The following is a 106,979-nucleotide window of genomic DNA, read 5'->3' on the forward strand; positions in this document are numbered from 1 at the left end:
CCCCGTACTGGACGTACGGGGTGGGTCCGACAACGCCGCGAGCGCGCGTGCCAGACGCCGCGAGCCAGACCCCACTTTGCGGACACGCCCTAGGGCTACGCCGACGCCGGGGACGTCCACGGAGTGGTTCCCTCCTGGTCCGGGTGGATCGGGGTGAAGCGGACCGGCAGGCGGGTCAGCGCGCGGAGGAAGCCCGTCGGGCGCCAGACGATCTCCGAGGCGGGGACGGCCAGTTCCAGCGTGGGGAGCCACGACGTGAGGCGCTCCACGGCCGTCACCGCGATCTGCACGCTCGGATCCTTCGCCGGACAGGCGTGCGGCCCCGCCGAGAACGCCAGATGCGAACGGCCCCCGTTCCCCGCCTCCTCGGGCCGTTCGGGCGCCAGCCCGTCGTTGATCGCGGCGAAGGAGATCAGGACCAGGCTGTGCGCCGGGACCGGCACCCCCGCCAGCACGGTGTCCCGACGGGGGTAGTGCGCCCCGTAGTTGGCCACCGGCGCCTGCTTCCAGAGCACCACCCGCAGCGCGTCGTGCACGGTCAGCGCCCCGTCCGTGAGCGTGCTGTAGTACCGGTCCTCGGTCAGCATGCGGTGCAGGCTGTTGGCGATCAGCCCGCTCGTGGGCTCGTACGCCGCGCCGACGAAGAGAAGCAGCTCCTCCACGACCTCCTGCGTGGTGAGCCGCGCCGGATGGGACAGCAGCCAGGACGTCAGGTCCTGCCCCGGCTCGCGCACCCTGAGGTCGACCAGCTCGCCGATGTACCCGAGATAGGCGTCCCAGGCGACCTTGGCCTGCTCCTGGTGCGCGCTCGTGAACGCGGCGATCGAGGTGGCGAGCCGTGTGCTCTCCCGGTCGGGCACGCCGAACATCTCGTTGAACAGCAGGACCGGCAGCCCCATCGCGAACTCCGCGACCAGATCGCACTCCCCCCGCGCCGCGAACCCCTGGATGAGCCGGTCGGCGCTGCGCCGCACCATGCCGCGCAGCACGTGCGGCTCGAAGCGGCCGAGGCTGTCGGAGACCGCCCCCCGGTACCGGGCGTGTTCCTCGCCGTCGGTGAACATCGGGCTGCGCTGGTAGCCCAGCATGGACAGCAGCGGCGAGTCGGCGGGCATGTGCGTCGTCTGCCAGGGGCGCGGGTCCTTGGACCAGAGGGCGGTGCCGTACAGGACCTCCAGCGCGGTGTCGAAGTCCGTCACCAGCATGGCCGGGACCCCGGGGGCGAACTCGACCGGCACCACCTTGCCGACGGCCCGCAGCCGCCGGTAGATCCCGTAGGCGTCGGCGGCGAACTCGGGGCCGTACAGCCGGGTCAGGTCGGACGTCAGCGAGGTGGTCACACCATCTCCAGCGGGGACAGGACGTGTTGGGTCATCGTGATCAGCGCGTCCAGGCAGGCGTCGCGGTCCCGGGCGTCGATGCCGACGACCGGGGTGCCCGGCGGCAGGTCGAGCGCCACCCGGACGTCGTCCGGCGAGTGGACCGGGGACGCGGGGAACCGGTTGACGCCGACGACGTACGGCAGCCCCGCCGCCTCCACCATGTCCATCACCTCGAACGCGGCGTCCAGCCTGCCGGTGTCGACCAGCACCAGGATGCCGAGCGCGCCGCGGACGATGTCGTCCCACAGGACGCGGAACCGCTTCTGCCCGGGACTGCCGAACAGGTACAGGACGAGGCGGTCGTCCAGGGTGAGCCGGCCGAAGTCGGTGCCGACCGTGGTGTGGGTCTTGGCGTCGACCCCGTCCAGGTCGTCGACCAGCGCGCCGGCCTGGGTCATCAGCTCTTCGGTGTGCCGGCTCTGGATCTCGGACACGGCGCTGACGAAGGTGGTCTTGCCGACCGCGAACGGGCCGGCGACCACCACCTTGAGCATCAGGGCGTTCTCGGGCAGGCGGGCCGGGGGCGGGCTGTGCGGGGCCTCACGGAGAGGACTTGGCCCGGCGAAGTCCATCGAGCACCTTTCTCAGCATCTCGGGGTCGTGCTGCGCCGCGAGGGGCGCGGGCGGGCGGGCCTTGAGGCATCCCGCCGCGATGAGGTCCGCCAGCACGACCTTCGACAGCGAGACGGGCAGCCGCAGGTACGAGGCGGTCTCCACCAGGGACAGGGCACCGGCCCTGAGCAGCTCCATGGCCTCGCGCTGCTTGTCGCTCAGGCCGCGGGGGAGTTCGCCGCCGACGCGGTGGAGCAGGGTGATCCGTTCGAGCGCGCAGCGCTCGGCCCTGGCCCGGCCGCCGGTCTCGACGTAGGGCCGTACGAGCGGCCTCGACGCCCGTTCCGGGGTCATGACACCGCACCCACGGCGCCGCTCCCGTGCTGGCGTGCCGGGGTGCTCATGGCGCGGCCCAGTTTCTTCACCTGGACCTGTACCTCGTGCGCCACGACGCCCAGGTCGACGTCGGTGTCGGTGTAGACGGCGATCACCGCGTTGCGGCCGGCGCCGGTGAGGAACACGTAGCCGTGGTGGCCCTCGACGACCACCTGCCGTACGTCCTCCGGGCCGTCGGAGCCCGCGAAGGCGCCGAGGAGGCCGCGGGAGGAGGAGATGATGCCGGCGAGCATCGCCGACGCGCCCTCCGCGTCCACCCGGGGCAGGTTCGTGGAGCGCCCCTGGACCAGGCCGTCGGAGGCGAGGACCACGCCGTGCCGTACGTGCGGGATGTCCATCAGCGGTTCGAGCACCCACGACATCGGTTCGTCCGTCGTCCGGAGCTTCGGCTCACGGCGTCCATCGATCATCATGGCTGTCCTTCTTCGGAGGGGTGGTCGGGCTGGTCCGGGGCGGCGCGGCCGGCCGCCGTGCCGGACTGGACCGCGGCCCACCGGCTCTGGTTCTCCGCCGGACTGGGATCCGGCGCACCGGGCGCGTCGGGGACGCCGCCGGCCGCGCCGGCCGCCGCCCGGGCGCGCATCCCCCTGCGCTGGGGCAGACCGCCCGGGCCCGTGGCGGGGGTGTACGCGGAAACATGCACGGGAAGCGGCTCCTCGTCGCCCAGGATCGGAACGCGTGGGGAGGGCACGTTGGGTGACACCGTGTTCGGCGCCGCCGAGTCCTCCTTGACCATGATCAGCAGTGACTCCGGTACGAGGACGGCGGCGCGCAGCCCGTTGCTGTACGGGGCCCGTTCCAGGACGGTGCGCAGCCCGTACTGCCGGGCGATGGCACCGGCCACCGGCAGGCCGATGCCGGGCGGTTCGCCCTCCAGCTCGGTGAAGAGCAGCGCCAGGTCGCCGGCGGCGAGCCCGTTGGCCCGCGCCAGCTCGTCCGCCTCCATGCCCAGTCCCCAGTCGGTGATGAAGAAGGTGCAGCCGCTCGCGCCGTGTTTCACCTCCACCTCGATGTCGATGTTGCTCGGGGAGTGGCTGAGCGCGTTGTCGAGCAGCTCGGCGAGGACCATGGCCAGCGGTTCGACGGCGCGGGCCACCACCCCCAGCCGGCCGCGGACGTGGTAGCTGGGCGGCGCGATCCGCTGGTAGCCGACCACCCGCCCGGCGGCGCTCTTGACGATGCCCTGCACCGGCGAGTCGCCCCGGGCCAGCCCCGGCCACCGCCCGCACATCACGGCGAGGCCCTGGACGAGCCGGAGGTTCAGCTCGTTGAGCTCGTCCAGGCGCACCAGGTCCTCGGCCACGTCCGGATGGTCGTACCGTTCCTGCATGCCCTGGAGGAAGGTCTGCTGCCGGTAGTGGAGCGCCTGGAGCTTGCCCATGACGCCCCGCATCACGGCCTTGGCCGCGTCGTCGCCCCGTACCCGCTCGTCCACGACCAGCTGCCGCACCTGGTCGAGCACCTGTCCGAGCGACACGTCCACCTCGGAGCCGGCCAGCTGTCCGTCGCGCAGCCCGGGGACCACCACGTGGGGGTGCGCGGTGGCCATCGCCAGCTCGGGCAGCCGGGTGACGGCCGTGTGGCGCACCTCGGCGACGACCGACCGCACCAGGTCGTCCTTCCCGGCCAGTTCCGCGCCCAGCCGGGCGATCTCGCCCTCCAGGGCGGCCACCCGGTCCTGCTGGAGCCTCTCGCCGTACGCCAGGCGCGCGTCGAACACGGACTGCGCCTCGGCCAGGGCGCTCTCCACCCGCCGTTTCTGCCGCCACCACGGAACGGGCATCACTCACACCGCCGTGGACCGGCAGTGGCACCACTTGCCATAGCTGTAACCCCGTCACATCACTGTCGTCGCCGTTTCACTGTCGTCGCGCGGATCACCGTCGTCGCACGGATCACCGGCCGAAACGGGCCACAGAGAATCCGGCCGCCGCTCCGGGCCGCCGTATAGCCCTATCGGTGATCCGTAGGGCCAGTCAACGGGAGAATCAGAAACTCTGGGACGAATGGGGCCACAGAGACGCCAGATGCGTTACCGGTCGGGCACGCTCCGTCAATTCACTCTCTCGGGGCGATGCTTGGCGGCCCGCAGTCTGACCTCCGCGGGAAGCGCCTCCAGCCCGGCGGAGCCGCGCGCGTGGGCCAGCGCCTCGTCCGTCAGGCGGTTCACCGCGCCGCCGGGATCGGCGTGCGGCTCCAGCAGGAGCTGGACCCGCGCGGCGGGGGCCGTCCGACGGCCCGTCAACCTGGCGCGCGCATGCGCCACTCCATCGAGGGACCCCGCCTCGCTCTCCAGCACCCCTTCGAGGGCCCGCCCGCGCAGCAGCGCACCTTCGCCGTCGCCGCTGTCGACGAGAATTTCGGCCAGCCGCGCCCGCCGGAACTGGGCCAGCAGCCAGCACAGCGTCAGGACCACGATGACCGTGAGCGCGGCGATGATCACGGGCCACCACCAGCCGTCGTCGCGGTAGCGCTGCCGGTTGTGACGGGTCAGCAGGACGTCATGGGGTCCGCTGTACGGCCACCAGCCGGGCACCGACCAGCCCTGCCCCTGGGCGACCACCACACCCCCGGCGAGGAGCAGCACCAGGCCGAGGAGACCGAGCAGGACCCGGTTGACGATCCGGAACACCCCGCCGGTACGGCCCGGCCTGGACGCGCCCCCGTGGCCGTGGCCCGCCTTCTTCTCGCTCTGCTCGTGCTTCGCCCTCCTGGCCTGCCTCGCCTGCCACTGCTTCTGTTCCTTCTGCTCCTTCTTCGCCTGACGGTCCGTCCCGCGCCTCTCGCCGCGCCGGCTCATCCGGTCACCCCTTCTTCTTGGGCCTGCGGACCCGTACCGACAGGGCGAGCGGCCTGGCGAGGCCCAGCTCCCCCAGGCCGGCGCCGAGGGCGCTGTCCAGATCGGCCCGTACGTCGTCCAGTTCACGGAAGTGGGACAGGGCGCGGACCCGCGCCTTGCGCCGGCGCACCCGGACCCGCGCGGACCGTACGCCCGAGACCTCCATGGCCCGGTCGCGCAGCACCTGCGCGGCGGCGGACCGGTCGAGCCCGGCCCGTACGTGGCCGAAGTCGCGGCGCATCGGCAGCAGGGCGCGCAGGCCCGGGGTCAGGGCGAGGAGCATCAGCCAGACGCCCAGTGCCATCGCCACGCAGGCCGAGAGCATGAGCCACGTCTCGTCGAGCGGCTGTTCGGCCAGCTCCTCGGCCAGTCTGCGGCGCCAGTACATCGCGTGGTGCCCGGCCCGTACCGCCGCGACGTCGTACAGCACCAGCCCGGCGGCGCCGAGGATGATCGCGGCGGCGATGGCGGCGGGGATCCGGCGCGCGGACCAGAAGCGGCCCGCCCGGCCGCCGGAGACGGTGGCGCCGTCCGGGGAGGGCCGCAGCTCGTGGCCCGCGGCCCGGACGGACCCGCCGACCGGCGGGGCACCGCCTCCCTCGCCGTGCTTGGCCAGGTCGACGCCGCCCTCCTGGCCGTGTCGCCCGTCCGCCCTGTGGGAGCCGCTGGGCGCGTGCGACGCGGGCGACTCGTGCGATGCGGGCGACGCGGGCGACGCATGCGGCTCGTGCGTTGCATGCGGCTCGTGCGGCCCGTGTGGCTCGTGCGGCTCGTGCGGCTCGTTGCGCGGTTCGCTCATCGGATCCTCCCCCGCTCGGTGCCCCGCGTGTGGACGGAGTACAGGCGTTCGACCTGGACCACCACCTCGGCCACCTCCACACCCGCCAGCCCGTGCACCCGCTGGGCGACCCGCTGCCGCACGGCGCCGCAGCGGGCGCCGATGTCGGAGGGATAGTCCAGCTCCAGACCGACCCGCACCCGCGCGGCGCCGTGATGCACCGTCACCGAGGCGTGCGGTGCCTCCCCGCCTTCCGGTACGCGGTCGAGCGCCTCCCTCGCGGCGCGCGCGGCGATCTTCGCCACGACGCGGTCCGCGATCGTCGTCACCCCGCGCTCGGCGGCCACCACCTGGTCACCGGCCACGTGGGATCACCGCCGCCGGCCGTCGCGGTCGCGGCTGCGGAAGAAGTCGCCGGGCTCCAGATCGCCGTCCGCGAACTTCCCGGCGACAAACCCGGCCGCGCCCAGCACGGCCACCACCACAAACGCTCCGAAACCGCCGAAATATCCGGCGAACCCGAGCGCAATCCCGGCCAACACACCGACCATCGCCATGCTCATCGTGCGCTCCTTCTCCGCTTCGCGTCCGTCTCCGCCACCCCTTTACTGGACTCGTGTCTCCGAGTCGTCGTCGTCCTCTTCGTCGGGCAGCTTGACGTCGCTGACCGCGATGTTGACCTCGACGACCTCCAGGCCCGTCATCCGCTCCACGGCGGAGACGACGTTCTCCCTGACCACCCGGGCGACGTCGGTGATCGACACGCCGTAGTCGACGACGATCTCCAGGTCGAGAGCGGCCTGCACCTCGCCGACCTCGGCCTTCACGCCCCGGCTGACGGACTTGGACGACCCGGTGCCGGGCACCCGGTCGCGGACGGCGCCGAAGGTGCGGGACATCCCGCTGCCCATGGCGTGCACGCCGACCACGTCGCGGGCCGCGAGACCGGCGATCTTCTCCACCACGCCGTCGGCGATGGTGGTACGGCCGCGCGAGCCGGGGGCGCCGCCGCCGCGCCTGCCCGCGGAAACCCCTCTTCGTCCCTCGTCGCCCACCCCCTCCCTGACGGAAGGCTCGTTCTGATTGCGGGATGCGGTGTCTGACATCGCCATTCGCCCTTTCCGCTCGGTGATGGACTCCTTTGCACACATTAGGGGTGCTTGTGCGGTTACGCACCGTACATACGGCAGGCTGGGGTCATGACGACAGCGCACAGCACGGACGGCCAGGGCCCCTCGGACACCCCGGACCGGGGCACCGGCGGCCAGGGCTCCCCAGGATGGACGGCCGCGGTGCGGCACCGGCTGAGTCTGGGCCGGCTGCTCCCTTCGGGCGGGCCGTCCGAGGGAATCTGGGTGACGGAGCAGGCGGCGACGGCGGAACTGCGGCGCGCGGCGGTGGCGGTGCCGGGCGCGTCGCTGGGGCGGCTGTGGCTCTCCCCGGCGGACCGGGACGGGCCCGGGCTGCCCGTGGTGCCCCCGCCACCGGGCGCGGCGGCCGCCGTACCGCTGCGGATCGACGGGGAGTTCACGGCGACGACGGGTGAGCCGCTGATGGTGGTGGCGCAGCGGTTGCGCGAGGTGCTGGCCGGGGCGGCGGAGGAGCGGCTGGGGCTGGACGTGGTGGAGGTCGACCTGCGGATCACGGGCCTGGTGGAGCCGGCCGCCGGGCCGGGGGCGGAGTCCGTCAGAAAGTCGGCGCCCACTGGGCCGGTCGGGGTACGGGCCGTGGCGGAGAGGGGCGAGGCGGCCCGGGCGGCGGCCGGGGTGCCGGGGGTCGCGTACCTGACCGGGACCCTGGGCGCGGCGGTGACCGTCACCTGGGACCAGGTACGGGTGGAGGTGGCGACGTCCCCCGGCCACCACGCGCCGACGGTGGCCCGGGCGGTCCGCGAGGCGGTCTCCACGACGGGCCCGTCACCGGTGACGGTGCTGGTGACGGCGGTGGGGGTGACACGCGAGACCGCGCGGGCCGACCACGGGCCGGCCGAGAGCTGAGGGGCGTACGGGGGGCGCGGCTTCCGTACGCGGCGGGCGCGGGCCCGGAGCCGTACGGGGCGGGCGCGAGCCCGGAGCCGTACGCGGCGGGCGGCGGAACTCTCGGGCGAAGGGCACGCCCCCCGTGCGTACGTCCCGCTCGGCCACGCCCCACAAGGGCCAGGGCGCCGGGGCGCGACCCCTCGCGTACGGCACGCGCCGCTCGTGGAGCCCGTACGGACGAAGGGCACGGCCCCCGTACGCTCGGCGGCGACCGAAGGGGGTCGGCAACGGCCCCGTGTGGCGTCGCCGCTCCCTTGGCCCCACGCCCGTCAGGGCGCAGGCGCGCGGGGCGTCAGTCCGACAGGCCCGCCAGGTCGCGGAGGCGGCGTGCCTGGGACGCGCGTTCGGCGGCGCGCTGTTCGTCGAAGGTGCGGCCCGCCGCGCCCGCCAGGAGCGCCTTCGTCTCGATCACGGCGTCGCGGGGCGCCGCCAGCAGCGCGGCCGCCAGGTCCTTCACCGCCGCGTCGAGCTCGTCCGTACCGACCACGAGGTTGGCGAGCCCGGTGCGCTCGGCCTCCGCCGCCTGGACGAAGCGGCCCGTCGCGCAGATCTCCAGCGCGCGGGCGTACCCGACCAGCGCCACCAGCGGATGCGTGCCGGTGAGGTCGGGGACGATGCCGAGGCTGGTCTCGCGCATGGCGAACTGGACGTCGGGCGTCACCACCCGGAGGTCACACGCCAGGGCGAGCTGGAAGCCCGCCCCGATGGCATGCCCCTGGACCGCCGCGATCGACACGAGGTCGTTGCGCCGCAGCCAGGTGAATCCGTCCTGGTACCCGGCGATCGCCGCGTCGAGAGCCTCGTCGGACTCGCGCGCGAGATCGAGGAAAGTAGGCTCCCCGTCGAACCCCTCGGGCGTGAACGCCTGCCGGTCGAGCCCGGCGGAGAAGGACACGCCCTCGCCGCGCAGGATGACGACCCGCACACTGCCCGGCAACGACCGTCCGGCTTCCGACAACGCCCGCCACAGAGCGGGAGACTGAGCGTTGCGCTTGGCCGGGTTGGTCAACGTCACCGTGGCGACCGCGTCCTCGACGGTGAGCCGTACGCCGTCCTTGTCGAGTACTGGATCGAGCGAAGTCATGGGGCGCCTCCGGTTCGGGCAGTCAGCCGTTCGAGCTAAGTGACTGCACAGTAACCACCAGGCCGACACCGCGGTCGGCCGGGTGGGCACCACCGAACCGGTGGCCGGGAGGAGCCACGCTCGGTCGTCAGGCCGCAGCGGCCTTCTTGCCTCGCGTCGCTCCGCCGCGTCCCCGGAGTGTGACTCCGGACTCGCTGAGCATCCGGTGGACGAATCCGTAGGAGCGGCCCGTTTCCTCGGCCAGCGCCCGGATGCTCGCACCGTTGTCGTACTTCTTCTTCAGGTCTGCCGCGAGCTTGTCGCGCGCGGCGCCGGTTACCCGGCTGCCCTTCTTCAGAGTCTCGGCCACCCGTGCCTCCTCGTGGGAAGTGCGCTCTGGACTTCTCATGATCACCCCTTGGCGCCGTCCTGGCCACCCATTCGGCAAGGTCCGTACGACGAGCTTGGGCGCGCTTCGGGGGTCGCGTACGCGAGGGATGCCGAGTTCTGGCCGAATTCCGGACAGGGCCGCGGCCCCACTTGACCCGTTCTTTGCCCGAAGGCCCAGGTCAGGCGCCTGATGTCGGAAAATGGCCAGCGCGGGGCCGCGTACGGTCCGGTCCGCCGCACGACGCGCCGGAGTACGAGACCGTCTCACTCAGATGAAGGATCACCGCTGAGCCGAATGATCCATCGGGAGTGGATCACCGGATGTGGATCACCGGGCGCGGCCCCCCTCGGGAACCCCGCCCCACGCGAGCGGGGAGCCTCAGGCGAGCGCCACAAGGTCCGCGTAGTCGGCGCCCCACAGGTCCTCGACCCCGTCGGGCAGCAGGATGATCCGCTCGGGCTCCAGCGCGTGGACGGCCCCCTCGTCGTGCGTGACGAGGATGACGGCGCCCTTGTACGTACGCAGGGCCCCGAGGATCTCCTCGCGGCTGGCCGGGTCGAGGTTGTTCGTCGGCTCGTCGAGGAGCAGCACGTTGGCCGCCGAGACGACGAGGGTGGCCAGCGCGAGCCGGGTCTTCTCGCCGCCGGACAGGACCCCGGCGGGCTTGTCGACGTCGTCGCCGGAGAAGAGGAAAGAACCGAGCGTCTTGCGGACCTCGACCAGGTCCAGGTCGGGCGCGGAGGAGCGCATGTTCTCCAGGACGGAGCGCTCGGGGTCCAGCGTCTCGTGCTCCTGCGCGTAGTAGCCCAGCTTGAGGCCGTGGCCCGGGGTGACCGCCCCGGTGTCCGGCTTCTCGACGCCGGCCAGGAGCCGCAGCAGCGTCGTCTTGCCCGCGCCGTTGAGGCCGAGGATAACCACCCGGGAGCCCTTGTCGATGGCGAGGTCGACGTCGGTGAAGATCTCCAGCGAGCCGTACGACTTGGACAGGCCCTCCGCCGTCAGCGGGGTCCTGCCGCAGGGCGCGGGCTCGGGGAAGCGGAGCTTGGCGACCTTGTCGGACTGGCGCACCTGCTCCAGGCCGGACAGCAGCCGCTCGGCGCGGCGGGCCATGTTCTGCGCGGCGACGGTCTTGGTGGCCTTCGCGCGCATCTTGTCGGCCTGGGAGTTCAGGGTCGCGGCCTTCTTCTCGGCGTTGGCCCGCTCGCGCTTGCGGCGCTTCTCATCCGACTCGCGCTGCTGCTGGTAGAGCTTCCAGCCCATGTTGTAGACGTCGATCTGGGCGCGGTTGGCGTCGAGGTAGAAGACCTTGTTGACGACGGTCTCGACCAGCTCGACGTCGTGGGAGATCACGATGAAGCCGCCGCGGTAGCTCTTGAGGTAGTCGCGCAGCCAGACGATGGAGTCCGCGTCCAGGTGGTTCGTGGGCTCGTCGAGGAGGAGGGTGTCCGCGTCGGAGAAGAGGATGCGGGCCAGCTCGATCCGGCGGCGCTGACCGCCGGAGAGGGTGTGGAGGGGCTGGCCGAGCACCCGGTCGGGCAGGCCGAGCGCGGCGGCGATGGTGGCGGCCTCGGCCTCGGCGGCATACCCGCCCTTGGTGAGGAACTCCGTCTCCAGGCGCTCGTACTTCCGCATGGCCTTCTCGCGGGTGGCGCCCTGGCCGTTGGCCATCCGCTCCTCGTTCTCCCGCATCTTCCTCAGGACGGAGTCGAGGTCGCGGGCGGACAGGACACGGTCGCGGGCGAGGACGTCGAGGTCGCCGGTGCGCGGGTCCTGCGGGAGGTAGCCGACCTCACCGGAGCGGGTGATGGACCCTGCGGCCGGGATCCCCTCGCCGGCGAGGCACTTGGTGAGGGTGGTCTTCCCGGCGCCGTTGCGCCCGACGAGACCGATGCGGTCCCCCTTGGCGATGCGGAACGAGGCGGACTCGATGAGGACGCGGGCTCCGGCGCGCAGTTCTACGCCGGTTGCGGTGATCACGGAAAGACTCCAAGGCGGTATGGACGGCGGAAGAGGGCAGGCGGAGGAGAGTCTTCGACGCCGGCTAATGCACAAGGAGAAGTGCCATAGCCACCAGTCTACCGGGGCCCCGCAACTGCTTTGTCTGGGCGGGGTTCGCGCGGGAGCCCGGGGACCGGCTCCGGGGCCGGGGTGCGTTGTCAGTGGGGGGTGCCAGACTGAGATCCAGGTCACATTCGAGCCCTGCACACGAGCCCCATGAACGGAGTGAGCCGTATGACCGGCAAACCGAGCGTCGTCCCGACCGTCCTGTACGCGGACGCGAAGGCCGCCATCCGCACGCTGACGGAGGGGTTCGGCTTCACCGAGGTGCGGGTGTACGAGGGTGAGGACGGCAGCGTGCTCCATGCCGAACTGGCCTGTGGCAACGGCATGGTGATGCTGGGGTCCAAGGGCAGGGAGGGGGTCTTCGCCCGGGCCATGGGCGATTCCGGGCCGGCGGGCATCTACGTCGTGACCGAGGACGTGGACGCGCACCACGCGCGGGCCGTGGAGCACGGCGTGGAGATCCTGATGCCGCCCACCGACCAGGACTACGGCGCGCGGGACTACACGGCGCGCGACGCGGAGGGGAACGTATGGAGCTTTGGTACGTACGCCCCCAGCACCGCCCCGGCCGGCTGAGCGGGGGCGCCCCGCCGGACGGGCGGGGTCACCACCTGGACGGACGGGGCTCAGGCGCCCCCGGTGTGCACCTGGAACGCGGCCCGGCGCACGGCCTTGGCGAGGGCCGGGTCCGGGTGCGCGGCGGCGAGCGCGACCAGGACCTGGACGGTACGGGGGTGGCCGATCGCCCTGACCTCCCTGAGGAGGGCGGGGACCGTGCCCTGGACGGCGGACTCCAGGTGCCGTACGAGCAGGTCGGTCTCCCCGTGGTCGGCGACGGCCGCCGCGGTGTCGACCCAGAGCCAGGTCGCCTCCTCACGGGTCAGGACGTCGGCGGCGTCGTCCGGGTCGGCGCCCTCGTACTCCGCCAGCCAGAGGAGCGCGTACGGCCGCAGGGACGTGTCGTTCACCGCGGCCCGTACGGACGGCTCGGCGGGCGCTCCGACGACCCGCAGCGCCTCGAAGGCGAGACCGCGCAGCAGCGCGTCCTCGCCGCGGGCGACGGCGAGCAGTTCGGTGATGGCGCTCCCGGCGGTGCGCGCGGCGAGCCAGGCGCGGTATTCGGCGCGGGCCGGTCCCGGGGTGAGCCGGGCGCAGCCGCGGAGCATGTCCTGGGCGTGCTGCTCGATGTTGCCCGCCGGGCTCTGGGCGGCGACGCAGATCTGCTCCAGCTTGACCCACACCGCCCAGTTGCCGAGGGGGGTGAGGGTGGCCTGCCCCTTGCCCAGCGTCAGCGCGCCGACGGCGGCCAGGCCCTCCAGGGCCCAGTCGAGGAGGGGAGGCAGCAGCGCCTCGTCGGAGACGCCGGAGGCGTCCGGAGCGTCCGTGGTGTCGGCCGGCTCCGTCGTGCCGTCCGCGCCGGACGCTTCCGCGCCCTCGGGGCCGTACGGCACCTCCGGTACCTCGCAGCGCTCCTCGTGGAGTTCGGCGACGCGCTGCTGGAGCAGGTCCAGCAGCGCCGGGGCGGTGACGGGGCCGGCGGACAGCTGCAACAGGGAGAGCACCTGCGGGACGGCCTCGACCACCTCGGCGACGGTCGCGGGGGCGACGTCGTCGGGGGCGGGGTGGATGAGCGACCAGGCGTCGAAGAGCGCCACCCAGCCGCGCAGGACGGCGCTGTCGTCGCGGTCCCAGGCCTGGAGCCGCCAGCCGGGGCGCACGGTCCCGCCGTGCAGTTCGACCAGTCCGGCCAGCCGGGCGCGGTCCCAGCTCGCCCTGACCTGTTCCGCCGTCAGGTCCAGCGCGGCCGAGGCCCGTTCCTGGGTGTGGGCGGCGAGATGACCCGCTCCGGGGTCGCGGTCGGCGGCCGCCCAGCGGGCGATCCGTACGGCGTCGGCGAGGACGGCCCTCGCCTGACGGGCCAGCTCCGCCGGTGGCGGAGTGCCCTCGGGCGGCCGGGGTGCGGGGCGGCCGCGCCCGTCGGTCACAGCCCGTCGTGCCGTGGTCAACGGCCTCGGGGTGACAAGTCGGAGTCTGGAGTTGCGCGCCAATTGCTCATCAGGCTTTCGGGACGTCACGGGGGCAGTCTTCCCGGTGACTGCCCGAAAGCCCAAACGGAACCTCTCCCCTCGCTCCTGGCCCGGTGGAGGGAGCCCCTCCCACGAGGTCAACGGAGTGGTACGGATGGGGCGAAAGCGCGCTTCCGGAGTCGCGGCGGACGGCTCGCGGGGGTGGTGGGGCGTCCGTTACATCAGGGGGACGAGGAAGCGGCGGAGGGTTTCCTCGTAGTCCTCGGGATCGGCGTTCCACATGGCGCCGTGCGGGGCGTGCGCCACAGGGTGAAGGGAGATCAGTTCCGGCCGGTGGGCGGCGAGGGCGCGGGCGGGTTCCCAGGGCGTGAGGACGTCGCCGGGGCCGTGGAAGATCAGGGTCGGGACCCGCAGGTTCCGGGGGTCCGCGGCCTGGCGCAGCCGGTTCCCGTGCAGTCCGGTGCTCCCCTGGGCCGCCCTGACGGCGAGCGGCATCAGCGCCGCCGGGACCCGGCGGGCGGAGGCGAGCGCCCGCAGCGTGAACTCCCAGTCGAGCACCGGCGAGTCGAGCACCAGGCCGGAGATCCGCGCGGTGAGCGTGGAGTCCGCGGCGGCGCGCAGCGCCATGGAGGCGCCGGTGGACCAGCCGTACAGGATCACCCGCTCGGCGCCGTACCGGACGGCGTAGCGGATTGCCGCGTCGAGGTCGCGCCATTCGGAGTCGCCGAGGTGGCCGAGGCCGTCCGGGGAGCGGGGCGCGCCCGCGTCGCCCCGGTAGGCGAGGTCGAGCACCGGGAACCGCCGGCCGGTGAGGAACGGCAGGAGGTTCAGCGGGTGCTCGCGGGTGGTGCCCAGGCCGTGGGCGGTGATCACCCAGGTCTCGCGCTCCCCCGGTACGAACCACGCGGGGAGCGCGCCCAGTTCACCGGGGATCAGCACGTCCTTGTGGTCGATCCCGAGGGCCGTGGTGGGGTCGCCGCTGTACAGCTGGGGGGTGAGCCGCACGCGCGCGCCGGGCGAGAGCGTGCCCCGGCTGACGCGTTCCAGCCGCCGTACGACGGTGTCGGCGTCGCGCGCCTCCCCGTCGAGGACGGGCCCGACGACCGCGTGCAGGCCGGGGGCCTCGAGTCCGTAGGTGCCGGGCCGCACGGAGGCGAGGCAGCGGGTCAGGGTGACGTGTCCGGGGGCCGTGGCGTGCACGGTCAGCCAGGGGTCTCCGGGCAGGGGCCGCCCGGGCGATGCCTTGAGCGCGGCATCGCTGGCGTACCGGCCGGCCGCCACCGCGGCCGCGCCGACACCGATGAGTGTGGAGACGGCCGCTGCCGTCACAGTTGCCGGGCGCATCTCCTCAGTGTCGGTACGGCGGCGGCGGACGGCCACCGGACGGGGGCCGTCAGGGCGGCGGGCGGCGGCTCCGGGGTGCGCGGGCACGCCCCCCGGGGCTCAGGGCTTCTGGCCTCGGCCCTTGAGCTTCTGGCCGTAGCCCTTGAGCTTCTCGCCGACCTCGGCGACCTGGGCGTCGGAGAGCAGGGCCGGGGTGCGGCCGGGGACGGAGGACGCCGTGAGCCAGACGCGGCACATCCACTCCAGCTGGGCCGTGCGGTCGTACGCCCGGTCCAGGGAGTCGCCGTAGGTGACGGTGCCGTGGTTCGCGAGCAGGCAGCCCGTACGGTCGCGCAGGGCGTCGAGCATGTGGGCGGCCAGTTCGGGGGTGCCGTACGTGGCGTAGGGGGCGACCCGCACCGGGCCGCCGAGGGCCGCCGCCATGTAGTGGATCAGCGGCAGTTCGGCGACGAGGGTCGAGACGGCGGTGGCGTGGACGGCGTGTGTGTGGACCACGGCGGAGGCGTCCGTGGTGCGGTAGATCTCCAGGTGGAGCGGCAGCTCGCTGGTCGGGCCGAGCCGGCCGGAGACCTGGCGTCCCGAGAGGTCGACGGCGACCAGGTCGCCGGGGGTGAGTCGGTCGTACGGCACCCCGCTCGGGGTGACGAGGACCTCGTCCCCGACCCGTACGGAGACGTTGCCCGACGTGCCGACGACGAGCCCTTCCGCGGTGGTCCTGCGCGCGGTCGCCACCAGCTCGGCCCAGGCCCGGTCGCGCGCGTTTGCGTGGCCGTCGGCGTGGCCGTCCGCATGGCTGTCGGCGTCGCCGTCCGCACGGTCGTCGGCATGCCTCTCGGCGGGGCGCTCCGCGACCCGTCCGGTCAGATGATCAGTCATATGACGATCCTGTCAGGCGGGGTGGAAAAAGGGCAGGTCGGACACCACATCGAGACGCCAGGAGAGCCCTTCGGGAGAGACACCCCGAGTACCTCCTCAGTTAACCTTCCGTTCACCCTGCATCCTTACGTTCACCGTGGCCACCGACGTCGAACGATTGCCTGGGTAAATGGAACACTTCACGCTGCTCCTCGCGATCGTGATCGTGACGGCTCTCGTGTTCGATTTCACGAACGGTTTCCACGACACCGCGAACGCGATGGCGACGACCATCTCGACCGGCGCCCTGAAGCCCAAGACGGCGGTGGCGATGTCCGCCGTCCTGAATCTCGTCGGCGCGTTCCTGTCCGTGGAGGTCGCCAGGACGATCTCCGGCGGACTCATCAACGAATCGGGCATCCGGACCGAAGTGATCTTCGCGGCGCTGGTCGGGGCGATCATCTGGAATCTCTTCACGTGGCTGCTGGGGCTCCCGTCGAGTTCCTCCCACGCCCTGTTCGGCGGCCTCATCGGCGCCACCCTGATGTCCGTCGGCACCTCGGGTGTCAACGGCGGCGTCGTCATCACCAAGGTCCTGATCCCGGCGCTCGCCGCCCCGCTCGTCGCGGGACTGGCGGCCATGCTCGCCACCCGGCTGACGTACCGCGTCAGCGCCCGTACGGACGAGAAGGCCACGGCGAAGGGCTTCCGGGCCGGGCAGATCGCCTCCGCGGGCCTGGTCTCCCTCGCCCACGGCACCAACGACGCGCAGAAGACGATGGGCGTCATCACGCTCGCGCTGGTCACCGGCGGGGTCCTCTCCCCCGGCTCCAACCCGCCCCTGTGGGTCATCGTCTCGGCGGGCACGGCGATCGCGCTCGGCACGTACCTCGGCGGCTGGCGCATCATCAAGACCATGGGCACCGGCCTCACCGACCTGCGCCCGCAGCAGGGCTTCGCCGCGCAGACCAGCGCCGCGACGGTCATCCTGGCCTCCTCGCACCTCGGCTTCTCGCTCTCCACGACGCAGTCCTGCTCCGGCGCCGTGATGGGCGCCGGCCTGGGCCGCAGGGGCGGGGTCGTCCGCTGGTCGACCGCGACCCGGATGTTCGTCGCCTGGGGGCTGACCCTGCCCGCCGCCGGACTGGTCGCCGCCGGGGCGGAGTTCCTGACCGGCCACGGCACCTGGGGAGTCACCGTCGTGGCGATCCTGCTCGTCGCCGCCTCCGGCGCGATCTGGCTCGCGTCGCGCCGCCGTCCCGTGGACCACACGAACGTGACCGGGGCCGAGGTGGTGCCGGTGACCGTGGGCGCGGACGCGGGTGCCTCCGGGGTCACGGTGAGGGGCCTCGGGTCCATGGACGCCGCGACCGCCGGCCTGACGACCACCATCCCGGGGCCCGTCACCCTGCCCACCCCGCCCGCCGTCGCCGGCGAGTCGGCGCGAACCGCCACGGTGTAAGGAAAGCGATCACATGAAAATCGACTGGGCAGCCCTCGGCTCCGTGTTCGGCGTCAGCCTCGTGTCCACCATCGGTCTGGTGGGCCTGTTCACCCTCGGCATCGTGGCCCTGGCCAAGCAGGAGCCGGCGGCCTCGGAATCGGCCGGCGGTTCGGCGGGAGATTCCCCTGCGGGCTCCGCGGCGCTGGCGCGCACCGGCGCCTACGCGTGCTTCGCGCTGTGCGCGGCGGCGGTGGCGTACGGCATCTACCTGATCGTGGCCTGACCGTACGTACGGCGCCAGGGCGTGTCCGGGAAGTGCGGGTCGTCCGCTCGGAGGGCGGGGCTGGCGGCGTCCGGTGCGTGCGAGCGCAAGGCGGAGGGCCGCGCGGGTACGGGAGGTACTCGCTCGGTCCGACAACGCCGCGAGCACGCGTGCTGGACAGCGCGAGCGCTCGTGCCGTCCACCGCGAGCCGGACACCACTTCGCGGACACTCCCTAAGGCCCGGGGCACGCCCCCGGGCCTTTCGTGTGTTTCGTGTGGGGCTTCGCACACTGCCCCGCCGCAGGTCAAGGGCGGGTTGACGGGCGTTCTCGCAGCGTGGTGGACTGCCGGGGCCAATTACGGCGGCAGCAGAGGAAGCCGGTGCGAATCCGGCGCGGTCCCGCCACTGTCACCGGGCACGGTGTCCCTTCGGGGAAACGGTCCCCGGGAGCCAGGAACTCTCGCCGCGCGTTTTCCGTCGAGCCGGGGCGCGGACCCTGAGTGAGGACACGTCGCCATGCCTGGCCGCGCCTGCGCCTGTGCCGCCGCCGCTTCTGTCGGCCTCGCCCTGTGGGCCTCGACCCGCGCCGGTGCGTCCACCGCGCGCGCCGCTTCCGGGCTCTCCATCGCATCCACCAACCTCACCGCTTCGGTCACTCCCGTCACTTCCGCGGCAGAAGCGTTCGCGGGCCCAACCCGCTCCCCCGCCTGGGACGCCGCGTGGATCCACGCGTACGGGGCGGCGGGCGGACTGCTCGCCGACCTGCTGCTGGGCGATCCCCGCCGGGGCCACCCGGTAGCGGCGTTCGGCCGGGCCGCAGGGGCCGTGGAACGCGTTCTGCGACGGGACCACCGGGGCTGGGGCGCGTTGCACACGCTGGTCTGCGCGGGCGGCGCCGCAGGCCTGGGCGCGTTGGTGGCGCGGGGGGTACGGGGACGCGGGGCGCCACGGCCTGCGGGTGCCAGGCCGGCCGGAGTTGCCGGGATGGCAGGACTTGCCGAGGCGGCAGGACTGGCCAGGGCGGCCGGACGTGCTGGGTTCTTGGGGCGGCGGGGTGCCTTCGTCGTGCTGACCGCCCTCGCTACCTGGTCCGTTGTCGGTGGTACGTCGCTGGCGCGGGAGGCGCGGGCCATTGGGCGGGCGCTTTCCGACGGGGACGTCGAGCTGGCCCGGGAGCGGTTGCCGCACCTATGCGGCCGTGACCCGCAGTCCCTCGACGCCCAGCAGATCGCGCGGGCCGTCGTGGAGTCCGTCGCCGAGAACACCTCCGACGCGGTGGTCGGCGCGCTCGTATGGGGCGCTGTCGCCGGGGTTCCCGGGCTGGCCGGGTTCCGGGCCGTGAACACGCTGGACGCGATGGTGGGACACAAGTCCCCGCGATACCGCCGGTTCGGGTGGGCCTCGGCCCGCCTCGACGACGTGGCAGGCTGGCCGGGCGCCCGGCTCACCGCCGCGCTGGCCGTCGTCGCGGGCGGCGATCCGCGCGGGGCGTGGCGGGCGTGGCGCGACGACGCGCGCAAGCACCCGAGCCCCAACGCGGGCCCGGTGGAGGCCTCGTTCGCGGGTGCGCTGGGCGTACGACTGGGCGGAACGCTCGCGTACGGCGGCCGCGTCGAACACCGCCCGGTCCTGAACAGCGGCGGCCGGCCCGTGGAGATCGCCGACATCGAACGGGCCGTGCGGTTGTCCCGGCGGGTGAGCGCGTTGGCGCTGGCGGTGTGCGTGGCGGGCCGGTTCGCGTACGCGGCCGTTTCGGAAGCGGGGGCGGGGGCGGACGTGGACGCGGGGGCGACTTCGAGAACGGAGGCGGGGGCGGGGGCAGAAACCAGGACGGAGGCCGACCGGGGCGTCGGCGTGAGCGCGGGCGCGGGCTCCCGTGCCGACGCGCGCCTCGCCGCGAACGCGGGCTCCGGTGCCGGCAAGCGCCTCGCCGTAAGCGCGCGCCTCGATCCCGGTGCGCACCTCGGCGCAAACGCAGACTCCGGTGCCAGCACCCGCCTCGCCGCAAACGCAGGCTCCGGTGCCAGCACGCGCTCCGGTGCCGACACGCGCGTCGCCGCAAACGCACGCCTCGATCCCGGCACGCCCCTCGGCGCAAACGCGGACTCTGGTACCAGCACGCGCCTCGCAGCGAGCGCGCGTCTCGATCCCAGTACGCACCTCGATCCCGGTGCGCACCTCGGCGCAAATGCAGGCTCCGGTGCCAGCACGCGTGTCGGCGCGAACACGCGCCTCGACCACGGCACGCGCCTCGCCGCAAACGCGGGCTCCGGTACCAGCACGCGCATCGCCGCGAACACGGGCCTCGACCACGGCACGCGCCTCGCCGCGAACGCGCCCCTAGATCCCGGCACGCGCCTCAGCGCAAACGCGCGCCTCGACCACGGCGCGCCCCTCGGCGTGGACGCCAAGCTCCGTACCAAGTCCGGCCCGCGCGTCGGCGCGCCCGCGGGTCTCCGTGCCGAAGGTGCCGCCCGCCCGGGCCTCCCCGGCCGTACCGGCACCGACGCCCGTACCGACGCCGGGCGGCGACCGTGAAGCGGGGTGGGGTCGGGGGTGGGGTGCTCGTCGCCGGGACCACCTCCGACGCGGGCAAGAGCGTCGTCACCGCGGGCATCTGCCGGTGGCTCGTGCGGCAGGGCGTCAGCGTCGCGCCCTTCAAGGGGCAGAACATGTCCCTCAACTCCTTCGTCACCCGCGAAGGCGCCGAGATCGGCCGGGCCCAGGCCATGCAGGCGCAGGCCGCCCGCGTCGAGCCGACCGCGCTGATGAACCCCGTCCTGCTGAAGCCCGGCGGCGACCGGCGCAGCCAAGTGGTCCTCATGGGGCGCCCGGTGGGTGAGATGAGCGCCCGGGGCTACCACGGCGGCCGCCAGGAAGCGCTACTGGGCACCGTCCTGGAGTGCCTGGCCGAGCTGCGCCGTACGTACGACGCCGTGATCTGCGAAGGCGCCGGCAGCCCCGCCGAGATCAACCTCCGCCGCACCGACATCGTGAACATGGGCATCGCCCGCGCCGCCCGCCTGCCGGTCGTCGTGGTCGGGGACATCGACCGGGGCGGGGTCTTCGCCTCGTTCTTCGGGACGACCGCGCTGCTGAGCGCCGAGGACCAGGCGCTGGTCGCCGGGTACGTCGTCAACAAGTTCCGGGGCGACGTGTCCCTGCTGGAACCGGGGTTGGAGATGCTGCGCGGGCTGACCGGGCGGGCGACCCTCGGCGTGCTGCCGTGGCGCCCCGGCCTCGGCATCGACGAGGAGGACGGCCTGCGGGTGTCGCTGCGCGGGTCGGTACGGGAGTCCGCCGCGTCCGCCCCGTACGGCGAGGACGTCCTGCGCGTCGCGGTGTGCGCCGTACCGCTGATGTCGAACTTCACCGACGTGGACGCGCTGGCGGCGGAGCCGGGCGTGGTCGTGCGGTTCGTGGACCGGGCGGAGGAAGTGGCCGACGCGGACCTGGTCGTCATCCCCGGCACCCGCGGCACCGTGGGCGCCCTGGCCTGGCTGCGCGAGCGCGGCCTCGCGGACGCGGTGGCCCGGCGGGCGGCGGAGGGCCGTCCCGTCCTGGGCATCTGCGGCGGCTACCAGGTGCTCGGCGAGGTGATCGACGACGAGGTGGAGTCGCGGGCCGGGGTCGTGCCGGGGCTCGGGCTGCTGCCGGTACGGGTGCGGTTCGCGCGCGAGAAGACGCTCGGGCGGCCGGTGGGCGTCGCGCTCGGTGAGCCCGTGGAGGGGTACGAGATCCACCACGGGGTCGCGGAGGTCAGCGGCGGGTCGGCGTTCGTCTCCGACGCGTTCGTCTCCGACGGGAGCGGAGTGGCGCTGGACGGGTGCCAGGTGGGGTCCGTCCGGGGGACGCACTGGCACGGGGTGCTGGAGAACGACGCGTTCCGGCGGCGGTTCCTCGCGGAGGTCGCCCGGGAGGCGGGACGGCGGTTCGTACCGGCGCCGGACACGAGCTTCGGGGCGCTGCGGGAGGAACAGCTCGATCTGCTGGGGGACCTGGTGGAGGAGCACGCGGACACGGACGCGTTGTGGCGGTTGATCGAAGAAGGCGCCCCCGCGGGGCTGCCGTTCATCCCACCCGGTGCGCCGTGACGCCGCGTTCGCCGTCCCCGGCCCCGCCCCCCGCCGTACCGGTCACCCTCGTGCACCACGCACCGATCGCACTCGAAGGAGCCCTATGAGTACCCCCTTTCCGTTCACCGCCGTGGTGGGAATGGACGATCTGCGGCTCGCGCTGCTGCTCAACGCCGTCAGTCCGGCGGTCGGCGGTGTGCTGGTACGGGGTGAGAAGGGCACCGCGAAGAGCACCGCCGTACGGGCGCTGTCCGCGTTGATGCCCGAGGTCGGCGTGGTGGCGGGGTGCCGGTTCAGCTGTGACCCCGCCTCGCCCGATCCGCGGTGTCCCGACGGGCCCCACGAGAGCGGTCCGGGTACGGCGCGGCCCGCGCGGATGGTGGAGCTGCCCGTCGGGGCCTCGGAGGACCGGCTGGTGGGGGCGCTCGACATCGAGCGGGCCCTGTCGGAGGGGGTGAAGGCCTTCGAGCCGGGGCTTCTCGCCGACGCCCACCGTGGGGTGCTGTACGTCGACGAGGTCAATCTGCTCCACGACCACCTGGTCGACCTCCTGCTGGACGCCGCCGCCATGGGCGCCTCGTACGTCGAGCGGGAAGGGGTCTCCGTACGGCATGCCGCGCGGTTCCTGCTCGTCGGGACGATGAACCCCGAAGAGGGCGAGTTGCGCCCGCAGTTGCTCGACCGGTTCGGGCTGACCGTGGAGGTCGCCGCGTCGCGGGAGCCCGGGACGCGGGTGGAGGTCGTACGGCGGCGGCTCGCCTACGACGACGACCCGGCGGGATTCGCGGGGCGTTGGGCCGACGAGGAGCGTGCGCTGCGGGAGCGGATCGTCGCCGCGCGGGCGCTGCTGCCGGAGGTACGGCTGGGGGACGCGGCCTTGTTGCAGATCGCCGCCACCTGCGCCGCCTTCGAGGTGGACGGGATGCGCGCCGACATCGTGATGGCGCGGACCGCGACGGCGCTGGCCGCGTGGGCCGGGCGTACGGACGTGCTCGCCGAGGACGTCCGGCAGGCCGCGCTGCTCGCGCTGCCGCACCGGCGGCGGCGCAATCCGTTCGACGCGCCGGGGCTCGACGAGGACAAGCTCGACGACACGTTGGAGGAGTTCAAGGGCGAGGACGACGATCACGATCCTGAGCCCGACGGGCCCGGGGGTGGGCCGGCGCCCGAGGGTGGGGCCGACGCGCCGGAGGACTCCGGGTCCGAGGAGGGCGACGCGCCCGCCGCCTCGCCGCGGCCCGGGGGCGGGGGTGGCGAGCAGGCCGCCGTGGGGGCCGGGGAGCCGTACCGTACGAAGATGCTCAGCGTTCCCGGCCTCGGCGAAGGGGCCGCCGGGCGGCGGTCGCGGGCGCGTACCGAGCACGGCAGGACCACCGGGTCGCGCCGGCCCCGGGGCGCGCTGACCAAGCTCCACCTCGCCGCGACCGTGCAGGCCGCCGCACCGCACCAGCGGGCGCGCGGGCGCAGCGGGCCCGGCCTGGTCCTGCGCAAGGACGATCTGCGGCAGGCCACCCGGGAGGGGCGCGAGGGCAACCTCGTGCTGTTCGTGGTCGACGCCTCCGGGTCCATGGCCGCCAAGCGGCGGATGAGCGCGGTGAAGGGCGCGGTGCTCTCGCTGCTGCTGGACGCGTACCAGCGGCGCGACAAGGTCGGGCTGGTGACCTTCCGGGGCAAGGACGCGGAGGTGGCGCTCCCCCCGACGTCGTCCGTGGACGCGGCGGCGGCCCGGCTGGAGTCGCTGCCGACCGGGGGCCGGACGCCCCTGGCCGCCGGGCTGTTGAAGGCGCACGACGTGCTGCGGGTGGAGCGGCTGCGGGATCCCGCGCGCCGGCCGCTGCTCGTCGTGGTGACCGACGGACGGGCGACGGGCGGCGCGGATCCGGTCGCGCTCGCGGCGCGCGCCGCGCGGCTGCACGCGTCGGAGGGGACCGCGTCGGTGGTCGTGGACTGCGAGTCGGGGATCGTACGGCTCGGGCTCGCCGGAACACTCGCCGGCGATCTGGACGGCACGTGCGTCACCCTGGACGAGCTGCGGGCCGACAGCATCGCCGGGCTGGTCAGGGACGTACAGGGCGCGCAGGGCGCACAAGGCACACAGGGCGTACAGGGCAACCGACGGAGGGCCGCGTAATGCCGCAGGGACAGCCGGAGACCGTACCGGACGACGGGCTCACCACCCGCCAGCGCCGCAACCGCCCGCTCGTCCTCGTCCACACCGGGGTGGGCAAGGGCAAGTCGACGGCGGCGTTCGGGCTGGCGCTGCGCGCGTGGACGCAGGGGTGGCCGATCGGGGTGTTCCAGTTCGTGAAGTCGGCGAAGTGGAAGGTCGGCGAGGAGCAGGCGCTCAAGGTGCTGGGGGCGAGCGGCGAGGGCGGTTCCGTCGCCTGGCACAAGATGGGCGAGGGCTGGTCGTGGGTGCAGCGCGACAGCCAGCTGTCCAACGAGGAGGCGGCGCGCGAGGGTTGGGAACAGGTCAAGCGCGATCTGGCGGCGGAGACCCACAAGCTGTACGTGCTCGACGAGTTCATGTACCCGCTGCACTGGGGGTGGGTGGACACGGACGAGGTGATCGAGGTGCTGCGTACCCGGCCCGGCACCCAGCACGTCGTCATCACGGGCCGCAACGCCCCGGAGAAACTGGCGGAGTTCGCGGATCTCGTCACGGAGATGACGAAGGTCAAGCACCCGATGGACGCGGGGCAGAAGGGCCAGAGGGGCATCGAGTGGTGAGTGTCCCCCGGCTGGTGATCGCCGCGCCGTCGTCGGGCAGCGGGAAGACCACGGTCGCGACCGGGCTGATGGCGGCCTTCGCGGAGCGTGGACTCGCCGTGTCCCCCCACAAGGTGGGGCCCGACTACATCGACCCCGGCTATCACACGCTCGCGGTCTCGGCGGGCGGTTCCGGGCGGCCGGGGCGCAACCTGGACGCGTACATGAGTGGTACGGCCCTGATCGGGCCGCTGTTCGCGCACGGCGCGGCGGGGTGCGACCTCGCGATCGTGGAAGGGGTGATGGGCCTCTACGACGGCGCGTCGGGGCAGGGCGAACTCGCCTCCACCGCCCAGGTGTCGAAGCTGCTGCGCGCCCCGGTGGTGCTGGTGGTGGACGCTTCGTCGCAGTCGCGTTCGGTGGCGGCGCTGGTGCACGGCTTCGCGTCGTGGGACCCGGAGGTGCGGATCGGCGGGGTGATCCTCAACAAGGTCGCCTCGGACCGGCACGAACTGCTGCTGCGTGAGGCGCTGGACGAGTCGGGTGTCCCGGTGATGGGGGTGCTGCGGCGGACCGAGCACGTCAGCACGCCCTCCCGCCACCTGGGGCTGGTGCCCGTCGCCGAGCGGCGCGCGGACGCGGTGGGGTCGATGCGGGAGCTGGCCGGGCGGGTGCGCGACGGGTGTGATCTGGAGGCGCTGCTGGGCCTGGCGCGGAGCGCGCCCGCGCTGGACGTGACCGCGTGGGCGCCGGAGGTCGAACCGGTCGGCTCCCGGCTCTCCCAGCTCCACCAGGTCTCCCAGGTCTCCCTGGTCCCGCAGGTCCCCCGGCCCTCCCGGCCCGTGGTGGCGGTGGCCGCCGGATCCGCGTTCACGTTCTCGTACGCCGAACACACCGAACTGCTCACGGCGGTCGGCGCGGACGTCGTCCCCTTCGATCCGCTGCGGGACGAACAACTGCCCGACGGCGCGCGGGGGTTGGTGATCGGCGGCGGCTTCCCCGAGGTGTACGCGCCGGAGCTGTCCGCCAACGAGCAACTGCGCAAGGCCGTTGCCGAACTGGCCCACTCCGGGGCGCCGGTGGCGGCCGAGTGCGCGGGGCTGCTCTACCTGGCGCGATCGCTCGACGGAAAGCCGATGTGCGGGGTGCTGGACGCCGACGGGCGGATGTCGGGGCGGCTGACGCTCGGCTACCGGGAGGCGGTGGCCGTCGGTGACAGCGCGCTGGCCGGGGCGGGGACGCGCGTACGGGGGCACGAGTTCCACCGCACGGTGCTGGAGCCGGGCGCGGGCGCGGCGCCCGCCTGGGGGGTCGTGCACCCGGAGCGTCGCCTCGAAGGCTTCGTACAGCACGGGGTGCATGCCAGCTATCTGCACACGCACTGGGCGGCCACCCCGCTGATGGCGCGGCGGTTCGTGGAGCGGTGTGCCGGATGACGTGCCCGTCAGCCGGCGATGCCCACCACCAGCCAGATGAACGCCGCGCCCGCGATCGTGCACAGCACCGTGGAGCGCGCCGGGTGGTCGTGGTGCGCCTCGGGAAGGATCTCGGCGGCGGCCAGGTAGAGCAGGGCGCCGCCGAAGAACCCGAGATAGCTGCCGAGCAGTTCCTCGGGGAGCGTGAACAGCAGCGTCGAGGCCGCGCCGACCACCGGCGCGACGGCGTCCGCGACGAGCATCGTGAGCGCCTTGCGGCGGTCGTTCCCGTACAGGCTGGTCAGGGTGTACGTGTTGAACCCGTCGGCGAAGTCGTGGGCGACGACGGCGAGCGCCACGGCCGCGCCCATGCCCCCGCCGACCTGGAAGGCCGCGCCGAGCGCGATGCCGTCCATCAGGCTGTGCCCGACCATCGCGGCGGCCGCCGTCAGCCCGACCTGCGGCACGCGGGTGTGGGCGTGGCTGTCGTGGGGGCCGGGCGCCTCGCTCTCCTTCGGGTCCGCGCCGTGGGACGCCTGGCGGACGGCCAGCAGGCGTTCCACCAGATGGGCGACGAGGAAGCCGCCCACGAACAGCAGCAGGGCCTGCGGTACGCCGAAGATCTCCTCGCCCGCCGCGCGCATCGCCTCCGGCAGGAGGTCGAGCCCGACCACCCCCAGCATCAGCCCGCCCGCCAGGCCCAGCACGAGGTGCCGGCGGTCGGTGACGCGTTGCGCCGTCCAGCCTCCGAAGAGGGTCATGAGGAACGCGCCGAGCGCGACGAAGACCGCCATGGGCCCTTGCTTAGCCGATGGGCCCCCTCCCGCGCACATCCGGGGTCCCCGCTGGTGGTCGGCGTCGGGGCCCGCGCCGGCGTCTCCGCCGGCGAAATGCTCGGCCTGATCGCCGAAACCCTGCGGGAGGCGGGGCTCGTGGCGGACGACGTCGTGGAACTGGCGACCGTCGACACCCGCGCCGGTGAGACGGGAATCACGGCCGCCGCCGCGCGGCTCGGAGTGCCGGTACGGGGGTACGCGGCGGCGTTCCTCGCGGGGGTCGCCGTACCGAATCCGTCCCCGGCGCCGCTCGCCGCCCTCGGCACGCCGTCCGTCGCGGAGGCCGCGGCGCTCGCGCGGGGCGGCGAACTCCTCGTACCGAAACGGACCTCGCGGCCCCCCGGCCGGGCCGCCTCCGCCACCTGCGCGGTCGCCCGTCACCCGGGCGGGGTGTAACGGAAGGGCCTGGACACGGCGCAGGTGTAGACGGTAGACAACAGCGGCCACGCGGTACACCGCGGGGCGCGTCGTGACGCCCCGGTGACCCCGGGGCATTCGGAAGGAGCCCGGTGACCCCCATGACCGCCGTCCCCCCTCTGTACGGCTACGAGCGGGCCTGTGGCAGCCATGTCTACGCGCGCTGATACGCATGACCTCGGGCATCACGGCGACGCCGAGGTACGGGACTGCCCCGGCGCGCTCGTCGACCTCGCGGTCAACGTCCGCACCGGCACTCCCCCGGCCTGGCTGCGCGCCCGGATCGCGGACTCGATCGGCGGGCTCGCCGCGTACCCCGACGGGCGGGCGGCCCGCGCGGCGGTCGCGGCGCGGCACGGGCTGCCGGCGGAGCGGGTGCTGCTGACGGCGGGGGCGGCGGAGGCGTTCGTCCTGCTGGCGCGGGCGCTGCGGGTCGCGCGGCCGGTGGTCGTGCACCCCCAGTTCACCGAGCCGGAGGCGGCGCTGCGGGACGCGGGCCACACCGTACGGCGGGTCCTGCTCCACGCGTCGGACGGCTTCCGGCTCGATCCGGCGGCGGTGCCGGAGGACGCGGACCTGGTGGTCCTGGGCAACCCGACGAACCCGACGTCGGTGCTCCACCCGGCGGCGGCGATCGCCTCGCTGGCCCGGCCGGGGCGGACGCTGGTGGTGGACGAGGCGTTCATGGACGCGGTGCCGGGTGAGCCGGAGGCACTGTCCGGCCGCGTCGACGTGCCCGGCCTGGTGGTGATCCGCAGCCTCACGAAGACGTGGGGCCTGGCGGGGCTGCGGATCGGGTACGTCCTGGCCGCGCCGGAGACCATCGCCGCGCTGGAGCGGGCGCAGCCGTTGTGGCCGGTGTCGACGCCGGCGCTGGCGGCGGCGGAGGCGTGCATGTCGCCGGCGGCGCTGGCGGAGGCGGAGTCGGCGGCGTGCCTGATCGCCCTGGACCGCCGCCACCTGCTCGCGGGGCTGGCGGAGTTCGACGAGGTACGGGTGGTCCCGGCGGCGGCGGGCCCCTTCGTCCTCCTCCGCATGAACCGCGCGGAGGCGGTCCGGACACGGCTCCGATCCCTGGGGTTCGCGGCGCGTCGGGGGGACACGTTTCCCGGTCTGGACGGCGGGTGGCTGCGAGTGGCGGTACGGGACAGGCCCACGACGAACCGTTTCTTGCAGGCGCTGGACCAGGCGATCGTCGCGGTGGGCCCGTAGCGGTTGATGGGCCTGGCGGCCGGCTTTTGTCCTCAATCGCCGGACGGGCTTGGTTTGTGGCGTCTGCCCGGTGCGCGGGCGCGGCTTACTGATTGTCCTCAATCGCCGGACGGGCTTGATGGTGCCGCTGCGGCCCGGGACCTCGTCCGCGGGTTGTTGCCGGGGGACGGGCAGGGGTCGTGTCCTGCACTGCATGTTTTACGTCGCGTGCGGGGTCTTGTTTTGCGTAACGATCGCCATGCGACACAAAACACGCTTTACGTTCCGGACACGACCCCTGCCCGTCCCCCTTCCAGGCCCGCGTTCAAGACAACCCCCGACCCGCCCCGGTCTTGGAGGACGGCGGGGGCACGTCCAGCCCGTCCGGCGTTTGAGGACGTTGGTAAGTGGCACGGTCCACCGGGCGGAGGCCAGACACCCCGAGTCGGCGGGGTCGTTCAGCTCACCCTCGGCGTGAGGGGGGTGGGGTCGGAGGAGGTGCGTGTGTCCGGACGTAAAGCGTGTTTTGTGGCGCATGGCTACCGTTAACGAAACAAGACCTTGCACGCGCCGTAAAACATGCAGTCCGGACATACGTACCTCCGCAGGCCCCGCCCCCCGTCACCACGACACACCCAGCCCGTCCGGCGATTGAGGACATCAGTAACCCGCGCCCACCACCGCGCCGCAACGGACCACCGCAGAGACTATGAACAAGGACGCCGCCCCGTGGCTTGCGGAGCATGCCCCCGCTTCCTTCGCCTCGCTGAAGGCAGGTGCGTCCGAGGAGGAGATCGCAGCGCTGGAAGACGCTGTCGGTGTTCACGTGCCCGCCGGCGTGACGGCACTGTGGCGGATGCACGCCGGTGCGGATGCTGTTACCAGTGCGGTGTTCATGCTGGGCAACTGGGCGCTGACGGGGCTGGATTCCGTGGAGGCCGTGTACCGGCGGCGCATGCTGTTCCAGCGGGAGAACGAGGCAGGGGAATACATGACGTGGAAGCCGCAATGGATTCCGCCCTGTTCGTACACCGTGACGGACACCTCGTACGGACTGTGTGTGGACGGGACGGACGGCACGATGTGGGAGTGGGAGGAGACCGCGCAAGTGACTCCCCGGTTCGATTCGCTGACCGACTACCTTGAAGAGATGGCCGATGCCCTTGAGGCACCTGCCCTCGCCCTGGGCCCCATGCCGGGAGTAGCCCACGGGGCTCTGATGTGGGGCGAGCCCTCCGACCCCGCAGTCAAAGCGGCATGGGTTCCGCTTGCCTGAGACCACGCGCGGCAGGGGCACGGCCGCGCTCCCCTCACCCATCTTGTCCGGGTAGAGCCGGGCACACTTGTCGCCGCCGGCGACTTGCCGTTCCGCTGAGTGGTCACGTTGCCACGCCGGACTCCCTCTCCCCCCACACACAGAAGAACAGACGGCTCAGGCCTTACCGCTCCTGCCCCCAACAGGTGGCACTCCAAGATCAGTTCGGCTTTCAGGTGGCCGGTCGTGGTGCGGCCGAAGATCGGCCGCCGGGCGCCGCGTGCCCGTACGGCTATCCGCGCCGTGACCTCGCCAGGATCAGGGCCCCCGCGCCCAGCGCCAGCAGGAGCGCCGCTCCGCCCGCCAGGAACGGCGTCGTCGAACTGCCGCCCGTTTCTGCCAGGTGCTCCGATTGCGGCTTCACATCCGGCTTCGGGGTGGGCTTCGCGCCCGGCCGTGAGGGCGACGGCGGTTCCGCCTCCGCCCGGGGCGCCGCGCACGTGGCCTCCGCCAGCGTCACCTCGCCCCGCACCTCCGCCACGTTCAGGTTCAGCGGGTTCACCGACACGCCAAGCCGGAGCGCCACCGCCGCCGCCGTACGCGACGTCCTCGTCGTCTTCGAGACGTCGAGCGTCACCTCGCCGACGCCGGGGACCTCGACCCGCGTCGGGCCCGAGGCCGACAACGTGACGTTCCTGCCCAGGACGGTCACCGCGCCCAGCAGGCGGGACTCGGCCACCGGCCGCCTCCCGGTCTCGCAGACCGCCTTCGACGTGACCTGCTGGATCTCGATCAGCGAGAGCAGCGGCAGCCCGGGGACGTGCACCTTCGCACGGGCGAGGTTCGCGTACCCCTCCGCCCCGCGGTCGTCCACCGTGGCCCGCGACGTCGCCACGTCCGCGCGCAGGACGGTGAACGGCCTGCCCCGGTCGACCCCGTCCAGCTCCACCGTCAGCGTGGACTCGTCCGCGTCGGCGGGGGCCTGTACATCGTTGAGCGCGGCCCGCAGCGGGACGTTGACGGTCTTGTTGAGCAGGGACACGTCGAGCCCGGTCCGCAGGACCACCGCGGTCGCCCGCCCGTCGCCGTCGGTGACCCCCGTGGCCCGCGCGGGCGCGGCCACGAGGACCGGGCCCGCCGTCAGCGCGGCGGCGACCGCCACGGCGGCGCAGCGGCGTGCGGGCATGCGGAAGAGGTTGGTGTTGCCGTTCACGGGTGGAACCCCCACAAGAGACATGGTGTCGCCGGCCGGCCGACACGGGGACACGCGGCGGCGGCGACTGAGACACCGGAATCTTTACGCACTGAGAGTGAACCGACAGACACCTGGGGTGAGTTCACCCCAAAGGGGGGTTTCCGATCGCGGGTTCGACTCGGGTGGCGCACGCGTTCCCCGGAGCGCCGCACATCGCGCGGTCGGGGTCGTGCGCCGGTCGTACCGGAGCCCGGAACGGCTGAAGTGCTTCAACGAGACAGCCAGGCCCCGCGTCACGCTGAGTCAACCCGGCGATCCCCGGCCCTCAGCCGACCACCCGCCCGTTCAGCACGATCACCCGCGGAGCCGCCAGCACCCGTACGTCCGCGCGCGGATCCTCGTCGTACACCACAAGATCCGCGGGCGCCCCCTCCTCCAGGGCCGGGCGCCCGAGCCAGCGGCGCGCCGCCCAGGTCGTCGCGGAGAGCGCGTCCAGCGGCGGGATGCCGGCCGTGACGAGCTCGGCGACCTCCGCCGCCGCGAGGCCGTGGGGGAGGGCGCCGCCCGCGTCCGTACCGACGAAGACGGGGATGCCCGCGTCGTACGCCGCGCGGACGGTGTCGTAGCGCCGCTCGTACAGCCGGTTCAGGTGCGCCGACCAGCGCGGGAACTTCTCCGCGCCGCCCGCCGCGAGCTTCGGGAACGTGGCGATGTTGACCAGGGTCGGGACGATCGCCACCCCGTGCTCGGCGAAGAGCGGAATGGTGTCCTCCGTGAGCCCCGTGGCGTGCTCGACGCAGTCGATGCCCGCCTCGACCAGTTCGCGCAGCGCGACCTCGGCGAAGCAGTGCGCCGTGACGCGCGCGCCCAGCCGGTGCGCCTCGGCGATCGCCGCCACCACCGCCTCGCGCGGCCAGCAGGCGGTCAGGTCGCCCTCCTCGCGGTCGATCCAGTCGCCGACGAGCTTGACCCAGCCGTCCCCCCGCCGCGCCTCCTGGGCGACGTACGCGACGAGGTCCCCGGGCTCGATCTCGTACGCGAAGTTACGGATGTAGCGCCGGGTCCTCGCGATGTGGCGGCCCGCCCGGATGATCTTGGGCAGATCCTCCCGGTCGTCGATCCACCGGGTGTCCGCCGGGGACCCGGCGTCCCTGAGCAGCAGGGTCCCGGCGTCGCGGTCGCCGAGCGCCTGCTTCTCGCTGGTCGCCGCGTCCACCGCGCCGTGGTGGTCGAGCCCGACATGGCAGTGGGCGTCGACCAGGCCGGGGAGGGCCCAGCCCGCCACCGTACGGACGTCACGGGCACCGGGCGGCCGGGTGTAGGTGATCCGGCCGCCGACCACCCACAGTTCGTCCCTGACCTCGTCGGGGCCGACGAGCACCCGCCCCTTCACCCGCAGCACCGCGTGATCACTCATGGACAGCACTGTACGAGGACGATCAGGGGGTCTCCCAGAGCGGTGAGTATCCTCGGTGGGGTCGAACAGAACCTTCCGCACCCCCGTCGAGAGAGCCCCCCGTGACACATCCGCTGCTGGGCCTCGCCCCGCTGACCGCCGCGCACTTCGCCACCATCGAGCGGCGGGTCGCCGCCCTCCTCGCAACGGAGAACGACGTCGTGATCATGCAGGGCGAGGCCCTGCTCCCCCTGGAGGCCTGCATACGGGGCGGCGCCCGGCCCGGTTCGACCGCGCTGAACGTGGTGACGGGGCCGTACGGCCAGACCTTCGGGAACTGGCTGCGCGACTGCGGCGCGAAGGTCGTGGACCTGGAGGTGCCCTTCGACACGGCGGTCACCGCGGCGCAGGTCGAACAGGCGCTCGCCGCGCACCCGGAGACCGACTTCGTGTCGCTGGTGCACGCCGAGGCGGCGACCGGCAACACCAACCCGGTCGCGGAGATCGGCGAGGTCGTACGGGCGCACGGCGCGCTCTTCATGCTCGACGCGGTCGCGTCGGTGGCCGCGGAACCGCTGCTTCCGGACGCGTGGGGCGTGGATCTGTGCGTGATCGGCGCGCAGAAGGCGATGGGCGGGCCCGCCGGGGTGTCGGCGGTGTCGGTGAGCGAGCGCGCGTGGGAGCGGTTCGCCGCGAATCCGGGGGCGCCGCGCCGCTCGTACCTCTCGCTCCTCGACTGGAAGGAGCGCTGGATCGACAGCGGCCGGCGCGCGCTGCCGCACGCGCCCGCCCAGCTGGAGATGCTGGCGCTGGAGGCGTCCGTGGAGCGCATCGAGGAGGACGGTCTCGCCGCGGTGACGGCCCGGCACGCCTCCGCCGCGCGGGCGGCACGCGCGGGCGCGCGGGCGCTGGGCGGCGGGGTCGAGCCGTTTGTGGGCGAGGACGCGGCGGCGGCTCCGGTGGCCACCACGATCCGGGTCCCGGCCGGGGTCGACGCGTCCGAGGTGGTGGCGAAGGCGCTGGCGTCGGACGCCTCGCTGCCGCTGGTCGCGGGGGGCGGCGCGCTCGCCTCCGAGATGGTCCGCGTCAACCACTACGGCCCCGACGCGACGGAGGACGCCGTACGGAAGTCGCTCCTCGCGCTGGGCGCGGCGCTCGGGGAGAGCGGGGTCACTGTGTGCGTGGAGGCGGCGGCGAGGGCGGTCGAGGAGTCCTGGTGAGTACGGGAGGGGGCGGTCCGGTCGTCGTGTGACCGGCCCGCCCCCTCCTGTCGTACCTGTCGTACGGTCAGCCCTGTCGTACGGTCAGCCAGTCGTACGGTCAGCCCGCCAGGACGGGGTAGTCCGTGAAGCCCTTCTCCGTACCGCCGAAGAACGTGGACGGGTCGGGGGTGTTGTACGGGCCGCCGGCCTTGAGCCGCGCCGGGAGGTCCGGGTTGGCGAGGAAGAGCTGGCCGAAGGAGATGAGGTCGGCGACGCCGTCCTCGATGAGCTTGAGCTCCTCGGGGCTGGTGGGCCCGTCGGTCTTGGCGTTGAGGATGAGCGTCCCGGAGAAGTGCTTGCGCAGGACGAGCGTCAACTCGCGGCTGTACTCGACCACATGGACGTACGCGAGACCGAGCGTCTCGAACTGCTGGACCAACGAGGTGTACGTGGCCTCCAGTTCGCCCTCCGCGCCGATGTCGTTGAGCGGGTTTCCGGGCGAGACGCGGATCGCGGTGCGCTCGGCGCCGATCTCGGCGACGACGGCGCGGGCGACCTCGACCGCGAAGCGCGTACGGCCCTCGACGGAACCGCCCCACTCGTCGGTGCGCGCGTTGGTGGTGTCCGACAGGAACTGGTGGATCAGGTAACCGTTCGCGCCGTGCAGCTCCACGCCGTCGAAGCCGGCGTCGATCGCGTTGCGGGCCGCCGCGGCGAAGTCGCCGATCGTCGCTCGTATCTCGTCGGACGTCAGCTCGTGGGGCGTGACGAAGTCCTTCGGACCGTCGTGGAGGTAGACCTGCCCCTTCGCGGCGATCGGGGACGGGGCGACCGGGATCAGGTCGCCGGGCAGGAGGTCGGGGTGGCCGATCCGGCCGGCGTGCATGACCTGCGCGAAGATCGTGCCGCCCTTGGCGTGCACGGCGTCGGTGACCTTGCGCCAGCCGGCGATCTGCTCGTCGCTGTGCAGTCCCGGGGTGTCCGGGTACCCCTGCCCGACGACGGAGGGCTGGATCCCCTCGGTGATGACCAGACCGGCCGAGGCCCGCTGGGCGTAGTACTCGGCGACCACGTCGGTGGGCGCGTGGCTGGGACCGTAGGAACGGCTGCGGGTCATGGGCGCCAGGGCGATGCGGTTGGCGAGCTGCGTACCCGAGAGGTCGATCGGGTCGAACGCGGTGGTCATGGTGACTCCAAAGGCACGGTGGGCCGGCGGCACGGTATGTGGTCGGCCAAGTAAACAACCGCGAGTCACTCTAGCTCATTCCTTGGCCGACCAAGCTAAACTGGGGGCATGACTTCCGACGACCCCGCGTGTCCGGGCGGAGCGCCCGGTTTTACCGGTGTAGGGCCTGGTGGGACGGGTGTCGCCCCGGGGGCGGGGCGAGATGTTTCGCGTGCGCATGACGTTTCGCGTGAGGCACGCGACACCCCGCGCGGGGCGGGCGACACCCCGCCTGGGGCGCATGACGCTCCGCGTGAGGCACGTGACACCCCGCGTGGGGCGGGCGACACCCCGCGTGGGGCGCGTGACGCTCCGAGCGGGGCGCACGGCGCTCCGAGCGGGATGCGCGGGAGCCCCGTGAGCAACGCGCTGTCCCGGATCGCCCGGCTGCATCGCATCGCGGCGGGCAAGCTGCTCCAGCGGACCGGGCTCTACCCGGGGCAGGAGTTCCTGATGATGCACCTGTGGAACGCAGGACCCGTCCGCCAGGCGGAGCTGATCAAGGCGATGGACCTGGATCCGTCGACGGTCACGAAGATGCTCCAGCGCCTGGACCAGGCGGGGTACGTGACGCGAACGTCCGACCCGCTGGACCGGCGGGCGGTCCTGGTCGAGTCGACGCGGGACAGCTGCGCGCTGCGGTCCGAGGTCAAGGACGCGTGGGGCGAACTGGAGGAGCACACGTTGGCGGGGCTGGACGAGGGGGAGCGGGGGGAGTTGGCGCGGCTGCTGTCGAAGGTGGAGGCGAATTTGTGCCGGCAGGCGTCGGAGTGCGGTGACGCGTAGCGGGGCCGTTGCGTTTGCTTCTTTGTCCTCGCGCCGGACGGGCGTGGTTTTGGCGTCTGCCCGGTGCTCGGGCGCGGCTTACTGATGTCCTCAAACGCCGGACGGGCTGGGTGTGCCGTGGTGACGGGGGGCGGGGCCTCCGGAGGCACGTATGTCCGGACTGCATGTTTTACGGCGCGTGCAAGGTCTTGTCTTGATTAACGGTAGCCATGCGCCACAAAACACGCTTTACGTCCGGACACACGCACCTCCTCCGACCCCACCCCCCTCACGCCGAGGGTGAACTAAACGACCCCGTCGCCCCGGAGTCCCGGCCGCCCGGCACGCGAGCGCGGCTCACTGATGTCCTCAAACGCCGGACGGGCTGGATGGTGCCCCTGCGCGGTGCGCGGGTGATGGTCAGGGTCGTCCTCAATCGCCGGACGGGCTGGGGTTGTGTCCAGGCGGGCTGGACAGTGCCCCTGCACGGTGCGCCGGTGCGGGTCACGGTGTCCTCAAACGCCGGACGGGCTTGGGGACGTCCGGGTGGGCTGCGGGGTGCGTCGGAACAGGCGGGATTGTGGCCTCCGCGTCGGTGCCGGGTGCGGGTTACAGATGTCCTCAAACGCCGGACCGGCTTGAAGTGCCCCGGTGCGGGCTCCGGCTGCCTCCCGCCTTGCCCCGGGGTGGGCCGGGTAGTGACGCGGGCCTGGAAGGGGGACGGGCAGGGGTCGTGTCCGGAACGTAAAGCGTGTTTTGTGTCGCATGGCGAACGTCAATCAATACGACCGGTCGCACGCGACGTAAAACATGCAGTGCAGGACACGACCCCTGACCGGCCCCCGGCGACAACCCGCACCCGGGGCACCGGGCCGCAGCGGGCACCACCAAGCCCGTCCGGCGATTGAGGACATCAGTAAGCCGCGCCCGCGACCCGGGCAGACGCCACAAACCAGCCCGTCCGGCGATTGAGGACAAGTAGGAAGCCACGCCGCCCACCGGGCCGCAGACGCCCGTCCGGCGCGAGGACAGCAGCGACCGCAACGCGGTCACCTCGGGGCGAGGGCCTCCAGCACACGGCCCACGTCAGCAGACGCGTTGTACAAATGGAACGCCACCCGCAAGTTCCCCCCACGCGCAGCCACCACCACCCCCGCCTCCCGCAGGGACAACTGCCTCTCCCCCAACCCCCGCACCGCCACAACCGCCGACGCCCCGCCCGCCCCCGCCCCCACCGGCGAGAAGCCCAACCCCGCCGCCCCCTCGCGAAACAGCGACGCCAACCCCACCGCGTGCGCGTGGATCGTTTCGATGCCCGTCGCCTCCAGCAGCGCCAAGGACCGCGCGGCAGCGTGATACGCGAGGAAGGACGGCGGCGCGTCCAACCGCCGGGCCGTGGACGCCAGTCGCTCGACCGGGCCGTACGTGCTGTCCCACGGCGACTCCGCCGCCACCCACCCCGCGTACAGCGGCGGCAGCAATCCCTGCGCCTCCTCCGTCACCGTCAGGAAGGACACACCGCGCGGGCTGAGCAGGAACTTGAACCCACCGGTCACGGTGTAGTCGAAGGCGCCCGCGTCCAGCGGCAGCCACCCCGCCGCCTGACTCAGGTCGGCGAGCGTGCGAGCCCCGTGCGCGGAGGCCGCCGCGAGGATCGACGCGGTGTCGGCCAGCCGGCCGTCCACCGACTGGACCACGGAGAAGGCGACCAGCGCCGTGCCGGGCCGTACGGACTGCGCGAGGGCGTCCAGGGGCACGTACCGCAGTTTGAGGTCGCCGCGGATGGTGAACGGGGTGATGACGGAGCTGAACTCCCCCTCGGGGAACAGCACTTCCGCCCCGGCCGGCAACGACGCCGCGACCAGCGCGACATGCGCCGCGACCGACCCGCCGAGGGCGACCCGGCTGGGGTCGACCCCGGCGATCCGGGCGAAGGAGGCGCGGGCGGACTCGACGGACTCGTAGCCGTCCGAGCCGTCGTAGGAGCCCGTGGCGCTCTTGGCGGCGAGGTCCCGTACGGCCTCGACGGAGCTGCGGGGCAGCAGTCCGGCGGTCGATGTGTTCAGGTACGTTGTCTCGGGCGCGAACTCGGCGCCCCCCAGGGTGGTCATGGACCCACCCTGGGTCCGCCACCACCCCGGGTCAATCGCGTATCCGTGAAGGAAACACCCCAGAGCTGCTTATGGATGGCCCCTGACCAGGGCTTACGCGTGCGCGCCCGCATGGGGCCCGGCGTGCGGGACCGCGCATCCGTCGGGCCCGCAGACGGCCGCGTCGTCCGCGACGTCCGCGTCGCCGCCGCTCTGCCCGATCTCGGTGATGACCCTGCCCTGCCACGCCTGCTCCAGCGCCTGGGTGAACACCTCGGCGGGCTGCCCGCCGGAAACCCCGTACCGCCGGTCGAGCACGAAGAACGGCACCCCGTTCGCGCCCAGTTCGGCCGCCTCGCGCTCGTCGGCCCGTACGTCGTCGGCGTAGGCGTCCGCGTCGGCGAGCACGGCCCGCGCCTCCGCCTCGTCGAGACCGGCCTCGACCGCGAGCGCGACGAGCGTCTCGGAGTCGAAGACGGAGCGCTCCTCGGCGAAGTTCGCCCGGTAGGCGAGGCTCAGCAACTCGTCCTGCCGCCCGCGCGCCTTGGCGAGATGGAGCAGCCGGTGGATGTCGAAGGTGCTGCCGTGGTCACGCCCGTCGATCCGGTACTCGAGGCCCTCGGAGCGCGCGTTGGACGCGACGTTCTCCTCCATCGCACGAGCCTCTTCGCGGGTACGCCCGTACTTGGTTGCCAGCATGTCGACCACCAGAGCGGTGTCCCCCTTGGCCCGCCCGGGATCCAGCTCGAAGGACCGGTGCACCACCTCGACGTCTTCCCGGTGCGCGAACGCCGCCAACCCCTTCTCGAAGCGGGCTTTCCCGACATAACACCACGGGCAGGCGATGTCACTCCAGATCTCGACGCGCATCTCTCAGCTTCTCCCCAGGCCCACGGCCCATAGTCCCGACGCACACGGAGGCCCCCTCCGCTGCCGGGACAACGTCCGAGACTCACCCATGATTCCCCCCGGCCCACCGCCGACAAGCGGGGGGAGCGGGGTTCGCGGCCCGGCCGCGTCAGCCGTTCAGGATCGCCTTCGCGATCTCGTCGGGGTGGGTCAGCAGGCCCTCGTGGGTGCCGGGGACCATGACGGGTTCCCGTCCGAGCCGGGCAGCGAACTCGGCCCCCGGGAGGGGAAGCGCACGGTCGTCCTCGCCGAGGAGGTAGAGCACGGGAATGCCGAGTTCGGTCACGGCGGGGACGTCGAGCGCGTCGAGGAAGTAGTGGCCGGGCAGCGACGTCAGCAGCTCCGCGACCAGGGTGGCGGGGGCGCCGGCGCAGTTGACAAGGACGTCAACTCTGCCGTATCGCTCCTCGACGGCCGAGGCCAGCTGCTCGACGTCCTCTTCCCTGGTCACGTCGGCGCGCTGGAACCGCGCCGCACCGCCCAGTTCGGCCGCGAGCGCCTCCCTCCGGTCCGCCCGCCGCCCGACCAGGACGACACGAGCGCCCTCGTCGGCGAACCTGCGCGCGATCGCCGCCCCGAGGCCACTCGTCGCGGGCTTCCGACGCTCCTACCCCACGCCCCCGCCAAGCGCTCCGGCCCGAACGGCCCGAACGAACGCGGAGAAGGCCGCGGGCCCGAGCAGCAGGGCGCGACCCTGAGGGTCCTTGCTGTCCCGGACGGGGACGGCATCCGAGTTCGCGACACAAGCGGGCGCCCACTCGACGCAGTCACCGCCGTCCCCGTTGCTGTAGCTGGACTTGACCCACCGCACGCCCGTGAGGTCCTGGCTGCTGCTCATGAGGGAAGTGCCTCCATGGCTGATCGGATGTGTGCCGCCGTATCGCGGGGCGACAGGGCGTAGGCCCTCATCAGATCGTAATCCCGGCGGCGGGTTCTGACCGTTTCCGGTTCTTCCACCAACGTGCCTGAGGTCAGGCCTTCTTCATAGACCACCGACGACTTGTCGTCCAGCGTCATCAGCGTCAACGTGCCGCCGCCGAGCAGTGCGTGCTCGCCGTGACAGAAAGGGAGCAACTGGACTGTGGTGGTGGGTGTGTCCACGAGATCGCACAGGCGGGCCAGTTGGTTCCGCATGACGGCCGGGCCGCCCACCGAGCATCGTACGACCGCCTCGTCGAGAATCATGGACAGGTCCGGTCCCGGCGTGGCGGTCAGCAGGGCCTGCCGACCCATCCTGGCCGCCACCTTCTCCTCGATCGCCTCGGAGGTGGCCCTCGGATTCGTGACGCGGAACAGCGCTCGGGCGTAGCCCTCGGTCTGGACCAGACCGGGAACAAGTTGCCCCGCGTACTGGTCGATCACCCGTGCCCGCGCCTCAAGCTCCATGCGCCGCCGGTACTTGTCCGGGTGGATCTCGTACTTCGCCAACCCGTACAGCTTCTCGAACAACCCGTCCGTCCCGAACGCCGCGTCCAGGCGGGCCGGGAGGTCCGGGGGAATCATCGCGTCCGCTGTTTCGTACCGGGCCAGTGAACTCTTCGCGTATCTCAGGACGCCGGCCAGGCTCTCCAGGCTCATGCCCGCCAGTTCGCGGTGGCGGCGCATCTCGGAGCCGAACAGGTGGCGGGCCGAGCGGTCCGGGGTCAGTTCGCGTGGGCGTGGTGCCATGTGGCTGCAACCCCTTGGTGCTGAGGGTCGGTTGGAGATCGGGCGGTGTCCGATGTTACGCGCTGCTATCGCTCCGTGACGGAAAACGCCTGTGCTTGACTGGGCGTTGTGGCTGAGGAACCGGAAAGTGTGTCGTTCGAGAGCGCCGAGGCGTTCGAGGCGTGGCTGGGCGCGCATCACGCGGCCGCCGACGGGATTTGGCTGAGGCTCAGGAAGAAGACGCCGGGCGTCGCCACGTTCGACTACGCGCAGGCGCTCGACGTGGCCCTCTGCTACGGGTGGATCGACGGGCAGAAGAGGAAAGCGGCCGAGGACACCCACTGGTTGCAGCGGTTCACGCCCCGGCGGGCCCGCAGCAAGTGGTCGAAGATCAACCGCGACAAGGCCGAGGCCCTGATCGCCTCCGGCCGCATGCGGGACGCCGGGCTCGCCGAGGTGGTGCGGGCCAAGGCGGACGGGCGGTGGGAGGCCGCGTACGACGGGCCCAGGACCGTCTCCGTACCGGACGATCTCGCCGCCGCCCTCGCGGCGGAGCCCGTGGCGGCCGAGTTCTTCGCCACGCTCGACAGCCGTAACCGCTTCTCCGTCCTCCACCAGGTCCACGACGCCAAGCGGCCCGAGACGCGCGCCCGCCGTATCGCGAAGTACGTGGCGATGTTCGCGGAGCGGAAGAAGATCTATCCCTGAGACCTGTTCTCGTCGGCGCCCACCACCAGGCGCAGGATCAGGTGCGTGTCGTCGCGCGGGTTCTCCGGGTCCGGGTGCCAGCCGTGTGCCGCGTAGAACGCCTGCGCGCGCCGGTTGGGTTCGAAGACCTCCAGGCGCGCCGTGGTCACCCCGTCCCGCCGCCAGGCCGCCACGCACGCCTCGTGGAGCGCGGCGCCGATCCCCCGACGCCAGTGGGCGGGCGCGACGTGGAGCTGGGTGAGGGTCGTCACGCCGTCGGCGGTACGGTACGCGGCCACGCCCACCGGCCGGCCCTCGGCCTCCGCGCACAGCACCGCCGCGCCCGGCTCGTCGCGGCTCAGCGCGGTGGCCCAACTGGCGCGGGTACGGGCCCGCTCGGCCGGTCCTTCGAACTCCTCGTCCGGGACATGGCCCCGGTAGTACGTGGCCCGGGCCTCCGCATGGAATTCGGTGATCGGGTCGAGATCGGCGGGGACGGCTCGTCTGATGATCATGTTGACGGAGACGTGGGGGCGGGCGGCCCGGTTGCGGTCCCGTCCGACGAGGGGCGCGACCGGAGCGAGCCGCGTACGGACGACCAGCCGTAGGCCACCGCCCGCCCGCCCCCGGGCGCGCCCGCCCGGCCTCGGGGACCGTACGCCCGAAAGAGCCGTACCACCTCCCGAGCCCCCACCTCACCCCCGCGGCACGTCGTCCACCCGCCGCGGCAGCCCCAGCGCGTTCTCGTCCCGCAGCTCCGCCGGCAGCAGCGCCGGCGGCGTCGACTGGTACGTGACCGGCCGCAGCCAGCGTTCGATCGCCGTCGCGCCCACCGACGTGGACGTCGACGTCGTCGCCGGGTACGGGCCCCCGTGCTGCTGGGCCGGCGCCACCGCCACCCCCGTCGGCCACCCGTTGACCAGGACGCGGCCCGCCAGCGGGACCAGCTCGGCCAGCAACGCCACCGCGCCCGGCGCCGTCCCCTCGCCCTCCGCGTCCGACAGCTGGAGCGTCGCCGTGAGGTTGCCCGGCAGCCGGGACAGGACCGCGCCGATCTCGTCCGTCGACGTGTAGCGCGCGACCACCGTCACCGGGCCGAAGCACTCCTCCAGCAGCAGGTCGTGCGGGCCGCCCTCCGCCGTGAGCAGCGCCGCCGGTACGGTCAGGAAGCCCGCGCTCACGGTGTGCTCGCCGCCCGCGCCGGGTGTGATCGGGGCGTCGACGCCGGGCAGCGCGGCCCGTTCCCGTACCCCCGCGACAAACGCGTCCCGCATCCGGTGGTCCAGCATCACGCCGGGCTCGGTCTCGCTCACCGCGCTGGTCAGCGTCTTCAGCAGGCTGTCCCCCGCCGCGCCCGCCGGCGCCAGGACGAAGCCCGGCTTGGTGCAGAACTGTCCCGCGCCCAGCGTCATCGAACCGGCCAGCCCCGCGCCGATCTCCTCGGCCCGCTCGGCCGCCGCCGCCTCGGTGATCACCACGGGGTTGAGGGAGCCCAGCTCGCCGTAGAAGGGGATCGGCGCGGGCCGGGCCGCCGCCGCGTCGAAGAGGGCGCGGCCGCCGCGGATCGAGCCGGTGAAGCCCGCCGCCGACACCAGCGGGTGCCTGACCAGCTCGACGCCCGCCTCGAAGCCGTGCACGACGATCAGGACGTCCTCGTCCAGGCCGACCCGGACCGCCGCCCTGCGCAGTACGGACGCGCACAGCTCGGAGGTGGCCGGGTGGTCGGGGTGCGCCTTGACGACCACCGGGCAGCCGGCCGCCAGCGCGCTCGCGGTGTCGCCGCCGGGGACGGAGAAGGCGAGCGGGAAGTTGCTCGCCGAGTAGACGGCGACGACGCCCAGCGGCACCTTCCAGCGGCGCAGGTCGGGCCACGGCGGGATGCGGGTCGCGTCGGCGTGGTCGATACGGATGTCGAGGAAGGCGCCCTCGTCCACCACCCCGGCGAAGGCGCGCAACTGGGCGGTCGTACGGGCGAGTTCGCCCCGCAGCCGGACCGGCCCGAGGGCCGTCTCGGCGTCCGCCGCCTCGATGACGTGCTCGACCGCCTCGTCGAGGAGGTCGGCGGCGGTACGGAGGAGGGCGGCGCGGACGGTACGGTCGGCGAGCCCCGCTCCGGCGGCCCGCGCCCGGCGCACCGCGGAGTCGACCTCCTCGGCCGTCGCCTCGTCGGCAACCTGCTCGCGCGGCTTCCCCGTTCGGGGGTCGACACTCCAGACTGGTGCTGCTGTCACGACGGCTTCCTTCCCGGCCTTGCGAATCCCGGCCTTGCGAACCTCTGCCATCCACCAGGAGTTGTTCGGTATTCTGAACACAGTTCCTGATAGTGAATCCACAGGGACTCTATTTCCGGGCGTTCTGTGTGGTCAAGAGCGGTCCGCCGGGCCGGAAGCCCGTCGGTCCTGAAGGGCGAGAGACGATGTCGGCTGCGGAATCCGGTGGGGCACAAGTCAAGTCGGCGGTCAGGACGGTGGAGCTGCTCGAATACTTCGCCGGACGGCCCGGCATGCACTCCCTCGCCGCCGTCCAGGAAGCGGTCGGCTACCCCAAGTCCAGCCTCTACATGCTGCTGCGCACCCTGGTCGAGCTGGGCTGGGTGGAGACGGACGCGACGGGGACGCGGTACGGGATCGGGGTACGGGCCCTGCTGGTCGGCACGTCGTACATCGACGGGGACGAGGTCGTCGCCGCCGCCCGCCCCACGCTGGACCGGCTCTCCGACGACACCACCGAGACCATCCACCTCGCGCGCCTGGACGGGACGAACGTGGTGTATCTCGCCACCCGCCAGTCCCAGCACTACCTGCGCCCCTTCACCCGCGTCGGCCGCCGGCTCCCCGCGCACTCGACCTCGCTCGGCAAGGCGCTGCTCGCCACCCACAGCGACGAGCAGGTCCGCAAGATGCTGCCCGAGACGCTGCCCGCGCTGACCGAGCACACGATCACCGACCGCGAGAAGCTCATCGAGGACCTGCGCCTCATCCGCGAGCAGGGCTACTCGGTGGACCGCGAGGAGAACACCCTCGGGCTGCGCTGCTTCGGCATCGCGATCCCGTACCGCACCCCGGCGCGGGACGCGATCAGCTGCTCGGTGCCGGTGGCGCGGCTGACCCCGGGGCACGAGCAGCTGATCAAGGACGCGCTGTTCGACGCCCGCGACCGGCTGACGCTCGCCACGCGGCGGCTCTGACCCGGTCCGCCCGGCTCCGGCGCCACGACATCAAGTGTTCCTGCGCCACGACATGAAGAGTTCCTGAGAACGGCGGCCCGGGGGAACGCGCGCCGCCGTTCCGCTCGTCTCCCGTACGGGATGAACAAGACGATCAGACGCGCCTCGGTGTTCTGCCTGCTGCTGGTCCTCGCGCTCCTCGTGCGGGTGACCTGGCTCCAGGCGTACGACGCCCGCGCCCTCGCGGACAGCAAGTACAACCAGCGGAAGGCCATCGCGCAGTACGCGCAGCCGCTGGGTGACATCGTCGTGGCCGGTTCGCCGGTCACCGGGTCCCGGCGGACCTCCGGCGGGCAGCTCGCCTACGAGCGGACGTACACCGACGGCAAGCTCTACGCCGCCGTCACCGGTTTCAGCTCGCAGGTGTACGGCTCCACCCAGCTGGAGGGCATCTACGGCGACGTCCTCGACGGCAAAGACTCCCGGCTGGGCAACCCGCTCGACGCGCTCACCGGTGAGCGGACGAAGCCCGGTGACGTGCTGACGACGATCGACCCCGGCGTGCAGAGGGCCGCCTACGACGCCCTCGGGGACAAGAAGGGCGCGGCGATCGCGCTCGACCCGAAGACCGGGCGCGTCCTCGCGGTCGTCTCGACCCCGTCGTACGACCCCTCCACGATCAGCGGGACGGCGGACGGCACGGCCTGGCAGCGGTTGAGCGCGGACAAGGACATGCCGATGCTCAACCGCGCGCTGCGCCAGCCGCTGCCGCCCGGGTCGACGTTCAAGCTGGTCGTGGCGTCGGCGGCGCTGGAGGACGGGCTGTACGGCTCCGTCGACGTGCCGACCGACAGCCCGGACCCGTACACCCTGCCGGACACGGCCACCGTGCTGCGCAACGAGAGCGCCTCCGACCCCTGCGAGAACGCCACGATCAGGAACGCCCTGCGCTACTCGTGCAACACGGTCTTCGCGAAGATGGCCGACGACCTGGGGCAGGACAAGGTCGCGGCGATGGCGAAGAAGTACGGCTTCGACAACGCGGCGCAGGACATGCCGGTGCGGGCGGCGAAGAGTGTCTACCCGGCCGGCATGGACCGGGCGCAGACCGGTCTGTCGGGCATCGGCCAGTTCGATGTGACCGCGACCCCGCTCCAGATGGCGATGGTGTCGTCCGCGCTGGCGAACGACGGGCTGCTCGCGGCCCCGCACCTGGTGTCGAAGGTCGTGAACGGCGACGGCGACACGCTCCAGTCGTACCAGGACGGCGACACGACCCGGATCGTCTCCGCCTCGACGGCGGAGCAGCTGCGCAGCGCGATGCGGACGGTGGTCGAGTCGGGGACGGGCACGAACGCGCGCGTGCCGGGCGCGGAGGTGGGCGGCAAGACGGGTACGGCGCAGCACGGCGTCGACAACAGCCAGACGCCGTACGCGTGGTTCACGTCGTACGCGAAGGACACCGCGACCGGGAACGAGGTGGCGGTCGCGGTGGTCGTGGAGGACTCGGACGCGGCGCGCGCGGAGGTCAGCGGCAACGGGCTGGCGGCGCCGGTGGCACAGAAGATGATGACGGCGGCGCTGAAGTAGCCCGCGGGTCGTGCGCACCACCGGCGGGGGGGGGTGCGTACGACCCGCAGGCCCGCGCTCACCTCACGCGCTCTGCGCCGCCGCCTCCTCCGCGCTCAACCGCGGGCGCGGTGCGGCCGCCAGACGCTTGCCCGCGGCGGCCGGTGACGGGTCGGCCGGGCGGCGGGTGTGCCAGTCGGTCACCGACTGGTAGGCCGCCGCGACCTCCAGCAGCCGGTCCTCCTCGTACGGCTGTCCGCCGAGGATCACGCCGGACGGTATCCCCGCCACGAACCCGGCGGGGAAGGCCAGTTCGGGCAGCCCGAGGATGTCGAAGGGCACCGGTCCCGTCTGGAGCAGGACGTCGCAGCGGGCCATGACCCCGTCCAGGACCTCGCGCAGCAGGTGGTTCTTGGCCCGCTGCGCGGTGATCCACTCGTCGCCGGACAGCATCAGCCCCTGGAGCCAACTGAGCAGCGAGACACCGAACTTGGTGGGGTCCTCCTGGAGCCAGTGCCGGAACGGCTCGGTGCGCTCGGACAGCCGGGCGTCGTTGAACGTGCCGGTGAGCAGCCCCCAGTCGGCGGGGTACGTGACGTCGACCAGCGTCACCCCCGGGATCGCGTCGAGCGTGGCGAGGAACGCCCGGCGCACGTCGGCGGCGCTGTTCAGGAAGTCCGCGGGCACCCCGATCCGGGTCGCGCGGCGCAGCTTCACCCTGCCCCGCGAGAGCACCGGCGTGGCGGCCCGTACGAGATCCGGCAGACGCGGCAGTCCGAGGGTGCGCGGATCGGCCGGGTCGGGGCCCGCCATCACGGAGAGCATCAGCGCGGCGTCCATCGCGTCGCGCGCCAGGGGTCCCGGGTGGTCGCGGGTGTACGAGAGGGGGATGACGCCGTGCGCGGAGACGCGGCCCATCGTGGGCTTGAGGCCGGTGAGGTTCTGCCGGTTGGAGGGCTGGACGATGGATCCGCCGGTCTGGGTGCCGATGGACGACGACGCCATCCGCCCGGCGACGGAGCAGGCGGGCCCGGTGGACGAACCGCCGGGATCCGTGGCGGGGTTGTCGGGGGTCCAGGCGTTGACGGTGGTGACGGTCCCGTTGGGGGTGGTCGCCCGGGTGGTGGCGAGCGGGCCCATCTGGCCCTTGCCCAGGACGATTCCGCCGGCGGCGGTGAGCCGGGCGACGGCGGTCGCGTCGTGGTCGGGGACGAAGTCCTCGAAGATCAGGGAGTTGCAGCGGGTCGGCACCCCGCGCGTGAAGTAGTTGTCCTTGACGCAGAGCGGAATGCCGCTCAACACCCCGCGTCTGCCCTCGCGATCGGCCTTGCGCGCGGCGGTGAGCGCGCTCGCGCCGGTCACCACGGCGTACGCCTGGTACGTGGAGTCGAAGGTGTCGATCCGGTCGAGGTACGCCTCCACGAGCGTCGCGGACTTCAGCTTGCGCTGCCGCATCAGGACGGCGGCCTCGGCGAGCGTCGCCTCGGTCGGATCGCGGCGCGCGGCGTCCCGTACGGGGATGTCGGGGAGGTACGGCGCGGCCCCGGCGGTGGTGGCCGGGCTGGCGGCGGCGGGCGCGGCCAGGGCCGTACCCCCGACGACGGCACCGGTCGCGGCGGCCGAACCGGCCAGGAACACACGGCGGTTGAGGGTGCGGCTCATCGTCCGTCCGCCTCTCCGGTCCAGGCTTCCGTGATCGACGGGTAGAGCAGCGGCGGCGAGGCCTGCTGGGCGTACTCCGGCGCGGGCGTGCCCGTCACGGGCGGCGACCAGCCGCCGATGGCGGCGGGGGTCGAGGCGACGAAGGAGCGCAGGGAGTTCAGGACCTGGGCGCGCGTGGGGACACCGGTCGCGGGGTCGGACTGTTCGGGCAGCAGGGTGAGGTCGAAACCGGCCAGGGCGAGCCTGGTCCTGACGTAGGCGTCCAACTGCTCCTGGGTGGGCGGCTGTAGCTGGCTCAAGGGGAACCTCCGGGGTCACCGGGCCGTGCGAGGAAGTGCGGGGGGGTGCAGTGCGCGACTCCATCACCCGTCGATGACCGCCTCGTTGAGCTCACGCTTCACATGCGTTACCAAGAACGCTCATGACCTGCGCGGCCGTTACCGGCCGCCGCACCCAGGCCGGGCCGGTCAGCCGATCCACTGCTCGATCGGGTCGATCGCGAAGTAGACGACGAACAGGGCGGCGGTGGCCCAGAGCAACCAGTGCACCTCGCGCGCCTTGCCGAGCACCGTCTTGATGACGACGTACGCCAGGAAGCCGGCGCCGATGCCGTTGGTGATGGAGTACGTGAACGGCATGACCGCGATCGTCAGGAAGGCCGGGACGGCGATCTCGTACTTCTCCCAGTCGATGTGCCGGACCTGCGACATCAGCAGGAAGCCCACCACGATGAGCGCGGGCGCCGCCGCCTGCGCCGGGACGATGAGCGCGAGCGGCGCGAGGAAGAGCGAGAGGCCGAACAGGGCGCCGGTGACGACGGAGGCGAAGCCGGTACGGGCGCCTTCGCCGACGCCCGCCGCCGATTCGATGTACGCGGTGTTGGAGGAGGCGGAGGCCGCGCCGCCCGCGACCGCCGCCGCGCCGTCGATGAGCAGGACGCGGCCGAGGTTCGGGACCTTGCCGTTCTCGTCCAGGAGCCCGGCCTCGTTGGAGACGCCGACGACGGTGCCCATGGTGTCGAAGAAGTCGCTGAGGATGAGGGTGAAGACCAGCAGGACGAGCGTGACCACGCCGATCTGTTGGAAGGCGCCGAAGAGGCTGAAGGAGCCGATGAGCCCGAAGTCCGGCGCGGCGACGAGGTCGTCGGGGACGGACGGCACGGTGAGCCCCCACGCGGCGGGCTTGATGTCGGCGATCTCGTTGATCAGGACGGCGACGAGGGTCGTCACGACGATGCCGAGGAGGATCGCGCCCTTCACCTTGCGGGCCACCAGCGCGAGGGTCAGCAGCACCCCGAGGCAGAAGACCAGGACGGGCCAGCCCGAGAGGTGTCCGGTGGCGCCGAGCTGCACCGGTACGGAGCCGGTGTCGCCGGGTATCCGGGTGACGAAGCCCGCGTCGATGAAGCCGATGAACGCGATGAACAGCCCGATGCCGACGCTGATGGCCTGCTTGAGGGACTGCGGGATGGCGTTCATGACGGCCTCGCGCAGCCCGGTGACGACCAGGACGCAGATCAGCAGCCCCTCCAGCACCACCAGGCCCATCGCGTCGGGCCAGCTCATCAGCGGGGCGAGCTGGAAGGCGACCACGGCGTTGAGGCCGAGGCCGGCCGCGATGGCGAGCGGCAGGTTGCCGCCGAGCCCCATGATCGCGGTCATCACGGCGGCGACCAGGGCGGTGGCGGTGACCAGTTGGGGCCCGGAGAGGTGGGCGCCGAACTTGTCCTCGGCGCTGCCGAGGATGATCGGGTTGAGGACGAGGATGTAGGCCATCGTGAAGAACGTGGCGAAGCCGCCGCGTATCTCCCTGGCGTAGGTCGAACCCCGCTCGCTGATCTTGAAGTACCGGTCCACGGCACTGCCGTTCTCGTGTGTTGCCTGGCCTGACATGGGGCTCCTCGCCGGGGTCGGACGGTCGCGGGGGGGGTACGGGGGATTGTGCACCTGTCAGGAACGGTTCAGGTTTTCAGGGTGTTACGCGTTGTCCGGCGCGACATCTTTCCGATGCCTTTCCGAGGCCCTTCCGAGGCCTTTCTGAGGCACGGGATAGGGCGGTTGCCCCATGCCGGCGCCCCTCCTCAGCCACCACCCTGACGCCATGCGACGTAAAGAAGAGCGGGGCGGCGGGGTACTGCGGGACCGGAACGCGGGGCTGTACCTGGCCGGGGTGGTGGTGTCCGGGTTCGGCACCTCGGCGATGTGGCTGACCGCCGGGATCTGGGTCAAGTCCCTGACCGGCTCGGACAGTCTGGCGGCGCTGACCGTCTTCGCGATGTGGGCGCCGATGCTGATGGGGCCGGTGCTGGGCGGGATCGCCGACCGGGTGCGGCGGCGGCCGCTGCTGATCGTCTGCAACCTGGCGATGGCCCTCCTGCTGACGGCGCTCCTCGCCGTCGACTCGGCGGACCGGATCTGGATCCTCTTCGCCGTGCTGTTCGTGTACGGGACGACCGGGGTCGTCATGGACGCGGCGGAGACGGCGCTGGTCGCCGGGGTGGTCGACCAGCGGCTGCTGGGCGGGTTCAACGGGCTGCGGACGACGGCCAACGAGGGCATGAAGCTCCTGGCCCCGCTGGCGGGCGCGGCGCTGTACGCGCGGTACGGCGGGGGTCCGGTGGCGCTCCTGGACGCGGCGACGTTCGCCTTGGCGGCGGGGGTGTTCGCGTCGATGCGGGTGCGGGAGTCCCCGCCGGTCTCTTCGCGCGAGCGTGGCCGGCGGTCCGCGACGGCGGAGGGGATACGGCAGCTGCGCGCCGCCCCGGCCGCGGGCCCCCTCGTGCTGGCCGCAGCGGCGACGATGCTGCTGGCGGGGCTGAACGGCGCGGCGATCTACGCGGTCGTCGACGAGGGCCTCGGCCGCTCCCCCGCGTACGTGGGCGTGCTGTACGCGGTGCAGGGCGCCGGTTCCGTCCTGATCGGCCTCCTGGCGGGCCCGCTGCTGCGCCGCCTCCCGGAACGGGTGTTCGCGGCGGCGGGGATAGCGGTGTTCGCGGTGTCCCTCGGCCTACGGGCCCTCCCGCACGACGCGGCGGTCCTGGCGAGCGCGGTGGGGGTGGGGGCGGGGCTGCCGTGCGTCCTGATCGCCGCGATGACGGCGGTGCAGCGGGAGGTCCCGGCGGCGGTGCTGGGCCGCGTGTCCGCGACCGCGACGACGCTGATCTACGCGCCTAACGCGGTGGCGTTGGCGGTGGGGGCGGGGTTGGTGGCGTTCGTGAACGCGGGGGCGCTGCTCGTCGCGGCCTGCGCGGTTGGTCTGGCGACGGCGTGGGGTATTGCGCGCCGCCCGGTGGTGGGCGCGGCCCACTGATTGCGCGTCTGCCCGAGGCGCGGGCGCGGCTTACTACTTGTCCTCAAACGCCGGACGGGCTGGGTTTGTCGTGGTGACGGGGGGCGGGGCCTGCGGAGGTACGTATGTCCGGACTGCATGTTTTACGGCGCGTGCGAGCCCTTGTTTCGTTAACGGTAGCCATGCGCCACAAAACACGCTTTACGTCCGGACACACGCACCTCCTCCGACCCCACCCCCCTCACGCCGCCGGGAACAGTGAACGACCCCGCCCGCCCCGGGGGTGGTTGCGGCCCGGCACGCGAGCGCGGCTTACTGATTGTCCTCAAGCGCCGGACGGGCTGGATGGGGTGCGTCCTGGCGGGCTGAAGGTCCGTCGGGACGGGGTGGATTGTGGCCTCCGCGCCGGTGATGGGTGCGGGTTACCGATGTCCTCAAACGCCGGACGGGCTGGATGGTGCCCTGCGCGGGTCAAAGATGTCCTCAAGCGCCGGACGGGCTGGGGGGGCGTCCGGACGGGCTTGGAATGCCCCCGTGCGGGCCCTGACTTCCTCCCGCCCCGCCCCGGAGCGGGCCGGGAAGTGACGCGGGCCTGGAAGGGGGACGGGCAGGGGTCGTGTCCGGAACGTAAAGCGTGTTTTGTGTCGCATGGCGAACGTCAATCAAGACGACCGGCCGCACGCGACGTAAAACATGCAGTGCAGGACACGACCCCTGACCGGCCCCCGGCAACCGACCCGCGCATACGCAACCCGCCCGCAGCGGGCACCACCAAGCCCGTCCGGCGATTGAGGACAATCAGTAAGCCGCGCCCGCGCCCCGGGCAGACGCCAAAACCCAGCCCGTCCGGCGCTTGAGGACAATCAGTAAGCGCAACCCGTCACCGGGCCGACGTTCAAGACCCCGCCCCCTCACCGGAGGTGCGACGCTCCGTTGAGGTCCAGCACCACCCCCGCCCCCCACTCCGCCCCCGGCGACGCCAGCCACCGCACCGCCGACGCCACCTCCTCCACCCGCCCCACCCGCCCGAACGGGCTCTGCGCCCGGATCGCCTCGCCCTCCGGGCCCGACAACCGCTCCGCCACCCGCTCCGTCTCGAAGAAGCCGGGGGCCACCGACGCCACCCCGATGCCGTACGGGGCCAGGGACACCGCCAGGGACTGCCCCAGCGCGTGCACCGCCGCCTTCGTCGCGCCGTAGGCGGGGTGGTCCGGCTCACCCCGGTACGCCCCGCGTGAGCCGATGTTCACGATCCGGCCCGCCACGCCCCGGTCGATCATGCCCCGCGCCGCCCGGTGGCTGAGCAGCGCCGTGGCGAGGACGTTCACGGACAGGTGGCGCTGCCAGATCTCCGTCCACTCCTCGTACGACGTCGTCGCCGGCGGATGCCGTTCGTTGACCGCCGCGTTGTTGACCAGGACGTCGATCCCGCCCAGCGCCTCCGCCGCCTCGTCCGCGACCCGGGCCGCCTCCGCCGGGTCGGAGAGGTCGCCGCCGACCAGCACGTGCCCCGTACCGTCCAGGGACTCCAGCGTGAGCCGGGCGTCGGCCGCGCGGGTCCCGTAGTGGACGGCGACCACGTCGCCGTTGGCGGCGAAGGCCCGGGCCACCGCGCGGCCCAGCCCGCGCGACGCCCCGCTGACGAGCACACGACGACCGGTCGCGGGCAGGGAAGTCACCGGCAGGTTCATGGACATGGGCCTTTCGTACGTCGGACGCTGTTCAACCGCCGTTTATACGCGCACGCGAGGGTGTCCCCCCAACGCCGAGCCACACCCCCACGCCCCAGGAGGCCGTCGCGATGCCGCTGACCCGCAGGGAATTCTCCGGGAAGTCCGCTCTCACCGGCGCCGGCCTCGTCCTCACGGGCGCCGCCGGAGCCCTCGCGACGGCCCCCGGCGCCCTCGCCGCCGAGGACGCGCCCGAGGTGTCGTGCGGACCCGCGCCGCGGCCGGGGTACGGACCGCTGCTTCCCGACCCCGCCGGGATGCTCGCCCTGCCGGAGGGGTTCTCGTACCGCGTCCTCACCCACAGCGGGGTCACCCGGCTGGAGAGCGGCGAGTTCACGCCGTCGGACCACGACGGCACCGCCACGTTCGACGGCCCGCGCGGTACGACGCTGCTGGTCAACAACCACGAGCTGGACGGGCCCCGGACCGACTACCCGTACCCGGTGCCGCTGACCGAGGGGCTGGTGTACGACCCGGCGGCGGCCGGCGGCTGCACCGTCGTCGAGACGCACCGCGACGGCCGGACCGCCGAGTGGGTCGGCATCGCCGGCACCTCCACGAACTGCGCGGGCGGGCGCACCCCGTGGGGCACCTGGCTGACGTGCGAGGAGAACGCCGACCGGGCCGGCCAGAACGGGATGACCAAGGACCACGGCTTTGTCTTCGAGGTGGACCCGTACGACCGCGGGGCCAACCGCGACCCCCGGCCCGTCAAGGCGTTCGGCCGGTTCGAGCACGAGGCCGTCGTGGTGGACCCGCGCACCGGGCACGCCTATCTGACGGAGGACGCGGACGGCCCCAACGGGCTGCTCTACCGCTGGGTCCCGCCGAAGGGCTTCGAGCACGGCCGGGGCAGGCTCCGGCACCTCGCCGACGACGCGGGGGTGCTCCAGGCTCCGCGCTGCTTCGACGCGGGCGGGCGGTTCGTGGACGACCTGTCGCGCGCCACGAAGATCGGCACGGTGTACGGCGTGGACTGGCTGGAGGTGCCCGACCGGCAGGCGCGGACCGTCGAGGTGCGGGAGCAGTTCGACGACGGGGACGTCACCCGCGCCAGGAAGCTGGAGGGCATGTGGTGGGCGGACGGGGGCGCGTACGTCGTCTCCTCGTACGCCCGCGACGAGAGCCCGGGCCGCCCGCACGACGGGCAGGTCTGGTTCTACGACCCCCGGCGCCGCACGCTCACCCTCAAGGTGCTGCTCGGGGTCAACACGGATCCGGACCGGGACGGGGCCTTCGACGGCCCGGACAACATCACCGTCTCGCCGTACGGCGGGCTGATCCTCGCGGAGGACGGCGAGGGGGTCCAGCATCTCTTCGGGGCGACGGAGAGCGGGGTCACGTACCCGATCGCGCGCAACGACCTCAACGACAGCGAGTTCACGGGTGTCGTGTTCTCGCCGGACGGCGCCGTCCTGTACGCCAACATCCAGGAGCCGGGGATCATGCTGGCCGTCACCGGCCCCTGGCGGCGTTCGCCCCGGCGCTGACCGGGCGGCCCGCGCGGGGCTCCGGGCACCCCCGGCAGGGCCCTGGAACGGGTGATCCGGCGGGCCGGTCGGCGGTCGGGCATGGCGCGGCGGGGCCCCTTGGGCGCATACTCCAAGTAATGACAAAGTCAGCCGGATCCCGGCGCCACCTGCCGTCCAGTCCCTTCAACCGCCAAGGCCCGGCCTCGCCCCCGCCCGAGAAGTTCGATGTCGGAGACCGCGTCTCCCACGACCAGTTCGGGCTGGGAAGAGTCATCGGAGTCGAGGGCGAACACGCCGTGCTCATCGATTTCTCGGGGCGCCAGGGAAGGATCCTGACCCCCTTTTCCAAACTGACCAAGCTCTGAAGCGGAGCCTGGAGAAGGCCGAGCCCCGGGCCGCCGCCGGTCGTGGAGACCGTGGCGGCCCGCTGGGCGTTCCGGCGCCGTCCTGACGGTCCCGGGACGGCCTCCAGGGCTCAGAGGATCTTCGCCGCGGGCTTCACCATGCCGCGGACCGTACGGGACTTCACGAACTCCCCGAGGCCGGTCATCTCCCACTCGCCGGAGAACTGCTTGATCAGCTTGGCCATCATCACGCCGGTCTGCGGCTCGGCGCCGGTCAGGTCGAAGCGGACCAGCTCCTCGTCGGTGGCCGCGTCGATCAGCCGGCAGTAGGCCTTCGCCACCTCGTTGAACTTCTGGCCCGTGAACGAGTTCACGGTGAAGACCAGGCCGGTCGCCTCGGCGGGCAGCCGGCCGAGGTCCACGACGATCACCTCGTCGTCCCCCGCGCCCTCGCCGGTGAGGTTGTCCCCGGAGTGCTTGATCGCGCCGTTGAGGATGGACAGCCGGCCGAAGTAGCAGCTGTCCAGGTGCTTGCGGTCGGGGCCGTAGGCGATGACCGAGGCGTCGAGGTCGATGTCCTTGCCGCCGTACGCCGGCTCCCAGCCGAGGCCCATCTTGACCTTGCTGAGCAGCGGGCGGCCGCCCTTGACCAGGGAGACGGTCTGGTTCTTCTGGAGGCTGACGCGCCCCTTGTCGAGGTTGATCTTGCCGGAGCCCGGCGCGGAGGGCGCCGGGGCCTGCGGGGCGGGCGGGGCCGCGGGGGCGGGGGGCGCGGCCACGCGCGGGTCGGCCGCGCGCACGGGCGGGGCCTGGGCCGGGGCGGGCGCGGCGGCGGGCTCCTCCACGGAGACGCCGAAGTCGGTGGCGATCCCGGCCAGCCCGTTCGCGTACCCCTGTCCGACGGCACGGACCTTCCAGGCGCCGTTGCGCAGGTAGATCTCGACGATCACCAGCGCGGTCTCGGCGCCGAGCTGCGGGGGTGTGAACGTGGCGAGCACGCTGCCGTCGGCCGCGTTCCGGACCGTCGCCGTGGGCTCGATGCCCTGGAAGCTCTGCCCCGCCGCGTCCGGGCTCGCCGTGACGACGATCTTCTCGATGCCGGCCGGGACGGAAGCGGTGTCGACGACGATGGCGTCCGGGGCCGTACCGCCGCCCGAGCGGTAGCTCACGCCGGGGCCCGCGGGCTGGTTGTAGAAGATGAAGTCGTCGTCGGAGCGCACCTTGCCGTCGGCGGTGAGCAGCAGGCCCGATACGTCGAGCCGCGCCGGAGCGGTGACGTCCACCGCCACGTGGGCGGTGGGAAGAGGGATGTTCGAGCCGGGGGTCATAGCTGTCATGCCGTCGTAACGAGCGACCCGGCTTTGCCGTTCCCTTACCTACGCCGATTGCGCGAATGTTCGCGCGCGACCCGCTCGTTCCCGAACTTGTACGCGCCGGTCCAGCGGGCCATGACGAGCTGGGCGTCGCCCTGGTCGACCTCGGCCAGGAACTTCTCCGCCCGGGCGCCGCGCAGCGTCGCGGCGGCGCGCCCGCGGTGGGTGACGACGACCGTGCCGTCACCCCGGCGCTCGTAGGTGAATCCGAAAGGCCTGGGCATACCGCCATCGTGCCCGCAGGGCACGATGCTGTCGCGCGGATTTCGGGCGCCCCGGCCCGGCGGGGACCGGCGTGGGGGTCAGTGGGGCCACTGGGGCGGGTGGGTCGTGAAGTGCCCGCCCAGGTGCGCGTGGTCGGGGTTGGCCGGGTCCAGTTCGCCCTGTTCGGCGATGAGCTTCGCGGCGTACGGCTCCGAGTCGTCCTGGGGGTCGTACCCCAGCGCCCGGGCGCCGGACAGGTCCCACCACAGCCGGGTGTTGGCGGAGGAGCCGTACACGACGGTGTGGCCGACGTCCTCGGCGGTGAGGGCGGCGTGGAAGAGCCGGGCGCCGTCGGCGGGGCTCATCCATACGGACAGCATCCGTACGGAGGTCGGCTCGGCGAAGCAGGAGCCGATCCGGACGGAGACGGTCTCCATGCCGTGCAGGTCCCAGTAGAGCTGCGCGAGGTCCTCGCCGAAGCACTTGGAGAGGCCGTAGTACGTGTCGGGCCGGCGCGGGGTGTCGACGGGGATCAGCGGGTCGTCGCCCTGGGGGCGCGGGGTGAAGCCGACCGCGTGGTTGCTGGAGGCGAAGACCGTGCGCGGGATCCCGGCCGCGCGGGCCGCCTCGTACAGGTTGTACGTCCCCTCGATGTTGGCCCTGAGGATCTTGTCGAAGGAGGCTTCCAGGGAGATGCCCGCGAGGTGGAGGATCGCGTCGACACCGTCCACCGCCTCCCGCAGCGCGTCCTTGTCCGCCAGATCGGCCGTGAGGGCGTCCGGCGCGCCCTCGACGGGCCGGGAGTCGAAGAGGCGCAGTTCGTAGCCGTACGCGGGCAGCAGGCCCCGCATCAGGGTGCCGAGGCCGCCGGCGGCGCCGGTCAGCAGGACGGTGCGGGGTGCGGGCATGGGCGCGGTCTCCTCGGCGGTACGGTCGGCGGCCTGTCACTGGACTCAGATCCGTAGACGGTATTCACATGCGTGGACACGCTAAGGAGTGCCCCTCCGTACCGTCAAGTCTCGCGCGGCGGGGAGTGATCCGCCTCCTGGTTGCTGTTTCCTGTCTTGACCTGCGCCGCGCGGCTGCCCTAGCGTGGTCGTGTTCAGAGATATGGACATCGATCAGAATTGTGCACGGGCGGTGAGCGCCCGGTGCACGGCCCAGGGAGCGCCCCGTGACCTCAGCCCCGCTCGCCGCCCGACTCACCCGAGTGGAGGGGCCGCTGTTCTTCCCCGTCACCGCGTACGGTCCCGACGGCACACTCGACCTCGACGGGTTCCGCGCGCACGTCAGAGGGGGCGTCGACGCGGGAGCGGCCGCGGTGTTCGCCTGCTGCGGGACGGGCGAGTTCCACGCCCTCACTCCCCAGGAGTTCCGCGACTGCGTGGCCGCCGCCGTGGAGGAGACCGCCGGGGAGGTGCCCGTGGTGGCGGGCGCGGGCTACGGCACCGCCCTCGCGATCCAGTACGCGAGGCTCGCCGAGGAGGCCGGCGCGGACGGGCTGCTCGCCATGCCGCCCTATCTGGTCGTCGCCGACCAGGAGGGCCTGCTGCGCCACTACACCGAGCTGGCCGGGGCCACCTCGCTGGACACCATCGTCTACCAGCGGGACAACGCCGTCCTCACCCCCGCGACGGCCGTCGCGCTGGCCCAGGTGGACGGGATCATCGGCCTCAAGGACGGCTTCGGCGACCTGGACCTGATGCAGCGGATCGTCAGCACCGTCCGCCGCGAGCTGCCCGGGCGGGAGTTCCTCTACTTCAACGGGCTGCCCACCGCCGAACTCACCGGGCTCGCCTACCGGGGCATCGGCATCACCCTGTACTCCTCCGCCGTCTTCGCCTTCGCCCCCGACATCGCCCTCGCCTTCCACCGGGCGCTGAACAGCGGCGACGACGTGACGGCCAACCGGCTCCTCGACGGCTTCTACGTACCGCTGGTCGAACTGCGCAACCAGGGACGGGGGTACGCCGTCTCGCTGGTCAAGGCGGGGGTACGGCTCGGGGGGCTGGACGTCGGCGAGGTGCGGCCGCCGCTGAGCGAGCCGCTCGGGCTGCACGTCAAGGAACTGGCCGCGCTGATCGAGCGGGGGCGCGCGCTGCTGGCGGACGCCGGGGCGGGCGCCGTTTCGGGGGCGGACACCGTTTCGGGGGCCGGCGCGTGAAGGCCTCCGTGTTCCTCTACCCCTGGGACGTGGTGGGCGACCCGGACGCCGCGCGGCGGATCGCGGACCTCGGCGTCCAGCAGGTCACGCTGGCCTCCGCGTACCACTCCACCCGCGCGCTGACCCCGCGCCATCCGCGCCACCGGATCGTCACCGCCGAACACGCCTCGGTCCTCTACCCCGTGGACGAGGCCCACTGGGCGGGGCACGAGCTGCGGCCGTACGCCGCGGGGGCCTGGGCGCCCGGCGACGCGTACGGGGAGGCGGCGGCGGCGCTCGCCGACGCGGGTCTGGAGGTGCACAGTTGGGTGGTCCTCGCGCACAACTCCCGCCTGGGCGCGGAGCGTCCCGACACGTCCGTGGTCAACGCGTACGGGGACCGCTACCCCTGGGCACCCTGCATCGCCCGGCCCGCCGTCGCCGCGTACCTGGTCGCGCTGGCGGCGGAGGCGGCGGTACGGCCCGGGGCGGGCGGTACGGAGCTGGAGTCGTGCGGGTGGTACGGGCTGGCGCACCTGCACGCGCACGACAAGATCGGGGGCGTGGGCCTGGGCGAGGCGGCGCAGTACCTGATGTCGCTGTGCTTCTGCGACGTGTGCGGGGCGGGGTACGCGGAGTCGGGCGTTTCGCCGGAGGCGCTGGCGGCGGCGGTACGGGAAGCGCTACGGCCCGTGTGGGCCGGCTCTGACGCGGGGGTGGCCTCGGGTGTGGCCTCGGGTGTGGCCGCCGTCGAGAAGCTCCTCGGCGCGGAGCTGGCGGCCGTCACGCTGGCGTGGCGTGGCCAAGTGGCCCGTGCGCTCCAGGAGTCGGCGGTCGCGGCGGTACGGGCGGCCGCTCGCGCGGCCGGGAGCCCGGACTTCCAGGTGCTGCTGCACGCGGACCCGGTCCCGTACCACACGGGCGCGAACGCCGGGGTGGACCCGGCGCACATCCTCGGCGTGGCGGACGGGGTGGTGCTGCCGTGCACGGGCGGCGCGGCGGCGCGCCTGCTCCCGCCGTTCACGGCGCACGCCGCGGGGTCGTCGTCCGTGCTGGCGGCGAACTTCACTGTCGTGAGCGGGATGGGGGGCGCGCCGGGGTCGCTGGCGGGGGACGCGGCGCTGGCGCGGTCCTTGGGGGCGACGGAGCTTCGCGTGTACCACGGGGGGTTGGCGTCCGCGGGTGACTTGGCGACGGTGTCGTCGGCGCTGCGCCGGTGACCGGCGGCGGTTTGCTTGTCCTCCCGCCGGACGGACGCCTGCGCCCCGGTGGGCAGCGCGGCTTCCTACTTGTCCTCAATCGCCGGACGGGCTGGTTTGTGACGTCTGCCCGGTGCGCGGGCGCGGCTTACTGATGTCCTCAATCGCCGGACGGGCTTGATTTTGCCCGCTGCGGCCCGGTGTCCCGGGTGCGGGTTGTTGCCGGGGGCCGGGCAGGGGTCGTGTCCTGCACTGCATGTTTTACGTCGCGTGCGACCGGTCGCATTGATTGACGATCGCCATGCGACACAAAACACGCTTTACGTTCCGGACACGACCCCTGCCCGTCCCCCTTCCAGGCCCGCGCACAAGCCAACCGACAACCCGTCGGGCGAGGGCGGGGCCGAGTGCCCCGCAGCCGGGGGCAACCCGGGCCCGCCCGGAGGAACCCCCACCCAGCCGGTGCGCGGGCGCCCCCCTCAAGCCCGTCCGGACGCCCCTCAAGCCCGTCCGGCGTTTGAGGACGTCGTTGACCCGCACCCATCACCGGCGTGGAGGCCACAATCCACCCGGCCCCGACGCGCCCCCTGGCCGCCCGGACACCCCCCCAACCCCTCGGGACGCACCCCCAGCCCGTCCGGCGTTTGAGGACATCCTTGACCCGCGCCCGCGCACCGCGCAGGGGCACCATCCGGCCCATCCAGCCCGTCCGGCGCTTGAGGACAATCAGTGAGCCGCGCCCGCGCAACGGGCAGCAGGGACCCCGGAGCGGCGGGGCCGTTCACTTCACCCCCGGCGTGAGGGGGGTGGGGTCGGAGGAGGTGCGTGTGGCCGGACGTAAAGCGTGTTTTGTGGCGCATGGCTACCGTCAAACAAAACAAGACCGTGCACGCGCCGTAAAACATGCAGTCCGGACATACGTACCTCCGGAGGCCCCGCCCCCCGTCACCACGACACACCCAGCCCGTCCGGCGATTGAGGACATCAGTAAGCGCAACCAAAAACCGCCGCCGGGCAAAACAAAGATCACACGCGCGACCGAGCGCGAAACGCCGCTTTGCGCGCCTCCTTCGACACCCCCCGATCCCGGTGCAACCGACCCATCGCCTCCAGGACGTCCGCCGTCGCCGGATGATCCACCCGCCACGCCGCGTCGAAGAAGCCGCTGTGCTGCCCCACCAGGCCCTCCACGAGCTCCTGGAGCTCGTCGGGCTCCCCGTCCGCCGACAGCTGCGCGGCAATCGTGTCGATGGCCAGCCAGAAGATCATCGACTCCGGCGGCGCCGGCACCTCCGCCGCACCCAGCTCCGCGAGCCACACGCGGGCGAGGCCGCCCAGTTCCGGGGAGTCCAGGACCTCCCGCACCGCGGGCTCCGCCTCCGCGCCGACCAGGGAGAGCGCCTGCTGGCAGTGGAGGCGGCGCAGCGGCGCGCCGGGGTCCGTGCCGCGGGCCGCCGCGAGCAGGTCGCGCGCCGCGTCGGCGGGGTCGCGCCGGGCCAGCCACTGTTCGGTCTCCGCGCGCGCCGACAGCTCGGGGAAGTGCGCGATCCCGTCCAGCAGCGCACGGGCGTCCTTGTCGGCGAGGTCGCCGACCGCAGGCGCGTCCACGCCGGCCTCCAGCATGCGGGACCTGATCCCGTACAGGCCGAGGGGCGTCAGCCGGACCATGCCGTACCGGGAGACGTCGTCCTCGTCGACGGGCAGCGCGGACTCCGCGCCCTCCGCGTCCTCGACCATGAGCGCCTCGTCCACGGGGGTGTACGTGACGAGCCCGATCGGCTCCAGCAGCTGGAACTGGTCGTCCAGCCGCATCATCGCCTCGGAGACCTGCTCCAGGATGTCGTCGGTCGGCTCGCCCATGTCGTCGGGGACGATCATCGACGCGGCGAGCACGGGCAGCGGTACGGCCCCCTCGGTCGCGCCGCCGTCCGCCACGGTGAGCAGGTAGAGGTTGCCGAGGACGCCCTCCAGGAACTCCGCCTCCGCCTCCGGGTCCCAGTCGAGCGCGTCGAAGTCGATCTCGCCGTCGTCGCCGATGACGGCGGCCAGGTCGTCCAGGATCGGCGCGGTCGCGTCGGCGAAGACCACGTCGAGGGCCTCCAGCCACAGCGACAGGACGTCCTGCGGGGCGCCGGAGGTGATCAGCGCGAGCTGCGCGCCCGCGCCGACGCGGCCGGTCTCGTCGCCCTCCGAGGAGCCGGAGGAGCCGGAGGAGCCGTCCGAAAGGCCCTCCGAAGCGCCCCCCAACACCCCCTCCCCGCCGGAGGCATCCGCGTCCTCCACCGCCACCAGCCCCGTGTCGACGGCCACCCGCCACGCCTCGCTCGCGTACGCCTCGCCGTCCTCCTCCTCGGCGTCGTCGCCCGGTGCGCCGAGCCCGAGCGCCTCCGCCGCGGCGGGCAGCTCTTCGTCGACGAGTTCGCCCCCGGCGCCGACCCGCGTGCCGGGTCCCGCCCAGCGGGCGAGGCGTACGGCGCGGGCGAGCAGCGGCGCGGCGAGCGCGTCCCGCGCCAGCTCCGCGTCCGAGGGCAGCCGCACCGGCGGCAGGGAGGTGCGATCTCCGGGCATCTGGTGGTTCTCCTCGCGGCGTACACGGTCGGGGCGGGCCACCGGCGCGGCGTGCACGGTCGGGGGCGGCCCCCAGCGTAGACGTATCCGGCCCCTCGCCACCGGCTCACCGGGCGCCTCGGCCGATCCTGGGGGCCGGTGCCCCGGAGTGGTGTTCTCGGGAGCGGTGGTCCCGCACGTTCCCGGTGACGGCCTGTCGGCGCGCACCCCCTGACGCGCGCCCTCATCACCCGGTCGGACCCTGACGTCCGGCCGTGACGTGCGGGGGAACTCATCGCTCCCGAGGCGGTAGTGGTGGGTCAGACCACGACGTCGTACCAGGGCCGGCGGGTGGTGGACCAGAGTCCGACCCAGCCGGCGAATCCGTCACCCGCGGCAGTGGCCCCGAACACCGCCCCGAACGGTGCCGCGCCCACGTCGCTGATGTTCCAGAGCCGGCCCCGCTGCGGGCCGGTGACGACGAGGTGCCAGTACATGCCGCAGCCGTCCGTGCCCAGCACCACGCTGCCGTGGTTGCTGACCGCGTCGATCAGCGGCTCTATCTCCTCGTACGGGCGTGGGTCGTCCTCCCACACCCAGGCCTCGGTCAGCGGGAAGGGCTCGGCGAGCACCCGCTGGGTCTCGTCGGGGCCCCAGTCGGCGGGCAGCGCCGCCAGCGGTATGAGCCCGTCGATGTCGGGTGGTCCCTCGCTGCATCCGTCGCATATCTCCGCGACCAGCGTGCGGTACGGCTCCGGGAGGACGATGTCGTGGGCGCGCTCGAAGGCGCGGACCCCGTCCCAGCCCAGCGGCGGCAGACAGTGCTCCGCCGGGAAAGCCGCGCGCAGCGCGTCCAGTTCGCCCCTGTCGGCGTGTTCGTTGTCCATGCTCTCCATGTTCTCCATTGGACCAGTGCGGGACGGCTGTGGACCATCGGCGCACCGGTCAGCCCGACGCCCCTTCCGGCACCGCGTTGTTCGGTGCCCCGTCACCCACGGGCGGCAGATCGCCCCGTTCCACGGGCGCGGTCGGGAGGTTCTTGGGCAGCAGCGCGTCCAGCTCCGCGTCGTTCGCGGGGCGGGCGGCGGCCGCGGCGCGGCGCAGGGTGTCGCGGTCCACGGTGTCGCGCCGGGCGGTGAGGCGTACGACGTGGCCGGCCTCGGGCCGTGCGTATTCGTGGAGTTGGCCGGAGGTTCGGTACCAGGCAGGGCCGTCCTTCTCGCACCCGACGGGTCCGCGCGTCCCGCCGACGGGGGTCCCGGGGCAGGTGTCCGCGGTCAACGTGCCGCGCTCCACGGCGAGTTCGATGTGGGTCGTGCCCCGCGGGGTGACGTACACGCTGTGGAAGCCGTCGTCGCCGAGGACGCCGGCGGACTGCGGGGCGACGGCGAAGCCGGGGATGTCGGTCACCCGGATCAGCTCGATCGCGGACTGCGCGTACCGCGCCCGCGCCTCCAGTTCGGCCCGGTCGACGGGGGGACTCGGGGTCGCGGGGCCGGGGTCGGCGGACGCTTTGGGCCTGCCGCCGTCGCCCGCCGTGCCCGCCTTCTCCGTACCGCAGCCGGCCGACGCGAGTGCGAGGGGCAGGGCCAGCAGGAGCAGTGGAGCGCGGAGCGAACGAGTCATGCCGTGCATCCTGCCCCATTCCGAACACGTTATCGATCCCCATTCGACGCCAATGTCGGACAGGTGTCAGTACAGCATTCCTTCATCGTGCGTCCAAGAAAATCTAAGTGGACCTTCACGGTGGGGTGGCGGAGACTGCGAACATGACCACTCCGCGTCCGTTCGGCCGCGCTCTGTGCGCGATGATCACCCCGTTCACCACGACAGGCACCCTGGACCTGGACGGCGCCCGCGAACTCGCGGGCCGTCTGGTGGCCGAAGGATGCGACGGGCTGGTCCTGAACGGCACCACCGGCGAGTCCCCCACCACCACGGACGCGGAGAAGACGGCGCTCGTCCGGGCCGTGTGCGAGGAGGTCGGCGACCGCGCGTTCGTGGTGGCGGGGGTGGGCAGCGCCGACACCCGGCACACCGTCGCGCTGGCGCGGGAGGCCGAACAGGCGGGCGCGGACGGCCTGTTGGTCGTGACGCCGTACTACAGCCGCCCTCCGCAGGCCGCCGTCGAGGCGCACTTCCTGCGGGTCGCGGACGCGACGGGCCTGCCGCTGATGCTCTACGACATCCCGGTCCGTACGGGGACCCGCATCGAGCCCGCCACACTGCTGGCGCTGGCCGCCCACCCGCGGGTGGTGGCGGTGAAGGACTGCGCGTACGACCTGCTCGGCAGCTCCCTGGCGATCGCCAGGACGTCGCTCGCGTACTACTCGGGCTGCGAGGAGCTGAATCTCCCGTTGTACGCGGTCGGCGGCGCCGGATATGTCAGTACGGTGGCGGGCGTCGCGCCCCGGCAGATGCGGGGGGTGCTCGACGCGTACGACTCCGGCACCCGCGCCGAGGCCGTACGGCTCAATCAACTCACCCTGCCGCTGGTCGAGTCGATGATGGCGTCGGGCCTGCCGGGCACGGTCACCGCGAAGGCACTGCTCGACGGCCTGGGGCTGCCGGCGGGCCCGGTCCGCGAACCGCTGCTGCCCGCCGGCCGGGAGACGGCCGACGGGCTGCTGGCCACGTACGGGGAGTTGCTGCACGCGGCGCGGGGGTGAAGCGACAGGGGTACGGCTCCGCCGGTGGTACGAAACCGGCCGGCGGTACGAACTCCCCCGCGCGCTTCGTCAGTTGTGCTCGCGCCCCCGTCAGTTGTGCTGGTGCAGGATGTCGTTGAGGCCGCCCCAGACCGCGTTGTTCGGCCGGACCTCGACCGTGCCCGTGACCGAGTTCCGGCGGAAGAGCATGTTGCTCGCGCCGGACAGCTCACGCGCCTTGACGATCTGGCCGTCGGGCAGCGTGACGCGCGTACCGGCCGTGACGTACAGCCCCGCCTCGACCACACACTCGTCGCCGAGCGCGATGCCGATGCCCGCCTCCGCGCCGATCAGGCAGCGCTCGCCGATGACGATGCGCTCCTTGCCGCCGCCGGAGAGCGTGCCCATGGTGGAGGCGCCGCCGCCGATGTCCGTGCCGTCACCGATGACCACTCCGGCGGAGATCCGCCCCTCGATCATCGACGTACCGAGCGTGCCCGCGTTGAAGTTGACGAAGCCCTCGTGCATGACGGTCGTCCCGGCGGCGAGGTGCGCGCCGAGGCGCACCCGGTCGGCGTCGGCGATCCGGACGCCCTTGGGCGCCACGTAGTCGGTCATGCGGGGGAACTTGTCCACCGAGGTCACCTGGAGGTGCAGCCCCTCCGCGCGGGCGCTGAGCCGCGCCGCCTCCAGCCCCTCCACCGGGACCGGGCCGAGGGAGGTCCAGGCGACGTTGGCGAGCACGCCGAACAGCCCGTCGAGGCTCAGGCCGTGCGGCGGGACGAGGCGGTGGGAGAGCAGGTGCAGGCGGAGGTACGCGTCGTGCGCGTCGAGCGGCTTGTCGTCGAGCGAGGCGATGACCGTACGGACGGCGACGACCTCGACGCCGCGGCGCGGGTCGGGTCCGACGGCGTTGGCCGCGCCCTTCCCGAGCAGTTCCACGAGGCGCGCGGCGGACAGCCGCTCCGTGCCGGCCGGGCCCGGCTCGGCGAGGAGTTCGGGCGCGGGGAACCAGGTGTCGAGGACGGTCCCGTCCTCGGTGAGCGTGGCGAGCCCGGCGGCGGCGGCGCCGGTGGTACGGGGGGAAGGGGAGGAAGACGTGTCGGTCATGCCCTGAACCTAACCGTCCCGGGCCCGCTCGGGCCAACCGGTCCCGGGCAGGTGCCGGCGCGTGCCCGGACCACCGGGCGAGCGACCGGACGGGCTCAGCTCAGTCGGTTGCCCTCGGCCCTGCCCGCCGGGTGGTCGACGTCGTCCTCGGCTCGCGGCAGTTCGCGGTGACCCTCGGAGTGGTGGTTGACCCAGCCGCAGACCCCGCAGCTGTAGCGGCCGTCCAGCCCCGCGATCAGCGTGCCGCACTGCCTGCACTCGGCGTAGGTGATCTCGGGACCCGAGGGAGGGATGCTCACCGGCCCAACCTACCGCCGGGACGGGACGTCGGAGCCGGCCCCGTCAGGGGATGAGCCGCCCCAGCATCTCGCGCGCGTACGCCGCGTCGTACACCGCGTCGGTGAGCAGCACCTGGAGGCAGATCCCGTCGATCAGCGCGACCAGCGCCCGCGCCGTGACGGGGTCGGTGCGCCGCGCCAGGATCTCGGCGACCGCGTCGGCCCACTCGGCGGCGACCGGCCGCAGCACGGGCCTGCGCAGGGCCGCGAGGTAGAGGTCGAACTCCAGCTCCACGCCCGTGCGGTCCCCGGCGAGCCACTCCCCGATGATCCTGGCCAGCTCGCCCGCCAGGTCGGACGCCGGGTCGGCGAGCGCCGCGCTGTCCCGTACCGCCGCCGCGAAGCCTTCGTTGACCTGCCGCAGGGCGGCGGCCAGCATGTCGTCCAGCGAGGCGAAGTGGTACGTCGTGGAGCCGAGCGGCACGTCGGCCTCGGCGGCCACGGTCCGGTGGCTGACCCCGGCGATCCCGCTGTGCCCGGCCACCCGCCGCGCGGCCTCGGTGATGCGCTGGCGCCGGTCGGGGTCGTAGCGGCGGCTCATCGTCGGACTCCTCCGGGGTGGCGGCTCATCAGTGGGCTCCCCCGAGGTTGAGGACGACCACCCCGGCGATCACCAGGACGAGCCCGGCGATCTTGACGGGGCCCGCCGACTCGTTCATGAAGATGATGCCGATGGCGGCGATCGCGGCGGTGCCGGTGCCGGCCCAGATCGCGTACGCCGTGCCGATGGACAGGGTCTTGAGCGTCTGCGCGAGCAGGCTGAAGGCGATCAGGTAGCCGGCCACGGTCAGCAGCGAGGGCCAGAGCCTGGTGAATCCCTCGCTGTACTTCATGGCCGTGGTGCCGGCCACCTCCGCCGCTATCGCCCCGGCGAGCAGTCCATATCCCATGCGTACGAGTGTACACATCGATGCGTACGACCGTACACAGCGCCGACCCGCTACGGTGTCGCTCGAACGAGAGCACGAGGCGGGGGGCCGAGCGGTGGCGCAGGACACGGGGACATACGGGAACGGGCCGTACGGATGGGGAGCGGGCTGCTGGGCGCCGCCCAAGCCGGGGGTGGTACCGCTGGGGCCGCTCGGCCTGTCGGAGATCATGAACGGCGCCTTCGCGACGATCGGGCGCTACTGGAAGCCCTTGTCCGGTGTGGCCTTCGCAGCGTACGGCCTGGCGGCGCTGGTGGTCGGCGTGGCGGCGGGCGTCGCCGTGGCCGCCGTCGGCCTGTCCACCGTCGGCGACCTGGACACGGAGTGGAACCGGTCCGCCGGACCCCTGGTCGCGGTGTGCGGAGTCGGGGCCGTCGGCCTGGTCGCGATACTGGCGGCGACCGCGCTGACCACGGCCGCCTGCCCGGCGGTCGTCCAGAGCGCCGTCCTGGGCCGCCCGGTCACCTTCCGCCCGCTCTGGCGCCAGGCGTCCGCCCGCGTCCCCGCGGTCCTCGGCGTGGTGCTGGTGACGGGCCTGATCGGCCTGGTCCCCGCCCTGCTCCTGGTGACGGGGATCGTGGCCTTCGTGGCCGCCGTCCTCAGCACGAACGGGGGGAGCGCGACGGCCTTCGTCGCCCTGGGCCTCGCGGGCTTCCTGCTGACGGCTCCCCCGGCGGTCTGGCTCTGGACCCGCTTCGTCCTGGCCCCGGCGGCGGCGGTGGTGGAGTCCCAGGGCCCGCTCGCGTCCCTGCGCCGCTCGTCCCTGCTGGTCCGCGGCTCCTGGTGGCGTACGTTCGGCATCACCCTGCTCGCGTACGCGGCGGCCTCCGCGGCCGTCATGGTCGTCCAGCAGGCGCTCAACGTCCTGGGCCTGTTCGCGGCCCCGGCCCTGGCGGCCCCGGACAACTCCACCGACACCACGGCCCCGCTCGCGCTGCTCGCCGTCCTCGTCCCCCTGGGCCTGGCGGTGCAGCTGATCACGCAGGTCGCGACCACGGTCTTCCCGCAGCTGGTCCTGAGCCTGATCTACCTGGACCGCCGCATCCGCACCGAGAACCTGGCCCCCTACCTGGCCGAAGCCGCCGCCCCCGTACCGGCGCCCACCCCCTGAGACACGCGTGAGGGCCCCCGACCGGTCGGGTCGGGGGCCCTCGGAAACGCTTCACCGGCGAGATCACTCAGACGTTGAAGCCCAGCGCGCGGAGCTGTTCGCGGCCGTCGTCCGTGATCTTGTCCGGGCCCCACGGCGGCATCCAGACCCAGTTGATCCTGAGTTCGCTGACGATGCCGTCCGTCGCCGACTTCGCCTGGTCCTCGATCACGTCGGTCAGCGGGCAGGCCGCCGACGTCAGGGTCATGTCCAGGGTGGCGATGTTGGCGTCGTCGATGTGGATGCCGTAGATCAGTCCGAGGTTGACGACGTCGATGCCCAGCTCGGGGTCGACCACGTCGTACAGGGCCTCGCGGACCTCCTCCTCGGAGGCGGGGGTCATGGTCACGGTCTCGTTGTCGCTCATGCCGTCTCCTTCGTCGGGCGGTCGTTCGGGCCGTCCAGGCCACCGGCCGGGGCGGCCGCGAGGGCCTGGGCCGTCGCGTCCTTCCAGGCCATCCAGCTCAGCAGGGCGCACTTGACGCGTGCCGGGTACTTCGAGACGCCGGCGAACGCGACCGCGTCCTCCAGCACCTCCTCCATCGCGTCGTCGGGCTCCAGCTGGCCCTTGGACTGCATCAGCTCCAGGAAGGTGCCCTGGATCTTCTGCGCCTCGGCCAGCTCCTTGCCGACGAGGAGGTCGTTCAGTACGGAGGCGCTGGCCTGGCTGATGGAGCAGCCCTGGCCCTCGTACGAGACGTCCGCGATCAGCGAGCCCTCGTACCGCACCCGCAGGGTGATCTCGTCACCACAGGTCGGATTGACGTGGTGCACCTCGGCGTCGCCGTCCCGCAGACCGCGCCCGTGGGGGTGCTTGTAGTGGTCCAGGATGACGTCCTGGTACATCGAATCCAGCTTCACGGCTCAGTCCTCATCCGAAGAAGTTACGGACGTGCTCCAGCCCTTCGACCAGAGCGTCGACCTCGGCGGGTGTGGAGTACAGATAGAAAGACGCCCGCGTCGTCGCCGGAATTCCGTACCGCAGGCAGACCGGCCGCGCGCAGTGGTGGCCGACCCGGACCGCGATGCCCTGTTCGTCGAGCACCTGCCCCACGTCGTGGGGGTGGATGTCTCCCAGGGTGAAGGAGATCGCGGCGCCGCGCTCCTCGGCCGTCGCCGGGCCGATGATCCGCAGGTCGGGCACCTCCAGCAGGCGGCGCACCGCGTACTCGGTGATCGCCTGCTCGTGCGCGTGGATCTTGTCCATGCCGATCGCGGTGAGGTAGTCCACGGCCGCGCCGAGGCCGACGGCCTGGGCGATCGGGGGCGTACCCGCCTCGAACTTGTGCGGCGCGGGGGCGTACGTCGACGAGTGCATCGACACGGTCTCGATCATCTCGCCGCCGCCCAGGAACGGCGGAAGGTCCTCCAGCAGCTCCTGGCGGCCCCAGAGGACGCCGATGCCGGTGGGACCGCACATCTTGTGGCCGGTGAAGGCCACGAAGTCGGCCTGGAGGGCCTGGACGTCCACCGGCATGTGCGGCGCGGCCTGCGAGGCGTCGATCAGGACCAGGGCGCCGACCTGCTGCGCCCGCCGGACGATCGCCTCGACCGGGTTGACCGTACCGAGGATGTTGGAGACCAGCACGAAGGAGACGATCTTCGTCTTCTCGGTGATGATCTCGTCGATGTTCGACAGGTCGAGCCGGCCGTCGTCGGTGAGGCCGAACCACTTCAGCTTCGCGCCGGTGCGCTGCGAGAGCAGCTGCCACGGCACGATGTTGGAGTGGTGCTCCATCTCCGTGATGACGATCTCGGTCTCGTGGTCCACCCGGTAGGGCTCGTCGGCCCAGCCGAGCATGTTGGCCACGAGGTTGAGCGACTCCGAGGCGTTCTTGGTGAAGATGACCTCGTCGCGGCTGGGCGCGTTGATGAAGGCGGCGACCTTGTCACGCGCGCCCTCGTACAGCGCCGTGGCCTCCTCGGCGAGCACATGCACGCCACGGTGGACATTGGCGTTGTGCTGCTCGTAGTACTCGTTGAGGGCGTCGAGGACCTGGCGCGGCTTCTGGGACGTCGCCGCGTTGTCCAGGTAAACGATCTTCTTCCCGTCATGGACCACACGATCCAGCAGGGGGAAGTCCTTGCGGATCGCCTCGTCCAGCAGCCGTCCCGACGGCGTGCTCGACGGTGTGAGGAGGCCCGGCAGCTGTGTCACGCGGTGACGCCACCCTTCGTGTACGCCTCGTAGCCCTCGTTCTCCAGCTTGTCGGCCAGCTCCGCGCCGCCGGACTCGGCGATACGGCCCTGGGCGAAGACGTGCACGAAGTCAGGCTTGATGTAGCGGAGGATCCGCGTGTAGTGCGTGATCAGCAGGGTGCCGACCTCGCCGGTCTCCTTGACGCGGTTGACGCCTTCGGAGACGACCCGCAGGGCGTCCACGTCGAGGCCGGAGTCGGTCTCGTCGAGGATCGCGATGTGCGGCTTGAGCAGTTCGAGCTGGAGGATCTCGTGGCGCTTCTTCTCGCCGCCGGAGAAGCCCTCGTTGACGTTGCGCTCGGCGAAGGCCGGGTCCATCTGGAGGCGTTCCATGGTCTCCCGGACCTCCTTCACCCAGGTGCGCAGCTTGGGGGCCTCGCCGCGGATCGCGGTGGCCGACGTCCGCAGGAAGTTCGACACGGAGACGCCGGGGACCTCGACGGGGTACTGCATGGCGAGGAAGAGGCCGGCGCGGGCGCGCTCGTCGACGGTCATCGCGAGGACGTCCTCGCCGTCGAGAGTCACGGTGCCGCCGGTGATCGTGTACTTGGGGTGGCCCGCCAGCGAGTATGCGAGGGTCGACTTGCCGGAGCCGTTGGGGCCCATGATGGCGTGCGTCTCGCCCTGCTTGACGGTCAGATCGACGCCCTTGAGGATCTCGCGGGGGCCGCCCTCCGCCTCGACGGTGACGTGCAGGTCGTTGATTTCAAGCGTAGCCATAGGGGCTCAGGACTCCTGGGTGACGGAGACGAGCACATCGTCCCCTTGGATCTGTACGGGGTATACGGGGACGGGGCGCGTCGCGGGAAGACTCGACGGCTTGCCGGTACGGAGGTCGAAGCTGGAGCCGTGCAGCCAGCACTCGATCATGCAGTCCTCGACCTCGCCCTCGGAGAGCGACACGTTCGCGTGCGAGCAGATGTCGTTGATCGCGAACACCTCGCCCTCGGTGAGGACGACGGCGACGGGCGTGCCGTCGAGTTCCACCCGCTTCGGGGTGTCCTCCTCCAGCTCGCCGAGGCCGCAGACGCGGACGAAGGTGGCGGGCACGCTCACAGCGTCGCCTCCAGCTCCGTCTCGATCTTCGTCAGCAGGCGCTCCTCGACGTCGGGCAGTCCGATCTGCTGGACCAGCTCGGCGAAGAAGCCGCGGACGACGAGGCGGCGCGCCTCGGCCTGCGGGATGCCGCGTGACATCAGGTAGAAGAGCTGTTCGTCGTCGAACCGGCCGGTCGCCGAGGCGTGTCCGGCGCCGGCGATCTCACCGGTCTCGATCTCCAGGTTCGGCACGGAGTCGACCCGGGCGCCGTCCGTGAGGACGAGGTTGCGGTTCATCTCGTACGTGTCGGTGCCTTCGGCCATGACGCGGATGAGCACGTCGCCGATCCAGACGGCGTGGGCGTCCTGGCCCTGGAGCGCGCCCTTGTAGGCGGCGTTGGACTTGCAGTTCGGCGCGTTGTGGTCGACCAGGAGGCGGTGCTCCTGGTGCTGGCCGCGGTCGGTGAAGTAGAGGCCGAAGAGCTCGGCCTCGCCGCCGGGGCCCGCGTACTGGACGCGCGGGTGGAGCCGTACGAGGTCGCCGCCGAAGGTGACGACGATCGACTTGAACGAGGCGTCCCGGCCGACCAGCGCGTTGTGCTGGGCGACGTGGACGGCCTTGTCGTCCCAGTCCTGGACGGAGACGACGGTGAGCTTCGCGCCGTCGCCGATCAGGTAGTCGACGTTCCCGGCGAGGACCGCGTCGCCGGTGTGGTCGATGACCACGACGGCCTCGGCGAAGGCGCCGAGCTCGATGACCTGGTGCGCGTAGGCGGTGCCGCCCTCGCCGCGGACGTCGATCCTGATCGGTTCGGCCAGGACGGTCTCCCTGGCCACCGAGACGACCGAGGCCTTCTCGAACGAGGAGTACGCCTGGGCGGCGATCCGGTCCACCGGCGTACCAGCCTTGCCGATGCGCGCGTCGTCGCGGCCGACGGTCTCGACGGTGACGCCGTCGGGGGCGGTCACCTCGACCGTGACGCTGCCGTCCGTGGCGACGGCGGTGCCGTCGTGCAGGCCACGCAGCCGCTCCAGCGGCGTGAACCGCCACTCCTCCTCACGGCCGTGCGGGACGGGGAAGTCCGCCACGTCGAAGGAGGGGGGCGCGCTCATGCGCGTGGCGACGGTCGACTCGGCGGCCACCGCGATCGAACCGGCGGTGGTGGAGCCCGCCGGAATGTTCTGAGCCTCAGCCATGGCTGTCGTGGTGCTCACTCTCTGCCTCTGGGACGGGGGAACGAGGGGGCCGGGCGGGTCTCCGCCCGGCCTGGTGGCGGGTCCGTCAGCCGACGGAGCCCTCCATCTGGAGCTCGATCAGCCGGTTGAGCTCCAGCGCGTACTCCATCGGCAGTTCCTTGGCGATGGGCTCGACGAATCCGCGCACGATCATCGCCATCGCCTCGAACTCGGAGAGGCCGCGGCTCATCAGGTAGAAGAGCTGGTCCTCGGAGACCTTGGAGACGGTCGCCTCGTGGCCCATGGACACGTCGTCCTCGCGGACGTCCACGTACGGGTACGTGTCGGAGCGGGAGATGGTGTCGACCAGCAGCGCGTCGCACAGCACGTTGGACTTGGAGCCGTGGGCGCCCTCGCCGATCTCGATGAGACCGCGGTAGGACGTACGGCCGCCGCCGCGCGCCACCGACTTGGAGACGATGTTCGACGAGGTGTTGGGGGCCATGTGGACCATCTTGGCGCCGGCGTCCTGGTGCTGGCCCTCGCCCGCGAAGGCGATGGACAGGGTCTCGCCCTTGGCGTGCTCGCCCATCAGGTACACGGCCGGGTACTTCATGGTGACCTTGGAGCCGATGTTGCCGTCGACCCACTCCATGGTCGCGCCCTCGTACGCCACGGCGCGCTTGGTGACGAGGTTGTAGACGTTGTTCGACCAGTTCTGGATGGTCGTGTAGCGGCAGCGGCCGCCCTTCTTGACGATGATCTCGACCACGGCGCTGTGCAGCGAGTCCGAGGAGTAGATCGGGGCCGTACAGCCCTCGACGTAGTGGACGTACGCGTCCTCGTCCACGATGATCAGCGTCCGCTCGAACTGGCCCATGTTCTCCGTGTTGATACGGAAGTAGGCCTGGAGCGGGATGTCGACGTGCACGCCCTTCGGGACGTAGATGAACGATCCGCCGGACCACACGGCCGAGTTCAGCGACGCGAACTTGTTGTCGCCGACCGGGATGACCGTCCCGAAGTACTCCTGGAACAGCTCCGGGTTCTCCCTGAGCGCGGTGTCGGTGTCCTTGAAGATGACACCCTTCTCCTCCAGGTCCTCACGGATCTGGTGGTAGACGACCTCCGACTCGTACTGCGCGGCGACACCGGCGACGAGGCGCTGCTTCTCCGCCTCGGGGATGCCGAGCTTGTCGTACGTGTTCTTGATGTCCTCGGGCAGGTCCTCCCAGGACTCCGCCTGCTTCTCCGTGGACCGCACGAAGTACTTGATGTTGTCGAAGTGGATGCCGGAGAGGTCGGAACCCCAGCTCGGCATCGGCTTCTTGCCGAAGAGCTTGAGGCCCTTGAGCCGGAGCTTGAGCATCCACTCCGGCTCGTTCTTCTTCTGGGAGATGTCGCGCACGACGGCCTCGGACAGACCGCGCTTCGCGGCGGCGCCGGCGGCGTCCGAGTCGGCCCAGCCGAATTCGTACGTGCCCAGGCCATCGAGTTCGGGGTGGGCGGTCTCCGTGGGGAGCGTCATGCGGGGTTCCTCCCGGCTTTGCTTTCGGATGCTTGATCGGTTGTCTCGGGGGACGCGGTCTGCGCTCCACCGGTCTGCGGGGACGCGGTGGCTCGGGGGATGAACGTCGTGCAGACCCCGTCGCCGTGGGCGATCGTGGCCAGCCGCTGTACATGCGTGCCGAGCAACTGGGAGAAGAATTCCGTCTCCGCCTCGCACAGCTGGGGGTACTGCTCCGCGACGTGCGCGACCGGGCAGTGGTGCTGGCAGAGCTGCTCGCCCTGCTGGTTCGCCGCGCCGCGCGCCGTGGCAGCGTACCCGTCGGCGCTCAGGGCCTTGGCCAGCGCCTCCGTGCGTTCGCCGGGCGCGGCGGCCCCGACCACGTCGGCGTACCGCCCGGCCTCCGCCTGGGCGGCGATCCGGGCGCGGGCGAACGCGGCGACGGCCGCCTCGCCCCGCTCCCCGCCGCCGGCCGCGGTGGAGATCCAGCCCAGCGCCTCGGCGGCGAGCTTGTCGTACGACTGGTCGAAGGCGTCCCGGCCGCAGTCGGTCAGGGCGAACACCTTGGCGGGCCTGCCGCGGCCGCGCGAGCCGTAGACCCGCTGGTCGCGCGCCTCCACGACGGAGTCGGCCGCGAGGGCGTCGAGATGACGGCGGACCGCCGCCTGGGTCAGCCCCAGCCGCCCCGCCAGATCGGAGACCGTGGACGGGCCGTGGTCCAGGATGGAGCGCGCGACGCGGTTGCGCGTGGAGCGCTCGCCGGTCGCGAGTTCCTCCTGCGGAGCCTCGCCCAGGTATTTCACAACGCCATTGTTGCGTAATTACTCCGGCACTGACAACTACTGTCCAGAACCGGGCGCGGTGGAATCGATCACTTAGGGTTACCTAAGAAAGGGCTTTTCGGCCGGTCCGGGCGGTTCCGGCGGTCGCATTCCGGCCCCGGGCGCCCAGGGCCGTCCGGGGCTGCCTAGACTCCCCGACATGCACAGCGTCGCCGGTGAACCCGTGGTCGAGATCCGGGGACTGATCAAACGGTACGGCGGGAAGACCGCGGTCGACGGCCTGGACCTGCGGATCGCGGCCGGCACGGTCACCGCGGTCCTCGGCCCCAACGGAGCCGGCAAGACCACCACCGTCGAGATCTGCGAGGGCTACCGGCGGCCGGACGCGGGGACGGTACGGGTCCTCGGGCTCGACCCCCTCGCCGACGCGGCGCGGCTGCGCCCCCGCATCGGCGTGATGCTCCAGTCCGGCGGCGTCTACTCGGGCGCGCGCGCCGAGGAAATGCTCCGCCACATGGCCCGGCTGCACGCCCACCCGCTCGACGTGGACACGCTCGTCGAGCGCCTGGGCCTCGGCGACTGCGGCCGTACCACCTACCGGCGGCTCTCCGGCGGCCAGCAGCAGCGGCTCGCCCTCGCCCTCGCCGTGGTGGGCCGCCCCGAGCTGGTCTTCCTGGACGAACCGACCGCCGGGCTCGACCCGCAGGCCCGCCGCTCCACCTGGGACCTGGTCCGCGAGCTTCGGGCCGACGGCGTCGGGGTCGTCCTCACCACCCACTTCATGGACGAGGCCGAACAGCTCGCCGACGACGTCGTGATCGTCGACGCGGGCCGGGTCATCGCCCAGGGCAGCCCCGAGGACCTGTGCCGGGGCGGCGCCGAGAACACCCTGCGCTTCACCGGCCGCCCGGGGCTCGACCTCGGCTCGCTCCTCAAGGCCCTGCCCGACGGCACGGCGGCCGCCGAGCTGACGCCGGGCGCGTACCGCATCGGCGGCACGATCGACCCGCAGCTGCTCGCCACCGTCACCTCCTGGTGCGCGCAGCACGGCGTGATGGCGTCGGGGATCGCCGTGGAGCGGCACACGCTGGAGGACGTCTTCCTCGAACTGACCGGCAAGGAGCTGCGTCCATGAGCACCGGTACGAGCCCGGGGACCGGCCTGCGCGCGGGCGGCGGGTCCACCTCCTACGCGCCGGCGCCGGGCGCGGCCCCGCTGGGGCGCATGATCGCCGCGCAGACGGCGTTCGAGACGAAGCTGCTGCTGCGCAACGGCGAGCAGCTGCTGCTGACCGTGATCATCCCCTCGCTCCTGCTGGTGCTGTTCTCGACGGTCGACGTCGTGGACACCGGCGCGGGCGAGGCGGTGGACTTCCTGGCGCCCGGCGTCCTGGCGCTCGCCGTGATGTCGACGGCGTTCACCGGCCAGGCCATCGCGACGGGCTTCGAGCGGCGGTACGGAGTGCTCAAGCGCCTCGCCGTGTCACCGCTGCCGCGCTGGGCCCTGATGACCGCCAAGACGCTGTCCGTCCTGGTCACCGAAGTGCTCCAGGTCGCCCTGCTGACGGTGATCGCCTTCGCCCTGGGGTGGTCGCCGCACGGCAACCCGCTGGTGGTCCTGCTGCTGCTCGTGCTGGGCACGGCGGCCTTCTCCGGCCTCGGCCTGCTGATGGCGGGCACGCTCCGGGCGGAGGCGACGCTGGCGGCGGCGAACCTGGTCTTCCTGCTGCTGCTGGTGGGCGGCGGGGTGATCGTGCCCCTGGACCGGTTCCCGGACGGGGCGCAGAGCGTGCTCGGGCTGCTGCCGATCTCGGCCCTCTCGGATGGCCTGCGGGACGTGCTCCAGCACGGCGCCGCGACCCCGTGGGGGGACCTCGGGATCCTGGCGGTGTGGGCGGCCATCGGACTGGGCGCGGCGGGCGCGTTCTTCCGCTGGGAGTGAGCGTCCCGGCCGACCGGGCCCACCGCCCGCGCCCCGTACGCCGGCCCGTACCCCCCTCGTGAAAACCCGCACAAGCTCCCGCCTACGATGGTTCGCGTGTTGACCCCCCTCGCCTACATCGCCCGGCGCTGGACGCCTTCGCCCCGTACGCTCCAGCGCGCCGCCCTCGGCGCCGTGTTGATGAGCGTGGTGATCGTCGTCACCGGAGGCGCGGTACGGCTGACCGGTTCCGGACTCGGCTGCGACACCTGGCCCAAGTGCACCGACAACAGCCTCGTCGCCACCCCCGAGCAGGGGATCCACGGCGCGATCGAGTTCAGCAACCGCATGCTGACGTACGTCCTGTGCGCGGCCGTCGGCTGGGCGATCATCGCGGCGCGCTCCGCGAAGCCCCGGCGGCGCGGGCTCTCGCGGCTCGCCTGGTCGCAGTTCTGGATCGTCATGGGCAACGCCGTCCTCGGCGGCGTCACGGTGCTCGCGGGCCTCAACCCCTGGACGGTGGCCGGGCATCTGCTGCTCGCCATGACGCTCCTGACCGTCACCACGGTGACCTGGCTGCGCACCCGCGAGGGCGACGGCGCACCCCGCCCGCGCGTGCCCGGTCCGGTACGGAAGCTGTCCTGGGCGCTGACCGCCTCCACGGTCGTCCTCGTCGTGGCGGGCACGGTCGTGACCGGTTCCGGGCCGCACGCGGGCGACAGCAGCGACGTACCGCGGATGCCGTTCGACTGGACGACCACCGCCCATGTCCACACCGCCGCCGCCTGGGTCGTCTGCGCGCTCGCCGTCGCCCTGTGGCTGGTGCTGCGTGTGGTGGACGCCCCGGCGGACACCCGGGTGATCGCCCGCAACCTGCTGCTGGTGCTGCTCGCGCAGGGCGGGATCGGCTACGTGCAGTACTTCACGGACGTGCCAGCCGTGCTGGTCGGCGTGCACATGCTCGGGTCGTGCCTGGTGTGGGTCGGGGTCGTGCGGGTCGCGATGAGCCTGCGCGAACGGCCGGTGACCGGCGCGGAGATCCCCGCGCAGCCCGGCTCACGGCTGTCCGCGGCCGTCTGACAGCCCGTAGAGCCGGCGGGCGTTGCCCGCCGCGATCATCCCGGCGACCCGCTGCGCGTCGGTGAGCGACCACGCCCCGTCGGCGACCCAGCCGCCCAGGACCCGGACCAGCGCCTCCCGGAACACCCGGGCGCCCACGACGTGCAGTTCGGGCAGGGCCCGCGCCCCGCTGGAGAACAACAGCTTCCCGAACGGGGCCAGTTCCAGGATCTCCGCCAGTACGGCGGCGGCCCGCGCCCCGGTGTGCGCGAGGGCGGGCCCGAGGTCGGCGTACACATGCGGGAAGACGCTCGTCAGCTGCGCCGCGTGCCGGTGGTACGGGTAGGCCCCCAGGAGCACCAGAGGGGTGCCGAGCCCGGCCGTGGCGCTCGCGAAGGCGGTGACCAGCGCCGGGTCGGCGCCGCCCGCCGGGGCGTGCGCGTCGCGCGTGCCGGTGTGCAGTTGCAGGGGCAGTCCGGAGCCGAGGGCCAGCCAGAGCAGGTGCCGCAGCAGCACCGGGTCGTCCAGCGGTCCGCCGGCCTCCCGTACCGCGAGCCAGCGGCCCGCCGCCGCCCGTACCTCGGCGTGCCCGGGCGGCTCGGGGGCCAGGGCGAGCTCGTGCCGTACCCCCGCCACGGACGTGAACGCGACCGCCGTGGCGGCGGCGGTGCGGACGGCCCGGTCGAGCCCGGCCAGGAGGTCGGCGACCCCGCAGGAGGTGTCGGCGACCCGCTCGGCGAGGGGTTCCAGCCGGACGATCTCCCGGGCGTCGGCGGCCCCGGCGGCGGCGATCTCCCCCGGTCCCGTCAGATCGCCGCCCGGCAGGCCGGTGTCGACCAGGTAGGTGGTGACGCCGGTGGAGCGCAGCAGCCGTCTGCCGGACTCCAGGACGCCCAGCTCCCGGCGGCGCGCGAGGTAGTGCGCGGGCGGGCAGTGCGGTTCGAGGCCGAGGAGCGGCGGACACCAGCGCCGTACCGCGAAACCGGCCTGGGTGTCGAAGAAGGTGGTGCCCGGGGCGGCGGGTCCCACCCGGCCGCCGAGCTGGGCCTCGAAGGTGCCGAGGCCCAGCTCCGTGCGGAGGACGCCGTGGCAGTACTGGTCCACGAGGGACAGTGTTTCGATCATCGGGTTCCCGTCGTGGACCGTACTCCTACCGTCCTAACGGGTGAGGGGCGATCCGGTCGCGGCCCGGGGCCCGGCTCAGCGGTTCGCGTCTCCGCCGGGGCCGGCCCGGCCGCCGGTGTCCGGGGCGCCGCCGGGATTCGCGCGTCCGCCGACCTGGATGCCCGCCATGCGGGACCATTCGTACCGCCCGGTGCGCACCTTCGCGGCGAACTCGCCGTCGAAGGTCTCGTGCAGGGTGAGTCCGGCCTTCTCCGCGGCGCTCAGCGCGACGCCGTGCGAGGGGGCGACGAGGTCGCCCCAGCCGCCGTCCCCGCCGACGAGCACGATGCGGGTGCCGGCCTGTCCGAGGTACGCGAGCTGTCCCTCGGCGCCGCCGTGCTTCCTGGCGAACGTGCCGATGTGCTTGGCCAGGCGCGCGGCGCGCCGCTCGTCGCGGGCGCCGCCCCGGCCGGTGTCCGCTCCGGTGTCTGCCGTTCCGTCGTCTGTCTCTGCCATGGCCCCGATGCTACCGATGGGTAACGAATCGGGCTACCGCAGGACCGGGCTCTGCCGCCAGGGCCGGGGCGATCGGGCTACCGCAGGAACGGGTCGACCGCCACGGCGACGAACAAGAGGGAAACATAGGTGATCGACCAGTGGAACAGTCGCATCTCCTTGAGCTTGGCGCCCGTCACCCCGGACTTCGCCCGCGACTGGAGGCCGTGCGCCTCCCAGAGCCAGTAGCCGCCGGCCACCAGCGCCACCGACGTGTAGAACCAGCCGGTGTAGCCGAGCGGTGTCAGCAGCAGCGAGACGGCGACCATCACCCAGCTGTAGGCGACGATCTGGCGGGCCACCACCCGGTTGGAGGCGACGACCGGGAGCATCGGGACGCCCACGCGCGCGTAGTCGTCCTTCACCTTCATGGAAAGCGGCCAGTAGTGCGGAGGCGTCCAGAAGAAGATGACGAGGAAGAGGATGACCGCGGCCCAGGAGACCGAGTCGGTCACCGCCGACCAGCCGATCAGCACCGGCATGCAGCCCGCGATGCCGCCCCAGACGATGTTCTGGGAGGTACGGCGTTTGAGGATCATCGTGTAGACGACGACGTAGAAGAGCAGCGCGCCCAGCGACAGCGCCGCCGACAGCCAGTTGACCAGCAGCCCGAACCACAGCGTCGACACGACGGCCAGCGTGAACCCGAAGGCCAGGCACTCGCGCGGCGAGACCATGCCGGTGACCAGGGGACGCTGCGACGTACGGTCCATCAGCGCGTCGATGTCGCGGTCGATGTACATGTTCAGCGCGTTGGCGCCGCCCGCGGAGAGATAACCGCCGACGCACGTGGTGACCACGAGCCAGAGGTCCGGCACCCCCTGGGTGGCCAGGAACATCACCGGGACCGTGGTGATGAGGAGCAGCTCGATGATCCTCGGCTTGGTCAGCGCCACGAACGCCAGGACGCGGGCTCTGAGCGGCCGGCGGCCCCCCGGGATCGGAGTCTGGACGACCCCTGCGGGCCGGGACTCGACGGCTGTCACGTACACCCCTGACAGAGAAACCCAGCAAGCTCCGGGCGTGAAGACCCGGTAAAGGCTTGCGCGTACCACGTCACTCTAGACGTTGCCCAGATGCCGTTCTTCGCGGGGGTGGGGTCGTGTTCGGGGCGCTCCGCCGCTCCCCTCCGCCGCGCCGGGAGGCGAAGTCCCCGCACGCGTCGCACTCTGGAAAGGCACTCGAAAAGATGGGTGTTTGTCGCGAGGGTAGGCTCGGCAGCGAACCGGTGCGCCCTCAGAGCACCGGGATTCGACAGCTGGAGAGGAGCCCTGACTCAGGGTGAGCACCAAGCCGACCACCACAGACGTCGAGTGGACCGATCTGGACCGCCGGGCAGTCGACACCGCCCGCGTCCTCGCCATGGATTCCGTACAGAAGGTCGGCAACGGCCATCCCGGTACGGCCATGAGCCTGGCTCCCGCTGCCTATCTCTTGTTCCAGAAACTCATGCGGCACGACCCGGCCGACGCCCAGTGGACCGGTCGTGACCGGTTCGTCCTCTCGCCGGGGCACACCTCCCTGACCCTCTACATCCAGCTCTTCCTCGCCGGGTACGGCCTGGACCTGGCCGACCTGGAGGCCTTCCGGACCTGGGGTTCGAGGACCCCCGGCCACCCGGAGTACGGCCACACCGTCGGCGTCGAGACCACGACGGGCCCGCTCGGACAGGGCGTGGCGAACGCGGTGGGCATGGCGATGGCCGCCCGCTACGAGCGTGGACTGTACGACCCGGAGGCGGCGGCCGGCACCTCCCCGTTCGACCACACCATCTGGGTGATCGTCGGCGACGGCTGCCTCCAGGAGGGTGTCTCCGCGGAGGCGTCCTCGCTGGCCGGGCACCAGAAGCTGGGCAATCTCGTCGTGCTGTGGGACGACAACCACATCTCCATCGAGGGCGACACGGAGACGGCCGTCTCCGAGGACACTCTCAAGCGGTACGAGGCGTACGGCTGGCACGTGCAGCGCGTCGACCAGCTGCCGAACGGCGACCTGGACCCGCGGGGCCTGTACGAGGCGCTGAGGGCCGCGCAGGCCGAGACCGAGCGCCCGTCGTTCATCGCGGCCCGTTCGATCATCGCCTGGCCCGCCCCGAACGCGCAGAACACCGAGGCCGCGCACGGCTCGGCGCTGGGCGGCGACGAGGTCGCGGCCACGAAGCGCGTGCTCGGCTTCGACCCCGAGAAGTCCTTCGTCGTGGACGAGGACGTGCTCGCGCACACCCGCGAGGCCCTGGACCGCGGCCGCGAGACGCGCGGCGAGTGGGAGAAGCTGTTCGCCGCGTGGCGTACGGCCAACCCCGAGCGCGCCGCCACGTTCGACCGGGTCCGCGCGGGTGAGCTGCCCACCGGCTGGGACGAAGTGGTGCCGGTCTTCGAGACCGGCAAGTCCCTTGCCACGCGCGCCGCTTCGGGCAAGGTGCTCCAGGCCCTCGGTGAGGTCGTCCCCGAGCTGTGGGGCGGCTCCGCCGACCTCGCGGGCTCGAACAACACCACCATCGACAAGACGTCGTCGTTCCTCCCGGAGGGCAACCCCCTGCCGGAGGCGGACCCGTACGGCCGCACGGTGCACTACGGCATCCGCGAGCACGCCATGGGCGCGACGATGAACGGCATCGCGCTGCACGGCAACACCCGTATCTACGGCGGCACCTTCCTGGTGTTCTCCGACTACATGCGGCCGGCCGTCCGGCTCGCCGCGCTGATGCGCGTGCCGGTCACCTATGTGTGGACGCACGACTCCATCGGCCTGGGCGAGGACGGCCCGACCCACCAGCCGGTCGAGCACCTGTCCGTGCTGCGGGCCATTCCGGGCCTCAACATCGTCCGTCCCGCCGACGCCAACGAGACGGCGATCGCGTGGGCGGAGATCCTCCGGCGGCACCCGAAGCGCGCGCCGCACGGTCTGGCGCTGACCCGCCAGGGTGTGCCGACGTACGACGCCAACGCCGATACGGCCAAGGGCGGTTACGTCCGCTTCGAGGCCGAGGGCGGCCCCGCGCGGGTCGTGCTGATCGGTACGGGCTCCGAGCTCCAGCTGGCCGTCGAGGCCCGTGAGCTGCTCCAGGCGGACGGCATCCCCACGCGGGTCGTGTCGATGCCGTCGGTGGAGTGGTTCGACGAGCAGGACCAGGCGTACCGGGACGCCGTGCTGCCGCCGTCCGTGAAGGCGCGCGTGGCGGTCGAGGCCGGGATCGGTCTCACCTGGCACCGTTTTGTGGGCGACGCGGGGCGCATCGTGTCGCTGGAGCATTTCGGGGCATCCGCGGACGCGAAGGTGCTGTTCCGCGAGTTCGGTTTCACCGCCGAGGCGGTCGCGACCGCCGCCCGGGAATCACTGGAAGCCTCCGCGCGCTGACGCCGTTATACGAACCGTAGGAGATGTATTTCTCATGACAGACGCACTCAAGCGCCTCTCCGACGAAGGCGTCGCGATCTGGCTCGACGACCTGTCGCGCAAGCGCATCACGTCCGGCAATCTCGCCGAACTCATCGACCAGCAGCACGTGGTGGGTGTCACCACCAACCCGTCGATCTTCCAGAAGGCGATCTCGGAGGGTGACGGGTACGACACCCAGCTGACCGAGCTGGGCGCCCGCCGGGTCACGGTCGAAGAGGCCATCCGCATGATCACGACGGCGGACGTCCGCGACGCCGCCGACATCCTGCGCCCGGTCTTCGACCGGACGGACGGCCAGGACGGCCGGGTCTCCATCGAGGTGGACCCGCGCCTGGCCCACGACACGACGGCGACCATCGCCGAGGCCAAGCAGCTGGCCTGGCTGGTGGACCGGCCGAACACGCTCATCAAGATCCCGGCGACCGAGGCCGGCCTGCCGGCGATCACCGAGACCATCGGCCGGGGCATCAGCGTCAACGTCACGCTGATCTTCTCGCTGGAGCGCTACCGCAAGGTCATGGACGCCTACCTGTCGGGTCTGGAGAAGGCGAAGGCCGCGGGCCTGGACCTCTCGAAGATCCACTCGGTGGCGTCCTTCTTCGTGTCCCGCGTGGACACCGAGATCGACAAGCGGCTCGACGCGCTGGGCACGGACGAGGCGAAGGCGGCGCGCGGCAAGGCGGCCCTCGCCAACGCCCGGCTCGCGTACGAGGCGTACGAAGAGGTCTTCTCCTCCGACCGCTGGGCGGCCCTGGACCGCGCGCAGGCCAACAAGCAGCGTCCGCTGTGGGCCTCGACGGGCGTCAAGGACCCGGCGTACAAGCCGACCCTGTACGTCGACGAGCTGGTCGCGCCGAACACGGTGAACACCATGCCGGAGGCCACGCTGGACGCCACGGCGGACAGCGGGCAGATCACCGGTGACACGGTGCGCGGTACGTACGACCAGGCACGCGCGGACCTGGACGCCGTCGAGAAGCTGGGGATCTCGTACGACGAGGTCGTCCAGCTGCTGGAGGACGAGGGCGTCGAGAAGTTCGAGGGCGCCTGGACCGACCTGCTCAAGTCGACCGAGGCCGAGCTCAAGCGCCTCGCCCCTTCGGAGGGCTGATCTCCTTGACCGCAACCCACGGAGCGAATCCGCTCCGTGACGCCGCGGACCGACGGCTCCCGCTCATCGCGGGGCCGTCGGGCCTGGTCATCTTCGGCGTCACGGGCGATTTGTCCCGCAAAAAGCTGATGCCCGCCATCTATGACCTCGCCAACCGCGGTCTGCTGCCGCCGGGCTTCTCGCTCGTCGGCTTCGCGCGCCGCGAATGGCAGGACGAGGACTTCGCGCAGGAGGTCCACGACGCCGTCAAGGAACACGCGCGCACGCCGTTCCGCGAGGAGGTCTGGCAGCAGCTCGTCCAGGGGATGCGCTTCGTCCAGGGCAACTTCGACGACGACGAGGCGTTCGAGCACCTCAAGGCGACGATCGACGACCTCGACAAGAAGCAGGGGACGGGCGGCAACTTCGCCTTCTACCTCTCCGTACCGCCGAAGTTCTTCCCGCAGGTCGTCCAGCAGCTCAAGAAGCACGGGCTGGCCGACCAGAAGAAGGGCTCCTGGCGCCGCGCGGTCATCGAGAAGCCGTTCGGGCACGACCTCAAGTCCGCGCAGGCCCTCAACAAGGTCGTGCACGAGGTCTTCCCGTCCAACGAGGTCTTCCGGATCGACCACTACCTCGGCAAGGAGACCGTCCAGAACATCCTGGCGCTCCGCTTCGCCAACACCCTCTTCGAGCCGATCTGGAACCGGTCGTACGTCGACCACATCCAGATCACGATGGCCGAGGACATCGGGATCGGCGGCCGTGCCGGGTACTACGACGGCATCGGCGCTGCCCGGGACGTGATCCAGAACCACCTGCTCCAGCTGCTCGCGCTGACCGCGATGGAGGAGCCCGCCTCCTTCGACGCGGACGCGCTGGCGGCGGAGAAGACCAAGGTCCTCGGCGCCGTACGGCTGCCGGCGGACCTCGGCGCGGACACCGTGCGCGGGCAGTACGCGTCCGGGTGGCAGGGCGGCGAGAAGGCCGTCGGCTACCTCCAGGAGGACGGTATCGACCCCAAGTCGAAGACCGACACCTACGCCGCCGTGAAGGTGGAGATCGACAACCGCCGCTGGGCGGGCGTCCCCTTCTACCTCCGTACCGGCAAGCGCCTCGGCCGCCGGGTCACCGAGATCGCGGTGGTGTTCCAGCGGGCCCCGCACTCCCCCTTCGACCACACGGCCACGGAGGAGCTGGGGCAGAACGCCCTGGTCATCCGGGTCCAGCCGGACGAGGGCGTGACCATGCGCTTCGGCTCGAAGGTGCCGGGCACCGCGATGGAGGTGCGGGACGTCTCGATGGACTTCGCGTACGGCGAGTCCTTCACGGAGTCCAGCCCCGAGGCGTACGAACGGCTCATCCTCGATGTGCTGCTCGGCGACTCGAACCTCTTCCCGCGCACGGAGGAGGTCGAGCTGTCCTGGAAGATCCTCGACCCGATCGAGCAGTACTGGGACGCGCACGGCAAGCCCGCGCAGTACGAGTCCGGGACCTGGGGTCCGGTCGAGGCGGACGAAATGCTCGCACGACACGGACGGAGCTGGCGTCGGCCATGAAGATCGACCTTACGGACACCACGTCCAGCAAGATCAACAAGGCGCTGGTGCGGGGACGCAGGGCGATCGGCACCCCCGCCGTCGGCATGGTCCTCACGCTGGTCCTCGTCACCGACGAGGAGAACGCGTACGACGCGCTGAAGGCCGCCAACGACGCGTCCCGCGAGCACCCCTCGCGCAAGCTCGTCATCATCAAGCGGGTCTCGCGCTCGGCGCGCGACCGCGCGAAGCCGCGCCTGGACGCCGAGGTGCGGGTGGGCGTGGACGCCGGCACCGGCGAGACGGTCGTCCTGCGGCTGTACGGCGAGGTCATCGACCACGCCCAGTCGGTGGTCCTGCCGCTGCTGCTGCCGGACGCGCCCGTCGTCGTGTGGTGGGCGGTCAACGCGCCCGTCAACCCGGCGAAGGACCCGCTGGGCACGCTGGCCCAGCGCCGCGTGACGGACACCTACGCGGCGGAGCACCCGATCGAGGAGCTCAAGTCCCGCGCCGCCGTCTACACCCCCGGCGACACGGATCTCGCGTGGGCCAGGATCACCCCGTGGCGCTCGATGCTCGCGGCGGCCCTGGACCAGGTCGACTGCGCCGTCACCGAGGTCGAGGTGGAGGGCGAGGAGCTGAACGCGAGCGGTGAGCTGCTCGGCATGTGGCTCGCCGACCGGCTGCACGTACCGGTCAAGCGCACGGTCTCGGCCGGTCCCGGCCTGACGTCCGTCCGGATGGAGACCGACTGCGGGCCCATCTCGCTCACGCGCCTGGACGGCACCCTCGCGACGCTCTCCATCGACGGCCAGCCGGACCGGGCGGTCGCGCTCAACCGGCGCGACACGTCGGAGCTGATCGCGGAGGAGCTGCGCCGGCTCGACCCGGACGAGATCTACGCGTCGGCCCTGCGGTACGGCGTGGAGAAGCTCGGGGACGCGTCGGGGCAGGCGGTACCCCTCGCGGAGGAGACACCGGCGCCGGCCAAGCGGGCCGCGGCGAAGAAGGCGGCCGCGAAGTGAGCGCCCCGCACCTGGTCGTCCACCGGGACAAGGAGCTGATGGCGCAGGCCACGGCGGCCCGGCTGATCACGAGGATCGTGGACGCCCAGGCCTCCCGCGGCTCCGCCTCGGTGGTGCTCACGGGCGGGCGCAACGGCAACGGCCTGCTGGCCGCGCTGTCGGCGGCGCCCGCGCGGGACGCGGTCGACTGGTCGCGTCTCGACCTGTGGTGGGGCGACGAGCGCTTCCTGCCGGAGGGCGACCCGGAGCGCAACATCACCCAGGCCCGTGAGGCGCTGCTCGACTCGGTTGCGCTGGACCCCGCCCGGGTGCACGCGATGCCGGCGTCGGACGGCCCGTACGGCAACGACGTGGAGGCGGCCGCCGCCGCGTACGCGGCGGAACTGGCCGCGGCCTCCCGCCCGGAGGACCACGCGCAGGTGCCGTCCTTCGACGTCCTGATGCTGGGGGTGGGGCCCGACACGCACGTGGCGTCGCTCTTCCCCGAGCTGCCGGGGGTACGGGAGACGGAGCGCACGGTCGTCGCCGTGCACGGCGCTCCCAAGCCCCCGCCGCTGCGCGTCTCCCTCACCCTGCCCGCGATCCGCGCGGCGCACGAGGTGTGGCTGCTGGCGGCGGGCGGGGACAAGGCGGAGGCGGCGGAGATCGCCCTGTCGGGGGCGGGCGAGATCCAGGCCCCGGCGGCGGGCGCATACGGCAGGAGCCGCACGCTGTGGCTGCTGGACGCGGACGCGGCGTCGAAGCTGCCGAGGGACCTGTATCCCCCGTCGGTGGCCTGACGTCCTGTCACCGTCCTGACGCGAAGGCCCGGTCCGCCTCCCCGGCGGACCGGGCCTTTCTCTCACGCTCACCCTCAGAGGACGACCTGGTCCGCGCCCGCCTCCAGCCGCGCGACGGCGGTGCGGACGGCGGTGGTGAAGGCGTCGAAGATCTCGTTGGTGGAGCCCGCCCGGCCGGCCCGGGTGAACGTACCGAACATGCTCCTGCGCAGCTCGGTGGTGAGTTCCAGCTGTCCGCCCTTGCCCAGCAGGGTGCGGTTGCACAGGTTGTCCGGGTCCACCCCGGCGAGATCCGGTACGGCCGACCCGTCGATCGTCTGGAACCCGGCCGCCCGCAGCGCGTCGTGCAGGTACTGCTTGAACGCGGCGTTGCGCCCGCCTACGACCACGGCCTCGGGCCGGGAGGCGGGCGCGCCGGTCTGGTCGGCCCGGCAGCCGTGCAGGGACACCACGTTGAGGCTGCCGGCCGCCAGGGACAGGGCGACGCGGTCGTCGATGTGGGACGAGGTGATGTGCAGATCCCCGTTGCCGGAGTCGAGCAGCCCCTCGAACATCCAGTAGTCGTGGAGCGCGCCCCCGCCCGGCAGGGGGGCGAGGGTGGCGGGGTGGTATCCGGCGATCGCGAGGCACAGCTCGGAGGTCCCGGTCTCGATCCCGCCCCCGTGCGGCGCCATCACGACGGTGCGGACGTACGGGAACCCCGAGGCGAGGCTGCTGTCGAGCCGCTCGTGGCGCCGGTACCGGCGCCCGAAGTCGAGCCCTTCCCTGCCCGCGAGCTGGGTGTAGAGGTCGGTGGAGGAGGCGTAGTGGTCCTCCGCCGCCACGGCGGCCCGCGCCTGCCCGGCCGTCACGGACCCGCTCACGGCGGCGGTGGCGAGAGCGGCGAGTACCGTACGGCGACTGGTTGCTGTCATACGGTCATGATCGCGTCCCGCCGCCCGTACGTCACTCGGATTGCAGGAACGGTTCCAGCAGGCCGGGGACGGCCTGCGCGGCGAAGGCCAGGCCCTCGCCCTGGGCCGCGTCCTTGATGGCGTACGCGCCTTCTCCGGCGGCGGTGGTCGCCGTCAGGGTGATCAGGCCGGCCCTGCGCTGGACGTACGACTGGCGGATCGTCCAGCCGATCACACCGCCCCGCTGGAGGGCGACGGTGGTACGGCGCAGGGTTCCCGAGCGGGCGACCAGGTAGGCGCCCGTGGTGGCGTGGCCCAGGTTCCGGGCCGCGTCCAGGGCCAGCACGACGGCCAGGGGGAGCAGAAACGCCGTGGCCGCCGCCGCCACGTACAGCAGCACGTCGGTCAGGAGCAGACCGAGGACCGTGAGGAGCGCGGCCGGCGCCAGGACCGCCGCCAGGGCGCGGCGCAGTCTGCGGGAGCGGGCGGCCCTCGGGTGGGGGATCAGCCGGGCCGTCCGCGTCGGGGACTCGGGCTCCCGGAGGACCCGGGCCGCCAGCGCGTGGGCGAAGGAGGCCGGCGCGGCGGGCAGGAGGTTCTTGTGGTCGGCGTGTTTGTCCTCGTCGTCGTGGGCAAGGCCGGTGGCGACGGCGTCCAGCCGGGCCGCGCCGACGAGCCGCACGCCGATCGGTTCGACCAGCTCGACGCCGCGCAGCCGCCGCTCCTCGAGGGAGACGGACCGGGAGGTGAGCAGCCCTCTGCGGACGCGCAGGGTGCCGCCGGGCTCCCTCTCCAGCCGGTAGTTCCACCACATCTCGACCCACAGGCCGAGGGTGCCCACGACGCCGGCCAGCCCCGCCGCCGCGACCAGCGCGGCGACCGACCAGAGCAGCGGGGTGTCCCGCAGCCGGTCCGCGACCCAGTCGATCACCTCGGTCTGGGCGCCGAACCAATCGCTGACCTGGAGGAGGCCGCCGGCCGCCGTGCCGCCGAGCACGGGCGCGAGGAAGGAGAGGGGGGCGTAGCGGATCCAGCGGGGGTCGAGGACGGCCAGCAGGCCCTCGCGGTGCGGTCCCGGCTCCCCGGGGGTCCGGTCGAGCAGTTCTCTGCGGAGCCGTTCCCCCTCGGCCCTGCGGACCGCGTCGAGTTCCAGGGTGGACTCGTTGCCGGTGTGCTCGCCGGTGCCGATCCTGACCTTGACCAGGCCGAGGGACCGCAGCAGGAGGCTGGCGGTGAGGTCGACGGTGCGTATGCGTTCGCGGGCCAGGGACCGGCGTTTGACCAGGAACAGGCCGGTGTGGAGTTCGGCCCGCTCGGGGCCGACGCGGTAGCGGGTGCGGCGCCAGCGGACGTACTCGCCGCCGGTACCGCACACGATCAGGGCGCCGGTACCGGCGAGGACCCAGGCGAGGGCTTCGCCCAGGGGCATGCCGCCCGTCATCCCGACGGCGGTCGGTATCCCGGCGCCGAGGGCGATGCCCGCGAGGACGGTCGCGGTGACGAGGAGGCCGCGCCGGTCCAGCCGCCGCCATCCCTCGGGCCCGTCCGCCGGGGCGGCCCGTTCCGTGCCGCCGGCGGCTCCCCCGGCGGTGACCGTACCGGCAGCGGCGGGGTTCGCGCCGGGACCGGCCGCCGCCTCCGTGTCGCTCATGTGGCGTCACCGGGCGTGGTCCCGGTGATCCGGGTCAGGCGCTCGGCCAGGTCGGCGGCGAGCCGGTGGTCCAGCCCCGCGAGGTGGACGGCGCCCTTGGCGGACGCGGTCGTGACGACGACCGTGGAGAGCCGGAACAGCTGCTCCAGCGGGCCGCGCACGGTGTCCACGGTCTGGATCCGGGACATCGGCGCGATCCGCCACTCCTGTTGGAAGAAGCCGGTGAGGACGTACACCGCCTCGTCGGTCACCTCCCAGCGGTGCACCCGGAACCACCATCCGGGCAGGAGCACCGCACCGAGGAGACCGAGCACCGCGAGGACGGCGGCGGGCGTGAACAGCCAGGTCCGCGCGGGGGCGACGAGCGCCCCCAGCACGGCGAGCGGCGCGACGGGGACGACGGTGAGCAACAGCACGCGGGTGCGCCACCAGGCGACGGCGCGGGGGTCGAGCGTGTTGCGGGGCGGCCGCAGGTGCCGTACCACCTGCGGCCCGTCTATCCCGGGCGCGCTCATCGGTCAGCGGCCGCGCAGGGTGCGGTACGTGGCAACCAGCGCCGCCGTCGACGAGTCGAGGCCGTCACCGGCCTCGTCACCCGTCAGGACCGGTTCGATCTTCTTGGCGAGGACCTTGCCGAGCTCGACGCCCCACTGGTCGAACGAGTCGATGTTCCAGATCGCGCCCTGGACGAAGACCTTGTGCTCGTACAGGGCGATCAACTGGCCCAGCACGGACGGGGTCAGCTCGTCGGCGAGGATCGTGGTCGTGGGGTGGTTCCCGCGGAAGGTCTTGTGCGGGACCAGCTCCTCGGGCACCCCCTCGGCCCGTACCTCTTCGGGGGTCTTGCCGAACGCCAGCGCCTGCGTCTGCGCGAAGAAGTTGGCCATCAGCAGGTCGTGCTGGGCGACCAGACCGGGCGCCAGGTCCCCGACGGGCCGGGCGAAACCGATGAAGTCGGCCGGGATGATCTTCGTACCCTGGTGGATCAACTGGTAGTACGCGTGCTGGCCGTTGGTGCCGGGCGTGCCCCAGACCACCGGGCCCGTCTGCCAGTCGACGGGGTTGCCGTCGCGGTCCACGGACTTGCCGTTGGACTCCATGTCCAACTGCTGGAGGTACGCGGTGAACCGGGACAGGTAGTGGCTGTACGGCAGGACGGCGTGCGACTGCGCGTCGAAGAACGCGCCGTACCAGACGCCCAACAGGCCCAGCAGGAGCGGCGCGTTGGACTCGGGCAGGGCGGTGCGGAAGTGCTCGTCCACGAGGTGGAAGCCGTCGAGCATCTCGCGGAAGCGGCCGGGGCCGATCGCGATCATCAGGGAGAGGCCGATGGCGGAGTCGTACGAGTACCGACCGCCGACCCAGTCCCAGAACTCGAACATGTTGGCCGTGTCGATACCGAAGTCCGCGACCTTCTCGCTGTTCGTGGAGAGCGCCACGAAGTGCTGGGCGACGGCCTCCTGGCCGGCCCTCAGCCCGGTCAGCAGCCAGTCGCGGGCGGAGGTGGCGTTGGTGATGGTCTCGATGGTGGTGAAGGTCTTGGAGGCGACGATGAAGAGCGTCTCCGCCGCGTCCAGGTCCCGTACCGCCTCGTGCAGGTCGGCGCCGTCCACGTTCGACACGAAGCGGACCGTGAGGCCGCGGTCCGTGAAGGACCTGAGGGCTTCGTACGCCATCGCCGGGCCGAGGTCGGAGCCGCCGATGCCGATGTTGACGACGTTCTTGATGGGCCGGCCCGTGTGGCCGGTCCACTCGCCCGCCCTGACCCGGTCGGCGAAGGCGGCCATCTTGTCGAGAACCGCGTGCACGGCCGGGACGACGTTCTCCCCGTCGACCTCGACCACGGCGTCCCGGGGGGCGCGCAGCGCGGTGTGCAGGACCGCACGGTCCTCGGTGGTGTTGATCTTCTCGCCGCGGAACATCGCGTCCCGCAGCTCGCTCACCCCGGTGGCCGCGGCCAGCTCGCGCAGCAGCGCCAGCGTCTCGTCCGTCACCAGGTGCTTCGCGTAGTCGAGGTGGAGGTCACCGACCCGGAGGGTGTAGTCGGTGCCGCGCGCCGGTGACGCGGCGAACAACTCCCGCAGGCCCGTCTTCCCCCACTGCTCCCGGTGCTTGCCCAGTGCGGCCCACTCGGGCGTGCGAGTGAGCCTGGTACGGCTTGCTGCGTTCATTCGGACATCAGCCCACTTCTGCTCGTGCTTGCGTGCTGCCCCTGCTGCCCCTCCAACCTAATTGATCAGACGGGCCAGCGACGCGACGGCCGGTACGAAGAGCGCGGCGGCCACCAGGGCGGGTGAGTTGAGCCCCCATCCGGCCGCCGCGGCGCCGCCGAGCAGCGCGCCGAGCGGGGCCCCGGCGACGGCGAGCGTACGGAAGGCGGCGCTGATCCGGCCCAGCGCGGGGGCCGGGCTCCGCTCCTGCACGAGGGTGGTCTGGTTCACGTTCCAGACCATGCCGCCCAGGCCGAAGACGGCGAGGCACGCCACGGCCACCCACAGCTCCCGCACCGTCCCGAGGGCGACCAGGACCCCGGTCTGGACGGTGCCGGCCAGGAGGACGGCCCGTATCCGCCCCGTCCGCTCGGCGAGCCGCCGGGCGAGCAGCCCGCCCAGCACGCTCCCCGCTCCGTATCCGGCGACCGCGAGCGCGTACCCGGCGTCGCCCGCGTCCAGCCACCCCGTGACGTGCAGGACGAGCGTGGCGATCAGGGCGCCCATCCCGATGTTGCAGAGGGTCGTCGCCACGCACAGCCCGCGCAGGGTCCGGTCGCGCCACAGGACACGCAGCCCCTCGGCGATCTCCCCGCGCAGGGTGGAGCCGGCCTGACGCGGCGGCCGTGGTGCCGGTTCGGCCCGCAGGGAGGCGATCAGCAGCGCGGCCACGCCGTAGGTCGCCGCGTCGGCCGCGTACGGCAGCGAGGCGCCGCCCAGCAGCAGCACCGGCACCAGGGGCGCGGCGAGGAACGTGCCGGCGATCTGCTGTCCGGTCATCAGCCGGGCGTTGGCGCTCCCCAGCGCCCCGGGCGGTACGAGGGCGGGCAGCAGGGCCGTCGCCGCGTTGTCGAAGAGCGTCTGGAAGGTGGTGAGCACGAACGCGAGCATGATCAGCAGGGCGACGGAGGCGTGCCCCAGGGCGACGGCCACCGCGAAGGCCGCCATCAGGGCGCCCCGGAGCAGGTCGACGCCCCACATCGCCCGCCGCTGGTCGACCCGGTCGGCGACGGCCCCGCCGAGCAGCCCGAACAGCAGCCACGGCAGGTAGCCACAGGCGGTCACCGACGCGATCAGCAGCGGATCGTCGGTGAGCGTGGTGGCGAGGAGGGGCATCGCGGCCGTCCGCAGGGCGTCCCCGAACCGGGAGACGACCGCGGCGGACCACAGCCGCCCGAACCCGCCGCGCCACGCGGGCGCCCGTACCTCCGCCGCCACCGCCATGCCCACAGCCGACACCCCGTCCCCCTCCGGCTCACCGCTCCGAGAAATCCGATGCCGAGAACCGTAGACGGAGGCACTGACAACGCCGGGGAAACGGACCGGGAAACAGCTCGGCCGGGCCACCTGTCACAGGTGACCCGGCCGGACCGGATTGTCTTGAACTCGCGGCTCGGGGAACAGGCCCAGGGCCTGGATCTCGGCCTAGATCTCGCCGCGCAGCTTGGCGAGCGCCTCCGCGAGGATCGCCTCGCCGTCCGCGTCGCTCCGCCGCTCACGTACGTAGGCGAGGTGCGTCTTGTACGGCTCGGTGCGCGGCGGGTCCGGCGGGTTATCCCGGTCCTGGCCGGCCGGGAAGCCGCAGCGCGGGCAGTCCCACGTCTCCGGAACCTGCGCGTCGCTGGCGAAGCTCGGCACCGTCTCGTGCCCGTTGGAGCACCAGAAGGAGATGCGCAGGCGTGGCGCGGACTCGCCACGCTCGGCCTCACCCATCGGCCCCGCTCCGACCCGGCTTCCCCGGATCGCGTTGCCACTTGCCACGGTCGTAACTCCCTGCGTGATGGTGCCGCGAAGCATCGATAGGCAGCTCCCGCTGCCGGGTGGCGCCCCAGTCTACGTAAGACCGGCCGGCGATCGCCGGTCGGTCTCGGGCCCAACGCGCGTCCAGAGAGGGGAGTTACCCCTGCCGCGGGGCGCGGAACCTCATGATAGGCCGCGCCCGCGGCGCCGTACCGTACGTGCGGTCAGCTGTCCAGCTTGAGCAGCAGGCCAAGTACGATAATGCATGCGAACCACAGCAGACCGACAACCACGGTGATGCGGTCGAGGTTACGCTCCGCGACCGAGGACCCACCGACGGACGACTGCATTCCGCCACCGAACATGTCGGAGAGGCCGCCGCCCTTTCCCTTGTGCATCAGCACCAGCAGCATCAGCAGCAGGCTGAAGATGATGAGGGCGATCGAGAACCCCATAACCACGGCTGGACCAACTTCCTCGGACTGACAGGACTGAATTCGGACTGCTCAAGGACTGCGGGGGCCGGATGGCAAGCCACCTGGCCCCCGCAAGGGTACGACGGATCCGTGCTACCGCATACTCACTGGTCGCGGAACCTGACGATCTTGACGAACTCCTCGGCGTCCAGCGCCGCGCCGCCGACCAGTGCGCCGTCCACGTCCGGCTGGGCCATGATCGCGGCCACGTTGCCGGACTTCACCGAGCCGCCGTACTGGATCCGGACCCGGTCGGCCAGCTCCTGGGAGTACAGCTCGGCCAGCCGGCCGCGGATCGCCCCGCAGACCTCCTGGGCGTCCTCGGGGGTGGCGACCTCGCCGGTGCCGATCGCCCAGACCGGCTCGTACGCGATCACGATGGTCTCGGCCTGCTCGGCCGAAACGTCCTTGAGGCCGCCGTCGAGCTGCGCCAGCGTGTACCCGACCTGGTCACCGGCCTTGCGGATGTCCAGGCCCTCGCCGACGCAGAGGATCGGGGTCAGGCCGTGCCGGAACGCGGCCTTGACCTTGGCGTTGCACTGCTCGTCCGTCTCGCCGTGGTATTGCCGGCGCTCGGAGTGCCCCACGGCGACGTACGTGCACTTGAGCTTGGCGAGCATCGCGCCGGAGATCTCGCCGGTGTAGGCGCCGGAGTCCTGCGCGGAGATGTCCTGGGCGCCGTACTTGATCTTGAGCTTGTCCCCGTCGACGAGGGTCTGTACGGACCGCAGGTCGGTGAAGGGGGGCAGGACGGCGACCTCGACGGCGTCGTAGTCCTTGTCCGCCAGGGCGAAGGCGAGCTTCTGGGTGTGGGCGATGGCCTCAAGGTGGTTGAGGTTCATCTTCCAGTTGCCCGCCATCAGCGGAAGGCGGCCTGCATTTTCGGATGAAACGGTCGAATCGGTCATGGAACGGTCAGTCCTCCAGTGCGGCGAGGCCGGGAAGCGTCTTGCCTTCGAGGTATTCGAGGCTCGCGCCGCCACCGGTCGAGATGTGGCCGAATGCGTTCTCGTCGAAGCCCAGGATCCGGACGGCGGCGGCGGAGTCGCCACCCCCGACGACGGTGAAGGCCGACGAGTCGAGGAGGGCCTGGGCGACGGCCCTGGTGCCCTCCGCGTAGTCGGGGTGTTCGAAGACGCCCATGGGCCCGTTCCAGAAGACGGTGGCCGCGTCGGCGAGCTTGGCGGCGTAGAGCGCGCAGGTCTCGGGCCCGTTGTCGAGGCCCATCTTCCCGGCGGGCATGGCGTCGGCCGCGACCGTCTCGGGGTGCGCGGGCGCCTTGGTCTTGAGGTTGGGGAACTGCTCGGCGACCAGGAAGTCGACGGGGAGCACGAACTCCACGCCGCGCTCCTCGGCGCGCTTGAGGTAGCCCTGGACGGCCGGGATCTGGTCCTCCTGGAGCAGCGAGGAGCCGACCTCGTGGCCCTGGGCCTTGAGGAAGGTGAACGCCATGCCGCCGCCGATGAGGATGCGGTCGGCCTTCTCGAGCAGGTGGTCGATGACCCCGAGCTTGTCGGAGACCTTGGCGCCGCCGAGGACGACGGCGTACGGGCGGGCGACGTCCTCGGTCAGCTTCTTGAGGACGCCCACCTCGGTGGCGATGAGGCCACCCGCGGCGTGCGGGAGGCGGGCCGGGAGGTCGAAGACCGAGGCGTGCTTGCGGTGGACGGCTCCGAAGCCGTCGCCCACGTACAGGTCGGCGAGGCCGGCCAGCCGGTCGGCGAACGCGCCGCGCTCGGCGTCGTCCTTCGAGGTCTCGCCGGGGTTGAAGCGGAGGTTCTCGATCACGGCGACCTGGCCGTCGGCGAGGCCCGCGACGACGGCCCGGGCGGAGTCGCCGACCGTGTCGGTCGCGAAGGCCACGTCCGTACCGAGGAGTTCCCCGAGGCGGGCGGCGGCGGGGGCGAGCGAGAAGGCGGGGTCGGGCGCGCCCTTGGGGCGGCCGAGGTGGGACGCGACGATCACGCGCGCACCGGCTTCGGCGAGCCGGGCGATCGTCGGCTGGACGGCGCGGATGCGGCCGTCGTCGGTGATCGTCGTGCCGTCGAGCGGCACGTTGAGGTCGGCGCGGACGAATACCCGCTTGCCGCCGACCCCTTCGGTGAGAAGTTCGTCGATCGTCTTCATCGGGTGCAGGACTCCTTGGAACGTCTGATCGGTTTCCGGACGGGCCGCACAGGCCGACAGGGCTCGATGGGCGCTGTGCGCGCCCACCGAGCCCTGTCACCCATGGCGGGTCGCCTAGAGCTGGCCGCCGACGAATTCGGTCAGGTCGACCAGACGGTTGGAGTAGCCCCACTCGTTGTCGTACCAGCCGATGACCTTCACGCTCTTGCCCTGGACCATGGTCAGGGAGGAGTCGAAGGTGCAGGAGGCGGGCCAGTTGACGATGTCCGAGGAGACGATGGCGTCCTCGGTGTAGTCGAGGATGCCCTTGAGCTGGCCCTCGGCGGCCTTCTGGAAGGCGGCGTTGACCTCGTCCCTGGTCACCTCGCGCTCCAGCTCGATGACCAGGTCGGTGACCGAGCCGGTCGGGACCGGGACGCGCATCGCGATGCCGTCGAGCTTGCCCGCCAGCTCCGGGATCACCAGCGCGGTGGCCTTGGCGGCACCGGTGGTGGTCGGAATGATGTTCTCCGCGGCGGCACGGGCGCGGCGGAGGTCGCTGTGCGGGAAGTCCAGGATCCGCTGGTCGTTCGTGTACGCGTGGACCGTCGTCATCATGCCCTTGACGATGCCGAAGTTCTCCAGGAGAACCTTGGCCATCGGCGCCACACAGTTGGTGGTGCAGGAGGCGTTGGAGATGACGTGGTGGTCGGCGGCGACGTACTTGTTCTCGTTGACGCCCATCACGATGGTGATGTCCTCGTCCTTGGCCGGAGCCGAGATGAGGACCTTCTTGGCGCCGCCCGCGAGGTGCTTCGCCGCGTCGGCCTTCTTGGTGAAGATGCCGGTCGACTCGATGACGATGTCGACGCCCAGCTCACCCCAGGGGATGTCGGCCGGGTTGCGCTCGGAGAGCACCTTGATGGTGTGTCCGTCGACCGTGATGGTGTCGGCGGTGTGGGTCACCTGTGCCTTCAGGCGCCCCAGGATGGTGTCGTACTTCAGCAAGTGCGCGGTGGTCGCAGTGTCACCCAGGTCGTTGACAGCCACGATCTCGATGTCTGCACCCTGCTCCAGCAGCGCGCGGAAGTAGTTACGACCGATGCGGCCAAAGCCGTTGATGCCTACGCGGATCGTCACGAACCGATCTCCTCGTTGGTACGCCGGTTTTCGACGCCGGCGAGTTGTATGGGATGTCCCCGACCGCTTACGACCCTACCCTCCTGGGGAGGGCGGAGTGACATCGAGCTGCCGCGAAGTCGACAACGGCCCGTACCCGCGGGTAGCGGGCACGGGCCGTCGACGCCGGGGTGACCGGGTGGCGAACCACCGGTGACCCCGGCGCAGCGGATCAGTGACGCAGGCCGCGCAGTGCCTTGCCGAGGATCGCCGCACGCTGTCCGGCGTCCTGTACGTGCTCCAGGCCGAAGCCCAGCAGCACGGTGTCACGGGTGGTCACGGCGGAGTAGGCCTTGAAAAGCTCCTGGACGCGCGTCCAGTCGCCGTCCACGGCCGGGCTGCCCGCCGGGGCTCCCGGGGTGGTCCAGGCGCCGAGAGAGGTCTCGAAGCCCTCGGCCTGCTGCTCGGTGCCGCCGACGGCCAGGCGCGTGTTGTCCGCGAAGAGGCCGCGGCCGCCCGTGCTGGGGTCGGTGAGGTAGCTGAGCGACAGGTCGACCTTCTTCCCGGCGTAGGCGCTCAGGTCGAAGGCGACCTGCTTCCAGCCGTTGGAGGTGCCGGTGAAGCTGTTCCAGGCGCCGGTGGTGCCGGACGCCTGGCAGCCGTCGTCGCCGAGGGTGAGGTAGTGCTCCAGGAACGGGTGACTGGCGACGAAGAACCCGGCCGCGCACTCGTCGGGGACCGCGGCGGTGGTGGCGCCGCCGGCCTCGGGGAGCGTGGTCCAGTCCTCGGCGCCGGTGGTGTGCGCCTCCAGGACGGCGTGGTCGTAGCCCGGCTCGGTGTTCCAGTTGAGCGCGAGACGCAGCTCGGGCCGGTCGGCCGCGGTGACCCCGGTGAGGTCGACGGTCCGGCTCAGGCGCCGCCACTCGTCGTCCTCGTGGGTGGCCGCCGCCATCCAGGCGCCCTGGTAGGGGGCGTACGGGTTGACGATGCCCGCGTACGTACCGGCCTGCGCGCTCCGGAACTGGGGGAAGGTCTCCGGGTCCAGGTTCTCGGAGGTGATGTTGTAGACCCCGGCGGCGTTCAGCGGGTTGCCGGGGGCGGCCCCCAGCGGTCCCGCCGCGCCCGCGAGGGCGCCGGCGCCGGTGAAGCCGGTGGCGCCGCCCAGGGACGTACGGCCGTACGCGCCCAGGTAGTACTGGCTGAAGTCGTTGGTCTGGGCGCGCCCGACCGTGGCGTTGCCGCCGGCCAGTTCGCCGGCCTCCACGAGCTTGCCGCCCTCGTTGAGGAAGTCCCGGACGGCCAGCTGGGTCTCGCCGGTCGGGGCGGTGGCCCCGGTGTAGTGGACGGCGGTGGAGAAGTGGGCGAGGACCCCCAGCGGGTGCGGGGCGCCCTGGGTGGGGACGTCCCAGACGACGGCGGTACGGCCGTTGGCCCGGAGGGCGTCGACGTACGCGGCGGCGTTCTGGGCGGAGCCGGCGCCCTCGGCGATCACGATCGTGTCGGCGCGGGGGCGCTCGGCGACGGTGTACGTGAAGTGCTCACTGGCCGTGGACCGGCCGGCCTTGGTGCGGCCGGTGAACCAGACCTCGACGGTGTCGCCCGGGTCGGCGTCCTCGACCTCGGCGCGGTACTCGTCGAAGTGGAGGTTGTCGTCGCCGCCGTAGGTCTCGCCGCCCTTCCAGGCCTTGAGGTCCTCGTCGTGCGTACGGCCGCCGTTGATCCGGTAGTTGAGCTCCTTGTCCCGGACGGACTTGCGGACGGTGACGGCGACTTCCTGGTCCTCACCGCGCGCGTACGAGGTGGTGAAGGGGTCCAGGGTGAAGTCGGGGGCCGTCAGGCCGACCGAGGAGACCGGCTGATCGGGGTGGACGGCGGTCTCGGCGACGGAGAGCGCGAAGGGGACGTTCTTGGCGAACTCGCCCTGGATCAGCTTCTCGTCGTCGGGGAAGTTGAAGCCGGACTGGCAGTCCCTGGCCTCCCACGCGTCGGCCGGGTCGACCGCCGAGGCGGTCTGGCAGGTCGTCATCTCCGGGGTGAACATCATCGTGCCGTTGACGTTCGCCGCGTGCCCGTCGGCCTCACCGTTGGTGGTGTACAGCTCGGAGGAGACCTGCGGGTAGTAGCCGGGGACCGCGGAGTTCTCCGGCGTACCGGCGAGGGCCTGGTAGAGCACGTCGTCGGGGGTGGGGGTGGCGACCTGCCAGCCCACGCCGTAGAGGAGGAGTTCGGCGGCCGAGTGGTAGTTGATGCCGTAGTCGAAGCCGATGCTCTTCTGGAAGCGGTCGATCGCCTTCGTCTCGGGCTCGGAGCCCGGGCCCGCGCCGCGGTAGGTCTCGCTGTTGGGGCGGGGGGACGAACCCTCGTCGTCGTAGCCCCACTTGAAGGCGAAGTTGCGGTTGAGGTCGACGCCGTCACCGGAGGTGATCTGTCCGTCGCCGTTGACGTCCCGCAGGTTCTTGCGCCACAGCCGGTCGCCGTCGGGGCTGAACGTGTAGTCGTAGCCGTCCGGGTTGGCGGTGGGGACGAACCACAGCTCGGTGGAGTCGACGATCTTGGTGATCCGCCGGTCCTTGCCGTAGTTGTCGAGGTAGTAGTGCATCAGCCGGCGCGTCATCTCGGGAGTGATCCACTCCCGGGCGTGCTGGTTGGACATGTAGAGCACGGACGGCTTGGCGCCGTCCTTCGTCTTCTTCGCACCCTTGCTGATCTTGATCGCGAGGATGTCCTGGCCCTGGACGGTCTTCCCGATGGAGACGACCTTGGTGAGGCCGGGGTTGGCCTGACCGGTCTTGACGATCTCTTCCTTCAGGTTGCCCTTGCCGCTGTACGGGCGGAAGACGCCGTCGCCCGCCGCCTGGATCCTGGCCTCGGTCTTCTGGGCGACCTTGCGCTCGGTGACGTCGACACCCTGCCGCTCCAGGCCGCGCGCCTGCGCGTCGGTGAGGAACAGCTCGACCTTCGCCGTGCCCTTCTCCGGTGCCAGTTCGCCCAGCTCGTGGGAGTCCTGGCCGGCGGCTATGAGCAGCGGCACCTGCTCCTTGGTGACCTGTGCGTCGAACACCTTCACGGCGTCCGCGCCGGCGTCCGCGCCCGGCGTCGTCTGTGCCTCGGCGAGCGGTGCCAGTGTCACTCCGCCCACCAGCAGCGCGCCCGCCGCGAGGATCGATCTCGCTCTGCGTCTCATGTGCCCCCCTTGCCGTTGTCCGTCACGTGCGTGACCAGACGTCAGGTTGACCACGCTCCATGATCATGTCAAGGGTTCACCGGGGCCCCGGAGTAGGTGCTGCGAACACCTAAAACGGGTGCCGCCGGCCTCCTGAGGAGGCCGGCGGCACCCGGTGGTACGTGGTGGAGGGCGTCAGCCGACGAGACCGTCGGCCATCTCCTCGCTGAGCGTCGACTCCGTACCCGGAATGCCCAGGTCCTGCGCGCGCTTGTCGGCCATGGCGAGCAGCCGGCGGATCCGGCCCGCGACGGCGTCCTTGGTCAGCGGCGGGTCGGCGAGCGCGCCCAGCTCCTCCAGCGACGCCTGCTTGTGCTCCATGCGGAGCCGGCCGGCGGCGGCGAGATGCTCGGGCACCTCCTCGCCGAGGATCTCCAGGGCGCGCCCCACCCGGGCCCCCGCGGCGACGGCGGCGCGGGCCGAGCGGCGCAGGTTGGCGTCGTCGAAGTTGGCGAGGCGGTTGGCCGTGGCGCGGACCTCGCGGCGCATCCGCCGCTCCTCCCAGGCCAGCACCGACTCGTGCGCGCCGAGCCGGGTCAGCAGGGCGCCGATCGCGTCCCCGTCCCGTACGACCACCCGGTCCACGCCCCGTACCTCACGGGCCTTGGCGGCGATCTGGAGCCGGCGGGCCGCGCCGACCAGGGCGAGGGCGGCCTCGGGGCCCGGGCAGGTCACCTCCAGCGAGGAGGAGCGGCCGGGCTCGGTGAGCGAGCCGTGCGCGAGGAACGCCCCGCGCCAGGCCGCCTCGGCGTCGCAGGTGGCCCCGGAGACGACCTGCGGGGGCAGGCCGCGGATCGGGCGTCCCCGGCCGTCGACCAAACCGGTCTGCCGGGCCAGCTGGTCGCCGCCGGTGATCACCCGTACGACGTAACGGCTGCCTCTGCGCAGACCGCCCGGGGCCATCACCACCAGCTCCGAGTTGTGCCCGAAGATCTCCAGGATGTCCTTGCGGAGGCGGCGCGCGGCGATGCTGGTGTCCAGCTCCGCCTCGATCACGATGCGGCCGCTCACCAGGTGCAGCCCGCCCGCGAACCGAAGAATCGCCGAGACCTCAGCCTTCCTACAACACGTCCGGGTGACGGGGAGGCGGGCGATCTCGTCCTTCACCGCTGGCGTCATCGCCATGGGCCGATCCTTCCATGCATCCGAAAAATACGGTCGTACGCGGCTGCCAACAGCTCCGGATCGTGCTTCGGGGAACTGTCGGGCGCTGCCACCGGCGCCAGCTCGACCGCGGCGCCGAACCGTTTGGCGGCATCGGCGAGTGACTCGCAGTCAGGCACGGCGGCCTTGTCGGCGAGCACCACGTCCAGGGCGAGTTTAGGGGCGTGTCGCCCCAAAACCTCCAAATGACGCTGCGGTGAGAAGCCATCGGTTTCACCGGGTTGTGGTGCGAGATTCAACGACAGCACCCGGCGGGCCTTCGTCCCGACCAGGGCGTCGAGCAGCTCGGGCACCAGCAGGTGCGGGATGACCGAGGAGAACCAGGAGCCGGGACCGAGCACCACCCAGTCGGCGTCCAGCACCGCCGCGACGGCCTCGGGCACCGCCGGCGGGTCGTTCGGCACCAGGTGCACCGACTGCACCTCACCGCGCGTGAGCGCGACCGTGGCCTGGCCGCGCACGGTGTCGACGTCGTCCGGGCGGGCCGGGTCGTGTCCCCGTACCAGCGCCTGGAGCTCCAGCGGCACCGCCGACATGGGCAGCACCCGGCCGTGCGCGCCGAGCAGCCTGCCGACCAGGTCCAGGGCCTGCACATGGTCGCCCAGCTGCTCCCACAGGGCGACGATCAGCAGGTTGCCGACGGCGTGGTCGTGCAGGTCGCCCCGGGAGACGAAGCGGTGCTGGATGACCCGGGCCCACGTCTGGCCCCAGTCGTCGTCACCGCAGAGCGCCGCCAGCGCCTTGCGCAGGTCGCCCGGCGGCAGGACACCCAGCTCGTCGCGGAGCCGGCCGCTGGAGCCGCCGTCGTCGGCGACCGTGACGACGGCGGTCAGGTCGCCGGTGATCCGGCGCAGGGCCGCCAGTGAGGCGGACAGGCCCCTGCCGCCGCCGAGGGCGACGACCTTGGGCTGGGCACCGCGAGCCCGCGACGCCGGCGCGGGGGTGCCCCTGCGCAGGCGCCGCATGCGGAAGGTGCGTCCGGTCACTCGCGCCCCATGTCCCGGTGGACGACGACGGTCTCGACGCCTTCGCCGGCGAGGCGCGCGGCGAGCTTCTCCGACATGGCCACGGAACGGTGCTTGCCACCCGTACAGCCGACCGCGACGGTCACGTACCGCTTGCCCTCGCGGCGGTACCCGGCGGCGATCAGCTGGAGCAGCTCGGTGTAGCGGTCGAGGAACTCCTTGGCGCCCGGCTGGTTGAAGACGTACGCGGACACCTCCTCGTTCAGGCCCGTGAACGGCCGCAGCTCCGGGACCCAGTGCGGGTTCGGCAGGAAGCGGCAGTCCACCACCAGGTCGGCGTCGACCGGCAGGCCGTACTTGTAGCCGAACGACATCACCGTCGCCCGCAGCTCCGGCTTCTCGTCCCCGGCGAACCCGGCGTCCAGCTTCGCGCGCAGCTCGTGCACGTTGAGGCTGGACGTGTCGATCACCAGGTCGGCGTCGCCGCGCAGCTCGCGCAGCAGGTCGCGCTCGGCCTCGATGCCGTCCACGATCCGGCCGTCCCCCTGGAGGGGGTGCGGGCGCCGGACGGACTCGAACCGGCGGACCAGCGCCTCGTCGGACGACTCCAGGAAGACGATCCTGCGGTTGACGCCCTTGGCGTCGAGGTCCGCCAGGGACTCGCGGAGGTTGTCGAAGAACCGCCGGCCGCGGACGTCCACGACCACCGCGATCCTGGCGACGTTGCCCTGCGAGCGCGCGCCCAGCTCCACCATGGTGGGGATCAGGGCGGGCGGCAGGTTGTCGACGACGAACCAGCCGAGGTCCTCCAGGCACTTCGCCGCGGTGCTGCGCCCCGCGCCCGACATGCCGGAGATGATCACCAGCTCGGGGATGGCCGCCTCGCCGGCCTCACCGGCCTCCTTCGTGGTGCCCGTACTCACGTGCTCCGCTCCGTCCCGGTCGTGCTCAGTCATGCGTGCTGCCCCCGTCGTCATCCATGATCTCTCCTGTTGCCGTGTTCACGGCGGGTGCGGCCGGGGCCGCCTGGGCGAGGGCCACGGCCACGGCCTCGGCCGTCTTGCGGCCGAGCCCCGGGACCTCGCAGATCTGCTCGATTGTCGCCTGCCGCAGCCGCTTCACCGAGCCGAAATGCTTGATGAGCGCCTGCTTCCGGGTCTCACCGAGACCGGGGACGTCGTCCAGCGGGCTGGTCCTGACGCGTTTGGCCCGCTTCGCCCGCTGATAGGTGATCGCGAAGCGGTGCGCCTCGTCGCGCACCCGCTGGAGGAGGTAGAGCCCCTCGCTGTGGCGGGGCAGGACCACCGGATCGTCGTCGTCCGGCAGCCAGACCTCTTCGAGGCGCTTGGCGAGGCCGCAGACCGCCACGTCGTCGATGCCCAGCTCGTCCAGGGCCCGCTTGGCCGCCGCGACCTGCGGCTGTCCGCCGTCGACCACGACCAGCTGGGGCGGGTACGCGAAGCGCTTGGGGCGGCCGTCGTCCTCGGGCGCGGCGGGGACCTCGCCCGAGGCGGTGGTCTCGCCCACGAGATCCTGCTCGGTCCACTCCCCCGTCTTCTCCTTCTCCAGGAGGTAGCGGCGGAAGCGGCGGGCGATCACCTCGTGCATCGACCGGACGTCGTCCTGCCCCTCGCCGTGCCAGACCTGCGTGTCGCCGACCTTGCCCTTGATCTGGAAGCGGCGGTATTCGCTCTTACGGGCGAGGCCGTCCTCGAAGACCACCATGGAGGCGACCACGTCGTCCCCCTGGAGGTGGGAGATGTCGAAGCACTCGATCCGCAGCGGCACACTGTCCAGGTCCAGGGCCCGCGCGATCTCTTCCAGCGCCCGCGAGCGGGTGGTGAGGTCGCTGGCCCGCCTGGTCTTGTGCAGGACGAGCGCCTGCTGGGCGTTGCGCTCGACCGTCGCCATGAGGTCCTTCTTGTCGCCGCGCTGCGGGATCCGCAGGGACACGTGCGAACCACGCCGCTCGCTGAGCCACTGGGTGACGGCGGCCGTCTCCGCGTCGTCGCCGGGCAGCGCCGGGACCAGCACCTCTTTCGGTACGGAGTCGCCGGTCTCCTCCCCGTACAGCTGCTGGAGCGCGTGCTCGACCAGGCCGGCCGTACCGACCTCCTCGACCTTGTCCGTCACCCAGCCGCGCTGGCCGCGCACCCGGCCGCCGCGGACGTGGAAGATCTGCACGGCGGCCTCCAGCTCGTCCTCGGCCACCGCGATCAGGTCGGCGTCGGTGGCGTCGGCGAGCACGACGGCGTTCTTCTCCATCGCCCGGCGCAGGGCCCCTATGTCGTCCCGCAGCCGGCCCGCCCTCTCGTACTCCATGTCCTCGGCGGCGTCCGCCATCTGACGCTCCAGGCGGCGGATGTACGCGCCGGTGCGGCCGGCCATGAAGTCGCAGAACTCCTCGGCCAGTTCGCGGTGTTCCTCGGGGGTGACCCGGCCGACGCAGGGCGCGGAGCACTTGCCGATGTAGCCGAGCAGGCAGGGGCGGCCGGTGCGCTCCGCGTTCTTGAACACCCCGGCGGAGCACGTCCGTACGGGAAACACCCGGAGCATCAGGTCGACCGTCTCGCGGATCGCCCAGGCGTGTCCGTACGGGCCGAAGTACCGCACGCCCTTGCGCTTGGCGCCGCGCATCACCTGGACGCGCGGGAACTCCTCGTTGAGGGTGACCGCGAGGTACGGATAGCTCTTGTCGTCGCGGTACTTGACGTTGAAGCGGGGGTCGAACTCCTTGATCCAGGAGTACTCCAGCTGGAGCGCCTCGACCTCGGTGGAGACGACGGTCCACTCGACGGAGGCGGCGGTGGTGACCATCGTGCGGGTACGGGGGTGCAGGCCGGCCAGGTCCTGGAAGTAGCTGGACAGGCGCGGGCGCAGGCTTTTCGCCTTCCCGACGTAGATCACCCGGTGGTGTTCGTCGCGGAATTTGTAGACCCCCGGCGAGTCGGGGATCTGTCCCGGCTTGGGGCGGTAGCTGGAGGGGTCGGCCATGCTGTCCACCCTACTTGCGAGGACGGACAGCGCGGGACGCGCGCGGGCGGGCCCCGGGCCCGTGGTGGCGTGTCAGGCTTTCGGGCCGGCCACCAGGTTGTCGCCCTCCAGGGTGACCGGGACCTTCGGCAGCGGGACGGTGGCGGGGCCGTGGACCGCCTCGCCGGTGGTGACGTCGAAGCGGCTGCCGTGACACGGGCAGTCACCGATCGTGCCTTCGAGCTTCTCCAGGAGGCAGCCCGCGTGGGTGCACTGGGCGCTGAACCCCTGGTACTCGCCCTTCGCCGGGCAGTACACGACCACCCGCTGCTCGCGGTAGAGCTTCGCGCCGCCGACGGGCACCTCGGACGCGGCGCCGAGCGGCTCGGGGGCGGTGGGGGTGGGCGTCTGGGCGTGGCCCAGCTTCGACTCGGTGGAGCAGGCCGCGACCCCCAGCCCGGCGGCGCCGGCGAGCGCGGCGCCCTTCAGCACGGTGCGGCGGGGGGTGGGCATGGGGGGTCTCCACGGGTCGGGGTGGTACGGGCCCCGCGGGACGGGCGGGGTGGCATACGTGACGATACCGGCGCGGTTCGGGACGCCTGGGCGGGGGGGGCGGGGGGGGTCTCCACGCCCCCTTCCCCTCCCTCTCCGTCGCCGTACACGAGGGGTATGCGTTACGTTCGGATCTGTGATCGTCGTCGCCGGAGAAGCCCTGATCGACCTGGTGCCGCAGCGGGACGCCGCCGCGGCTGATGCCGCCACCGGGGACCGTACGGACACCGCCACGCCCGGGGCGCTGCTGCCGCGCCTCGGTGGCGGACCGTTCAACACGGCCGTCGCGCTCGGGCGGCTCGGGTCGCCCGCGGCCTTCTGCTCCCGCATCTCGACGGACGTCTTCGGGGACATGCTGATGGAGGGGCTGAGGGCGTCGGGCGTCGACACGTCCCTGGTGCAGCGGGGCCACGAGCCCACGACCCTCGCCGTCGCGGCGCTCGGCCCGGACGGTTCCGCGGGCTACGGCTTCTACGCGGAGGGCAGCGCGGACCGGCTGTTCGAACTGCCGCCCAGCCTGCCGCCCGAGGTCCGGGCCCTTGCCCTGGGCACGTGCTCGCTGGTGCTGGAGCCGGGGGCGAGCGCGTACGAGGCGCTGTTGCGGAGGGAGGCGGCGCGGGGGGTCTTCACGCTGCTCGACCCGAACATCCGGCCGGGGTTGATCCCGGACCCCGACGCATACCGGACCCGCTTCACCGGCTGGCTGCCGTCCGTGACGCTCCTGAAGCTCTCCCAGGACGACGCGGCGTGGCTGGGCGGCGTCCCGGCGGAGTGGACGGCGCGGGGGCCGGCGGCGGTGGTTCTGACGCGCGGCGCGGAGGGGATGACGGTGTGGACGGCGGACGGCACGGAGGTGTCGGTGCCGGCGGCTCCGGTGAACGTGGTGGACACGATCGGGGCGGGGGACGCGGTGAACGCGGCGGTGTTGCACGCGCTGTCTTCGCGCGAGGCGTTGTCCCCTCCGGGGTTGGTGGCGTTGGGGGCGGCGGGGTGGCGCGAGGTCCTTCGCTTCGCGTCGCGGGCGGCGGCGGAGGCGTGCGGGCGCGCGGGCGCGGGCGCGTAGCGCGGTTTTTGGTGGCGCCTACTGCTTGTCCTCGCGCCGGACGGGCGTCTGCGCCCATGTGGTGGGCGCGGCGTCTTGCGTGTCCCCGCGCTGGACGGGCGGGCGCGCCCCGGTGGTGGGCGCGGCGTCTTGCGTGTCCCCGCGCTGGACGGGCGGATGCGCCCCGGTGGTGGGCGCGCCCTACTGATGTCCTCAATCGCCGGACGGGCTTGATGGTGCCCGCTGCGGGCCGCGTTTTCCGGCGCGGGCCGGTTGCCGGGGGCCGGGCAGGGGTCGTGTCCTGCACTGCATGTTTTACGTCGCGTGCGCGCCCTCGTTTTGTTTGACGGTAGCCATGCGACACAAAACA

At 72.3% G+C, this 106,979-nt stretch carries 98 protein-coding genes, 3 pseudogenes and 1 riboswitch; of the genes and pseudogenes, 33 read left to right on the top strand and 68 right to left on the bottom strand.

The annotated features are described in order from the left end of the window. Window positions 1–95: 95 nt before the first annotated feature. The 10 genes from ACIODU_RS29190 to ACIODU_RS29235 all read right to left on the bottom strand — a co-directional run bounded on the left by ACIODU_RS29190 (window position 96) and on the right by ACIODU_RS29235 (window position 7,053). A complete protein-coding gene (locus tag ACIODU_RS29190) occupies window positions 96–1,340 on the bottom strand; it encodes a cytochrome P450 (protein WP_356432047.1) in 1,245 nt (414 codons plus the stop codon). Next, window positions 1,337–1,954, bottom strand: a complete 618-nt coding sequence (locus ACIODU_RS29195) for an ATP/GTP-binding protein (RefSeq protein WP_161307545.1) — start codon at window positions 1,952–1,954, stop codon at window positions 1,337–1,339. The genes ACIODU_RS29190 and ACIODU_RS29195 overlap by 4 nt, the downstream gene beginning before the upstream one ends. After that, the gene (locus ACIODU_RS29200) at window positions 1,923–2,288 is read right to left on the bottom strand and encodes a DUF742 domain-containing protein (protein WP_327237212.1); all 366 of its coding nucleotides are present in this window, start codon (window positions 2,286–2,288) and stop codon (window positions 1,923–1,925) included. The genes ACIODU_RS29195 and ACIODU_RS29200 overlap by 32 nt, the downstream gene beginning before the upstream one ends. Then, window positions 2,285–2,743 carry a roadblock/LC7 domain-containing protein gene (locus ACIODU_RS29205; protein ID WP_237530489.1) on the bottom strand — a complete coding sequence of 153 codons (459 nt, stop codon included), beginning with the start codon at window positions 2,741–2,743 and terminating at the stop codon, window positions 2,285–2,287. The genes ACIODU_RS29200 and ACIODU_RS29205 overlap by 4 nt, the downstream gene beginning before the upstream one ends. Next, window positions 2,740–4,113 carry an ATP-binding protein gene (locus ACIODU_RS29210; protein WP_356432043.1) on the bottom strand — a complete coding sequence of 458 codons (1,374 nt, stop codon included), beginning with the start codon at window positions 4,111–4,113 and terminating at the stop codon, window positions 2,740–2,742. The genes ACIODU_RS29205 and ACIODU_RS29210 overlap by 4 nt, the downstream gene beginning before the upstream one ends. Window positions 4,114–4,383: 270 nt before the next feature. Beyond that, window positions 4,384–4,962, bottom strand: coding sequence for an alkaline shock response membrane anchor protein AmaP (gene amaP / locus ACIODU_RS29215; RefSeq protein WP_401771458.1), 579 nt, complete (start codon window positions 4,960–4,962; stop codon window positions 4,384–4,386). A 172-nt stretch (window positions 4,963–5,134) separates the two neighbouring features. Then, on the bottom strand, window positions 5,135–5,785 hold the full coding sequence (locus ACIODU_RS29220) for a DUF6286 domain-containing protein (protein ID WP_401771461.1): 651 nt from the start codon (window positions 5,783–5,785) through the stop codon (window positions 5,135–5,137). 179 nt (window positions 5,786–5,964) lie between these two features. Then, window positions 5,965–6,312 carry a hypothetical protein gene (locus ACIODU_RS29225; protein WP_356432041.1) on the bottom strand — a complete coding sequence of 116 codons (348 nt, stop codon included), beginning with the start codon at window positions 6,310–6,312 and terminating at the stop codon, window positions 5,965–5,967. Window positions 6,313–6,318: 6 nt separating this feature from the next. Further along, window positions 6,319–6,510: a hypothetical protein gene (locus ACIODU_RS29230; RefSeq protein WP_161308280.1), complete on the bottom strand. Its 192-nt coding sequence runs from the start codon at window positions 6,508–6,510 to the stop codon at window positions 6,319–6,321. Window positions 6,511–6,552: 42 nt separating this feature from the next. Next, window positions 6,553–7,053, bottom strand: coding sequence for an Asp23/Gls24 family envelope stress response protein (locus tag ACIODU_RS29235; RefSeq protein ID WP_356432039.1), 501 nt, complete (start codon window positions 7,051–7,053; stop codon window positions 6,553–6,555). Window positions 7,054–7,146: 93 nt separating this feature from the next. On the opposite strand from ACIODU_RS29235, the gene ACIODU_RS29240 reads away from it, so the two are divergent. Further along, a complete protein-coding gene (locus ACIODU_RS29240) occupies window positions 7,147–7,944 on the top strand; it encodes a hypothetical protein (RefSeq protein ID WP_401771310.1) in 798 nt (265 codons plus the stop codon). A 334-nt stretch (window positions 7,945–8,278) separates the two neighbouring features. Here the strand turns inward: ACIODU_RS29240 and ACIODU_RS29245 are convergent, their stop codons facing one another. From ACIODU_RS29245 to abc-f, 3 genes are all read right to left on the bottom strand, one after another. Beyond that, complete coding sequence (locus ACIODU_RS29245; RefSeq protein WP_356432035.1) at window positions 8,279–9,070, bottom strand: enoyl-CoA hydratase/isomerase family protein; 792 nt, start codon at window positions 9,068–9,070, stop codon at window positions 8,279–8,281. Window positions 9,071–9,197: 127 nt separating this feature from the next. Then, on the bottom strand, window positions 9,198–9,419 hold the full coding sequence (locus ACIODU_RS29250; RefSeq protein WP_208298717.1) for a helix-turn-helix domain-containing protein: 222 nt from the start codon (window positions 9,417–9,419) through the stop codon (window positions 9,198–9,200). 399 nt (window positions 9,420–9,818) lie between these two features. Beyond that, window positions 9,819–11,417, bottom strand: coding sequence for a ribosomal protection-like ABC-F family protein (abc-f, locus tag ACIODU_RS29255; RefSeq protein WP_401771313.1), 1,599 nt, complete (start codon window positions 11,415–11,417; stop codon window positions 9,819–9,821). Window positions 11,418–11,672: 255 nt separating this feature from the next. Between abc-f and ACIODU_RS29260 the strand changes: the two genes are divergently transcribed. Next, complete coding sequence (locus ACIODU_RS29260) at window positions 11,673–12,080, top strand: VOC family protein (RefSeq protein ID WP_356432033.1); 408 nt, start codon at window positions 11,673–11,675, stop codon at window positions 12,078–12,080. Window positions 12,081–12,130: 50 nt separating this feature from the next. On the opposite strand, the gene ACIODU_RS29265 is transcribed toward ACIODU_RS29260, so the two are convergent. The 3 genes from ACIODU_RS29265 to ACIODU_RS29275 form a co-directional block, all read right to left on the bottom strand. Further along, window positions 12,131–13,489 (bottom strand): hypothetical protein, encoded by a 1,359-nt coding sequence (locus ACIODU_RS29265; RefSeq protein WP_401771316.1) that lies wholly within the window; start codon window positions 13,487–13,489, stop codon window positions 12,131–12,133. Between the two features lie 258 nt (window positions 13,490–13,747). Then, on the bottom strand, window positions 13,748–14,875 hold the full coding sequence (locus ACIODU_RS29270) for an alpha/beta hydrolase (protein WP_401771319.1): 1,128 nt from the start codon (window positions 14,873–14,875) through the stop codon (window positions 13,748–13,750). A 99-nt stretch (window positions 14,876–14,974) separates the two neighbouring features. Beyond that, window positions 14,975–15,751, bottom strand: a complete 777-nt coding sequence (locus ACIODU_RS29275) for a class II aldolase/adducin family protein (RefSeq protein ID WP_401771322.1) — start codon at window positions 15,749–15,751, stop codon at window positions 14,975–14,977. A 169-nt stretch (window positions 15,752–15,920) separates the two neighbouring features. Here ACIODU_RS29275 and ACIODU_RS29280 point away from each other — a divergent pair, with 169 nt between their 5' ends. The 7 genes and pseudogenes from ACIODU_RS29280 (at window position 15,921) to ACIODU_RS29310 (ending at window position 25,659) form a co-directional block, all read left to right on the top strand. Next, on the top strand, window positions 15,921–17,192 hold the full coding sequence (locus ACIODU_RS29280; protein WP_356432027.1) for an inorganic phosphate transporter: 1,272 nt from the start codon (window positions 15,921–15,923) through the stop codon (window positions 17,190–17,192). 13 nt (window positions 17,193–17,205) lie between these two features. Further along, window positions 17,206–17,457, top strand: a complete 252-nt coding sequence (locus ACIODU_RS29285) for a hypothetical protein (RefSeq protein WP_401771325.1) — start codon at window positions 17,206–17,208, stop codon at window positions 17,455–17,457. Window positions 17,458–17,768: 311 nt separating this feature from the next. After that, window positions 17,769–17,918: riboswitch (cobalamin riboswitch) on the top strand. 243 nt (window positions 17,919–18,161) lie between these two features. Beyond that, window positions 18,162–19,175: pseudogene (locus tag ACIODU_RS29290) on the top strand (cobalamin biosynthesis protein); the annotation flags it as partial. Window positions 19,176–19,972: 797 nt separating this feature from the next. Beyond that, the gene (locus ACIODU_RS29295) at window positions 19,973–21,532 is read left to right on the top strand and encodes a cobyric acid synthase (RefSeq protein ID WP_401771327.1); all 1,560 of its coding nucleotides are present in this window, start codon (window positions 19,973–19,975) and stop codon (window positions 21,530–21,532) included. 85 nt (window positions 21,533–21,617) lie between these two features. Next, entirely contained in the window at window positions 21,618–23,645 is a 2,028-nt protein-coding gene (locus tag ACIODU_RS29300; RefSeq protein WP_401771330.1) for a putative cobaltochelatase, read from the top strand. Next, complete coding sequence (cobO, locus tag ACIODU_RS29305; RefSeq protein WP_401771332.1) at window positions 23,645–24,244, top strand: cob(I)yrinic acid a,c-diamide adenosyltransferase; 600 nt, start codon at window positions 23,645–23,647, stop codon at window positions 24,242–24,244. The genes ACIODU_RS29300 and cobO overlap by 1 nt, the downstream gene beginning before the upstream one ends. Beyond that, window positions 24,238–25,659, top strand: coding sequence for a cobyrinate a,c-diamide synthase (locus ACIODU_RS29310; RefSeq protein WP_401771335.1), 1,422 nt, complete (start codon window positions 24,238–24,240; stop codon window positions 25,657–25,659). The genes cobO and ACIODU_RS29310 overlap by 7 nt, the downstream gene beginning before the upstream one ends. 8 nt (window positions 25,660–25,667) lie before the next feature. Here ACIODU_RS29310 and ACIODU_RS29315 read toward each other — a convergent pair whose 3' ends face one another. Beyond that, complete coding sequence (locus tag ACIODU_RS29315; RefSeq protein WP_356432015.1) at window positions 25,668–26,432, bottom strand: ZIP family metal transporter; 765 nt, start codon at window positions 26,430–26,432, stop codon at window positions 25,668–25,670. Between the two features lie 96 nt (window positions 26,433–26,528). On the opposite strand from ACIODU_RS29315, the pseudogene ACIODU_RS29320 reads away from it, so the two are divergent. The 3 genes and pseudogenes from ACIODU_RS29320 to ACIODU_RS29330 form a co-directional block, all read left to right on the top strand. After that, window positions 26,529–26,861, top strand: a pseudogene (locus ACIODU_RS29320) (cobalamin biosynthesis protein); the annotation flags it as partial. 180 nt (window positions 26,862–27,041) lie between these two features. After that, a complete protein-coding gene (gene cobC, locus ACIODU_RS29325; RefSeq protein WP_401771337.1) occupies window positions 27,042–28,103 on the top strand; it encodes an Rv2231c family pyridoxal phosphate-dependent protein CobC in 1,062 nt (353 codons plus the stop codon). Window positions 28,104–28,791: 688 nt separating this feature from the next. Beyond that, a complete protein-coding gene (locus ACIODU_RS29330) occupies window positions 28,792–29,358 on the top strand; it encodes an SMI1/KNR4 family protein (protein ID WP_401771340.1) in 567 nt (188 codons plus the stop codon). Between the two features lie 271 nt (window positions 29,359–29,629). Here ACIODU_RS29330 and ACIODU_RS29335 read toward each other — a convergent pair whose 3' ends face one another. Together ACIODU_RS29335 and ACIODU_RS29340 are read right to left on the bottom strand one after the other, a co-directional pair. Then, on the bottom strand, window positions 29,630–30,574 hold the full coding sequence (locus ACIODU_RS29335; protein WP_401771343.1) for an SCO1860 family LAETG-anchored protein: 945 nt from the start codon (window positions 30,572–30,574) through the stop codon (window positions 29,630–29,632). A gap of 283 nt (window positions 30,575–30,857) precedes the next feature. Further along, window positions 30,858–31,934 carry an amidohydrolase family protein gene (locus tag ACIODU_RS29340; RefSeq protein WP_401771463.1) on the bottom strand — a complete coding sequence of 359 codons (1,077 nt, stop codon included), beginning with the start codon at window positions 31,932–31,934 and terminating at the stop codon, window positions 30,858–30,860. A 116-nt stretch (window positions 31,935–32,050) separates the two neighbouring features. Between ACIODU_RS29340 and ACIODU_RS29345 the strand changes: the two genes are divergently transcribed. Continuing rightward, entirely contained in the window at window positions 32,051–33,148 is a 1,098-nt protein-coding gene (locus tag ACIODU_RS29345) for a pyridoxal-phosphate-dependent aminotransferase family protein (RefSeq protein WP_401771346.1), read from the top strand. Window positions 33,149–33,248: 100 nt separating this feature from the next. On the opposite strand, the gene ACIODU_RS29350 is transcribed toward ACIODU_RS29345, so the two are convergent. Further along, the gene (locus tag ACIODU_RS29350; RefSeq protein ID WP_356432003.1) at window positions 33,249–34,316 is read right to left on the bottom strand and encodes an alkene reductase; all 1,068 of its coding nucleotides are present in this window, start codon (window positions 34,314–34,316) and stop codon (window positions 33,249–33,251) included. A 381-nt stretch (window positions 34,317–34,697) separates the two neighbouring features. Here ACIODU_RS29350 and ACIODU_RS29355 point away from each other — a divergent pair, with 381 nt between their 5' ends. Continuing rightward, a complete protein-coding gene (locus ACIODU_RS29355; RefSeq protein ID WP_237531588.1) occupies window positions 34,698–35,141 on the top strand; it encodes a MarR family winged helix-turn-helix transcriptional regulator in 444 nt (147 codons plus the stop codon). 1,028 nt (window positions 35,142–36,169) lie between these two features. On the opposite strand, the gene ACIODU_RS29360 is transcribed toward ACIODU_RS29355, so the two are convergent. The 5 genes and pseudogenes from ACIODU_RS29360 to ACIODU_RS29380 all read right to left on the bottom strand — a co-directional run bounded on the left by ACIODU_RS29360 (window position 36,170) and on the right by ACIODU_RS29380 (window position 39,787). After that, a complete protein-coding gene (locus ACIODU_RS29360) occupies window positions 36,170–37,231 on the bottom strand; it encodes an aminotransferase class V-fold PLP-dependent enzyme (protein WP_401771351.1) in 1,062 nt (353 codons plus the stop codon). Between the two features lie 93 nt (window positions 37,232–37,324). Then, on the bottom strand, window positions 37,325–38,080 hold the full coding sequence (locus ACIODU_RS29365) for a DsbA family oxidoreductase (protein WP_401771354.1): 756 nt from the start codon (window positions 38,078–38,080) through the stop codon (window positions 37,325–37,327). A 148-nt stretch (window positions 38,081–38,228) separates the two neighbouring features. Then, window positions 38,229–38,699 (bottom strand): annotated as a pseudogene (locus tag ACIODU_RS29370) (SDR family NAD(P)-dependent oxidoreductase); the annotation flags it as partial. 27 nt (window positions 38,700–38,726) lie between these two features. Then, the gene (locus tag ACIODU_RS29375; RefSeq protein WP_356433094.1) at window positions 38,727–38,957 is read right to left on the bottom strand and encodes a DUF397 domain-containing protein; all 231 of its coding nucleotides are present in this window, start codon (window positions 38,955–38,957) and stop codon (window positions 38,727–38,729) included. Further along, on the bottom strand, window positions 38,954–39,787 hold the full coding sequence (locus ACIODU_RS29380; protein WP_401771356.1) for a Scr1 family TA system antitoxin-like transcriptional regulator: 834 nt from the start codon (window positions 39,785–39,787) through the stop codon (window positions 38,954–38,956). The genes ACIODU_RS29375 and ACIODU_RS29380 overlap by 4 nt, the downstream gene beginning before the upstream one ends. Window positions 39,788–39,916: 129 nt before the next feature. On the opposite strand from ACIODU_RS29380, the gene ACIODU_RS29385 reads away from it, so the two are divergent. Then, the gene (locus ACIODU_RS29385; RefSeq protein ID WP_401771358.1) at window positions 39,917–40,474 is read left to right on the top strand and encodes a YdeI family protein; all 558 of its coding nucleotides are present in this window, start codon (window positions 39,917–39,919) and stop codon (window positions 40,472–40,474) included. On the opposite strand, the gene ACIODU_RS29390 is transcribed toward ACIODU_RS29385, so the two are convergent. Next, entirely contained in the window at window positions 40,465–40,968 is a 504-nt protein-coding gene (locus ACIODU_RS29390; RefSeq protein WP_401771360.1) for a GNAT family N-acetyltransferase, read from the bottom strand. The genes ACIODU_RS29385 and ACIODU_RS29390 overlap by 10 nt on opposite strands. 180 nt (window positions 40,969–41,148) lie before the next feature. Continuing rightward, window positions 41,149–42,684 carry an aldehyde dehydrogenase (NADP(+)) gene (locus tag ACIODU_RS29395; RefSeq protein WP_401771362.1) on the bottom strand — a complete coding sequence of 512 codons (1,536 nt, stop codon included), beginning with the start codon at window positions 42,682–42,684 and terminating at the stop codon, window positions 41,149–41,151. A 185-nt stretch (window positions 42,685–42,869) separates the two neighbouring features. Here ACIODU_RS29395 and ACIODU_RS29400 point away from each other — a divergent pair, with 185 nt between their 5' ends. Further along, window positions 42,870–43,640, top strand: coding sequence for an IclR family transcriptional regulator (locus ACIODU_RS29400; RefSeq protein ID WP_161312948.1), 771 nt, complete (start codon window positions 42,870–42,872; stop codon window positions 43,638–43,640). 120 nt (window positions 43,641–43,760) lie between these two features. After that, window positions 43,761–45,209, top strand: coding sequence for a penicillin-binding transpeptidase domain-containing protein (locus ACIODU_RS29405; RefSeq protein ID WP_401771364.1), 1,449 nt, complete (start codon window positions 43,761–43,763; stop codon window positions 45,207–45,209). A gap of 63 nt (window positions 45,210–45,272) precedes the next feature. On the opposite strand, the gene ACIODU_RS29410 is transcribed toward ACIODU_RS29405, so the two are convergent. The 3 genes from ACIODU_RS29410 to ACIODU_RS29420 all read right to left on the bottom strand — a co-directional run bounded on the left by ACIODU_RS29410 (window position 45,273) and on the right by ACIODU_RS29420 (window position 48,742). Continuing rightward, window positions 45,273–46,850, bottom strand: a complete 1,578-nt coding sequence (locus ACIODU_RS29410) for an amidase (protein WP_401771366.1) — start codon at window positions 46,848–46,850, stop codon at window positions 45,273–45,275. Then, window positions 46,847–47,149: a hypothetical protein gene (locus tag ACIODU_RS29415; protein WP_356433105.1), complete on the bottom strand. Its 303-nt coding sequence runs from the start codon at window positions 47,147–47,149 to the stop codon at window positions 46,847–46,849. Before ACIODU_RS29415 ends, ACIODU_RS29410 begins: the two co-directional genes overlap by 4 nt. A gap of 168 nt (window positions 47,150–47,317) precedes the next feature. Next, window positions 47,318–48,742 (bottom strand): NCS2 family permease, encoded by a 1,425-nt coding sequence (locus ACIODU_RS29420; protein WP_356433107.1) that lies wholly within the window; start codon window positions 48,740–48,742, stop codon window positions 47,318–47,320. Between the two features lie 208 nt (window positions 48,743–48,950). Here ACIODU_RS29420 and ACIODU_RS29425 point away from each other — a divergent pair, with 208 nt between their 5' ends. After that, a complete protein-coding gene (locus ACIODU_RS29425; RefSeq protein WP_401771369.1) occupies window positions 48,951–50,159 on the top strand; it encodes an MFS transporter in 1,209 nt (402 codons plus the stop codon). An 890-nt stretch (window positions 50,160–51,049) separates the two neighbouring features. Here the strand turns inward: ACIODU_RS29425 and ACIODU_RS29430 are convergent. Next, the gene (locus tag ACIODU_RS29430; protein ID WP_401771372.1) at window positions 51,050–51,835 is read right to left on the bottom strand and encodes an SDR family NAD(P)-dependent oxidoreductase; all 786 of its coding nucleotides are present in this window, start codon (window positions 51,833–51,835) and stop codon (window positions 51,050–51,052) included. Between the two features lie 104 nt (window positions 51,836–51,939). Between ACIODU_RS29430 and ACIODU_RS29435 the strand changes: the two genes are divergently transcribed. Both ACIODU_RS29435 and ACIODU_RS29440 read left to right on the top strand, forming a co-directional pair. Continuing rightward, window positions 51,940–53,358 (top strand): alkaline phosphatase PhoX, encoded by a 1,419-nt coding sequence (locus ACIODU_RS29435; protein ID WP_401771375.1) that lies wholly within the window; start codon window positions 51,940–51,942, stop codon window positions 53,356–53,358. 119 nt (window positions 53,359–53,477) lie between these two features. Continuing rightward, complete coding sequence (locus ACIODU_RS29440) at window positions 53,478–53,705, top strand: hypothetical protein (RefSeq protein WP_356424258.1); 228 nt, start codon at window positions 53,478–53,480, stop codon at window positions 53,703–53,705. 110 nt (window positions 53,706–53,815) lie between these two features. Here the strand turns inward: ACIODU_RS29440 and ACIODU_RS29445 are convergent, their stop codons facing one another. The 3 genes from ACIODU_RS29445 to ACIODU_RS29455 form a co-directional block, all read right to left on the bottom strand. Beyond that, complete coding sequence (locus ACIODU_RS29445) at window positions 53,816–55,021, bottom strand: TerD family protein (RefSeq protein WP_401771376.1); 1,206 nt, start codon at window positions 55,019–55,021, stop codon at window positions 53,816–53,818. 35 nt (window positions 55,022–55,056) lie between these two features. Continuing rightward, window positions 55,057–55,281, bottom strand: a complete 225-nt coding sequence (locus ACIODU_RS29450) for a hypothetical protein (RefSeq protein ID WP_356424263.1) — start codon at window positions 55,279–55,281, stop codon at window positions 55,057–55,059. A 78-nt stretch (window positions 55,282–55,359) separates the two neighbouring features. Beyond that, window positions 55,360–56,169, bottom strand: a complete 810-nt coding sequence (locus ACIODU_RS29455) for an NAD-dependent epimerase/dehydratase family protein (protein WP_401771379.1) — start codon at window positions 56,167–56,169, stop codon at window positions 55,360–55,362. Between the two features lie 266 nt (window positions 56,170–56,435). On the opposite strand from ACIODU_RS29455, the gene ACIODU_RS29460 reads away from it, so the two are divergent. Continuing rightward, window positions 56,436–57,425, top strand: a complete 990-nt coding sequence (locus ACIODU_RS29460; protein WP_401771382.1) for a 5-dehydro-4-deoxyglucarate dehydratase — start codon at window positions 56,436–56,438, stop codon at window positions 57,423–57,425. Beyond that, window positions 57,422–58,624 (top strand): hypothetical protein, encoded by a 1,203-nt coding sequence (locus tag ACIODU_RS29465; protein WP_401771385.1) that lies wholly within the window; start codon window positions 57,422–57,424, stop codon window positions 58,622–58,624. The genes ACIODU_RS29460 and ACIODU_RS29465 overlap by 4 nt, the downstream gene beginning before the upstream one ends. A 1,005-nt stretch (window positions 58,625–59,629) precedes the next feature. Here the strand turns inward: ACIODU_RS29465 and ACIODU_RS29470 are convergent. The 3 genes from ACIODU_RS29470 to ACIODU_RS29480 all read right to left on the bottom strand — a co-directional run bounded on the left by ACIODU_RS29470 (window position 59,630) and on the right by ACIODU_RS29480 (window position 62,776). After that, complete coding sequence (locus ACIODU_RS29470) at window positions 59,630–61,171, bottom strand: hypothetical protein (RefSeq protein WP_401771388.1); 1,542 nt, start codon at window positions 61,169–61,171, stop codon at window positions 59,630–59,632. A gap of 299 nt (window positions 61,172–61,470) precedes the next feature. Further along, window positions 61,471–62,046 (bottom strand): SMI1/KNR4 family protein, encoded by a 576-nt coding sequence (locus tag ACIODU_RS29475; protein WP_401771390.1) that lies wholly within the window; start codon window positions 62,044–62,046, stop codon window positions 61,471–61,473. 49 nt (window positions 62,047–62,095) lie between these two features. Next, a complete protein-coding gene (locus ACIODU_RS29480; protein ID WP_401771393.1) occupies window positions 62,096–62,776 on the bottom strand; it encodes a hypothetical protein in 681 nt (226 codons plus the stop codon). A 143-nt stretch (window positions 62,777–62,919) separates the two neighbouring features. Between ACIODU_RS29480 and dapA the strand changes: the two genes are divergently transcribed. Beyond that, window positions 62,920–63,819, top strand: a complete 900-nt coding sequence (gene dapA, locus ACIODU_RS29485) for a 4-hydroxy-tetrahydrodipicolinate synthase (RefSeq protein WP_401771396.1) — start codon at window positions 62,920–62,922, stop codon at window positions 63,817–63,819. A gap of 90 nt (window positions 63,820–63,909) precedes the next feature. On the opposite strand, the gene dapD is transcribed toward dapA, so the two are convergent. From dapD to ACIODU_RS29505, 4 genes are all read right to left on the bottom strand, one after another. Then, the gene (dapD, locus tag ACIODU_RS29490; protein ID WP_401771398.1) at window positions 63,910–64,908 is read right to left on the bottom strand and encodes a 2,3,4,5-tetrahydropyridine-2,6-dicarboxylate N-succinyltransferase; all 999 of its coding nucleotides are present in this window, start codon (window positions 64,906–64,908) and stop codon (window positions 63,910–63,912) included. Window positions 64,909–65,003: 95 nt separating this feature from the next. Continuing rightward, entirely contained in the window at window positions 65,004–65,207 is a 204-nt protein-coding gene (locus tag ACIODU_RS29495) for a hypothetical protein (protein ID WP_401771401.1), read from the bottom strand. A 43-nt stretch (window positions 65,208–65,250) separates the two neighbouring features. Further along, window positions 65,251–65,787, bottom strand: a complete 537-nt coding sequence (locus ACIODU_RS29500; protein WP_356424286.1) for a TetR family transcriptional regulator — start codon at window positions 65,785–65,787, stop codon at window positions 65,251–65,253. Between the two features lie 28 nt (window positions 65,788–65,815). Beyond that, entirely contained in the window at window positions 65,816–66,136 is a 321-nt protein-coding gene (locus tag ACIODU_RS29505; RefSeq protein WP_356424289.1) for a multidrug efflux SMR transporter, read from the bottom strand. Between the two features lie 94 nt (window positions 66,137–66,230). Between ACIODU_RS29505 and ACIODU_RS29510 the strand changes: the two genes are divergently transcribed. Beyond that, window positions 66,231–67,286, top strand: coding sequence for a hypothetical protein (locus tag ACIODU_RS29510; protein WP_401771404.1), 1,056 nt, complete (start codon window positions 66,231–66,233; stop codon window positions 67,284–67,286). Window positions 67,287–67,353: 67 nt separating this feature from the next. On the opposite strand, the gene ACIODU_RS29515 is transcribed toward ACIODU_RS29510, so the two are convergent. The 8 genes from ACIODU_RS29515 to ACIODU_RS29550 all read right to left on the bottom strand — a co-directional run bounded on the left by ACIODU_RS29515 (window position 67,354) and on the right by ACIODU_RS29550 (window position 74,047). Next, the gene (locus tag ACIODU_RS29515; RefSeq protein WP_356424295.1) at window positions 67,354–67,692 is read right to left on the bottom strand and encodes a metal-sulfur cluster assembly factor; all 339 of its coding nucleotides are present in this window, start codon (window positions 67,690–67,692) and stop codon (window positions 67,354–67,356) included. Then, complete coding sequence (gene sufU / locus ACIODU_RS29520; RefSeq protein WP_356424298.1) at window positions 67,689–68,186, bottom strand: Fe-S cluster assembly sulfur transfer protein SufU; 498 nt, start codon at window positions 68,184–68,186, stop codon at window positions 67,689–67,691. The genes ACIODU_RS29515 and sufU overlap by 4 nt, the downstream gene beginning before the upstream one ends. Window positions 68,187–68,196: 10 nt before the next feature. Further along, complete coding sequence (locus tag ACIODU_RS29525; RefSeq protein WP_401771408.1) at window positions 68,197–69,483, bottom strand: cysteine desulfurase; 1,287 nt, start codon at window positions 69,481–69,483, stop codon at window positions 68,197–68,199. After that, the gene (gene sufC / locus ACIODU_RS29530) at window positions 69,480–70,244 is read right to left on the bottom strand and encodes a Fe-S cluster assembly ATPase SufC (protein ID WP_161310762.1); all 765 of its coding nucleotides are present in this window, start codon (window positions 70,242–70,244) and stop codon (window positions 69,480–69,482) included. The genes ACIODU_RS29525 and sufC overlap by 4 nt, the downstream gene beginning before the upstream one ends. 6 nt (window positions 70,245–70,250) lie before the next feature. After that, complete coding sequence (locus ACIODU_RS29535) at window positions 70,251–70,574, bottom strand: non-heme iron oxygenase ferredoxin subunit (RefSeq protein ID WP_356424304.1); 324 nt, start codon at window positions 70,572–70,574, stop codon at window positions 70,251–70,253. 2 nt (window positions 70,575–70,576) lie between these two features. After that, window positions 70,577–71,758, bottom strand: a complete 1,182-nt coding sequence (gene sufD, locus ACIODU_RS29540) for a Fe-S cluster assembly protein SufD (protein ID WP_356424307.1) — start codon at window positions 71,756–71,758, stop codon at window positions 70,577–70,579. Between the two features lie 85 nt (window positions 71,759–71,843). Then, window positions 71,844–73,265, bottom strand: a complete 1,422-nt coding sequence (gene sufB / locus ACIODU_RS29545; protein ID WP_161310759.1) for a Fe-S cluster assembly protein SufB — start codon at window positions 73,263–73,265, stop codon at window positions 71,844–71,846. Continuing rightward, window positions 73,262–74,047 (bottom strand): helix-turn-helix transcriptional regulator, encoded by a 786-nt coding sequence (locus tag ACIODU_RS29550; protein WP_401771412.1) that lies wholly within the window; start codon window positions 74,045–74,047, stop codon window positions 73,262–73,264. The genes sufB and ACIODU_RS29550 overlap by 4 nt, the downstream gene beginning before the upstream one ends. A gap of 178 nt (window positions 74,048–74,225) precedes the next feature. Here ACIODU_RS29550 and ACIODU_RS29555 point away from each other — a divergent pair, with 178 nt between their 5' ends. The 3 genes from ACIODU_RS29555 to ACIODU_RS29565 all read left to right on the top strand — a co-directional run bounded on the left by ACIODU_RS29555 (window position 74,226) and on the right by ACIODU_RS29565 (window position 77,026). Then, window positions 74,226–75,161: an ABC transporter ATP-binding protein gene (locus ACIODU_RS29555; protein WP_356424312.1), complete on the top strand. Its 936-nt coding sequence runs from the start codon at window positions 74,226–74,228 to the stop codon at window positions 75,159–75,161. Beyond that, the gene (locus ACIODU_RS29560) at window positions 75,158–75,967 is read left to right on the top strand and encodes an ABC transporter permease (protein WP_401771415.1); all 810 of its coding nucleotides are present in this window, start codon (window positions 75,158–75,160) and stop codon (window positions 75,965–75,967) included. Before ACIODU_RS29555 ends, ACIODU_RS29560 begins: the two co-directional genes overlap by 4 nt. Before the next feature lie 87 nt (window positions 75,968–76,054). Then, on the top strand, window positions 76,055–77,026 hold the full coding sequence (locus tag ACIODU_RS29565) for a heme A synthase (protein ID WP_401771418.1): 972 nt from the start codon (window positions 76,055–76,057) through the stop codon (window positions 77,024–77,026). Here the strand turns inward: ACIODU_RS29565 and ACIODU_RS29570 are convergent. The 3 genes from ACIODU_RS29570 to ACIODU_RS29580 form a co-directional block, all read right to left on the bottom strand. Continuing rightward, the gene (locus ACIODU_RS29570) at window positions 77,003–78,130 is read right to left on the bottom strand and encodes an amidohydrolase (RefSeq protein ID WP_401771420.1); all 1,128 of its coding nucleotides are present in this window, start codon (window positions 78,128–78,130) and stop codon (window positions 77,003–77,005) included. The two genes, ACIODU_RS29565 and ACIODU_RS29570, sit on opposite strands and share 24 nt — an antisense overlap. 75 nt (window positions 78,131–78,205) lie before the next feature. Continuing rightward, entirely contained in the window at window positions 78,206–78,625 is a 420-nt protein-coding gene (locus ACIODU_RS29575; protein ID WP_401771422.1) for a hypothetical protein, read from the bottom strand. Between the two features lie 77 nt (window positions 78,626–78,702). Next, window positions 78,703–79,650, bottom strand: a complete 948-nt coding sequence (locus tag ACIODU_RS29580) for a heme o synthase (RefSeq protein ID WP_356424326.1) — start codon at window positions 79,648–79,650, stop codon at window positions 78,703–78,705. Window positions 79,651–79,945: 295 nt separating this feature from the next. Here ACIODU_RS29580 and tkt point away from each other — a divergent pair, with 295 nt between their 5' ends. From tkt to pgl, 5 genes are read left to right on the top strand one after another with little or no spacing between them, the layout of a single operon-like run. After that, window positions 79,946–82,021, top strand: a complete 2,076-nt coding sequence (gene tkt, locus ACIODU_RS29585) for a transketolase (RefSeq protein ID WP_356424329.1) — start codon at window positions 79,946–79,948, stop codon at window positions 82,019–82,021. 34 nt (window positions 82,022–82,055) lie between these two features. Then, on the top strand, window positions 82,056–83,174 hold the full coding sequence (gene tal / locus ACIODU_RS29590) for a transaldolase (protein ID WP_356424331.1): 1,119 nt from the start codon (window positions 82,056–82,058) through the stop codon (window positions 83,172–83,174). 5 nt (window positions 83,175–83,179) lie between these two features. Next, window positions 83,180–84,712: a glucose-6-phosphate dehydrogenase gene (zwf, locus tag ACIODU_RS29595; protein WP_356424333.1), complete on the top strand. Its 1,533-nt coding sequence runs from the start codon at window positions 83,180–83,182 to the stop codon at window positions 84,710–84,712. Continuing rightward, window positions 84,709–85,716, top strand: a complete 1,008-nt coding sequence (gene opcA, locus ACIODU_RS29600; protein WP_356424336.1) for a glucose-6-phosphate dehydrogenase assembly protein OpcA — start codon at window positions 84,709–84,711, stop codon at window positions 85,714–85,716. The genes zwf and opcA overlap by 4 nt, the downstream gene beginning before the upstream one ends. Beyond that, window positions 85,713–86,495 carry a 6-phosphogluconolactonase gene (gene pgl, locus ACIODU_RS29605; protein WP_401771428.1) on the top strand — a complete coding sequence of 261 codons (783 nt, stop codon included), beginning with the start codon at window positions 85,713–85,715 and terminating at the stop codon, window positions 86,493–86,495. Before opcA ends, pgl begins: the two co-directional genes overlap by 4 nt. Before the next feature lie 74 nt (window positions 86,496–86,569). Here pgl and ACIODU_RS29610 read toward each other — a convergent pair whose 3' ends face one another. From ACIODU_RS29610 to ACIODU_RS29685, 16 genes are all read right to left on the bottom strand, one after another. Beyond that, window positions 86,570–87,409, bottom strand: a complete 840-nt coding sequence (locus ACIODU_RS29610) for a poly-gamma-glutamate hydrolase family protein (protein WP_401771431.1) — start codon at window positions 87,407–87,409, stop codon at window positions 86,570–86,572. 31 nt (window positions 87,410–87,440) lie between these two features. Then, window positions 87,441–89,039: a PH domain-containing protein gene (locus ACIODU_RS29615; protein ID WP_401771433.1), complete on the bottom strand. Its 1,599-nt coding sequence runs from the start codon at window positions 89,037–89,039 to the stop codon at window positions 87,441–87,443. After that, entirely contained in the window at window positions 89,036–89,554 is a 519-nt protein-coding gene (locus ACIODU_RS29620) for a PH domain-containing protein (protein WP_401771436.1), read from the bottom strand. The genes ACIODU_RS29615 and ACIODU_RS29620 overlap by 4 nt, the downstream gene beginning before the upstream one ends. A gap of 3 nt (window positions 89,555–89,557) precedes the next feature. After that, window positions 89,558–91,210, bottom strand: coding sequence for a glucose-6-phosphate isomerase (gene pgi, locus ACIODU_RS29625; protein ID WP_401771439.1), 1,653 nt, complete (start codon window positions 91,208–91,210; stop codon window positions 89,558–89,560). A gap of 57 nt (window positions 91,211–91,267) precedes the next feature. Next, entirely contained in the window at window positions 91,268–92,473 is a 1,206-nt protein-coding gene (locus ACIODU_RS29630; RefSeq protein ID WP_401771466.1) for an MFS transporter, read from the bottom strand. 201 nt (window positions 92,474–92,674) lie between these two features. Further along, a complete protein-coding gene (locus tag ACIODU_RS29635) occupies window positions 92,675–93,010 on the bottom strand; it encodes an RNA polymerase-binding protein RbpA (protein ID WP_078615979.1) in 336 nt (111 codons plus the stop codon). Window positions 93,011–93,213: 203 nt separating this feature from the next. Beyond that, window positions 93,214–93,444 (bottom strand): preprotein translocase subunit SecG, encoded by a 231-nt coding sequence (secG, locus tag ACIODU_RS29640; protein ID WP_161308965.1) that lies wholly within the window; start codon window positions 93,442–93,444, stop codon window positions 93,214–93,216. 125 nt (window positions 93,445–93,569) lie between these two features. Beyond that, window positions 93,570–94,373: a triose-phosphate isomerase gene (gene tpiA, locus ACIODU_RS29645; protein ID WP_401771442.1), complete on the bottom strand. Its 804-nt coding sequence runs from the start codon at window positions 94,371–94,373 to the stop codon at window positions 93,570–93,572. A 7-nt stretch (window positions 94,374–94,380) separates the two neighbouring features. After that, complete coding sequence (locus tag ACIODU_RS29650) at window positions 94,381–95,592, bottom strand: phosphoglycerate kinase (protein WP_401771444.1); 1,212 nt, start codon at window positions 95,590–95,592, stop codon at window positions 94,381–94,383. 114 nt (window positions 95,593–95,706) lie between these two features. After that, window positions 95,707–96,711: a type I glyceraldehyde-3-phosphate dehydrogenase gene (gene gap / locus ACIODU_RS29655; protein ID WP_161308968.1), complete on the bottom strand. Its 1,005-nt coding sequence runs from the start codon at window positions 96,709–96,711 to the stop codon at window positions 95,707–95,709. Between the two features lie 211 nt (window positions 96,712–96,922). Further along, window positions 96,923–99,874 carry a M14 family zinc carboxypeptidase gene (locus ACIODU_RS29660; RefSeq protein WP_401771446.1) on the bottom strand — a complete coding sequence of 984 codons (2,952 nt, stop codon included), beginning with the start codon at window positions 99,872–99,874 and terminating at the stop codon, window positions 96,923–96,925. Between the two features lie 174 nt (window positions 99,875–100,048). Further along, a complete protein-coding gene (whiA, locus tag ACIODU_RS29665; RefSeq protein WP_041990916.1) occupies window positions 100,049–101,038 on the bottom strand; it encodes a DNA-binding protein WhiA in 990 nt (329 codons plus the stop codon). Continuing rightward, entirely contained in the window at window positions 101,029–102,063 is a 1,035-nt protein-coding gene (yvcK, locus tag ACIODU_RS29670; protein ID WP_401771449.1) for a uridine diphosphate-N-acetylglucosamine-binding protein YvcK, read from the bottom strand. Before yvcK ends, whiA begins: the two co-directional genes overlap by 10 nt. Continuing rightward, the gene (rapZ, locus tag ACIODU_RS29675; RefSeq protein WP_161308971.1) at window positions 102,060–102,998 is read right to left on the bottom strand and encodes an RNase adapter RapZ; all 939 of its coding nucleotides are present in this window, start codon (window positions 102,996–102,998) and stop codon (window positions 102,060–102,062) included. Before rapZ ends, yvcK begins: the two co-directional genes overlap by 4 nt. After that, window positions 102,991–105,036: an excinuclease ABC subunit UvrC gene (gene uvrC, locus ACIODU_RS29680; RefSeq protein WP_401771452.1), complete on the bottom strand. Its 2,046-nt coding sequence runs from the start codon at window positions 105,034–105,036 to the stop codon at window positions 102,991–102,993. The genes rapZ and uvrC overlap by 8 nt, the downstream gene beginning before the upstream one ends. A 72-nt stretch (window positions 105,037–105,108) precedes the next feature. Further along, the gene (locus tag ACIODU_RS29685; RefSeq protein WP_356424366.1) at window positions 105,109–105,528 is read right to left on the bottom strand and encodes a Rieske (2Fe-2S) protein; all 420 of its coding nucleotides are present in this window, start codon (window positions 105,526–105,528) and stop codon (window positions 105,109–105,111) included. Between the two features lie 175 nt (window positions 105,529–105,703). Between ACIODU_RS29685 and ACIODU_RS29690 the strand changes: the two genes are divergently transcribed. Then, window positions 105,704–106,630, top strand: coding sequence for a carbohydrate kinase (locus tag ACIODU_RS29690; RefSeq protein ID WP_401771455.1), 927 nt, complete (start codon window positions 105,704–105,706; stop codon window positions 106,628–106,630). Window positions 106,631–106,979 lie beyond the last annotated feature (349 nt).

Origin of the sequence: Streptomyces sp. NPDC088261 (assembly GCF_044740805.1) — a bacterium.
Lineage (GTDB): Bacteria > Actinomycetota > Actinomycetes > Streptomycetales > Streptomycetaceae > Streptomyces.

Bases quoted from the DNA above. Each gene is read 5' to 3' on its own strand.
- ACIODU_RS29455 (WP_401771379.1), bottom strand. From the start codon at position 56,169: ATGCCCGCACCCCGCACCGTCCTGCTGACCGGCGCCGCCGGCGGCCTC.
- ACIODU_RS29205 (WP_237530489.1), bottom strand. From the start codon at position 2,743: ATGATGATCGATGGACGCCGTGAGCCGAAGCTCCGGACGACGGACGAA.
- ACIODU_RS29360 (WP_401771351.1), bottom strand. From the start codon at position 37,231: ATGACCACCCTGGGGGGCGCCGAGTTCGCGCCCGAGACAACGTACCTG.
- ACIODU_RS29315 (WP_356432015.1), bottom strand. From the start codon at position 26,432: ATGGCGGTCTTCGTCGCGCTCGGCGCGTTCCTCATGACCCTCTTCGGA.
- ACIODU_RS29275 (WP_401771322.1), bottom strand. From the start codon at position 15,751: ATGACTGATCATCTGACCGGACGGGTCGCGGAGCGCCCCGCCGAGAGG.
- secG (WP_161308965.1), bottom strand. From the start codon at position 93,444: ATGGGGTTCTCGATCGCCCTCATCATCTTCAGCCTGCTGCTGATGCTG.
- rapZ (WP_161308971.1), bottom strand. From the start codon at position 102,998: ATGACTGAGCACGACCGGGACGGAGCGGAGCACGTGAGTACGGGCACC.
- ACIODU_RS29570 (WP_401771420.1), bottom strand. From the start codon at position 78,130: ATGATCGAAACACTGTCCCTCGTGGACCAGTACTGCCACGGCGTCCTC.
- ACIODU_RS29260 (WP_356432033.1), top strand. From the start codon at position 11,673: ATGACCGGCAAACCGAGCGTCGTCCCGACCGTCCTGTACGCGGACGCG.
- whiA (WP_041990916.1), bottom strand. From the start codon at position 101,038: ATGGCGATGACGCCAGCGGTGAAGGACGAGATCGCCCGCCTCCCCGTC.
- ACIODU_RS29280 (WP_356432027.1), top strand. From the start codon at position 15,921: ATGGAACACTTCACGCTGCTCCTCGCGATCGTGATCGTGACGGCTCTC.
- ACIODU_RS29240 (WP_401771310.1), top strand. From the start codon at position 7,147: ATGACGACAGCGCACAGCACGGACGGCCAGGGCCCCTCGGACACCCCG.
- ACIODU_RS29400 (WP_161312948.1), top strand. From the start codon at position 42,870: ATGTCGGCTGCGGAATCCGGTGGGGCACAAGTCAAGTCGGCGGTCAGG.
- ACIODU_RS29555 (WP_356424312.1), top strand. From the start codon at position 74,226: ATGCACAGCGTCGCCGGTGAACCCGTGGTCGAGATCCGGGGACTGATC.
- sufC (WP_161310762.1), bottom strand. From the start codon at position 70,244: ATGGCTACGCTTGAAATCAACGACCTGCACGTCACCGTCGAGGCGGAG.
- ACIODU_RS29365 (WP_401771354.1), bottom strand. From the start codon at position 38,080: ATGCGCGTCGAGATCTGGAGTGACATCGCCTGCCCGTGGTGTTATGTC.
- ACIODU_RS29470 (WP_401771388.1), bottom strand. From the start codon at position 61,171: ATGCCCGGAGATCGCACCTCCCTGCCGCCGGTGCGGCTGCCCTCGGAC.
- ACIODU_RS29405 (WP_401771364.1), top strand. From the start codon at position 43,761: ATGAACAAGACGATCAGACGCGCCTCGGTGTTCTGCCTGCTGCTGGTC.
- ACIODU_RS29450 (WP_356424263.1), bottom strand. From the start codon at position 55,281: ATGCCCAGGCCTTTCGGATTCACCTACGAGCGCCGGGGTGACGGCACG.
- ACIODU_RS29270 (WP_401771319.1), bottom strand. From the start codon at position 14,875: ATGCGCCCGGCAACTGTGACGGCAGCGGCCGTCTCCACACTCATCGGT.
- ACIODU_RS29390 (WP_401771360.1), bottom strand. From the start codon at position 40,968: ATGATCATCAGACGAGCCGTCCCCGCCGATCTCGACCCGATCACCGAA.
- ACIODU_RS29245 (WP_356432035.1), bottom strand. From the start codon at position 9,070: ATGACTTCGCTCGATCCAGTACTCGACAAGGACGGCGTACGGCTCACC.
- ACIODU_RS29195 (WP_161307545.1), bottom strand. From the start codon at position 1,954: ATGGACTTCGCCGGGCCAAGTCCTCTCCGTGAGGCCCCGCACAGCCCG.
- ACIODU_RS29660 (WP_401771446.1), bottom strand. From the start codon at position 99,874: ATGAGACGCAGAGCGAGATCGATCCTCGCGGCGGGCGCGCTGCTGGTG.
- ACIODU_RS29435 (WP_401771375.1), top strand. From the start codon at position 51,940: ATGCCGCTGACCCGCAGGGAATTCTCCGGGAAGTCCGCTCTCACCGGC.
- sufB (WP_161310759.1), bottom strand. From the start codon at position 73,265: ATGACGCTCCCCACGGAGACCGCCCACCCCGAACTCGATGGCCTGGGC.
- ACIODU_RS29235 (WP_356432039.1), bottom strand. From the start codon at position 7,053: ATGTCAGACACCGCATCCCGCAATCAGAACGAGCCTTCCGTCAGGGAG.
- tal (WP_356424331.1), top strand. From the start codon at position 82,056: ATGACAGACGCACTCAAGCGCCTCTCCGACGAAGGCGTCGCGATCTGG.
- ACIODU_RS29480 (WP_401771393.1), bottom strand. From the start codon at position 62,776: ATGACTCGTTCGCTCCGCGCTCCACTGCTCCTGCTGGCCCTGCCCCTC.
- cobO (WP_401771332.1), top strand. From the start codon at position 23,645: ATGCCGCAGGGACAGCCGGAGACCGTACCGGACGACGGGCTCACCACC.
- opcA (WP_356424336.1), top strand. From the start codon at position 84,709: ATGAAGATCGACCTTACGGACACCACGTCCAGCAAGATCAACAAGGCG.
- ACIODU_RS29330 (WP_401771340.1), top strand. From the start codon at position 28,792: ATGAACAAGGACGCCGCCCCGTGGCTTGCGGAGCATGCCCCCGCTTCC.
- cobC (WP_401771337.1), top strand. From the start codon at position 27,042: ATGTCTACGCGCGCTGATACGCATGACCTCGGGCATCACGGCGACGCC.
- ACIODU_RS29575 (WP_401771422.1), bottom strand. From the start codon at position 78,625: ATGGCAGAGACAGACGACGGAACGGCAGACACCGGAGCGGACACCGGC.
- ACIODU_RS29350 (WP_356432003.1), bottom strand. From the start codon at position 34,316: ATGACCACCGCGTTCGACCCGATCGACCTCTCGGGTACGCAGCTCGCC.
- ACIODU_RS29420 (WP_356433107.1), bottom strand. From the start codon at position 48,742: ATGTCAGGCCAGGCAACACACGAGAACGGCAGTGCCGTGGACCGGTAC.
- ACIODU_RS29685 (WP_356424366.1), bottom strand. From the start codon at position 105,528: ATGCCCACCCCCCGCCGCACCGTGCTGAAGGGCGCCGCGCTCGCCGGC.
- ACIODU_RS29210 (WP_356432043.1), bottom strand. From the start codon at position 4,113: ATGCCCGTTCCGTGGTGGCGGCAGAAACGGCGGGTGGAGAGCGCCCTG.
- ACIODU_RS29440 (WP_356424258.1), top strand. From the start codon at position 53,478: ATGACAAAGTCAGCCGGATCCCGGCGCCACCTGCCGTCCAGTCCCTTC.
- uvrC (WP_401771452.1), bottom strand. From the start codon at position 105,036: ATGGCCGACCCCTCCAGCTACCGCCCCAAGCCGGGACAGATCCCCGAC.
- ACIODU_RS29380 (WP_401771356.1), bottom strand. From the start codon at position 39,787: ATGGCACCACGCCCACGCGAACTGACCCCGGACCGCTCGGCCCGCCAC.
- dapD (WP_401771398.1), bottom strand. From the start codon at position 64,908: ATGACCGACACGTCTTCCTCCCCTTCCCCCCGTACCACCGGCGCCGCC.
- ACIODU_RS29410 (WP_401771366.1), bottom strand. From the start codon at position 46,850: ATGAGCCGCACCCTCAACCGCCGTGTGTTCCTGGCCGGTTCGGCCGCC.
- pgi (WP_401771439.1), bottom strand. From the start codon at position 91,210: ATGAACGCAGCAAGCCGTACCAGGCTCACTCGCACGCCCGAGTGGGCC.
- ACIODU_RS29500 (WP_356424286.1), bottom strand. From the start codon at position 65,787: ATGAGCCGCCGCTACGACCCCGACCGGCGCCAGCGCATCACCGAGGCC.
- ACIODU_RS29650 (WP_401771444.1), bottom strand. From the start codon at position 95,592: ATGAAGACGATCGACGAACTTCTCACCGAAGGGGTCGGCGGCAAGCGG.
- ACIODU_RS29200 (WP_327237212.1), bottom strand. From the start codon at position 2,288: ATGACCCCGGAACGGGCGTCGAGGCCGCTCGTACGGCCCTACGTCGAG.
- ACIODU_RS29565 (WP_401771418.1), top strand. From the start codon at position 76,055: ATGGTTCGCGTGTTGACCCCCCTCGCCTACATCGCCCGGCGCTGGACG.
- dapA (WP_401771396.1), top strand. From the start codon at position 62,920: ATGACCACTCCGCGTCCGTTCGGCCGCGCTCTGTGCGCGATGATCACC.
- ACIODU_RS29375 (WP_356433094.1), bottom strand. From the start codon at position 38,957: ATGAGCAGCAGCCAGGACCTCACGGGCGTGCGGTGGGTCAAGTCCAGC.
- ACIODU_RS29355 (WP_237531588.1), top strand. From the start codon at position 34,698: ATGCGCGGGAGCCCCGTGAGCAACGCGCTGTCCCGGATCGCCCGGCTG.
- ACIODU_RS29630 (WP_401771466.1), bottom strand. From the start codon at position 92,473: ATGGCGGTGGCGGCGGAGGTACGGGCGCCCGCGTGGCGCGGCGGGTTC.
- ACIODU_RS29560 (WP_401771415.1), top strand. From the start codon at position 75,158: ATGAGCACCGGTACGAGCCCGGGGACCGGCCTGCGCGCGGGCGGCGGG.
- ACIODU_RS29230 (WP_161308280.1), bottom strand. From the start codon at position 6,510: ATGAGCATGGCGATGGTCGGTGTGTTGGCCGGGATTGCGCTCGGGTTC.
- ACIODU_RS29285 (WP_401771325.1), top strand. From the start codon at position 17,206: ATGAAAATCGACTGGGCAGCCCTCGGCTCCGTGTTCGGCGTCAGCCTC.
- tpiA (WP_401771442.1), bottom strand. From the start codon at position 94,373: ATGACCGATTCGACCGTTTCATCCGAAAATGCAGGCCGCCTTCCGCTG.
- ACIODU_RS29335 (WP_401771343.1), bottom strand. From the start codon at position 30,574: ATGTCTCTTGTGGGGGTTCCACCCGTGAACGGCAACACCAACCTCTTC.
- ACIODU_RS29505 (WP_356424289.1), bottom strand. From the start codon at position 66,136: ATGGGATATGGACTGCTCGCCGGGGCGATAGCGGCGGAGGTGGCCGGC.
- ACIODU_RS29425 (WP_401771369.1), top strand. From the start codon at position 48,951: ATGCGACGTAAAGAAGAGCGGGGCGGCGGGGTACTGCGGGACCGGAAC.
- ACIODU_RS29620 (WP_401771436.1), bottom strand. From the start codon at position 89,554: ATGAGCGCGCCCGGGATAGACGGGCCGCAGGTGGTACGGCACCTGCGG.
- ACIODU_RS29430 (WP_401771372.1), bottom strand. From the start codon at position 51,835: ATGTCCATGAACCTGCCGGTGACTTCCCTGCCCGCGACCGGTCGTCGT.
- ACIODU_RS29610 (WP_401771431.1), bottom strand. From the start codon at position 87,409: ATGACAGCAACCAGTCGCCGTACGGTACTCGCCGCTCTCGCCACCGCC.
- ACIODU_RS29300 (WP_401771330.1), top strand. From the start codon at position 21,618: ATGAGTACCCCCTTTCCGTTCACCGCCGTGGTGGGAATGGACGATCTG.
- ACIODU_RS29515 (WP_356424295.1), bottom strand. From the start codon at position 67,692: ATGAGCGACAACGAGACCGTGACCATGACCCCCGCCTCCGAGGAGGAG.
- sufD (WP_356424307.1), bottom strand. From the start codon at position 71,758: ATGGCTGAGGCTCAGAACATTCCGGCGGGCTCCACCACCGCCGGTTCG.
- ACIODU_RS29615 (WP_401771433.1), bottom strand. From the start codon at position 89,039: ATGAGCGACACGGAGGCGGCGGCCGGTCCCGGCGCGAACCCCGCCGCT.
- ACIODU_RS29445 (WP_401771376.1), bottom strand. From the start codon at position 55,021: ATGACAGCTATGACCCCCGGCTCGAACATCCCTCTTCCCACCGCCCAC.
- ACIODU_RS29475 (WP_401771390.1), bottom strand. From the start codon at position 62,046: ATGGAGAGCATGGACAACGAACACGCCGACAGGGGCGAACTGGACGCG.